Origin of the sequence: Streptomyces sp. NPDC127108, assembly GCF_042677545.1 — a bacterium.
Lineage (GTDB): Bacteria > Actinomycetota > Actinomycetes > Streptomycetales > Streptomycetaceae > Streptomyces.
The window spans coordinates 1-114,470 of the sequence record NZ_JBHXTE010000003.1 but is presented as its reverse complement, the minus strand read 5'-3'; the positions used below and the strand labels follow the sequence as shown (position 1 = coordinate 114,470).

Annotated in this window: 105 protein-coding genes and 3 tRNA genes (1 of these 108 running past the window's edge); 45 read left to right on the top strand and 63 right to left on the bottom strand. The window is 71.5% G+C overall.

All coding sequences use genetic code 11. From position 1 onward, the window contains the following. The 7 genes from ACFVHO_RS03605 to pdhA all read right to left on the bottom strand — a co-directional run. Positions 1-874, bottom strand: the 5' portion of a protein-coding gene (locus ACFVHO_RS03605; protein ID WP_385709608.1) for an NAD(P)H-quinone oxidoreductase. It extends 122 nt beyond the left edge of the window; 874 of the gene's 996 nt are visible here — the first part of the coding sequence; it begins with the start codon at positions 872-874; the stop codon falls past the left edge of the window. Positions 875-939: 65 nt separating this feature from the next. Continuing rightward, complete coding sequence (locus ACFVHO_RS03600; RefSeq protein ID WP_385709607.1) at positions 940-2,055, bottom strand: potassium channel family protein; 1,116 nt, start codon at positions 2,053-2,055, stop codon at positions 940-942. Next, entirely contained in the window at positions 2,052-3,524 is a 1,473-nt protein-coding gene (locus tag ACFVHO_RS03595) for a molybdopterin molybdotransferase MoeA (protein WP_385710079.1), read from the bottom strand. The genes ACFVHO_RS03600 and ACFVHO_RS03595 overlap by 4 nt, the downstream gene beginning before the upstream one ends. A gap of 647 nt (positions 3,525-4,171) precedes the next feature. Then, the gene (locus tag ACFVHO_RS03590; protein WP_385709605.1) at positions 4,172-5,548 is read right to left on the bottom strand and encodes an NTP transferase domain-containing protein; all 1,377 of its coding nucleotides are present in this window, start codon (positions 5,546-5,548) and stop codon (positions 4,172-4,174) included. A 174-nt stretch (positions 5,549-5,722) separates the two neighbouring features. Further along, the gene (locus ACFVHO_RS03585) at positions 5,723-7,303 is read right to left on the bottom strand and encodes a dihydrolipoamide acetyltransferase family protein (RefSeq protein WP_385709603.1); all 1,581 of its coding nucleotides are present in this window, start codon (positions 7,301-7,303) and stop codon (positions 5,723-5,725) included. After that, positions 7,303-8,307, bottom strand: a complete 1,005-nt coding sequence (locus tag ACFVHO_RS03580) for an alpha-ketoacid dehydrogenase subunit beta (protein WP_385709600.1) — start codon at positions 8,305-8,307, stop codon at positions 7,303-7,305. The genes ACFVHO_RS03585 and ACFVHO_RS03580 overlap by 1 nt, the downstream gene beginning before the upstream one ends. Next, positions 8,304-9,446, bottom strand: coding sequence for a pyruvate dehydrogenase (acetyl-transferring) E1 component subunit alpha (gene pdhA / locus ACFVHO_RS03575; protein ID WP_385709597.1), 1,143 nt, complete (start codon positions 9,444-9,446; stop codon positions 8,304-8,306). The genes ACFVHO_RS03580 and pdhA overlap by 4 nt, the downstream gene beginning before the upstream one ends. Positions 9,447-9,637: 191 nt before the next feature. On the opposite strand from pdhA, the gene ACFVHO_RS03570 reads away from it, so the two are divergent. After that, entirely contained in the window at positions 9,638-10,138 is a 501-nt protein-coding gene (locus ACFVHO_RS03570) for an Lrp/AsnC family transcriptional regulator (protein ID WP_380842935.1), read from the top strand. Positions 10,139-10,201: 63 nt separating this feature from the next. Here ACFVHO_RS03570 and ACFVHO_RS03565 read toward each other — a convergent pair whose 3' ends face one another. Both ACFVHO_RS03565 and ACFVHO_RS03560 read right to left on the bottom strand, forming a co-directional pair. Then, entirely contained in the window at positions 10,202-10,795 is a 594-nt protein-coding gene (locus ACFVHO_RS03565) for a TetR/AcrR family transcriptional regulator (protein WP_385709593.1), read from the bottom strand. Further along, positions 10,792-12,306 (bottom strand): 3-hydroxyacyl-CoA dehydrogenase, encoded by a 1,515-nt coding sequence (locus tag ACFVHO_RS03560; RefSeq protein ID WP_385709591.1) that lies wholly within the window; start codon positions 12,304-12,306, stop codon positions 10,792-10,794. The genes ACFVHO_RS03565 and ACFVHO_RS03560 overlap by 4 nt, the downstream gene beginning before the upstream one ends. A gap of 216 nt (positions 12,307-12,522) precedes the next feature. Between ACFVHO_RS03560 and paaN the strand changes: the two genes are divergently transcribed. Continuing rightward, on the top strand, positions 12,523-14,253 hold the full coding sequence (paaN, locus tag ACFVHO_RS03555; RefSeq protein ID WP_385709588.1) for a phenylacetic acid degradation protein PaaN: 1,731 nt from the start codon (positions 12,523-12,525) through the stop codon (positions 14,251-14,253). Positions 14,254-14,293: 40 nt separating this feature from the next. Here the strand turns inward: paaN and ACFVHO_RS03550 are convergent, their stop codons facing one another. The 3 genes from ACFVHO_RS03550 to ACFVHO_RS03540 all read right to left on the bottom strand — a co-directional run bounded on the left by ACFVHO_RS03550 (position 14,294) and on the right by ACFVHO_RS03540 (position 17,317). Continuing rightward, positions 14,294-15,103 (bottom strand): TrmH family RNA methyltransferase, encoded by an 810-nt coding sequence (locus ACFVHO_RS03550; protein ID WP_385709586.1) that lies wholly within the window; start codon positions 15,101-15,103, stop codon positions 14,294-14,296. A 100-nt stretch (positions 15,104-15,203) separates the two neighbouring features. Next, entirely contained in the window at positions 15,204-16,496 is a 1,293-nt protein-coding gene (locus ACFVHO_RS03545; RefSeq protein WP_385710076.1) for an HTTM domain-containing protein, read from the bottom strand. Beyond that, complete coding sequence (locus tag ACFVHO_RS03540; protein ID WP_385709583.1) at positions 16,496-17,317, bottom strand: DUF5819 family protein; 822 nt, start codon at positions 17,315-17,317, stop codon at positions 16,496-16,498. Before ACFVHO_RS03540 ends, ACFVHO_RS03545 begins: the two co-directional genes overlap by 1 nt. Positions 17,318-17,584: 267 nt before the next feature. Between ACFVHO_RS03540 and paaA the strand changes: the two genes are divergently transcribed. The 6 genes from paaA (at position 17,585) to ACFVHO_RS03510 (ending at position 22,624) form a co-directional block, all read left to right on the top strand. After that, a complete protein-coding gene (gene paaA, locus ACFVHO_RS03535; RefSeq protein WP_385709580.1) occupies positions 17,585-18,610 on the top strand; it encodes a 1,2-phenylacetyl-CoA epoxidase subunit PaaA in 1,026 nt (341 codons plus the stop codon). After that, positions 18,607-18,897, top strand: a complete 291-nt coding sequence (paaB, locus tag ACFVHO_RS03530; protein ID WP_030360620.1) for a 1,2-phenylacetyl-CoA epoxidase subunit PaaB — start codon at positions 18,607-18,609, stop codon at positions 18,895-18,897. The genes paaA and paaB overlap by 4 nt, the downstream gene beginning before the upstream one ends. 11 nt (positions 18,898-18,908) lie before the next feature. Continuing rightward, a complete protein-coding gene (gene paaC, locus ACFVHO_RS03525) occupies positions 18,909-19,688 on the top strand; it encodes a 1,2-phenylacetyl-CoA epoxidase subunit PaaC (RefSeq protein ID WP_385710073.1) in 780 nt (259 codons plus the stop codon). After that, entirely contained in the window at positions 19,682-20,191 is a 510-nt protein-coding gene (gene paaD, locus ACFVHO_RS03520; protein ID WP_385709577.1) for a 1,2-phenylacetyl-CoA epoxidase subunit PaaD, read from the top strand. The genes paaC and paaD overlap by 7 nt, the downstream gene beginning before the upstream one ends. After that, a complete protein-coding gene (paaE, locus tag ACFVHO_RS03515; protein ID WP_385709574.1) occupies positions 20,191-21,258 on the top strand; it encodes a 1,2-phenylacetyl-CoA epoxidase subunit PaaE in 1,068 nt (355 codons plus the stop codon). The genes paaD and paaE overlap by 1 nt, the downstream gene beginning before the upstream one ends. A gap of 214 nt (positions 21,259-21,472) precedes the next feature. Further along, entirely contained in the window at positions 21,473-22,624 is a 1,152-nt protein-coding gene (locus ACFVHO_RS03510; RefSeq protein ID WP_385709571.1) for an acyl-CoA dehydrogenase family protein, read from the top strand. A gap of 112 nt (positions 22,625-22,736) precedes the next feature. On the opposite strand, the gene ACFVHO_RS03505 is transcribed toward ACFVHO_RS03510, so the two are convergent. From ACFVHO_RS03505 to ACFVHO_RS03485, 5 genes are all read right to left on the bottom strand, one after another. After that, positions 22,737-23,066: a rhodanese-like domain-containing protein gene (locus ACFVHO_RS03505; RefSeq protein ID WP_385710070.1), complete on the bottom strand. Its 330-nt coding sequence runs from the start codon at positions 23,064-23,066 to the stop codon at positions 22,737-22,739. Between the two features lie 143 nt (positions 23,067-23,209). Continuing rightward, positions 23,210-24,124, bottom strand: a complete 915-nt coding sequence (locus ACFVHO_RS03500) for a J domain-containing protein (RefSeq protein WP_385709568.1) — start codon at positions 24,122-24,124, stop codon at positions 23,210-23,212. A 9-nt stretch (positions 24,125-24,133) separates the two neighbouring features. Then, entirely contained in the window at positions 24,134-25,678 is a 1,545-nt protein-coding gene (locus ACFVHO_RS03495; RefSeq protein WP_385709565.1) for a DUF2252 domain-containing protein, read from the bottom strand. Positions 25,679-25,896: 218 nt separating this feature from the next. After that, positions 25,897-26,247 (bottom strand): DoxX family protein, encoded by a 351-nt coding sequence (locus tag ACFVHO_RS03490; protein WP_385709562.1) that lies wholly within the window; start codon positions 26,245-26,247, stop codon positions 25,897-25,899. Positions 26,248-26,592: 345 nt separating this feature from the next. Beyond that, positions 26,593-26,676: transfer RNA gene (locus ACFVHO_RS03485), tRNA-Leu, on the bottom strand. A 735-nt stretch (positions 26,677-27,411) separates the two neighbouring features. Between ACFVHO_RS03485 and ACFVHO_RS03480 the strand changes: the two genes are divergently transcribed. The 6 genes from ACFVHO_RS03480 to pknB all read left to right on the top strand — a co-directional run bounded on the left by ACFVHO_RS03480 (position 27,412) and on the right by pknB (position 35,648). Next, a complete protein-coding gene (locus ACFVHO_RS03480; protein ID WP_385709560.1) occupies positions 27,412-28,314 on the top strand; it encodes an FhaA domain-containing protein in 903 nt (300 codons plus the stop codon). 10 nt (positions 28,315-28,324) lie between these two features. Further along, positions 28,325-28,831 carry an FHA domain-containing protein gene (locus ACFVHO_RS03475; RefSeq protein WP_030360578.1) on the top strand — a complete coding sequence of 169 codons (507 nt, stop codon included), beginning with the start codon at positions 28,325-28,327 and terminating at the stop codon, positions 28,829-28,831. 120 nt (positions 28,832-28,951) lie between these two features. Further along, positions 28,952-30,538, top strand: a complete 1,587-nt coding sequence (locus tag ACFVHO_RS03470) for a Stp1/IreP family PP2C-type Ser/Thr phosphatase (protein ID WP_385709556.1) — start codon at positions 28,952-28,954, stop codon at positions 30,536-30,538. A 26-nt stretch (positions 30,539-30,564) separates the two neighbouring features. Further along, positions 30,565-31,992 carry an FtsW/RodA/SpoVE family cell cycle protein gene (locus ACFVHO_RS03465; RefSeq protein ID WP_030360576.1) on the top strand — a complete coding sequence of 476 codons (1,428 nt, stop codon included), beginning with the start codon at positions 30,565-30,567 and terminating at the stop codon, positions 31,990-31,992. After that, the gene (locus ACFVHO_RS03460) at positions 31,989-33,452 is read left to right on the top strand and encodes a peptidoglycan D,D-transpeptidase FtsI family protein (RefSeq protein WP_380842993.1); all 1,464 of its coding nucleotides are present in this window, start codon (positions 31,989-31,991) and stop codon (positions 33,450-33,452) included. Before ACFVHO_RS03465 ends, ACFVHO_RS03460 begins: the two co-directional genes overlap by 4 nt. 171 nt (positions 33,453-33,623) lie before the next feature. Then, complete coding sequence (pknB, locus tag ACFVHO_RS03455) at positions 33,624-35,648, top strand: Stk1 family PASTA domain-containing Ser/Thr kinase (protein WP_385709553.1); 2,025 nt, start codon at positions 33,624-33,626, stop codon at positions 35,646-35,648. 136 nt (positions 35,649-35,784) lie between these two features. Here pknB and ACFVHO_RS03450 read toward each other — a convergent pair whose 3' ends face one another. From ACFVHO_RS03450 to ACFVHO_RS03425, 6 genes are read right to left on the bottom strand one after another with little or no spacing between them, the layout of a single operon-like run. Beyond that, positions 35,785-36,537, bottom strand: a complete 753-nt coding sequence (locus ACFVHO_RS03450; protein ID WP_385709551.1) for a class E sortase — start codon at positions 36,535-36,537, stop codon at positions 35,785-35,787. 26 nt (positions 36,538-36,563) lie between these two features. Next, entirely contained in the window at positions 36,564-37,697 is a 1,134-nt protein-coding gene (locus ACFVHO_RS03445; RefSeq protein WP_385709548.1) for a class E sortase, read from the bottom strand. Beyond that, positions 37,694-38,344: an aminodeoxychorismate/anthranilate synthase component II gene (locus tag ACFVHO_RS03440; protein WP_385709545.1), complete on the bottom strand. Its 651-nt coding sequence runs from the start codon at positions 38,342-38,344 to the stop codon at positions 37,694-37,696. Before ACFVHO_RS03440 ends, ACFVHO_RS03445 begins: the two co-directional genes overlap by 4 nt. Continuing rightward, on the bottom strand, positions 38,341-38,502 hold the full coding sequence (locus tag ACFVHO_RS03435) for a hypothetical protein (protein ID WP_030360570.1): 162 nt from the start codon (positions 38,500-38,502) through the stop codon (positions 38,341-38,343). Before ACFVHO_RS03435 ends, ACFVHO_RS03440 begins: the two co-directional genes overlap by 4 nt. A gap of 51 nt (positions 38,503-38,553) precedes the next feature. Continuing rightward, positions 38,554-39,249 carry a class E sortase gene (locus tag ACFVHO_RS03430; protein WP_385709542.1) on the bottom strand — a complete coding sequence of 232 codons (696 nt, stop codon included), beginning with the start codon at positions 39,247-39,249 and terminating at the stop codon, positions 38,554-38,556. Between the two features lie 15 nt (positions 39,250-39,264). After that, positions 39,265-40,038: a DUF881 domain-containing protein gene (locus tag ACFVHO_RS03425; protein ID WP_385709539.1), complete on the bottom strand. Its 774-nt coding sequence runs from the start codon at positions 40,036-40,038 to the stop codon at positions 39,265-39,267. Positions 40,039-40,186: 148 nt separating this feature from the next. Here ACFVHO_RS03425 and crgA point away from each other — a divergent pair, with 148 nt between their 5' ends. Then, a complete protein-coding gene (gene crgA, locus ACFVHO_RS03420) occupies positions 40,187-40,444 on the top strand; it encodes a cell division protein CrgA (protein WP_385709536.1) in 258 nt (85 codons plus the stop codon). Between the two features lie 407 nt (positions 40,445-40,851). Here crgA and ACFVHO_RS03415 read toward each other — a convergent pair whose 3' ends face one another. Together ACFVHO_RS03415 and ACFVHO_RS03410 are read right to left on the bottom strand one after the other, a co-directional pair. After that, on the bottom strand, positions 40,852-41,748 hold the full coding sequence (locus ACFVHO_RS03415; RefSeq protein ID WP_385709534.1) for a rhomboid family intramembrane serine protease: 897 nt from the start codon (positions 41,746-41,748) through the stop codon (positions 40,852-40,854). A gap of 133 nt (positions 41,749-41,881) precedes the next feature. Continuing rightward, entirely contained in the window at positions 41,882-42,415 is a 534-nt protein-coding gene (locus ACFVHO_RS03410) for a peptidylprolyl isomerase (protein WP_385709531.1), read from the bottom strand. Positions 42,416-42,703: 288 nt separating this feature from the next. Between ACFVHO_RS03410 and ACFVHO_RS03405 the strand changes: the two genes are divergently transcribed. Continuing rightward, positions 42,704-43,432 (top strand): DUF5324 family protein, encoded by a 729-nt coding sequence (locus ACFVHO_RS03405; RefSeq protein WP_385709529.1) that lies wholly within the window; start codon positions 42,704-42,706, stop codon positions 43,430-43,432. Between the two features lie 141 nt (positions 43,433-43,573). Here ACFVHO_RS03405 and ACFVHO_RS03400 read toward each other — a convergent pair whose 3' ends face one another. The 4 genes from ACFVHO_RS03400 to ACFVHO_RS03385 form a co-directional block, all read right to left on the bottom strand. Next, positions 43,574-44,290, bottom strand: a complete 717-nt coding sequence (locus ACFVHO_RS03400; RefSeq protein ID WP_385709526.1) for an ANTAR domain-containing protein — start codon at positions 44,288-44,290, stop codon at positions 43,574-43,576. Next, positions 44,287-45,150, bottom strand: coding sequence for a GAF and ANTAR domain-containing protein (locus tag ACFVHO_RS03395; protein WP_385709524.1), 864 nt, complete (start codon positions 45,148-45,150; stop codon positions 44,287-44,289). Before ACFVHO_RS03395 ends, ACFVHO_RS03400 begins: the two co-directional genes overlap by 4 nt. Before the next feature lie 157 nt (positions 45,151-45,307). After that, positions 45,308-47,173 (bottom strand): CheR family methyltransferase, encoded by a 1,866-nt coding sequence (locus ACFVHO_RS03390; RefSeq protein ID WP_385709521.1) that lies wholly within the window; start codon positions 47,171-47,173, stop codon positions 45,308-45,310. Further along, on the bottom strand, positions 47,173-47,805 hold the full coding sequence (locus tag ACFVHO_RS03385) for a chemotaxis protein CheB (RefSeq protein WP_385709519.1): 633 nt from the start codon (positions 47,803-47,805) through the stop codon (positions 47,173-47,175). The genes ACFVHO_RS03390 and ACFVHO_RS03385 overlap by 1 nt, the downstream gene beginning before the upstream one ends. A gap of 292 nt (positions 47,806-48,097) precedes the next feature. Between ACFVHO_RS03385 and ACFVHO_RS03380 the strand changes: the two genes are divergently transcribed. Next, complete coding sequence (locus ACFVHO_RS03380; RefSeq protein WP_385709517.1) at positions 48,098-48,793, top strand: M23 family metallopeptidase; 696 nt, start codon at positions 48,098-48,100, stop codon at positions 48,791-48,793. A 29-nt stretch (positions 48,794-48,822) separates the two neighbouring features. On the opposite strand, the gene ACFVHO_RS03375 is transcribed toward ACFVHO_RS03380, so the two are convergent. Further along, positions 48,823-49,104: a hypothetical protein gene (locus tag ACFVHO_RS03375; protein WP_385709514.1), complete on the bottom strand. Its 282-nt coding sequence runs from the start codon at positions 49,102-49,104 to the stop codon at positions 48,823-48,825. A 221-nt stretch (positions 49,105-49,325) separates the two neighbouring features. Between ACFVHO_RS03375 and ACFVHO_RS03370 the strand changes: the two genes are divergently transcribed. Further along, a complete protein-coding gene (locus tag ACFVHO_RS03370; RefSeq protein WP_380843025.1) occupies positions 49,326-49,592 on the top strand; it encodes a chaplin in 267 nt (88 codons plus the stop codon). 82 nt (positions 49,593-49,674) lie between these two features. On the opposite strand, the gene ACFVHO_RS03365 is transcribed toward ACFVHO_RS03370, so the two are convergent. The 8 genes from ACFVHO_RS03365 to ACFVHO_RS03330 form a co-directional block, all read right to left on the bottom strand. Next, on the bottom strand, positions 49,675-50,544 hold the full coding sequence (locus tag ACFVHO_RS03365) for a tyrosinase family protein (RefSeq protein WP_385709511.1): 870 nt from the start codon (positions 50,542-50,544) through the stop codon (positions 49,675-49,677). A 45-nt stretch (positions 50,545-50,589) separates the two neighbouring features. Beyond that, on the bottom strand, positions 50,590-50,976 hold the full coding sequence (locus tag ACFVHO_RS03360; protein WP_385709508.1) for a tyrosinase family oxidase copper chaperone: 387 nt from the start codon (positions 50,974-50,976) through the stop codon (positions 50,590-50,592). A gap of 45 nt (positions 50,977-51,021) precedes the next feature. Beyond that, positions 51,022-51,684: a vitamin K epoxide reductase family protein gene (locus ACFVHO_RS03355; protein WP_385709505.1), complete on the bottom strand. Its 663-nt coding sequence runs from the start codon at positions 51,682-51,684 to the stop codon at positions 51,022-51,024. Beyond that, positions 51,684-52,187 (bottom strand): DUF5949 family protein, encoded by a 504-nt coding sequence (locus ACFVHO_RS03350; protein WP_385709502.1) that lies wholly within the window; start codon positions 52,185-52,187, stop codon positions 51,684-51,686. The genes ACFVHO_RS03355 and ACFVHO_RS03350 overlap by 1 nt, the downstream gene beginning before the upstream one ends. A gap of 205 nt (positions 52,188-52,392) precedes the next feature. Continuing rightward, a complete protein-coding gene (locus tag ACFVHO_RS03345; RefSeq protein ID WP_385709499.1) occupies positions 52,393-52,641 on the bottom strand; it encodes a chaplin in 249 nt (82 codons plus the stop codon). A 114-nt stretch (positions 52,642-52,755) separates the two neighbouring features. Next, the gene (locus ACFVHO_RS03340; RefSeq protein WP_385709496.1) at positions 52,756-53,034 is read right to left on the bottom strand and encodes a hypothetical protein; all 279 of its coding nucleotides are present in this window, start codon (positions 53,032-53,034) and stop codon (positions 52,756-52,758) included. 283 nt (positions 53,035-53,317) lie between these two features. Then, positions 53,318-54,007, bottom strand: a complete 690-nt coding sequence (locus ACFVHO_RS03335; protein ID WP_385709493.1) for a hypothetical protein — start codon at positions 54,005-54,007, stop codon at positions 53,318-53,320. A 297-nt stretch (positions 54,008-54,304) separates the two neighbouring features. Then, on the bottom strand, positions 54,305-54,544 hold the full coding sequence (locus ACFVHO_RS03330) for a chaplin (protein WP_385709490.1): 240 nt from the start codon (positions 54,542-54,544) through the stop codon (positions 54,305-54,307). 285 nt (positions 54,545-54,829) lie between these two features. Between ACFVHO_RS03330 and ACFVHO_RS03325 the strand changes: the two genes are divergently transcribed. From ACFVHO_RS03325 to ACFVHO_RS03285, 9 genes are all read left to right on the top strand, one after another. After that, positions 54,830-55,945: a DUF3344 domain-containing protein gene (locus ACFVHO_RS03325; RefSeq protein WP_385709487.1), complete on the top strand. Its 1,116-nt coding sequence runs from the start codon at positions 54,830-54,832 to the stop codon at positions 55,943-55,945. Between the two features lie 44 nt (positions 55,946-55,989). Further along, positions 55,990-57,345 carry a glycosyltransferase gene (locus tag ACFVHO_RS03320; protein ID WP_385709484.1) on the top strand — a complete coding sequence of 452 codons (1,356 nt, stop codon included), beginning with the start codon at positions 55,990-55,992 and terminating at the stop codon, positions 57,343-57,345. Then, positions 57,342-58,928: a sugar transferase gene (locus ACFVHO_RS03315; protein WP_385709481.1), complete on the top strand. Its 1,587-nt coding sequence runs from the start codon at positions 57,342-57,344 to the stop codon at positions 58,926-58,928. The genes ACFVHO_RS03320 and ACFVHO_RS03315 overlap by 4 nt, the downstream gene beginning before the upstream one ends. 4 nt (positions 58,929-58,932) lie before the next feature. Continuing rightward, positions 58,933-60,438: an O-antigen ligase family protein gene (locus ACFVHO_RS03310; RefSeq protein ID WP_385709478.1), complete on the top strand. Its 1,506-nt coding sequence runs from the start codon at positions 58,933-58,935 to the stop codon at positions 60,436-60,438. After that, positions 60,435-62,246, top strand: coding sequence for a murein biosynthesis integral membrane protein MurJ (murJ, locus tag ACFVHO_RS03305; RefSeq protein ID WP_385709476.1), 1,812 nt, complete (start codon positions 60,435-60,437; stop codon positions 62,244-62,246). The genes ACFVHO_RS03310 and murJ (ACFVHO_RS03305) overlap by 4 nt, the downstream gene beginning before the upstream one ends. 412 nt (positions 62,247-62,658) lie before the next feature. Then, a complete protein-coding gene (locus tag ACFVHO_RS03300; protein ID WP_385710067.1) occupies positions 62,659-63,378 on the top strand; it encodes a polysaccharide deacetylase family protein in 720 nt (239 codons plus the stop codon). Then, positions 63,375-64,532, top strand: a complete 1,158-nt coding sequence (locus tag ACFVHO_RS03295; protein WP_385709473.1) for a glycosyltransferase — start codon at positions 63,375-63,377, stop codon at positions 64,530-64,532. The genes ACFVHO_RS03300 and ACFVHO_RS03295 overlap by 4 nt, the downstream gene beginning before the upstream one ends. Continuing rightward, positions 64,529-65,344, top strand: coding sequence for a lipopolysaccharide biosynthesis protein (locus ACFVHO_RS03290; RefSeq protein WP_385709470.1), 816 nt, complete (start codon positions 64,529-64,531; stop codon positions 65,342-65,344). Before ACFVHO_RS03295 ends, ACFVHO_RS03290 begins: the two co-directional genes overlap by 4 nt. Beyond that, the gene (locus ACFVHO_RS03285) at positions 65,341-66,558 is read left to right on the top strand and encodes a GNAT family N-acetyltransferase (RefSeq protein WP_385709467.1); all 1,218 of its coding nucleotides are present in this window, start codon (positions 65,341-65,343) and stop codon (positions 66,556-66,558) included. Before ACFVHO_RS03290 ends, ACFVHO_RS03285 begins: the two co-directional genes overlap by 4 nt. Before the next feature lie 51 nt (positions 66,559-66,609). Here ACFVHO_RS03285 and ACFVHO_RS03280 read toward each other — a convergent pair whose 3' ends face one another. Continuing rightward, complete coding sequence (locus tag ACFVHO_RS03280; RefSeq protein WP_385709465.1) at positions 66,610-67,875, bottom strand: glycoside hydrolase family 26 protein; 1,266 nt, start codon at positions 67,873-67,875, stop codon at positions 66,610-66,612. Between the two features lie 169 nt (positions 67,876-68,044). Here ACFVHO_RS03280 and ACFVHO_RS03275 point away from each other — a divergent pair, with 169 nt between their 5' ends. Then, positions 68,045-69,400, top strand: a complete 1,356-nt coding sequence (locus ACFVHO_RS03275) for an ATP-grasp domain-containing protein (protein WP_385709463.1) — start codon at positions 68,045-68,047, stop codon at positions 69,398-69,400. Beyond that, on the top strand, positions 69,393-70,706 hold the full coding sequence (locus ACFVHO_RS03270) for an NAD(P)-binding domain-containing protein (protein WP_385709460.1): 1,314 nt from the start codon (positions 69,393-69,395) through the stop codon (positions 70,704-70,706). Before ACFVHO_RS03275 ends, ACFVHO_RS03270 begins: the two co-directional genes overlap by 8 nt. Before the next feature lie 161 nt (positions 70,707-70,867). Here ACFVHO_RS03270 and ACFVHO_RS03265 read toward each other — a convergent pair whose 3' ends face one another. The 3 genes from ACFVHO_RS03265 to ACFVHO_RS03255 form a co-directional block, all read right to left on the bottom strand. Continuing rightward, on the bottom strand, positions 70,868-71,800 hold the full coding sequence (locus ACFVHO_RS03265) for a chaplin (RefSeq protein ID WP_385709457.1): 933 nt from the start codon (positions 71,798-71,800) through the stop codon (positions 70,868-70,870). Between the two features lie 106 nt (positions 71,801-71,906). After that, positions 71,907-72,140, bottom strand: a complete 234-nt coding sequence (locus ACFVHO_RS03260) for a chaplin (protein WP_380833679.1) — start codon at positions 72,138-72,140, stop codon at positions 71,907-71,909. Between the two features lie 334 nt (positions 72,141-72,474). Next, a complete protein-coding gene (locus ACFVHO_RS03255) occupies positions 72,475-72,885 on the bottom strand; it encodes a rodlin (protein WP_385709455.1) in 411 nt (136 codons plus the stop codon). Positions 72,886-73,208: 323 nt separating this feature from the next. On the opposite strand from ACFVHO_RS03255, the gene ACFVHO_RS03250 reads away from it, so the two are divergent. Both ACFVHO_RS03250 and ACFVHO_RS03245 read left to right on the top strand, forming a co-directional pair. Next, positions 73,209-73,619, top strand: coding sequence for a rodlin (locus ACFVHO_RS03250; protein ID WP_087884964.1), 411 nt, complete (start codon positions 73,209-73,211; stop codon positions 73,617-73,619). A 215-nt stretch (positions 73,620-73,834) separates the two neighbouring features. Then, positions 73,835-74,242 carry a rodlin gene (locus ACFVHO_RS03245; RefSeq protein ID WP_385709451.1) on the top strand — a complete coding sequence of 136 codons (408 nt, stop codon included), beginning with the start codon at positions 73,835-73,837 and terminating at the stop codon, positions 74,240-74,242. Between the two features lie 165 nt (positions 74,243-74,407). Here ACFVHO_RS03245 and ACFVHO_RS03240 read toward each other — a convergent pair whose 3' ends face one another. Continuing rightward, entirely contained in the window at positions 74,408-75,115 is a 708-nt protein-coding gene (locus tag ACFVHO_RS03240; protein WP_385709448.1) for an NAD(P)-dependent oxidoreductase, read from the bottom strand. Between the two features lie 134 nt (positions 75,116-75,249). On the opposite strand from ACFVHO_RS03240, the gene ACFVHO_RS03235 reads away from it, so the two are divergent. Beyond that, positions 75,250-76,074, top strand: coding sequence for a TetR/AcrR family transcriptional regulator (locus tag ACFVHO_RS03235; protein ID WP_385709445.1), 825 nt, complete (start codon positions 75,250-75,252; stop codon positions 76,072-76,074). Between the two features lie 50 nt (positions 76,075-76,124). Here ACFVHO_RS03235 and ACFVHO_RS03230 read toward each other — a convergent pair. Next, positions 76,125-76,197, bottom strand: a tRNA-Ala gene (locus ACFVHO_RS03230). Positions 76,198-76,381: 184 nt separating this feature from the next. Between ACFVHO_RS03230 and ACFVHO_RS03225 the strand changes: the two genes are divergently transcribed. Both ACFVHO_RS03225 and ACFVHO_RS03220 read left to right on the top strand, forming a co-directional pair. Then, a complete protein-coding gene (locus tag ACFVHO_RS03225) occupies positions 76,382-76,930 on the top strand; it encodes a DNA-binding protein (RefSeq protein WP_030357748.1) in 549 nt (182 codons plus the stop codon). Positions 76,931-76,981: 51 nt separating this feature from the next. Further along, positions 76,982-78,673: a protein kinase gene (locus ACFVHO_RS03220; protein WP_385709442.1), complete on the top strand. Its 1,692-nt coding sequence runs from the start codon at positions 76,982-76,984 to the stop codon at positions 78,671-78,673. Between the two features lie 152 nt (positions 78,674-78,825). Here the strand turns inward: ACFVHO_RS03220 and ACFVHO_RS03215 are convergent, their stop codons facing one another. Together ACFVHO_RS03215 and ACFVHO_RS03210 are read right to left on the bottom strand one after the other, a co-directional pair. Continuing rightward, the gene (locus ACFVHO_RS03215; RefSeq protein WP_385710064.1) at positions 78,826-80,247 is read right to left on the bottom strand and encodes a hypothetical protein; all 1,422 of its coding nucleotides are present in this window, start codon (positions 80,245-80,247) and stop codon (positions 78,826-78,828) included. 303 nt (positions 80,248-80,550) lie between these two features. Further along, entirely contained in the window at positions 80,551-80,679 is a 129-nt protein-coding gene (locus ACFVHO_RS03210; RefSeq protein WP_003999697.1) for a DLW-39 family protein, read from the bottom strand. Positions 80,680-81,015: 336 nt separating this feature from the next. Between ACFVHO_RS03210 and ACFVHO_RS03205 the strand changes: the two genes are divergently transcribed. After that, complete coding sequence (locus ACFVHO_RS03205; protein ID WP_385709439.1) at positions 81,016-81,348, top strand: DUF6344 domain-containing protein; 333 nt, start codon at positions 81,016-81,018, stop codon at positions 81,346-81,348. An 80-nt stretch (positions 81,349-81,428) separates the two neighbouring features. Here the strand turns inward: ACFVHO_RS03205 and ACFVHO_RS03200 are convergent, their stop codons facing one another. From ACFVHO_RS03200 to dnaA, 10 genes are all read right to left on the bottom strand, one after another. Further along, the gene (locus ACFVHO_RS03200; RefSeq protein ID WP_385709437.1) at positions 81,429-81,842 is read right to left on the bottom strand and encodes a hypothetical protein; all 414 of its coding nucleotides are present in this window, start codon (positions 81,840-81,842) and stop codon (positions 81,429-81,431) included. Between the two features lie 82 nt (positions 81,843-81,924). After that, positions 81,925-81,998 (bottom strand) — tRNA-Ile (locus tag ACFVHO_RS03195). Between the two features lie 144 nt (positions 81,999-82,142). Then, positions 82,143-82,898, bottom strand: coding sequence for a DUF3566 domain-containing protein (locus ACFVHO_RS03190; RefSeq protein WP_385709435.1), 756 nt, complete (start codon positions 82,896-82,898; stop codon positions 82,143-82,145). Between the two features lie 19 nt (positions 82,899-82,917). After that, on the bottom strand, positions 82,918-85,506 hold the full coding sequence (gene gyrA, locus ACFVHO_RS03185) for a DNA gyrase subunit A (protein WP_385709432.1): 2,589 nt from the start codon (positions 85,504-85,506) through the stop codon (positions 82,918-82,920). A gap of 73 nt (positions 85,507-85,579) precedes the next feature. Further along, positions 85,580-87,691: a DNA topoisomerase (ATP-hydrolyzing) subunit B gene (gene gyrB, locus ACFVHO_RS03180; protein WP_385709429.1), complete on the bottom strand. Its 2,112-nt coding sequence runs from the start codon at positions 87,689-87,691 to the stop codon at positions 85,580-85,582. Positions 87,692-87,976: 285 nt separating this feature from the next. After that, on the bottom strand, positions 87,977-88,567 hold the full coding sequence (locus tag ACFVHO_RS03175; RefSeq protein WP_385709427.1) for a DUF721 domain-containing protein: 591 nt from the start codon (positions 88,565-88,567) through the stop codon (positions 87,977-87,979). Then, positions 88,564-89,688 (bottom strand): DNA replication/repair protein RecF, encoded by a 1,125-nt coding sequence (gene recF / locus ACFVHO_RS03170; RefSeq protein WP_385709424.1) that lies wholly within the window; start codon positions 89,686-89,688, stop codon positions 88,564-88,566. Before recF ends, ACFVHO_RS03175 begins: the two co-directional genes overlap by 4 nt. 91 nt (positions 89,689-89,779) lie before the next feature. Continuing rightward, positions 89,780-90,664, bottom strand: coding sequence for a phosphogluconate dehydrogenase (NAD(+)-dependent, decarboxylating) (gnd, locus tag ACFVHO_RS03165; RefSeq protein ID WP_385709421.1), 885 nt, complete (start codon positions 90,662-90,664; stop codon positions 89,780-89,782). 132 nt (positions 90,665-90,796) lie between these two features. After that, positions 90,797-91,927, bottom strand: coding sequence for a DNA polymerase III subunit beta (gene dnaN, locus ACFVHO_RS03160; protein WP_030357760.1), 1,131 nt, complete (start codon positions 91,925-91,927; stop codon positions 90,797-90,799). 849 nt (positions 91,928-92,776) lie between these two features. Continuing rightward, positions 92,777-94,732 carry a chromosomal replication initiator protein DnaA gene (gene dnaA / locus ACFVHO_RS03155; RefSeq protein WP_385709418.1) on the bottom strand — a complete coding sequence of 652 codons (1,956 nt, stop codon included), beginning with the start codon at positions 94,730-94,732 and terminating at the stop codon, positions 92,777-92,779. Between the two features lie 375 nt (positions 94,733-95,107). On the opposite strand from dnaA, the gene rpmH reads away from it, so the two are divergent. The 9 genes from rpmH (at position 95,108) to ACFVHO_RS03110 (ending at position 102,147) form a co-directional block, all read left to right on the top strand. Further along, complete coding sequence (gene rpmH, locus ACFVHO_RS03150; protein ID WP_016644655.1) at positions 95,108-95,245, top strand: 50S ribosomal protein L34; 138 nt, start codon at positions 95,108-95,110, stop codon at positions 95,243-95,245. Between the two features lie 20 nt (positions 95,246-95,265). After that, complete coding sequence (gene rnpA / locus ACFVHO_RS03145) at positions 95,266-95,637, top strand: ribonuclease P protein component (protein WP_385709415.1); 372 nt, start codon at positions 95,266-95,268, stop codon at positions 95,635-95,637. Further along, positions 95,634-95,993: a membrane protein insertion efficiency factor YidD gene (gene yidD / locus ACFVHO_RS03140; protein ID WP_030357762.1), complete on the top strand. Its 360-nt coding sequence runs from the start codon at positions 95,634-95,636 to the stop codon at positions 95,991-95,993. Before rnpA ends, yidD begins: the two co-directional genes overlap by 4 nt. Positions 95,994-95,996: 3 nt before the next feature. Beyond that, on the top strand, positions 95,997-97,331 hold the full coding sequence (gene yidC, locus ACFVHO_RS03135; RefSeq protein ID WP_385709411.1) for a membrane protein insertase YidC: 1,335 nt from the start codon (positions 95,997-95,999) through the stop codon (positions 97,329-97,331). 14 nt (positions 97,332-97,345) lie between these two features. Then, positions 97,346-97,861: a R3H domain-containing nucleic acid-binding protein gene (locus ACFVHO_RS03130; protein WP_030357764.1), complete on the top strand. Its 516-nt coding sequence runs from the start codon at positions 97,346-97,348 to the stop codon at positions 97,859-97,861. 99 nt (positions 97,862-97,960) lie between these two features. Further along, complete coding sequence (rsmG, locus tag ACFVHO_RS03125; RefSeq protein ID WP_289948484.1) at positions 97,961-98,677, top strand: 16S rRNA (guanine(527)-N(7))-methyltransferase RsmG; 717 nt, start codon at positions 97,961-97,963, stop codon at positions 98,675-98,677. Between the two features lie 316 nt (positions 98,678-98,993). Next, positions 98,994-100,070: a ParA family protein gene (locus tag ACFVHO_RS03120; protein WP_289955842.1), complete on the top strand. Its 1,077-nt coding sequence runs from the start codon at positions 98,994-98,996 to the stop codon at positions 100,068-100,070. Next, the gene (locus ACFVHO_RS03115) at positions 100,067-101,191 is read left to right on the top strand and encodes a ParB/RepB/Spo0J family partition protein (protein WP_385709404.1); all 1,125 of its coding nucleotides are present in this window, start codon (positions 100,067-100,069) and stop codon (positions 101,189-101,191) included. The genes ACFVHO_RS03120 and ACFVHO_RS03115 overlap by 4 nt, the downstream gene beginning before the upstream one ends. A 338-nt stretch (positions 101,192-101,529) precedes the next feature. Continuing rightward, entirely contained in the window at positions 101,530-102,147 is a 618-nt protein-coding gene (locus ACFVHO_RS03110; protein WP_385709401.1) for a GNAT family N-acetyltransferase, read from the top strand. Between the two features lie 123 nt (positions 102,148-102,270). Here the strand turns inward: ACFVHO_RS03110 and trxA are convergent, their stop codons facing one another. The 7 genes from trxA to ACFVHO_RS03075 form a co-directional block, all read right to left on the bottom strand. Beyond that, the gene (gene trxA / locus ACFVHO_RS03105; RefSeq protein WP_030357769.1) at positions 102,271-102,603 is read right to left on the bottom strand and encodes a thioredoxin; all 333 of its coding nucleotides are present in this window, start codon (positions 102,601-102,603) and stop codon (positions 102,271-102,273) included. Between the two features lie 49 nt (positions 102,604-102,652). Further along, positions 102,653-103,615: a thioredoxin-disulfide reductase gene (gene trxB, locus ACFVHO_RS03100; RefSeq protein ID WP_385709397.1), complete on the bottom strand. Its 963-nt coding sequence runs from the start codon at positions 103,613-103,615 to the stop codon at positions 102,653-102,655. 194 nt (positions 103,616-103,809) lie between these two features. Further along, positions 103,810-104,844 carry an anti-sigma factor family protein gene (locus ACFVHO_RS03095; protein ID WP_385709394.1) on the bottom strand — a complete coding sequence of 345 codons (1,035 nt, stop codon included), beginning with the start codon at positions 104,842-104,844 and terminating at the stop codon, positions 103,810-103,812. After that, positions 104,841-105,602 (bottom strand): RNA polymerase sigma factor SigM, encoded by a 762-nt coding sequence (gene sigM, locus ACFVHO_RS03090; RefSeq protein WP_385709391.1) that lies wholly within the window; start codon positions 105,600-105,602, stop codon positions 104,841-104,843. Before sigM ends, ACFVHO_RS03095 begins: the two co-directional genes overlap by 4 nt. A 42-nt stretch (positions 105,603-105,644) precedes the next feature. Next, positions 105,645-107,357, bottom strand: a complete 1,713-nt coding sequence (locus ACFVHO_RS03085) for a serine/threonine protein kinase (protein WP_385709389.1) — start codon at positions 107,355-107,357, stop codon at positions 105,645-105,647. Positions 107,358-107,475: 118 nt separating this feature from the next. Beyond that, the gene (gene murJ, locus ACFVHO_RS03080; RefSeq protein WP_385709386.1) at positions 107,476-110,196 is read right to left on the bottom strand and encodes a murein biosynthesis integral membrane protein MurJ; all 2,721 of its coding nucleotides are present in this window, start codon (positions 110,194-110,196) and stop codon (positions 107,476-107,478) included. A 47-nt stretch (positions 110,197-110,243) separates the two neighbouring features. After that, positions 110,244-112,712, bottom strand: coding sequence for a DUF6049 family protein (locus tag ACFVHO_RS03075; RefSeq protein ID WP_385709383.1), 2,469 nt, complete (start codon positions 112,710-112,712; stop codon positions 110,244-110,246). Positions 112,713-112,939: 227 nt separating this feature from the next. Here ACFVHO_RS03075 and ACFVHO_RS03070 point away from each other — a divergent pair, with 227 nt between their 5' ends. Next, a complete protein-coding gene (locus tag ACFVHO_RS03070) occupies positions 112,940-114,409 on the top strand; it encodes a CCA tRNA nucleotidyltransferase (protein ID WP_385709380.1) in 1,470 nt (489 codons plus the stop codon). The last annotated feature ends 61 nt before the right edge of the window (positions 114,410-114,470 follow it).

The following is a 114,470-nucleotide window of genomic DNA, read 5'->3' as shown; positions in this document are numbered from 1 at the left end:
CCTGGCCCGCGCCGATGAGGGGCCAGACGTGCTCACGTACGGCTGCGACGATCGCCGTCTTCTCGGCGACGGGGCGGCCGCGCAGCGAGGTCGCGGTGATGGCGCCGCGCTTGCCGAGCAGTGCGGCGATGTTCAGCTCGGCCTTCACGCCGCCCTGCATGCCGATGATGGCGAGGCGGCCGTTGACGGCGAGGGCGCGCACGTTCCGGTCCAGGTACTTGGCGCCCATGATGTCCAGGATCACGTCCGCCCCGGCACCGTCCGTGGCGGCCCGGACCTCCTCGACGAAGTCCTGCTCGCGGTAGTCGATGAGCACGTCGGCGCCCAGCTCACCGCAGTACGCCAGCTTCTCCTTGCCGCCCGCCGTCACCGCCACCTTGGCGCCGACGGCCTTCGCGAGCTGGATCGCCATGGTGCCGATGCCGCTCGCGCCGCCGTGCGCGAGGAGCGTCTCGCCGGGGCGCAGGTGGGCCACCATGAAGACGTTCGACCAGACCGTCGAGGTGACCTCCGGCAGCGCGGCCGCCGTGACGAGGTCGACGCCGTCCGGCACGGGCAGGACCTGCCCGGCGGGCACGGCGACCCGCTCCGCGTACCCGCCGCCCGCGAGCAGCGCGCACACCTCGTCGCCGACCGACCAGCCCGCGACGCCGGGCCCGAGCGCGGCGATCCGGCCCGAGCACTCAAGGCCGGGGTACGGGGACGAGCCGGGCGGCGGATCGTAGAACCCCTGCCGTTGCAGCAGGTCGGCGCGGTTCACGGCACTGGCGGCCACCTCGATGAGGACTTCGCCCTCGCCGGGTACGGGATCGGGGACCTCGGCCCACTGAAGCGCCTCGGGTCCGCCGGGTTCGGGGATCGTGATCGCATACATGCGGGCGAGGCTACTCCGGGGCGGGCCGACGCTCAGCCCGTGCTCAGCCCGTGCTCAGCCCGTGCTCAGGCCTGCCGGGGCGAGCGCCATGCCTCCGTCGCGGCCGCGGGCGGCGTGGCCGTCGCGCTGGGCGACGCCCGCACGATGGTGATCAGACGGTCCGTCAACTGCAGCTCGCCGATCGCCGGATCGTCGTAACCAAGGACACGATGACCGCGTACGACACTCACGACCAGGTCGTCCGTCTCCCGCACGCCCCGCCCCACCTCGGCCTTTATCACCGGCCGTTCGACGAGGTCGAGCCCGCTGCCCTGCTGGATCAGGTCCTCCATGACAAGCCCCGCGCTGGGGCTGAGCACCGAGAGGCCGAGCAGTCGGCCCGCCGCGCTGGCGCTGGTGATGACGGCGTCGGCGCCGGACTGGCGCAGCAGCGGCGCGTTCTCCTCCTCCCGCACCGCCGTCACGATCTTCGCCCCGCGGTTGAGCTGCCGCGCGGTGAGCGTGACGAGGACCGCCGTGTCGTCGCGCTGGGTGGCGATGATGACCTGCCGGGCCCGTTGCAGTTCGGCGCGGAGCAGGACGTCGCTGCGGGTCGCGTCGCCGACGACCCCGGCGAATCCCTCCGCCGTGGCCGCGTCGACGACCTTCGAGCTCGGGTCGACGATCACGATCTGTTCGGGCTTCAGCCCGGTCGCCTGCAGCGTCTGCACCGCCGACCGGCCTTTGGTGCCGAAACCGACGACGACGGTGTGGTCACGCAAGTTGGACCTCCAGCGGGACAGCCGCCATTCCTCGCGGGTGCGTTCGGTGAGGACTTCCAGGGTCGTGCCGACCAGGATGATCAGGAAGAGCACGCGCAGCGGCGTGATCAGCACGATATTGGTGAGCCGCGCGCTGTCGCTGTGCGGCACGATGTCGCCGTATCCGGTGGTGGAGAGCGTCACGGTGGCGTAGTACGAGGCATCGAGCAGGTCGACCTCGTTGTTCGCGTTGTCGTGGTAGCCCTCACGATCGATCCACACGATCAGAATCGTCAGCGCCAGCACGCACAGCGCCATCAGCAGCCGCTTGCCGACCTGGACCAGCGGACGCTCGACCACACGCTTGGGCAGTTTGACCCGATGCGTCACCAGATGTTCGTCGGCTTGGCGCGCGATGGCGTCATGGCCGGGAAGTTTCACGTGAAACACACCTCGTCGTCGGGGCCACCAGTGCCCAACTCGCCGGGCAGGCAGCCCGGTTCGGTCCAGGGCAGATCAAGGATCTCCAACTCCTGTCCCCGGCGCGCGCCGCCCGGCGGAACCACCGCGAGCCCGTCGGCGACGGCGATGCCCCGCAGCATCGCGGGGCCGTTGTAGCGCAGCGGCACCGCGTACTCCCCGCGCAGCGTGACCGGGACGAGCCGGGTGTCGTGCGGATGACCGTGCACGTCCTCCCGCAGGGGCGCGGCGTACGGCTCCGGGGCGGGACGGCTCGCGAGCCCGCGCAGCAGGGGTTCGGCCAGGGTGAGGAGGCCGGAGACGGCGGCGAGGGGGTTGCCGGGGAGTCCCACGAGGTGGCGTACGCCCGCTCCGTGAGCTCGGCCCGCGCCATCGGCTCCCCGCGCCCCGTCCGCTCCGGGGAGGCGGGCGAGCAGCATGGGGTGCCCGGGGCGGACGGCGACCCCGTCGACGAGCAGTTCGGCGCCGAGGCGGCGCAGCGTGGGGTGGACGTGGTCGACGGGCCCGGACGCGGTGCCTCCGGTCGTCACGAGGACATCGGCCGTGGAGGTGGCGAGGGCTTCGTACAGCGCCTCCGCGTCGTCCCCGAGCCGCCGCACCGCGGTCACCTCCGCACCGAGCGAGCGCAGCCACGGCGGCAGCATCGGCCCGAGCGCGTCCCGGATGAGGCCGTCCTGGGGAAGCCCCTTGGTCAGCAACTCGTCCCCCAGGACGAGGACTTCGGCCCGGGGACGGGCGGCGACGTACAGCGCGTCGTATCCGGCGGCGGCGGCGAGGCCGAGCACGGCCGGCGTCACCAGCGTGCCGGACGGCAGCAGCCGCTCACCCGCACGGCACTCCTGGCCGCGCGGCCGGATGTCCTGCCCCGGTACGACCTCCCGCTGCGCGTGCAGCCGTCCCTTGCCGTCGACGTACCCGTGCTCGCTGCGGATCACGGCGGTCGTGTCACGCGGGATCCGGGCCCCGGTCGCGATCCGCACGGCCTCGCCGTCCCCCAACGGCTCCGGACTGCCCTGCCCCGCGAGGATCCCCTCGGCCAGCACTCCCCAGGGCCCCGGCCCCGCCACGGCCCACCCGTCCATCGCGGAGGTGTCGAAGGAGGGGAGGTCGGTGAGGGCGGTGAGGGGGGTGGAGAGGGTGCGGCCGAGGGTCAGGGGGAGGGGGAGGGGCGCGGGGAGCGGGGTTGCGGCAGGGCTGGTGAGGGGGGTGGCGCCTGGTGGGGTACCTGCGGGAGTGGTGGTCGGGGTGGGGTCGGCCGACGGGCCGGTGGGTGGGGGTGCCGGGGTGGCCGAGCTGGCCGAGCTGGCCGAGCTGGCCGAGCTGGCCGAGCTGGCCGAGCTGGCCGAGCTGGCCGAGCTGGCCGCCGAGGTTCCGGCGCGGCGTGCGGTGGCACGGGCTTCCGGCCAGGAGGTGGCGCGGGTGCGGGGCACGGGGGCGGCGGAGGCTTGCTGGGAAGGGGTGTTGGCGGAGGTGAATGCCTGCGTGGTGGGGGTGGTGGGGCGGGGCTCGGGCGTGGGGGCCTGGTTGCCCGGGGTGGGCTGGGCGCCCGGGGCTGCGGGTCGGTCGCCGGGGGCTGTGGGTTGGTCTCCCGAGCCGGTGCGGCGGTCGCCGGGGGCGCTGGCGCGGGCGCGGGGAGTGTTGGCGCGGGCTCCGGGCTGATGGGGAGGAGGGCCGGAGACGTCGGGCCAAGCCCCGGTGGTGGTGGGTCGGCCGGCGGGGGCGGGGGGCCAGCCGCCGGGCGGGGTGAGCGGGTCGGCGGGGGTGAGCGGGTCGGCCGGGGTGACCGAGTCGGCCGGGGTGTCGGACCTGTCGTCGGGCGGGTCGGCTTGTGCGCCGGGGCCGCTGCGCCGGGTTCCCGGTGTACGGGAGTCGGGGGCGGGTACGTCGGCGGGTTCGGTGCCGTCCGGGGCATCCGGGTGGGCCGCATGGCCTTGGTGGCCCGCGTGGCCCGCGTGATCCTGGTGTCCCACGTGATCCTGGTGGGTCGGCCTCGCGGCGCCCGCCCCGGTCCTGGCCCGGTCCTCATTCACCAGGGCGAGGGCCTCGTCGAACTCGGCGTCGGCCGCGTGCTGCCCGCTCATCGGGGGTCCGGCTCCGTGCCGGAGGGCGCGCCCGGAACCGCGGGGGGCGGCTGTGCGCCGGAAGGGTCCTGCTCACCGGAGGGGGCCTGCTTGCCACCGGAGGGGCCCTGCTTGCCGGAGGACGTCGGCGCCCCGGAAGCGGGCTGTGTGCCGGAGGCCGTCGACGCACCCGCGCCGCCCGCGCCATCCGCCCCGGACGCCGTCGTGCCGCCGGGCTCGTCCGGCTGGTCCTCGTCCGCCCACCGGACGGCGAGCGCGGCCGCCTTGCGCGCGGCCTCCGCCACGGCCTCCGGGCCGCCCCCGCCCGCTGTGGCCAGCGCGGCCGCGTAACCGACGAGGAACGTGGTCAGGGGCGCCGCGGGCCGCGCCACGCCGTGCGCCGCGTCGCGGGCGAGGTCGAGCAGGATGCCGGTGTCGACGTCGAGTTCGATGCCCAGTTCGTCCTTGACTGCGGAAATCCATTCATCCAACACGTGCCCATGCTCCCTGATCCGCGCGCGGGCGGTGGCGATGTCGTCCCAGGTGTCGCAGTCGAACGCGGCGAGCGGGTCGGTGATCCGGACCAGAGTGAGGCCCGCGGTGAGCCGCCGCAGGGGCAGCCCGGTGAGCCCGCCCCGGTTCGCGGCCCCGCCCGGCGAGGGCGCGCCACGGCTCACCTGGGGGGCCGTGGCCTCCATGACCGCTGAAGCGTCCGTGGCCTCCGTGGCCTCCGTGGCCTCCGTGGCCTCCGTGGCCTCCGTGGCCTCCGTGGCCTCCGTGGCCTCCGTGGCCTCCGTGGCCTCCGTGGCGCCAACAACGTTGGTGGGCCCTACGGCACGGGTGGTCTCCGTCGCCCCAGCAGCACCTGCCACACCAGCCACACCAGCAAGTCCCGCAGAACCAGCGGGCTCCCTCGACCCCCTCAGCCCCGCCAGCCCCGCCAGCCCCCTCCGCAACGCCCCACTCCGGTAGGCCGCGACGAGTGGCTGGTCCCGGCCCTCGGGGTCGGTGAGCAGCACGCCGTCCGCGCCGTCGGCCGCGGCGAGGGCGGCGACGAGTCGGCGTACCGTCTCCTGCCGCAGGAACGGCAGGTCGGCGGAGAGCACCACGACCAGCTCGGCGCTCGTGCGGCGCAGCCCCGCGTCCAGGGCGGCGAGCGGACCGCCGCCCTCGGGCTCCTCGCGGGTCCACACCACGGGCCGTCCGGTGGGCCGCGGCGCCGCGACGACGACGGTGGTCCCGGCCCCGGCGCAGGCCGCGAGCACCCGGTCGAGCAGCGCCCTGCCGCCGACCCGGACGCCGGGCTTGTCCGCGCCGCCGAGCCGCGCGGCCCGCCCACCGGCGAGCACGACGGCGTCGAACGCGGCGGTGTCCGGAGCTGTGCGCGAGGTCATCCCCCGAGTATGGGCGCACCCCCGGTCAATGCCACCCCCGCGGCCGCGCCCCGGCCCTCACCGCACTTCCGGTGTGCTCCGGCCCTCACCGCACTCCCGATGCGCGCCGAACCGCACCGCACTCCCGATGCGCGTCGGCCCTCACGGCACTCCCGATGCACGCCGGAGCGTGCGTCACACCGACCGCAGCAGCACCGCGGGCTGCTCCACGCAGTCCGCGACGAACCGCAGGAATCCGCCCGCCGTGCCGCCGTCGCACACCCGGTGGTCGAAGGTGAGCGAGAGCTGGACGACCTGACGGACCGCCAGCTCGCCCTGGTGCACCCACGGCTTGGGCACGATCCGGCCGACGCCGAGCATCGCCGCCTCGGGGTGGTTGATGATCGGCGTGGATCCGTCGACCCCGAACACCCCGTAGTTGTTCAACGTGAACGTGGACCCCGTGAGTTCCCCCGGCGTCAGCGTCCCGGTCCGGGCCGCGTCCGAGAGGCGGGCCAATTCCGCGCTCAGGGACTCCGTGTCGCGTGCGTGCGCGCCCTTCACCACGGGCACGACGAGCCCGCGGTCGGTCTGCGCGGCGAAGCCGAGGTGCACCTCGTCGAGCCGCACGATCTCACGGGCTTCCATGTCGACCGTGGAGTTGAGCTCCGGGTGGCGGGCGAGGGCGGCGGTGCAGACGCGGGCGAGGAGCGCGAGCAGGGAGACCTTCGGGCCGCCCGCCGCGTTCATCGCCCGGCGCGCGGCCATCAGTTCCGTCGCGTCGGCGTCGACCCAGCACGTGGCGTCGGGTATCTCACGACGGCTGCGCGCCAGCTTGTCGGCGACGGCGCCGCGAACGCCACGCAGGGGAATCCGCGTACCGCCCCCGGAGGCCGCGGCCGGCCGCGTGCCGCCGACCGCCCCGCGCTCACCGACCGCCGTGCGCGCACCCGCGCCTTCGACGACACCCGTGCCGGGGCTCCCGAAGGTGGCGCCGATGCCCGACACCGTGGCCCGTGCCGCCGCGGACGCCGACGCCGGGCCCGCGACCGGCGCGACCGCCGCCGCCGATGCCCGCATGGCGTACTCCACGTCGGCCCGCAGGATCAGCCCGTCCGGCCCGGATCCCACCAGCTCCCGCAGGTCCACGCCGTTCTCCCGGGCGAGCTTGCGGACGAGCGGGGAGATCACGGGGACCGGGCCGTCCTCGCGCGCGGCCACCGCTCCCGCCGTGACGGCCGCTGGTGGGCCCTCCGCGCGGGAGGCGGCACCGACGCCCGAGCGCCCGGAGCCCGCGCCGGACGCCGTGTCCGCGCCGCTCGCCCCGGACGGCCCGCCGGCCGTCGGCACACCCCCGGGCGCGGGCCGCACCCGGCGCCGTCGCGCGGGCGCCGCCGCCGTGCCGTACCCGACGAGGACGTTCCCCGACGCCTCGTCCCCGCCCGCACCGCCCGACTCGGGAGTGCCGGCGGCGGACGAACCCGCTCGCGTACCGGAGTCGGCCGCGCCGCTGTCCAGGTCCGCGACCGACGCCCCCACGGCGACCGTCAACAGGGGTGCGCCCACGGGCAGTTCCGTGCCCTCCTCGCCGAAGCGGGCCGTCACCACGCCGCCGTACGGACAGGGGACCTCGACCATCGCCTTGGCGGTCTCCACCTCCACGACCGGCTGGTCCACCTCGACGACGTCGCCGACCCGCACCAGCCAGCGGGTGATCTCCGCCTCCGTGAGGCCCTCGCCGAGGTCGGGCAGCTTGAATTCGAGGACCTGCGCCATCAGCTCTCCGCCTCCCACTGCAGCCGTGCCACCGCGTCCAGGATCCGGTCGACACCCGGCAGATGATGCCGCTCCAGCATCGGCGGCGGATAGGGGATGTCGAAACCGGCGACCCGCAGCACCGGCGCCTCCAGGTGGTGGAAGCACCGCTCCATGACGCGCGCGGCGATCTCCCCGCCGGGGCCGCCGAAGCCGCCCGACTCGTGCACGACGACGGCACGCCCGGTGCGCCGCACGGACGCCGTCACCGTCTCGTCGTCGAACGGCACCAGCGAGCGCAGGTCGACGACTTCGAGGTCCCAGCCCTCGGCCAGCGCCGCCTCGGCGGCCTCCAGGCAGACGGGCACGGACGGGCCGTACGTGATCAGCGTGGCGCTGCGGCCCGCGCGCCGCACCGCGGCCTTCCCGATGGGTTCAACGCTCGCGGGCGCGTCCGGGTTCCAGTCCGCCTTGGACCAGTAGAGCCGCTTCGGCTCCAGGAAGACGACCGGGTCGTCGGAGGCGATGGACGCGCGCAGGAGGCCGTAGGCGTCGGCGACGGTGGCGGGCGTGACGACGTGCAGGCCGGGCGTCGCCATGTAGTACGCCTCGGAGGAGTCGCTGTGGTGCTCGACGCCGCCGATCCCGCCGCCGTAGGGCACCCGGATGGTGATCGGGAGCGGCATGCCGCCCCGGGTGCGGTTGCGCATCCGCGCCACATGCGAGATCAACTGCTCGAAGGCGGGGTACGCGAACGCGTCGAACTGCATCTCGACGACGGGCCGCAGCCCGTACATCGCCATGCCGACCGCCGTCCCGAGGATGCCCGCCTCCGCGAGCGGGGTGTCCGTGCAGCGGTCGTCGCCGAACTCCTTCGCGAGCCCGTCGGTGACCCGGAAGACCCCACCGAGCGTGCCGACGTCCTCGCCGAGGACGTGCACGGAAGGGTCGTCGGCCATCGCGTCGCGCAGCGCGCGCCCGAGGGCCTGCCCCATGGTGGCCGGTTTCACGGCGACAGTGGTCATCGTCCCGCTCCGTCCGCCTCGTTCTCGGCCTCCAGCTCGGCCCGCAACAGGGCCGCCTGCTCCCGCAGTTGGCTGGTCTGCTCGGCGTACACGTGCGTGAACAGGTCCATGGGGTCGAGCGCCGGGTCCTGGTTCATCCGGGCCCTGAGGTCCGCCGCCATCGCTTCGGCGTCCTCGCGGACCGCGCGCCTGCGGTCCTCGTCGAGCAGTCCGCGCTCGGTGAGTTCGCGCTCCAGGAGGAGGATCGGGTCGTGGTCCTGCCAGGCCTCGACGTCCGCGTCCTGGCGGTAGCGGGTGGCGTCGTCGGCGTTGGTGTGCGCTTCCATCCGGTACGTGACCGCCTCGATGAGCGTGGGGCCGCCGCCCTCGCGGGCGTGGCGCACCGCTTCGGAGAGGACCTCGTGCACCGCGAGCGCGTCGTTGCCGTCGACCAGGCGGCCCGGCATGCCGTACCCGACGGCCTTGTGTGCCAGCGACGGCGCGGCCGTCTGCTTGGCGAGCGGCACGGAGATCGCGAAGCCGTTGTTCTGGACGAGGAAGACCACGGGCGCCTGCCAGACCGCGGCGAAGTTGAGCGCCTCGTGGAAGTCGCCCTCGCTGGTGCCGCCGTCGCCGACCATGGCGAGCGCGACCACGTCGTCGCCCTTCAGGCGCGCGGCGTGGGCGAGGCCGACGGCGTGCGGGAGCTGGGTGGCCAGGGGGGTGCACAGGGGCGCTATGCGGTGCTCCCGCGGGTCGTAGCCGGTGTGCCAGTCGCCGCGCAGCAGCGTGAGGGCCGCCACGGGGTCGAGGCCACGGGCGACCGCCGCGAGGGTGTCGCGATAGCTGGGAAACAGCCAATCCTGCTCGCGCAGGGCGAGCGCGGCGGCGATCTCGCACGCCTCCTGGCCGGTGCTCGACGGATAGACGGCGAGCCTGCCCTGCTTGGTCAGGGCTGTCGCCTGCGTGTTGTACCTCCGGCCGCGCACGAGCTCGTCATGGAGACGGAGAAGCAGCTCCCGGTCCGCCTTGCGCGCGGCGTCGGTCCCGAGCACGCGATACGGCTCCGCGTCCGGCAGCAGCGGCGCGGGGTCGGTCCTGAGCTGCCATGCGGGGGGCGGGGCGGGCCGGTAGGCGCCCCGCTGCTCCATGACCGTCATGACGGCACCTCCTGGTGGGAAGCGATCTCCTCGTGGGAGCGGCAACAGAGGCGCGACGATGTGATGCGCCTCACCTACCGATTGTTCGGTCGTCGGCACATTTTGGCTACAGGCACCTCCAGGCTGTGGACAAACGGTTCTCCACAGCCTGAGATGAACGCAGTACGTCCATGGTAGGGAGGCGGGGGGACATGGCACCTGAACGAATGGCCGACGGGAACGCGGCGGGGCGTCCAGAACCCCAGCCCCGCCCCCTGGACGCCATCGACCGAGACATCCTGCAGATCCTGCACACGGACGGTCGCGCCTCGATACGCTCCGTGGCCGAGCGGGTGCACGTCTCGCGGGCGAACGCCTACGCGCGCATCAACCGCCTCATCGAGGACGGCGTCATCCGCGGCTTCGGCGCCCGCATCAACCACGAGCGGGCCGGCCAGGGCGCCTCCGCCTACATCACCCTGAAGATCGTCCAGAACACCTGGCGCACGGTGCGCGAGCAGCTGCGCACCCTGCCGGGCGCGTCACACATCGCACTGGTCAGCGGGGACTTCGACGTACTGCTCCTGGTGCACACGCCGGACAACCGGGCGCTGCGCGAACTGGTCCTCACCCGCCTGCAGGCCATGCCGGAGGTCCTCAGCACGCGCACGCTGCTGGTCTTCGAAGAGGACGACCTGGAGGCGGAGGGCTGACGCCGGGCGCCCGCGCGGCCGCGGCTCCCGGGCACCCTCGACGCCCTGTCCGTCGTCGGCCGGTCAGCCGTCGGTGCGCAGCCCCGCGAAGGCCATCTGCACGACGGCGTCGGCGACTTCCTGGCCGCTCGCGGCGTTGTGGGCGTCCGGCCGGTACCACTCCACGATCGAGTTGATCATTCCGAAGAGCAGCCGGGTGGCGAGTCGCAGCTCGACGTCCGAGCGCAGGTCGCCGTCCGCGACGGCCTCCTTGAGCAACCCGGCGACCTCGTGGTCGAACTCCCTGCGCCGCTCCAGGGCCCATCGCTCGGTGTCCGTGTTGCCGCGCACGCGCAGCAGCAGCGTCACATAGGGCAGCTCGGCGACCAGCACCTCGACAGTGCGGCGCGTGACGTGCTCCAGGCGTCGCACCGCGCTGCCCTCGCGCGCGTGCTCCTCGGCGAGGATCCCGAAGAGCCCGTCGAGTGCCCGGCTCACCGCGCGGCGCAGCAGCTCCTCCTTGCCCGCCACGTGGTGGTAGATCGACGACTTGGAGATGCCGGCCGCCTTGGAGAGGTGCTCCATGGACGTGCCGTCGTAGCCGCGCTCGTTGAAGACCCGCACGGCCACCTCGAGGAGGGTCTCCGGGGTATACGTGTCGCGCCGGGCCGCGGTCATGAGTGCTCCTCCCGCGCGGCCGCCTGGCGCAACGCCTGTGAGGGGGCGTAGCGCCCCGTGGGGTACTCGCCGTGCATGCTGTCGAGGAAGTCCGCCACCCAGTACGTGCCGAGTGCGGCTCCCCAGGAGAGCGGTCCGCGCGGGTAGTTCACGCCGAGGCGCATGGCGGTGTCGATGTCGTCGGCGTCAGCCACCCCGCGCGCCACGGCGTCGTGCGCGAAGTCCACGAGCAGGGCGACCGTACGGGCCACGATCAGCCCCGGGGCCGCGCCCACGACGCTGACCTCCTTGCCGAGTGCCTGGAAGAGGCCCACGGCCTCGCCGAGGGCCTGTTCGCTCACACGGGCCGCCGGGGCGAGGGCGATCCTGGTGGCCGAGGCGTAGTCGAGCGCCAGGTCGAACTGGATGGTGGGCTCCGCGGCGGCGTCGGGGGACGAGCCGTCGGCAAGGAGGAGGCGGGCGCCGCCGGGCAGTTCGATCCAGCCGGGGAAGTCCGGGTACATGGCGTCCCCGGCCTCGACACGGACCCCCGCGGCCTCGATGAGCGGGACGAGCGCGGCGGCCTGGAACAGCTCGCCGTGCAGGGCGACGGACTCCGGCGCGGGCGCGGGCGCCGCGGTGTGCGGCTCGGACCGCTCGGCGCCGTCCCCGTACGCGTACCAGCCCTGGCCCGACTTGCGTCCCAGACGCCGTGACTCGACGAGGCGGCGCTGGGCGAGGGACGGGGTGAATTTGGGGTCCTGGAAGAACGACTCCCAGACCGAGCGGGTGACGGCTTCGTTGACGTCCTGGCCAATGAGGTCGGTGAGTTCGAAGGGGCCCATCTTGAAGCCGCCGCACTCGCGAAGGACCGCGTCGATCGTCGCCGGGTCGGCGGCCCGCTCCTCGTGGAGGCGCAGCGCCTCGGCGTAGAAGGGCCTGGCGATGCGGTTGACGATGAATCCGGGGGTGTCGGCGCAGCGCACCGGTGTCTTGCCCCAGGCCTTCGCGGTGTCGTACGCGCGCGTGGCCGCCGCTTCGTCCGTGGCGTGGCCGCTGACGACCTCGACCAGGGGCAGCAGCGGCGCGGGGTTGAAGAAGTGCAGTCCGACGAAGCGGCCGGGGTGCTTCAGTGCGCCCGCGACGGCGGTCACGGACAGGGACGAGGTGTTCGTCGCGAGGAGACAGCTCTCGGCGACGACCTCCTCCAGGTCCTGGAACAGCCGCTGCTTGACGTCCAGTTGCTCCAGGACGGCCTCGACGACGAGCTCGCACCCGGCGAGTTGGGCGAGGTCCTCGACGGCGCTCAGGCGCCCGGTGGCGGCGTCGCGGGCGGCGGCGTCGATGCGGCCCTTCTCCACGAGGCGGTCGAGGCGGGCGGTGATCGCTGCGGCCGCCGTCTTCGCGAAGCCGGGCGCGACGTCGTACAGCCGCACGGGGTGGCCCGCCACCAGCGCGACCTGGGCGATGCCCTGGCCCATGGTGCCGGTGCCGACCACGGCGACGGGGCCGCTGAGATCGAGTGCTGTCATGCTCGCGATCCTCCCGCACGGGGGTGTTGGCCGGGAAACAGGGGTCTTGGCCAGGGCTTCGGGGCGGCCGAGGGGAGGTTTTCCACAGGTTCGGCAGACCCCCTTGTACCGACCGATCGTTCGGTTACTCTAGCCCTGTCCAGCTGTTCCTGCCCACTGCCCCTGCCCAGCTCGCCAGCTCGAAGGAGAGCTGACTCGACGAGGAGTTGGTCCCTCATGGCCGCCGAACTCACCGCGCACCAGCTGATCGCCAAGCACCGGCCCACCCTCGACCAGGCGCTGGAGACGATCCGCACACGCGCGTACTGGTCGCCGCACCCCGAACACCCCAAGGCCTACGGGGAGAACGGAAGCCTGAGCCTGCCCGAGGGCAAGGCGGCCTTCGAGGCTCTCCTGAACAGCCGCTTCGACCTCGACCAGCCGGGCACCGACGACTGGACGGGCGCGGAGACCTCGCCGTTCGGCCCCGAGTTGGGCATCACGTATCCGCATCCGGACGTGGACTCCCTGCTGCCCGCCATGCGGGCCGGGATGCGCGCCTGGCGCGACGCGGGCGCGGAGACCCGCGCGATGGTCTGTCTGGAGATCCTGTCGCGCATCAGCGCCCGTACGCACGAGTTCGCGCACGCGGTCATGCACACCAGCGGCCAGGCCTTCATGATGGCGTTCCAGGCCGGCGGCCCGCACGCCCAGGACCGCGGCCTGGAGGCCGTGGCGTACGCGTTCGCGGAGCAGTCCCGCACCCCGGACTCCGCGGACTGGACCAAGCCCCAGGGCAAGCGCGACCCGCTCGCGCTGACCAAGCGCTTCACTCCGGTCGGGCGCGGCATCGCCCTCCTGATCGGCTGCAACACCTTCCCGACGTGGAACGGCTACCCCGGCCTGTTCGCCTCCCTGGCCACCGGCAACCCCGTCCTGGTCAAGCCGCACCCCCGCGCGGTGCTGCCGCTCGCCCTGACGGTGCGCGTCGCCCGGGAGGTCCTGACCGAGGCGGCCTTCGACCCGAACCTGGTGGCGCTGGCCGCCGAGCGTCCCCAAGCTCTCGGCTCCGCTCGAGCAGGGGAGACCCCAATCGGCGAGGGCATCGCCAAGACCCTCGCGACCCGCCCCGAGATCAAGATCATCGACTACACGGGGTCGACGTCCTTCGGCGACTGGCTGGAGGCCAACGCCCGCCAGGCGCAGGTCTACACGGAGAAGGCGGGCGTCAACACGGTCGTCGTCGAGTCGACCGACAACTACAAGGGCATGCTGTCGAACCTGGCCTTCTCCCTGTCGCTGTACAGCGGCCAGATGTGCACGACCCCGCAGAACCTCCTGATCCCCCGCGAGGGCATCGCGACGGACGCGGGCGCGAAGTCGTACGACGAGGTGGTCTCGGACCTCGCGGGCGCGGTGGACGGCCTCCTCGGCGACGAGGCCCGGGCCAACGGCATCCTCGGCGCCCTGGTCAACCCGGACGTGAAGGCCCGCCTGGACGCGGCCCCCGGAATCGGTGAAGTCGCCCTCGCCTCACGCCAGGTCAGCAACCCGGAGTTCCCCGACGCCGTGGTGCGCACCCCGGTGATCGTCAAGCTCGACGGCGCCAAGCCGGACGCCGAGGCGGCGTATCTCAGCGAGTGCTTCGGCCCGGTCTCCTTCGCCGTCGCGGTCGACTCGGCGGCCGACGCGGTGGAGCTGCTGCGGCGCACGGTGCGCGAGAAGGGCGCGATGACGGTCGGGGCGTACACCACGTCCGCGGAGGTGTCCTCGGCCGTCGAGGAGACCTGCCTGGAGGAGAGCGCCCAACTGTCGCTGAACCTCACGGGCGGGGTCTATGTGAACCAGACGGCGGCGTTCTCGGACTTCCACGGCTCCGGCGGCAACCCGGCGGCGAACGCCGCGCTGTGCGACAGCGCGTTCGTGGCCAACCGCTTCCGCGTGGTGGAGATCCGCAAGGAGGCGTGAGCCGGGCGGCGCCACGGCCACGGCCCCCGGGGGAGCAGGCTCAGGCCTGGGCCTTCGGGGGCCTGCCCGACGACCAGTGGAAGAGCGCCATCGCGACGCTCGTGGCGAGGTTGTAGCTCGACACCTGCGGCCGCATCGGCAGCGACACCAAGTGGTCGGTCCGGGCGCGCAGTTCGGCCGAGAGGCCGCTGCGCTCGGACCCGAAGGCCAGCACGGCGTCATCGGGGACCTCGACGCCCCGGATGTCCTCGCCCTCCGCGTCGAGGGCGAACACGGGCCCCTTGGGCAGCTCCCCGACGTCCACGCGCTCCACGGCCGTCGCGAAGTGCAGGCCCGCACCGCCACGCACGACTGTGGGGTGCCAGGGGTCGAGCGTGCCGGTCGTCACGACTCCCGTCGCGCCGAAGCCCGCCGCGAGCCGGATCACCGCCCCGGCGTTGCCGAGGTTGCGCGGGTCGTCCAGGACGACGACCGGCGCGGCCCTGGGGGTGTGCTCCAGCGCCCGCAGGTTGGCGGCACGCGACGGACGTACCGCCAAGGCGGCCACGGCCGTGGGGTGCAGCCGGGGCACGAGGGCGCGCAGCGTCGCGTCGTCGGTCTCGGCGAGCAGCGCGTCGAGCGCGTCCGACACATCCGGCGCCAAGTCCTGCACGAGGGCGAGGACGGCGGCTTTGTCGCTGGTCAGGGCGACAGGGATGCGGGCGCCGAAGCGAAGCGCGTGCTTCAGGGCGTGGAAGCCGTCGAGGAGTACGGAGGTGTCGGCGAGGCCGTGCCAGACACGGACCGGGTCGGTCGGCTCCCCGCGCTGCGGACCGCGGTCGCCCGCGCCGTCCGTACGACTACCGCTCATCGCCACTGCCGCCCACTGCCACCACTGTTGTTCGGCCCCGCACCGCCACTGCTGCGACCCGTACCACCGCTGTCGCTTCGCCCCTTACCGCCACTACCGCTCACGCACCGAAGCCTACGCGCGCGTGCTCGGCGGCATCCCGGGTGTGTTCCTCCCCGGGCGGCCCCGGCGACGCCTCCGTGCGGGAGAGCCGCGGCAGCCGCGAGAGCAGCCTCTCTCGCGTGCGGGTCACCCAGCCGCCGAGGCGCCGCAGGAACGACGTGGGCAGGAAGACCGCGTCGGCCGCGATCATCGCGAGCGAGAAGAACGGCAGCCCCAGGACGACGGCGATGACGGCGTGCTCGAAGATCATCACCGCCAGCAGCACGTTCTTCACGCGCCGGTTGAACAGCGTGAACGGGAAGGCGACCTGCACGGCGACCGTCCCGTACGTCACCAGCATCACCAGGACGCCGTGCGAGGTCAGCAGGTCGGCAAGCGCGGGCCAGGGGGAGAAGTAGTCGAGCTGGAGCGGGTAGTAGACGGCCGTCCCGTCCTGCCAGCGGCTGCCCTGGATCTTGTACCAGCCGGCCGTGGCGTAGATCAGACACGCCTCGACCATGATCACCAACAGGGCGGCGTTGTGGGCGAGGTTGGCGACGACGTCGAGCAGGACGCGCGCCTCGCCGTCCGGCGCGCGCCGTCCGGCGACCCACCACAGCCCGTGCGCGACCCACAGCCCCCAGAACAGCAGCAGCCAGAACCAGCCGAGCTCCCCCATGAACGTCACGACGGACAGGGCGAGGCCGAGCACCCACCACAGGACGGGACCGACCCGGTCGCCCCCGCCCAGGCGGTCGCCCCCGCCCACCAGGTTTCCGCCGTCCTCACGGCTGTCGTCCCCACCAGGGCCGCCGCCCCCGTGGTCGAGCCGTGCGCCACGCGCGCGTGTCGCGCGGCGCGCGTCCAGGGACCAGACCTGGCCGCACCGCGTGAACACCAGGTAGATCGCCATGAGATGGATGACGTTGTCGCCGCCGTCCCCCATGAAGATGCTGCGGTTCTGCAGCGAGAGCACGCCGATCATGAACAGCACGGACATGGCGCGGGTGCGCCAGCCGACGACCAGCAGGGCGCTGGAGACGATCGCCAGGAAGTAGACGATCTCGAACCACACCCGGCCGTCCGACCACATCAGCGCCGTGAAGGCGTCGTTGGCGGAGATGAGCTGCTGGGCCATGTCCCAGCTCCAGGGGCCGTCGGGCCCGTACAGCTCACGCCGGTGCGGCAGCTCACGCAGCAGGAACAGCAGCCAGGTGGCGGCGAAGCCGATACGGACCACCGCGGTCTGGTACGGGCCGAGGGCCTGGGCCGTGACACGCTGCACGCCCCGAGCGAGCGGGTCGAGACGGATCACCGGACGCTCCCCTTCTGTTCCACGGCCACGTCCCTGGCCCGTTCCACGGCCACGTCTCTGCGCGCGCGGTCCTCGCCCGTCAGCGGCAGGTCGCCCGGCGTGACCGCCCACCACGGAAGCACGCGCAGCACGGGCTTCGTGTTGATCTTCTCGTCACTCCACTCCGGCGGCTGTACGGCCGTGGTCCGGGACCGCACCTGTACCTGGTCGAACGCCTCCCCGCGGGCGAGCGGCTCGTTCCGGTGGAGGCGCAGCAGCACGATGCGGCGGATGTAGCGCTCCGACAGCTCGCCGCGCAGACCGGTGGGACGATTCTGCGCGTCGTGCGTGGAGACGAAGAAGTCCCAGCCGCGGCGCAGCTCGTTCTGCTGCGTGTGGCTCGGCAGGAGGTTGTGGTCGATGGCGGCGCCGTCCTGCGCGGACAGGTCGTACCAGCGTGTGGTCCGCCCGGCCCCGTCCGCGGTCCGGATCTGCGCGCGGACCTGCACCGAGACGTTCTGCTGCAGCGGGTTCGGCGCGAACAGCTTCCAGTTCTGCTCGAACTCCGGATAGATCCAGTCGTCGACGGTCCGGCCGTGCTCCTTGGTGACCGTGTTCGACGGCGCCACGTGCAGGAACACCATGCCGACGTGGACGCAGACGGTGGCGACGACCGCGGCGAGGACGAGGCCGGCGACGACCTGCGAGCGGCGGGAGAGGGCGGCGATGCCGGTACGGGCGGGCGGGGCGTCGGAGCCCGTGGGCAGGCCGTGGGAGCCCGTGGGCGGGGCGTCGGGCTCGGCGGATTCGCCGCCCACGTCCTTGTCGTACCCGTCCATAACGCCCCGTTCCTCGACCCCACGACCGAACCCTGCCGCCGGAACGGTACTCAGGCCCGCCCGCCAGGCCCAGCGTCCCGGAGGTTATCCACAGGGTTGACACCTTATGGCGAGGCGCCGCACCATTGAATTCCAACGAACCGAACGATCGGTCGGTCGGCGGGTTCGAAGAAATGCCGAAATGCCCGGTGTGAGGCGCGCCGGGCGCGACGAGAGTCGGCATGACGAGAGTTGCCGAGACACTGCCCGAGGTCGAGGGGGACCGAGATGGCGACAGCGCACCAGCCGCTCACCACGGCACCGCACAAGCCCGCGGCCGCCGCCGCGGACAGCACCGTGGACAGCGCCGTGGACACCGCGGTGCTCGAGTCGGCCTTCGACGCGGCCGTCGCGGCCGACGAGCGCATCGAGCCGCGTGACTGGATGCCGGACGCCTATCGCGCCACGCTCGTGCGCCAGATAGCGCAGCACGCCCACTCCGAGATCATCGGCATGCAGCCCGAGGCCAACTGGATCACGCGCGCGCCGTCCCTGCGCCGCAAGGCGATCCTGATGGCCAAGGTCCAGGACGAGGCGGGCCACGGCCTGTATCTGTACAGCGCCGCGGAAACGCTCGGCGCGAGCCGCGACGACCTGCTCGACAAGCTCCACTCGGGCCGCCAGAAGTACTCCTCGATCTTCAACTACCCGACCCTGACCTGGGCGGACGTAGGAGCCATCGGCTGGCTCGTGGACGGCGCCGCGATCACCAACCAGGTCCCGCTGTGCCGGTGTTCGTACGGCCCCTATGCCCGCGCGATGGTCCGCGTCTGCAAGGAGGAGTCGTTCCACCAGCGCCAGGGGTACGAACTGCTGCTCGCCCTCAGCCGCGGCACCGAGGCGCAGCACGCGATGGCCCAGGACGCCGTGGACCGCTGGTGGTGGCCGTCGCTGATGATGTTCGGCCCGCCGGACGCGGAGTCGTCGCACTCCGAGCAGTCGATGATCTGGAAGATCAAGCGCCACTCGAACGACGAGCTGCGCCAGCGCTTCGTGGACATCTGCGTCCCCCAGGCCGAGTCGCTCGGCCTGACGCTCCCCGACCCGGACCTGAAGTGGAACGAGGAGCGGGGGCAGCATGACTTCGGCCCCATCGACTGGAGCGAGTTCTGGTCGGTCCTCAAGGGCAACGGCCCGTGCAACGACCAGCGCATCACGCAGCGCAGACGAGCCCACGAAGAGGGCGCCTGGGTGCGTGAGGCGGCGGCCGCGTACGCCGCCAAGCAGAGCGAGCGCAAGGAGGCGACCGCATGACCGGCTCGACCGAATGGCCGCTGTGGGAAGTGTTCGTGCGCTCGCGCCGCGGACTCTCCCACACGCACGCGGGCAGCCTGCACGCCCCGGACGCCGAGATGGCCCTGCGCAACGCCAGGGATCTGTACACCCGCAGGAACGAAGGCGTCTCCATCTGGGTCGTGCCGTCCGCGGAGATCACCGCCTCCTCGCCGGACGAGAAGGACTCCTTCTTCGAGCCCTCCGCCGACAAGCCCTACCGCCACCCGACGTTCTACGACATCCCGGAAGGAGTGAAGCACCTGTGAGCCCCACGCCCATGACCCCCGCGCCGTCGGCCGCCGCGGCCCCGTCCCCGGCGCCCCCGGCCACCGCCGCCCCCGCCGGCCCCACCGTCCACACCGCGGCCCTCGCCCTGGGCGACGACGCGCTGGTGCTCTCGCACCGCCTGGGTGAGTGGGCGGGCCACGCCCCCGTCCTCGAAGAAGAGGTGGCCCTGGCGAACATCGCCCTGGACCTGCTCGGCCAGGCCCGTGTGCTGCTCTCCCTGGCGGGCGACGAGGACGAGCTGGCGTATCTGCGCGAGGAGCGCTCCTTCCGGAACCTCCAGCTGGTCGAGCAGCCGAACGGCGACTTCGCCCACACGATCGCCCGCCAGCTGTACTTCTCCGTGTACCAGAACCTCATGTACGGCCAACTGGCGGCGACCGAAAGCCCGTTGGCGCCACTCGCCGCGAAGGCCGTCAAGGAGGTCGCCTACCACCAGGACCACGCCGAGCAGTGGACGCTCCGGCTCGGCGACGGCACGGCCGAGAGCCATGAGCGCATGCAGCGCGGCGTGGACGCGCTCTGGCGCTTCACCGGCGAGATGTTCGCGCCCGTGGCCGGTCTCGAACTCGACCGGGAGGCGCTGCGGGAGCAGTGGACGGCCAGGGTCACCGAAGTGATCGAGAAGGCGACGCTCACCGTGCCCGAGGGGCCGCAGAGCGGGGCGTGGACGGCCGGCGCCGGGCGCGAGGGCCTGCACACCGAGTCGTTCGGCCGGATGCTCGCCGAGATGCAGCACCTGCACCGCAGCCACCCGGGGGCGTCATGGTGACCAGGACCCCCACAGCGCCCACGGCACTCGAGGCCCGGCTCCACGCCCTCGCGGGCTCCGTGCCCGACCCCGAGCTGCCCGTCCTCACCCTGGCCGAGCTGGGCGTGCTCCGCTCCGTCCGGGTCAGCGGCACCGGCCATGTGGACGTCGAGCTGACCCCGACGTACACGGGCTGCCCCGCCATCGAGGCCATGAGCGCGGACATAGAGCAGGTGCTGCGCGAGGACGGCCGGGACGACGTCACGGTGCGCACGGTGCTCTCCCCCGCCTGGTCGACGGACGACATCAGCGCCGAAGGCCGCCGCAAGCTCGCGGAGTTCGGCATCGCGCCGCCGCGCCCGCACGCCACCGAAGGCCCGGTCCCGCTCTCCCTCACGGTCCGCTGCCCGCACTGCGGCTCGACGGACACCGAACTGCTCAGCCGCTTCTCCTCCACCGCCTGCAAGGCGCTGCGTCGCTGCGTCACCTGCCGGGAGCCCTTCGACCACTTCAAGGAGCTGTGATGGCGCGCTTCCACCCGCTCCGCGTCGCGGCCGTCGAGGAGCTCACCGACGACTCCGTGACGCTGACGTTCGAGGTGCCCCCGCACCTCCGGGAGGAGTACCGGTACGCCCCCGGCCAGCACCTCGCCCTGCGCCGCGTGGTCGACGGCACGGAGATCCGGCGTACGTACTCGATCTGCTCCCCGGCCCCGCCCCCCCAAGCTCCCGGTGAGCCGAGGCAGTTGCGGGTGGGGGTGCGCGTGGTGGAGGGCGGCGCCTTCTCGACGTACGCGCGCAAGGAGGTCGCCGTCGGGGACGAGCTGGAGGTGATGACCCCGGCGGGCCGCTTCACCCTGGACCCGGCTCCGGGGCGGTATGCCGCGGTGGTCGGCGGGAGTGGGATCACTCCGGTGCTCTCCATCGTCACGACGCTCCTGGAGCGCGAGCCGGGCGCCGAGTTCTGTCTGATACGCAGCGACCGTACGGCCGCGTCCACGATGTTCCTCGACGAGGTCGCCGACCTGAAGGACCGATGGCCGGACCGGTTCCAGCTGGTGACGGTGCTCTCCCGCGAGGAGCAGCAGGCGGGGCTCAACTCGGGCCGCCTGGACGAGGAACGGCTTGCGCGGCTGCTGCCCGCGCTGCTGCCGGTCGATGAGGTCGACGGCTGGTTCCTGTGCGGTCCGTACGGCCTGGTGCAGGGCGCGGAGCGGACGCTGCGGGCGCTGGGAGTGGCGCGGCGGCGCATCCACGAGGAGATATTCCACGTGGACGACGGCCTCACGACGGCTCCGGCGGTGCCCGCCCCGGCGGACAGCACGGTCACGGTCACCCTCGACGGCCGCTCCGGCACCTGGCCGGTACAGGCGGGGGAGTCCCTGCTCGACACGGTGCTGCGCAACCGCGCGGACGCGCCGTTCGCCTGCAAGGGCGGCGTGTGCGGCACGTGCCGGGCGTTCAAGGTGTCCGGCGAGGTCCGCATGGACCGGAACTTCGCGCTGGAGCCGGAGGAGACCGAGGCCGGCTATGTGCTGGCGTGCCAGTCGCATCCGACCACGGACAAGGTGGAGTTGGACTTCGACCGCTGAGTGACCCACGGCTGAGCGACCCACTGGTGAGCACCCCCCGGGTGAGGACCGCACGGCTGAGCGCCCCACCGCGCGGGGCCGACGCCGGGCCACCACTCACCGGACCACTCGCCACGGCTGTTCCCTTCCCATAGAACGTGTTCTATCTTGACGACCCGTCAGAAACAGTGGCGGAGCCGACGAGACCGAACCGGCCGGTGCGGAGGGACAAGCAGTGGACTTCACCTTCACCGAGGAGCAGCAGGCGGCGCTCGAAGCGGCCAAGGCGGTCTTCGCCGGGGTCGCCCCGGACGGCGTGCCCAGCCCCGCCCGGACCCCCGGGGCCGTCGCCGAGGACTTCGACCGCGCGCTGTGGGCCAAGCTCGCCGACGCCGACCTGCTGAGCCTGCTGATGGCCCCCGAGTACGGCGGGTCGGGTCTGGGCCCCGTCGCGCTCTGCCTGGTGCTGCGCGAGTCGGCGAAGGTGCTCGCACGTGTGCCGCTGCTCGAGAGCTGCGCGGCCGCGTACGCCGTCCAGACCTACGGCGGCGACGAGTTGAAGCGGGCGGTCCTGGAGTCGGCCGCGCGCGGCGGCACCGTTCTGACCGTCGCCGCGAACGGCCGCACGGGGCACGACGGCGCCGAACTCGCCGTCAGCGCACGCCCCGACGGCGACGACTGGATCCTGGACGGCCTCCAGACCGCCGTCCCCTGGGCCTACGACGCCGACATCACCGTCGTGCCCGCCACCGCCCCCGACGGCCGTGCCGTCCTCGCCCTCGTCCCGCGCGGGCATTCCGGGCTCGCCCTCGCCGAGCAGTTCTCCACCAGCGGGGAGCGGCTCGGCGAACTGCGCCTGGACGCGGTTCGGGTCGGCGCCCGGGACGTGATCACCGCGGACGGGGCCTGGGACTTCCTCCGGAACCTGCTCGCGACCGGCACTTGCGCGCTCGCGCTCGGACTCGGTACGCGCGTGCTCGGCATGACGAGTGAATACACCGGCAAGCGCGAGCAGTTCGGGTTCCCTGTCGCCACCTTCCAGGCGGTCGCCATGCAGGCCGCCGACCGTTACATCGACCTGCGCGCGATGGAGGTCACCCTCTGGCAGGCCGCCTGGCGCCTCAGCTCACCGGCCCGCATGGGTGCGGGCAACGGCGGGCCGCTCCCGGCCTCCGGGGATGTGGCGGTGGCCAAGATCTGGGCGTCGGACGGCGTCCGCCGGGTGGTGCAGACCGCACAGCACCTGCACGGCGGCTTCGGCGCCGACACCGACTACCCCCTGCACCGCTACCACGCCTGGGCCAAGCACCTGGAGCTCGCGCTCGGCCCGGCCGCGGCGCACGAGGACGCCCTGGGCGACCTCCTTGCGGCGCACTCCCTCAGCTGAGGAGACGGGCCCTCGACCGGGCGTCGGTCACCCCACGCCCAAGTCGGACCGGATCGCCGTCACCCCACGCCCAAGTCGGACCGGATCGCCGTCACCCCACGCCCAAGCCGGGCTAGATCACCGTGCCGGGCTGGCCCTTGCCGTCGACGACGGTCTTGCCCGAGGCCTCCCAGACCTGCATGCCGCCGTCGACGTTCACCGCGTCGATGCCCTGCTGCGCGAGGTACATGGTCACCTGGGCGGAACGGCCGCCGGACCGGCAGATGACGTTCACCTGGCCGTCCTGCGGCGCCGCCTCCGTCAACTCTCCGAAGCGGGCCACGAAGTCACTCATCGGAATGTGCAGCGCGTCCGGCGCGTGACCCGCCTGCCATTCGTCGTCCTCACGGACGTCAAGGAGGAAGTCTCCGTCCGAGAGATCACCGACCGTGACCGTGGGCACACCAGATCCGAATTCCATACGTCCGACGCTACCCGACCGCCACCGCCCCGATGCCGCCCACCCATGGGGCACTGCCCACCGAACCGGCACCACCCACAGAGCACGGCACACCGCACCGGATGGCGCCGCACCGCTCAGGGCGGTCAGGCGGCGGTCAGCCGCTCCAGCTCCGCCTCGCGCTCCGCGACCTGAGCGAGCAGTTGCTCGGCGATCTCCTCCAGGAGCCGGTCCGGATCGTCGGGCGCCAGCTTGAGCATCGACCCGATCGCGCTCTCCTCCAGCTCCCGGGCCACGACCGAGAGCAGTTCCTTGCGCCGGGCGAGCCATTCGAGCCGGGCGTACAGCTCCTCGCTCGGCGTGGGCCGCAGCTCCTCGGGCACCGGCCCCGCGGCCCACTCGGTGAGCAGCTCCCGCAGCAGCGCCTCGTCACCACGGCCATACGCGGCGTTCACTCGGGTGATGAACTCGTCACGGCGTCCGCGCTCCTTCTCGTCCTGCGCGAGGTCGGGGTGGGCCTTGCGGACCAGCTCCCGGTAGAGCTTGCGGACCTCGTCGCTCGGCCGCACCCGCTGCGGCGGCCGCACGGACTGCTCGGTGAGCATCGCGGCGGCCTCGGGGAACAGCCCGTCGCCGTCCATCCAGCCGTGGAACAGCTCCTCGACCGCCGGCATCGGCAGCACCCGCGCCCGCGCCTCGTCCGCCTTGCGCAGGTCCTCCGGGTCACCGGACCGCGCCGCCACGGCCTCCGCGATCAGGGCGTCCAGCTCGTCCAGGCGCGAGTACATCGGGCCGAGCTTCTGGTGATGCAGCCGGGAGAAGTTCTCCACCTCGACCCGGAACGTCTCCACGGCGATCTCGTACTCGATCAGCGCCTGCTCGGCGGCGCGCACGGCCTTCTCAAGCCGCTCCTCGGGCCGCGCACCGGCACCATCACCGGCATCAGCACCAGTACCGGCACCGGCCTGACCGTCCGCCGCCGTCCCGTGCGGCTGCTCCGCCGCCTCATACGGCTGCTCGGGCGTCTCGGGGCTCGTCGGCTCGGCTTCCGGGGTCGTCACCTGTCCAGCCTAGGCCACAGCTCCCGGGGTCGTGGCTCCCTGGTCCGCTGCTCGCAGCCGCCCCTCCCGCACCGCGGCGACCAGTTGGGCGTGGTCGGCCTCCGTGCGGTCCGCGTACGCCACCGCGAAGGCGGCCACGGCCTCGTCCAGCTCGTCGTTCTTGCCGCAGTAACCGGATATGAGCCGGGGGTCGGCGCTGTGGGCGTGGGCGCGGGCGAGCAGGGCGCCGGTCATGCGGCCGTAGTCGTCGAGCTGGTCGGCGGCGAGGGCGGCCGGGTCCACGCTGCCCTTGCGGTTCCTGAACTGCCGTACCTGGAAAGGCCGTCCGGAGATCGTCGTCCAGCCGAGCAGGAAGTCGCTGACGACCTGCATGCGCTTCTGGCCGAACACCACCCGTCGGCCCTCGTGCTCGCTCTCCTGCTCCTTGAAGCCCGCCACCGGCAGGTGCGGCAGCAGCGCGGAGGGCCCGGCCTCCTTGACCTGGAGGACCAGCGGCTCCCCCCGGTGGTCGAGGAGCAGCACCACATAGGAGCGCAGGCCGACGCTGCCGGTGCCCACGACGCGGAAGGCGACGTCCTGGATGGAGTACCTCGCGAGGAGGGGCAGGCGGTCCTCCGGCAGGGTGGTGCGGTACTCCCCGAGGGCCGCGGCGACGGCGGCCGCCTCCGCGTCCGGTATCCGGCGCAGCACCGGGGGCGCGTCGACGAAGCGCCGGGGCGCGGCGTGGCCCGCCGGGATCCCGGCGTCCGGGACCGGCTCGGTGGACTTGGCGGCGAAGCGGGCGCTCGTGTTCTGCCGGGCCTTCTCGGAGACGCGGTCGAGGGTGCCGAGCAGGTCGCGGGCGTCGGTGTGGGAGACCAGTTCCTCGTCGGCGATCGCGTTCCAGGCGTCGAGGACGGGGAGCTTGGCGAGGAGGCGCATCGTGCGGCGGTAGGCACCCACGGCGTCGTAGGCCGCCTCGGCGCACGTGTCCTCCTTGGCGCCCGCCTCCCGTCCCGCCAGGACGAGGGAGGCGGCGAGGCGCTTGACGTCCCACTCCCACGGTCCGTGCACCGTCTCGTCGAAGTCGTTCAGGTCGATGATGAGGCCGCCGCGCGCGTCCCCGTAGAGACCGAAGTTGGCCGCGTGGGCGTCGCCGCAGATCTGGGCGCCGATGCCGGTAAGGGGGGTGCGGGCGAGGTCGTACGCCATGAGTCCGGCGGAGCCGCGCAGGAAGGCGAAGGGGGACGCGGCCATCCTGGCCACCCGCAGCGGCGTCAGCTCCTCGAGCCGTCCCCTGTTGGTCTCCTCGATCGCGGAGACGGGGTCGGGGCGGTGGTCGTCCGCCACGAACTCCGCGTGCGCGGAGCGCGGGGTGCGCCCGCGCAGCACCTTGCCCTCCTGCTTGGGCTGCACCGGCACGGAGGCGCCGGAAGCGCCGGAAGTCCCGCCCGCGCCGCCCGCGGGCCAGTGCGCGAACCCCTCCACACGCGGCAGCCGCCGACCGCCCGGCCGCGCGTCGACTCCTGAGTCGTCGCCCTCCGAGAACGCCACTCCGTCGCCGCCCACACCCATCGCCCCCCTGTTGCTGACACACGACCGTCGCCGGCCCCGCGACCTCGATGACCTCGATGACCTCGATGACCTCGATGCTCTTGTCGCTGGACCTCGCGAACTCGACTGACACCGACGGTACCGCCGCGGACGAATCCCCGTCACAGCCTGTGGATAACTCTCCCCACGCCTCGCCCCCACCTCGCCCACCCCTCGCACCGAGCCCGGGAAGGACCAGCTCAGGCGGCGGCGAGCCCCAGCGCCAGCGCGCCCACGACCGGAGCCGCGTACACCAGCGGGAAGGGAATGTGGGCGTACCAGCGTGCCCGGACCACGGCGACGACGGCCCCGGCGAAGTAGAGGACCAGGCCGACCCCCGCCGCGGTCCCGACCACCGGCAGGAACAACCCGGCCACGAGCCCGAGCGCGCCCGCCGCCTTGGCCGCACCCAGCCACGGCAGCCACGCCATCGGAATGCCGTAGTCGGCCATGGGCTCGACGACCCACTTGGCGCGCAGGAAGACGGAGACAGCGGAGAAGCCGGTCATGGCGGCGGCGACGAGGGTGACGGCGACGTGGGCGGTGGACATCAGAGGGGCTCCTCATCAAGCGGATGCGCCGGCGCGGTTCCGCCCCGGCCGGGCCCGTGCGGCCCGTCACCGCCATGACGCGCCGTGCCGCGGGAATGTGACCGGTGGAGGCCAGGAAATACGCCCGGGAGCCCCACCGTGAGATAGCTCACCGTGGAGGCGCATGTCACCCGGAGCAGTCAGAAAACACGGCGCATCCAAGACCTCAGGACACACAGAACACACAGAACACACAGGACGCCCAGAACGCTCGGGACACCCGGGCCACCGACCGACCAACACGAGAAACGGGCCTCCACCAGGACTCTCGTCCTTGGTGAAGACCCGTTCATCGGTTCTTCTCTGTGCGCGAGGGGGGAGTTGAACCCCCACGCCCTTTCGGGCACTGGAACCTGAATCCAGCGCGTCTGCCTATTCCGCCACCCGCGCATGGGTGTTGTCTTTGGGTCTCTCACTGTGTGGTGCGAGCGCCTGCCGACATCCAGAAGATTAGCACGCTGGAGAGGGTGGATTCACATCCGTATTCGGGGGCACCCGCGCGGCACCCGTGGACGTACCGACAGCCTGCGCAGACGTGTCGTACCCCGTCCTCACCAGCCGCCCCGCCCCGATCGCGGTCCGTCCTCGCCCCGCCCCAGCGGGGTGCTCCGCTCGAACAGAACAGGCCGAACCACCCGCCCGACGCAACCACGGCGGACGTCAAGTCCTCCTCCTAGGTCCACAGCCGCGTGCGGGACACTGTCTTGGGACCCCCTCTACGATCCCTGGTAAGAGGAAGCAGGAGGAGGCCCGAGCCAGGCCCGGCCCGGGACCCCGGAAGGAGCCCACAAGAGCCCAGGAGAAGCGCGGAATCAGCCCCGAGCGGAGCACGGCACCAGGCGCGGAGCGAGCCCGGACCGAGCCGTCGGCCAAGCCTCCGACGCGGGACTCAGGACGGTTCCCGCGGGATGCCCTGACCGATCCCCGAGGATCGGCGGAGCGAACCCGGGCGGAGCCCCGGGACACCCCTGAGGGAACCCTGAGGATCGTGGAAGACCAGTGCGGGCATGCCTTGTGAGGGGCGACACTCGTGGTCCGGGCGGACAGGGGGAACCACCTGATTTCCCGGCGCGTGGATACGATCAGTAAGCAGTACGAGGATGACAACGACGGAGGAGGTGCCCCATGGGAGTCCTGAAGAAGTTCGAGCAGCGACTCGAAGGTCTGGTCAACGGCACCTTCGCCAAGGTGTTCAAGTCCGAGGTCCAGCCCGTCGAAATCGCTGGCGCCCTGCAGCGCGAGTGCGACAACAACGCGACGATCTGGAACCGCGAGCGGACCGTCGTTCCGAACGATTTCATCGTGGAGCTCAGCGCGCCCGACTTCGAGCGCCTGAGCCCGTACTCCGGACAGCTCGGCGACGAGCTCTCCGGCATGGTGCGTGAGTACGCGAAGCAGCAGCGGTACAGCTTCATGGGCCCCATCAAGGTCCACCTGGAGAAGGCGGAGGACCTGGACACGGGCCTCTACCGGGTCCGCAGCCGCACGCTCGCGTCCAGCACCTCCCAGACTCCCGACCCCGCTCCCGGTGGCCCCACGGGCCCCGGCGGGCCCGGCGCCCCCGGCGGCGGTCCCACGAGCGCGGGCCAGGGCCCCCGCGGCGGCTACGGCTACCCACAGGGCCCCTCGGGCGCCCCTCCCATGCCCGCCGCGCCGCCTCCCGGCGCGGGCGGCGCGGGTGCGGGCCGCGGCGCAGCTCCGGCGGCGGCGCGGCCGCAGGGGCCGGGCTCCGGCTCCCCGGGCGCGCAAGTACGGCGCTGGATTGAGATCAACGGCAACCGCCATCAGATCTCCCGCCCGACGCTGGTGCTGGGTCGCAGCACCGACGCCGATGTGCGGATCGACGACCCCGGCGTCTCGCGCCGGCACTGTGAGATCCGGACCGGAACGCCCTCGACGATCCAGGATCTCGGGTCTACCAACGGCATCGTGGTAGACGGGCAGCACACCACCCGCGCTACGCTCCGCGACGGCTCGCGGATCGTCGTGGGCAGCACCACCATCATTTACCGGCAAGCCGAAGGGTGAAGCGGGGGCAATGTCAGAGCTGACCCTGACGGTCATGCGGCTGGGTTTCCTGGCCGTTCTGTGGCTGTTCGTGATCGTGGCCGTCCAGGTCATTCGCAGCGACCTGTTCGGTACGCGCGTCACTCAGCGCGGTTCGCGCCGTGAGGGCGGCCGCCAGGCGGCCCGCCAGCAGGCCGCGCCGCCGCCACAGCGCCAGCAGAGCGGCGGCCGCCAGCGTCGTGGCGCCCCCACCAAGCTGGTCGTCTCGGAGGGCACCCTGACGGGCACCACCGTCGCGCTCCAGGGGCAGACGATCTCGCTGGGCCGGGCACACGATTCGACCATCGTGCTGGACGACGACTACGCCTCCAGCAGGCATGCCAGGATCTACCCGGACCGTGACGGCCAGTGGATCGTCGAGGATCTCGGGTCCACGAACGGCACGTATCTCGACCGGACCCGCCTGACCACCCCGACGCCCGTTCCGCTGGGCGCGCCGATCCGCATCGGCAAGACCGTCATCGAGCTGCGGAAGTAGTACGACAATGAGCGAGCGGAGCGAGCGAGCCGACGCGGTCCAGGACTTGGACGCCAGCGCGCTCCCGACCGGAGGGTGGGCACCGTGCGGATGTACCCGGAGCCGACGGGCGAGGTGCGCATGAGTCTGTCACTGCGCTTCGCCGCCGGATCGCACAAAGGCATGATCCGGGAGGGGAACGAGGACTCCGGCTACGCGGGTCCGCGTCTCCTCGCCATCGCCGACGGCATGGGGGGCCAGGCCGCGGGCGAGGTCGCCAGCTCCGAGGTGATCTCGACACTCGTCACGCTCGACGACGACGTCCCCGGCTCGGACATCCTCACGTCGCTCGGCACGGCCGTGCAGCGGGCCAACGACCAGCTGCGCCTCATGGTCGAGGAGGACCCGCAGCTCGAGGGCATGGGCACCACCCTGACCGCCCTGCTGTGGACCGGCCAGCGGCTCGGCCTCGTGCACGTCGGCGACTCGCGCGCGTACCTGCTGCGCGACGGCGTGCTCACGCAGATCACGCAGGACCACACCTGGGTGCAGCGGCTCGTCGACGAGGGCCGCATCACCGAGGAGGAGGCGACGACGCATCCGCAGCGCTCGCTCCTGATGCGCGCGCTCGGCAGCGGCGACCACGTGGAGCCGGATCTGTCGATCCGTGAAGTCCGCGCGGGCGACCGGTACTTGATCTGCTCCGACGGGCTGTCCGGCGTCGTGTCCCACCAGACGATGGAGGACACCCTCGCCAGCTACCAGGGCCCCCAGGAGACCGTGCAGGAGCTGATCCAGCTCGCGCTGCGCGGCGGCGGCCCCGACAACATCACGGTGATCGTCGCCGACGTCCTGGACATCGACACCGGCGACACCCTCGCGGGCCAGCTGTCCGACACCCCCGTGGTGGTCGGCGCGGTCGCCGAGAACCAGCTCCAGGCCAACGACGACGGCGCCATGCAGACGCCCGCGGGCCGCGCGTCGGGCCTCGGCCGCCAGACGCCGCCCCCCTCCGGAGGCGGCTTCGGCCCGCCCGGAAGCGGCGACGGCACTCCGGGGTACGCCCCCGAGGGCGGCTCCTTCGGGGCGTACGGCGACGAGGACCTGGTGAAGCCCGGCGGCGGCCGCAAGTGGCTGAAGAGATCCCTTTACATCGCGCTGGCCCTCGCCGTGGTCGGCGGCGGCCTGTACGGCGGCTATCGCTGGACCCAGACGCAGTACTACGTCGGCACCAAGGACGAGCACGTCGCGCTCTACCGCGGCATCGACCAGGACCTCGCCTGGGTGAGCCTGTCGAAGGTCGAGAAGGACCACCCCGAGATCGAACTCAAGTACCTGCCGCCCTACCAGCGCAAGCAGGTCGAGTCGACGATCCAGGAGGGCAACCTCGACGACGCCGAGAAGAAGATCGGCGAGCTGGGCCTGCAGGCGTCGGCGTGCAAGAAGGACGCCGAGCGGCGCGCGATCGAGCGGGAGAACCGCGAGAAGGAAGAGCGCGAGAAGAACGACAACACCAAGCCCGGTGAGGGCGAGGCGGGCGGCCAGGACGGCTCGCCCGACCCCGCCGACACCTCCAAGCCGGACTTCCGCAACGCGAGTTTCCGCGCGGCGGACGACCCGGGCACCAAGGACGACAAGTCCAAGTCCACCACCGCACCGACTCCCACACCCGGCCCCAGCCTCTCCCAGCAGGAGAAGGATCTGGTCCCGCAGTGCGGTAAGCAGTAAGCAGCCGTTGGGGGCCCTTGCACGCCATGAGCAGTAGCACTACACAAACGTCGACGATCGGCGCCATCGGTGCGCCGAGCCGACGCAACACCGAGCTCGCGCTCCTGGTGTTCGCCGTCGTCATCCCGCTGTTCGCCTACATGAACGTGGGCCTCGCCATCTCCGGCGAGCTGCCGCCCGGCATGCTCGGCTACGGCCTGGGCCTCGGCCTGCTCGCGGGCGTCGCGCACCTCGTCGTGCGCAAGTTCGCGCCGTACGCGGACCCACTGCTGCTGCCCCTCGCCACGCTGCTCAACGGCCTCGGCCTGGTGGTCATCTGGCGGCTCGACCAGTCGGAGCGGCTGCAGCAGCTGGGCAAGGCCTCCTTCGGGGCGTTCAGCGCGGCGGCCCCCAAGCAGCTGCTGTACTCGGCGATCGGCATCGCCCTGTTCGTCGCGGTGATGCTGCTGCTCAAGGACCACCGCGTCCTCCAGCGGTACACATACATCTCGATGATCGGCGCGATGGGCCTGCTGCTCCTTCCGCTCGTGCCGGGCCTCGGCAAGAACATCTACGGCGCCAAGATCTGGATCCAGGTCGGCGGGTTCTCCATCCAGCCCGCGGAGTTCGCCAAGATCGTCATCGCGGTGTTCTTCGCCGGATACCTGATGGTGAAGCGAGACGCACTCGCCCTCGCCAGCCGCCGCTTCATGGGCCTTTACCTGCCGCGCGGGCGTGACCTCGGTCCGATCCTGGCCGTGTGGGCGATGTCGATCCTGATCCTGGTCTTCGAGACCGACCTCGGCACGTCGCTGCTGTTCTTCGGCATGTTCATCGTGATGCTGTACGTGGCCACGGAGCGCACCAGCTGGATCGTGTTCGGTCTGCTGATGTCGGCCATCGGCGCCGTCACCGTGGCCTCCTTCGAGCCGCACGTCAAGGTGCGTGTGGACGCCTGGCTCGACCCGTTCAACAAGGAAGTCATCGCGTCGACCGGGACGGACCAGATCGCCCAGTCGATGATGGCGTTCGGCTCCGGCGGCACGCTCGGCACCGGCCTCGGCCAGGGCCACTCCGACCTCATCGGCTTCGCCGCCAACTCCGACTTCATCCTCGCCACGTACGGCGAGGAGCTGGGCCTCGCCGGGATCATGGCCGTCCTGCTGATCTACGGCCTGATCGTGGAGCGCGGCGTGCGCACGGCGCTCGCGGCCCGTGACCCGTTCGGCAAGCTGCTCGCGGTCGGCCTGTCCGGCGCCTTCGCCATCCAGGTCTTCGTCGTCGCGGGCGGCGTCATGGGCCTGATCCCGCTGACGGGTATGACGATGCCGTTCATCGCGTACGGCGGTTCCTCGGTGATCGCGAACTGGGCGCTCGTGGGCATCCTGCTGCGCATCAGCGACACCGCGCGCCGCCCGGCCCCGTCGCCCGCCCCGAACCCCGACGCCGAGATGACCCAGGTGGTACGGCCGTGAACAAGCCTCTGCGCCGCATCGCGATCTTCTGCGGCCTGCTCGTCCTCGCGCTGCTCGTCCGCGACAACTGGCTTCAGTACGTCAAGGCCGACCACCTCGCCGAGCACGACATGAACCGCCGCGTGCCCATCGAGCGGTACGCCCAGCCGCGCGGCGACATCATCGTCGACGGCAAGGCCATCACCGGCTCGCAGAAGGTCGACGGCGACGACTTCAAGTACAAGCGGACCTACAAGAACGGGCCCATGTGGTCGCCCGTGACCGGCTTCGCCTCGCAGCGCATCGGCGCCACCCAGATCGAGTCCATCGAGGACCGCATCCTCACCGGCAACGACGACCGGCTCTTCTTCCGCCGCAGCCTCGACATGCTGACCGGCAAGAAGAAGGAGGGCGGCAACGTCGTCACGACGCTGAACCGGGACGCGCAGAAGGCCGCGTACGACGGTCTGAAGAACAAGGGCAAGGGCGCCGTAGCCGCGATAGACCCGTCCACTGGCGCGATCCTCGCGCTGGCCTCGACGCCCTCGTACGACCCCTCGAAGTTCGCCGGCAACACCAACGCCGAGGCCGAGACCTTCGGGAAGCTCGACAAGGACTCCGACAAGCCGATGCTGAACCGCGCGCTGCGCGAGACCTACCCGCCCGGTTCCACCTTCAAGGTGGTCACGGCCGCGGCGGCGATGGAGCACGGCCTGTACACGGAGATAGACGAGAAGACGAAGTCCCCGCTGCCCTGGACGATGCCGAACACCACGACCGAGCTGAAGAACGAGGGCAACATCCCCTGCAAGAACGCCACGCTGCGCGAGGCGCTGCGGGTGTCCTGCAACACGGTCTTCGGCAAGATCGGCTCGGACCTCGGCAAGGACAAGATGCTGGAGACGGCCGAGAAGTTCGGCTTCAACGAGGAGCAGTTCGTCCCGGTCCGCTCCAATGCCTCCGTCTTCCCCGAGGAGATGGACAAGCCGCAGACCGCGCTCTCCTCCATCGGCCAGTTCGAGACCGCGGCGACGCCGCTGCAGATGGCGATGGTCACCTCCGCGATCGCCAATGACGGCACCCTGATGGAGCCGTACATGGTCAAGGAGCTCCAGGCGCCGAACCTCGACGTGATCGAGAAGCACTCGCCCAAGGAGATGAGCGAGCCGCTGTCCAAGGAGAACGCGCAGAAGCTCCAGGACATGATGCAGACCGTCGTGAACGAGGGCACGGGAACCAACGCCAAGATCCCGGGCGTCACAGTGGGCGGCAAGACCGGTACCGCGCAGCACGGCCTCAACAACAGCAAGAACCCGTACGCCTGGTTCATCAGCTACGCCAAGACCGACTCGGGCTCCCCGGTCGCCGTGGCCGTGGTCGTGGAGGACAGTGACGCCTCCCGTGGCGACATCTCCGGCGGTGGGCTCGCGGCGCCGATCGCGAGGGACGTGATGAAGGCGGTCATCGACAGCAAGAAGTGACCCCTGTCACGACCCCTCCACATCGGTGCACGTTGCGATACCGGTCCTGTATCGGGTGACGGTTGCGGCCGGGTCACGTCAGGCGAGCCGGGTACGGTATGCCCGGACAGCACACCGCCGGACCGCGCAACACGGTGCGGTCGGGACCGACGGAGAGGGCTGGGAATAGCTATGGAAGAGCCGCGTCGCCTCGGCGGCCGGTATGAGCTGGGCCAGGTGCTCGGCCGCGGCGGGATGGCGGAGGTCTACCTCGCGCACGACACCCGCCTCGGCCGCACCGTGGCGGTGAAGACGCTGCGAGTCGACCTCGCCCGCGACCCGTCGTTCCAGGCCCGGTTCCGCCGTGAGGCCCAGTCGGCCGCCTCGCTCAACCATCCGGCGATCGTCGCGGTCTACGACACCGGCGAGGACTACGTCGACGGGGTCTCCATCCCGTACATCGTGATGGAGTACGTCGACGGCTCCACGCTGCGCGAGCTGCTGCACTCCGGGCGCAAGCTGCTGCCCGAGCGCGCCATGGAAATGACCATCGGCATCCTCCAGGCCCTGGAGTACTCGCACCGCAACCAGATCGTCCACCGCGACATCAAGCCCGCGAACGTCATGCTGACGCGCAACGGCCAGGTCAAGGTCATGGACTTCGGCATCGCCCGTGCGATGGGCGAGTCCGGCATGACGATGACGCAGACGGCCGCCGTCATCGGCACCGCGCAGTACCTCTCCCCCGAGCAGGCCAAGGGCGAGCAGGTCGACGCGCGCTCGGACCTCTACTCCACGGGCTGCCTCCTCTACGAGCTGCTGACCGTCCGGCCGCCCTTCGTGGGCGACTCCCCGGTCGCGGTCGCGTACCAGCACGTCCGCGAGGAGCCGCAGGCGCCCAGCGTCTTCGACAACGAGATCACGCCCGAGATGGACGCGATCGTCCTCAAGGCGCTCACCAAGGACCCGGACTACCGCTACCAGTCGGCCGACGAGATGCGCGCCGACATCGAGGCCTGCCTCGACGGCCAGCCCGTCGCCGCCACGGCCGCCATGGGCGCCGTCGGCTACGGCGGTCACCCCGACGACCAGGCCACGGCGATGCTCCGCCCGCAGCACGGCGGCCCCGCCCACGGCCAGACCTCGATGATGCCGCCGGTCAACCCGGACGACGGCTACGACGAGGGGGGACGGCGCGGCCGCGGCCAGAAGAAGAGCAACACCTCGACGATCCTCCTGATCGCCGCGGGCGTGCTCGTCCTGGTGGGGGCGATCCTCATCGGGAAGTGGGCGTTCAGCGGGGGCAGCGGGACCAGCGACGACAAGACGGCGCCGAACTTCGTGGGCGAGACCCTGAAGGAGGCCCGCGAGTCGGCGAAGAACGTCGACCTGGAGATCGCGGTGTCCGAGCGCAAGACCTGCGAGAAGTACCCCAAGGGGGAGATCTGCTCGCAGGACCCCGGCGCGGACGCCAAGGTCGAGAAGGGCGACACGATCAATGTGGTCGTGTCGACCGGTGCGCCGAAGATCACCGTTCCGGACGTCGAGGGTCTCACCTACGAGAAGGCCGAGAGCCGACTCAGGGACAAGGGCTTCGAGGTCACGAAGAAGACCCAGGAGTCCGAGCAGAACCCAGGCGTCGTGATCAGTCAGAACCCACCTGGCGACACGGAGGCCCAGAAGGGCACCAGCATCACCCTGACGGTCGCCAAGAAGCAGCAGAAGCCCGTCGTCCCTGACGTCTCCGGTCAGACCTGGGAAGCCGCGAAGAAGCAGATCGAGGCCAACGGTCTCGTCGCGAGCCGCACGGACGTCGAGAGCGACAGCGTCGAGGAGGGCAAGGTCATCCAGACATCGCCCTCGGCCAACACCGAGGTCGACCCCGGCTCCACGGTGACCGTCCAGGTGGCCAAGAAGAAGGCCGAGGAGGAGCCGGAGGAGGCCACCGTCCCGACCCTCGGCGGCCAGACCCTCGCGGACGCCCGTGACGCCATCGAGGACGCCGACCTCACCGTGGGCAGCATCACGGGCCCGCAGGACGACGACGCCCGTGTGGTCCTCTCCACGCCGAGCGGCGGCCAGAAGGTCCCGTCCGGCACGGCGATCAACCTGGTGACCACCGGCGGCTCCGGTGACGACCAGGGCGGTGACAACCAGGGCAACGGCGGCGGCTTCATCGAGGGCGCCACCGGCTTCGGCCGACACAGCCGGGACTGACGCCTCCGGCAGAACTGACAGTTCCGGCGGTACAGCGGACAAGGACGAGGGCCCCGGCACCAGAAAGGTGCCGGGGCCCTCGTCCGCGCTCCGGGCTCTGCACACCGGCCCCGCGTCCCTGAAGCAAGCGCAGCGGCTAGCTCAGCTCCCGCGGCGGCGTCCGCCTGTTGTCCACCTTCTCGACCCGCTCCAGCTTCCCCCACACCACATAGCGATAGTTCGACGTGAAGACCGGGGTGCACGTGGTGAGCGTGATGTAGCGGTCCGCGCGCTTCGCGCCCGACTCCTTGGGGATGGGGTCGAGGACGCGGACGTTGTACTTCGAGGTCTCGGGGAGGGTCTTGTAGACCTTGTAGACGTACCACTTGTCGCGGGACTCGAAGACGATCGGGTCGCCCTCGTCGATCTTGTCGATCTTGTGGAACTTCGCGCCGTGGCCGTCGCGGTGGGCGGCCAGGGTGAAGTTGCCCTTGTCGTCCTGCGGCAGGGCGGACTTGATGGGGTCCGTGTAGTAGCCGGCGACGCCGTGGTTGAGGGTCTTGGGGTTGGTGCCCTTGGTGACGAGGATTTCGCCGCCGCTCATGGAGGGCACGTGCAGGAAGCCGATGCCGTCCTTGGTGTCGATGGGGCCGGGACCCTTGGCCTCCCAGTGGTCGCGGACGCGGTTCCCCTGCTTCTTGGCCTCGCGGTCCGCTATGACGTTGGTCCACCACAGCGAGTAGGCGACGAACAGGCCGAGGATCACGCCCGCGGTGATGAGGAGTTCGCCGAAGACGCTGACCGCCGTCGCGATCCGGCCACGGCCGCGCTGCCGCGGCGCGGGCTTCGGCGCGGACTCCCCGGTCCGCTCGGCCCGCTCCTGCTCGTCCTCTTCGGTGGTGGCTGCCACTGCGTCTGCCCCGTCCGTCTCAGCTTCTAGTCGACCAACGCGGGTGGCTTTCCCTTGTCGCGTGGCCGGTCTTCGACCATCTTGCCCCACACGATCATTCGGTACTTACTCGTGAACTCGGGGGTACAGGTGGTCAGTGTGATGTAGCGGCCGGGTTTCGTGAAGCCGGAGCCCGGCGGCACCGGATCGAGGACCGCCGTGTTGCCGGGGCTGGTCTGCGGCAGGATGCTCGCCATCTTGTAGACGTAGTACTTGTCCTGCGTCTCGACGACGATCGGATCACCCGGTTTGAGCCGGTTGATGTACCGGAACGGCTCGCCGTGCGTATTGCGGTGACCGGCGAGCGCGAAGTTGCCGGGGTTCGCGTCCGGCATCGGGGTCTTGGTGCCGCCCTTGTTGTAGTGGCCGACCATGCCCCGGTCGAGGACCTTGTGCTTGTCGATGCCCTCTGCGACCGGCGTGACGACGTCCAGCTTCGGGATATGCAGGAGCGCGAAGCCCTGGCCGGGTTCGAAGGCCCCCGGCTTGCCCTTGCCCTTCGCCCAGTCCTCCTGGAGCTTGCGGGCGGCCGCGTCGGCCTGCTGTTGGGCTCTTATGTTCGTCCACCACAGCTGGTACGTGACGAAGAGGAGCATCAGAACGCCGATGGTGATGAAGAGTTCGCCGATGGCGCGGCTGGCCACGGTGGCCGGTCCCGGCTTCGCGGCACGGGCGGCGCGGCGGGCCTCGACCCGGGTGAGGGGGCGCTCCGCTTCGGCGGAGGACGTGGCTGCGGCCGACCCGGACGCGGTGGCCGGGGGCTTCGCGCCCCGGCGGCCCTTGTGCTTGGCGGCCTTGCGGCGAGCAGCGCGGCCGCCTGTGGGCGGGGCGGTACCCGGGGGTGGGGCGGCACCCGGCTCACCGACTATTCGGCGAGTGTCCGCCGTCCGCAGCCCGATGGTCTCGTCATCGACCGGCGCGGGCCCTTGCGCGTAGGTCGTCTCGTACGTCCCCGAGGTGCTCTCCTGGGCGGAGGCGTCCCCTTGGGCGTACGGCTCCTCGGACACCGCCTCCCCGGCCTGCGGAACAGCCCCCGCCTCCCCCGGCAGCGACGCGACGCGGAACCACGGTGACGGATGCTCCCCCGCCCCCTCGGCGCCCCCGTGCGCCCCCGTGGTCACGCCGTAGCCCTGCCCACCACCGGCGCAAGCCCGCTCGACCGCCCCACCGCCCCCGCGTCGCCGCACTCCACCAGCCAGTTGGCGAGCATGAGGTGGCCGTGTTCGGTGAGGACCGACTCGGGGTGGAACTGGACGCCCTCGACGGGCAGTTCGCGGTGGCGCAGGCCCATGATGATGCCGTCGGCCGTGCGCGCGGTCACTTCCAGCTCGGCCGGGACGGTGGCGGGCTCGGCGGCGAGGGAGTGGTAGCGGGTGGCGATGAAGGGGGACGGCAGGCCCGCGAAGACGCCCTTGCCCTCGTGCGTGACCGGCGAGGTCTTGCCGTGAAGCAGCTCCGGCGCCCGGTCCACCACGCCCCCGTACGCCACCGCCATGGACTGCATGCCGAGGCAGACGCCGAAGACGGGCACACCGGTCGCGGCGCAGTGGCGCACCATGTCGACGCAGACGCCCGCCTGCTCGGGGGTGCCGGGTCCCGGCGAGAGCAGCACGCCGTCGAAGCCGTCCTGGGCGTGCCGCAGCTCGACCTCGTCGTTGCGCAGGACCTCGCACTCGGCGCCGAGCTGGTACAGGTACTGCACGAGGTTGAAGACGAAGCTGTCGTAGTTGTCGACGACGAGAATGCGGGCGTTCTTGCTGGAGCTCACTGGCCGTCCACCGTCACATCGTTGAAGGGCAGCAGCGGCTCCGCCCAGGGGAAGACGTACTGGAACAGCACATAGACGACCGCCAGGACGAGCAGCAGCGAGAGCAGCGCCTTCACCCAAGCGTTCCCGGGCAGATGCCGCCAGATCCAGCCGTACATGCCGTCCCTTCCGTCGTCCGGCGCCACAAGCCGTCGCCGTTCGGCACCAGACTAACGGCGCAGTGCCTCGGGTTTCCCGGCCTCCACGGGCTGGGTGGCGTCGAGGTGGGCCCAGGCGATCAGGCGGTGGCTGTGGCCCCACTCCGGTTCACAGGTGGTGAGGGTGAGATAGCGGCCGGGCTCGCGGTAGCCGGATTTGCGCGGGACGGGGTCGATGACACCGATGTCGGCGGGCAGGGTGCGGTACGGCTTCCTGTCGATGCGGTACGTGAACCAGGTCGTCCCGTCGGTCAGGACGACGGCGTCGCCGGGGCGCAGCTCGGGGAAGTCCTTGAAGGGGTCGCCGTAGGTGCGGCGGTGTCCGGCGACGGCGAAGTTGCCCTTCTGGCCGAGCTGGGCCGTGCGCGCGTAGTGGCCGAGGCCCTTCTTGAGGGTGCCGGTGGCGGTGCCCTGGAGCACGGGCTTGTTCCACGTGAAACCGAAGCGGGGGATGTACATCACGGCGAAGGGCTTGCCGTCCCGGTACGCGGCGGGCTCCGGCGGCGCGGCGTCCGCGTCCCGGCCCGAGCCCTGGGCGGCCACCGGCTGCCGCGCCCACTGGTCCTGCAACTGGTCGATCTGGCTGTCCATCGCGCGGTCGGCCTTCACCCCGGTCCAGAACAGGACGTACACGACGAACAGTACGATCACGGTCCCGACGGTGACGCACAGTTCGCTGAGCGTCCTGACGATCACTCGCACCGGCACGGGGTCCCCCAGGGGCTACTGCTCCACAGGCTTCGCGTAGTGGAGATCCACTGTGCCCGAGTAGCCGGGAAGAGTCACCGCCCCGTCGTCGTCGACTTTCCAGCCGAGGCCGTAGGCGTTGACGTACAGCATGTAGTTCTGGATCTCCGGGGAGGCCGCGAGGGACTTCCTGAGCTTGTCCGGGTCGCCGACGGCCGTGACCTTGTACGGCGGTGAGTAGACGCGGCCCTGGAGGATCAGGGTGTTGCCGACGCAGCGCACGGCGCTGGTGGAGATCAGACGCTGGTCCATGACCTTGATGCCCTCGGCGCCGCCCTGCCAGAGGGCGTTCACCACGGCCTGCAGGTCCTGCTGGTGGATGACCAGGTCGTTGGGCTGCGGCTCGGGGTAGCCGGGGAGCTTGGCGGTGGCGTCCGGCGGGGCGTCGGTGAGGGTGACCGTGACGGCGTCGCCGTTGAGCTTGCGGGTGCCCGCGTTCTTCTCCAGGGCCTTGAGGCGGGCGTCGTCGGCCTTGCTGCCGGGGCTGTCGCGCTGGGCCAGGGAGTCGACGTCGCCGCGCAGGGAGCCGTTGGACTCCTCCAGGTCCTTGTTCTCTCGGCTGCGTTCCTGGATGAGGTCGGAGAGCTTCAACAGGGAGGCGTCGGTACGGATGTTGGTGCCCTTGGCCGTGTTGAAGCTGGTGACGAAGATCAGGCCGGCGAGGGCGAAGACGGCGATCGTGAGGAGCTGCACCGGGCGCCAGCGGCGGCGTCGACCGGTGCCTCCCGGGAAGTCGGCAGAATTGCTCAACGTACCCTTATCTCCTTCACCGCCGCGGAAGCACTACGCTAACGGACGCCCGGGGGAGGACTTCGCGCACCGTAGCGCCGAAGAACCCGCCCCGCGTCACACCCCGTTCCCTGCGCGGCCACGCAGCGCATCGACAGGAGAGACCCTCGTGCCGAAGTCACGTATCCGCAAGAAGGCAGACGACTACACGCCGCCGTCGTCGAAGAAGGCGACGAACATCAAGCTGACCAGCCGCAGCTGGGTGGCTCCGGTGATGCTGGCCATGTTCCTGATCGGCCTGGCCTGGATCGTCGTCTTCTACGTCACGGACGGAAAGCTGCCCATCGACCCGCTGGGCAACTGGAACATCGTCGTCGGCTTCGGCTTCATCGCGGCTGGGTTCGGCGTCTCCACGCAGTGGAAGTAACGGTTCCACGCGGCTGAGGGCACGGCGGGCGGGCACACGTGTGCCGCGAGAGCGGAAAATGGCCCCGCCCGCAAGCCCTGGCCTGAGTTATCCACAGCGCGAGCACCGCCATCCACAGACCTGGGGAAAGGTCTGAAGATCTGTGGATAACTCTCAGAAGGTTGACGCCGGTGTGACTGGCCCACCGCCGCGCACCGGCCCGCACATCCCTTGTCCCGCCTGGGAAAACCCGGACCGGCGACGCGCGGAACACGCGTTCCCCACTTCGTGCACAAGATCGGGCACAGACTGTGGACAACACGGGAGCGTGCGCCGGTCCGCGCACGTCAGGCGGGGACCGGCCGTCGCACCTCAGGTGACCTGGGCCACTCGCCGCACCTCAGGCCAGCCGAGCCACCCGCCGCACCTCAGGTCAGCTGGGCCGTCCGCAGCACCACGGTCACCACGATCACCGCGAACACCACCGCGCACGTCCCCCACTGCACCAGGGCGCGCCGCTCGCGCGGGGCGTGCACCATGCCGTACGCGATGGCCACGCCCGCGATCAGACCGCCGACGTGGGCCTGCCAGGCGATGCCGCTCCAGGTGAAGGTGAAGAGCAGGTTCAGCGCGAGGAGCGCGATGACCGGGCGCATGTCGTAGTTCAGGCGCCGCATCAGGACCGCCGTCGCGCCGAGCAGGCCGAAGATCGCGCCGGAGGCGCCGAGGGAGGCCTTGCTCGCGTCCTCCAGGAGATAGGTGAGGGCGCTGCCGCCGAGGCCGGACAGCAGGTAGAGCGTCAGATAGCGGGCCCGGCCGAGCGCCGCCTCCAGGGGGCCGCCGAGCCACCACAGGCCCAGCATGTTGAACGCGATGTGCCAGATCTCCTGGTGCGTGAACATCGACGTGACCAGGCGATACGCCTGGCCGTCCGCGACGCCCTCCGTCGGCACGAACGGGTGCGGCGGCCACTGGCCGATCAGCACCAGATCGCTGAGCAGGCTGTCCCCGCGCACCCGGACCGCGACGAACACCAGCAGGTTGATCGCCAGGATGATCTTCGTGAGCAGCCGGGGGTCCTGGGCGATGGTGCCCCCCGCGAGCGTGCGCGGCTGACTGGCCGCGGGCGAGTGCCCGGTGCCCGAGCCGCCCCGGACGCACTCCGGGCACTGGAAGCCGACCGAGGCGCTGATCATGCACTCCGGGCAGATCGGCCGCTCGCAGCGCGTGCAGGTGATGCCGGTCTCCCGGTCCGGATGCCGGTAGCACGTCGGCGGGCCCTGCGCGTCCCGCGGCTCCTGCGGGCTGCCTGGCGCCTGGTCCATTGCGGTCCCCTCATTCTCCGTACGAAGGCGGCGTGGCGAACGCGCCGCCCCGCCCTTCCTCTACGGATGGGCGGGGCGGTTTGGTTCCCTCACGGGTGCGCCGCGCGGGCGCGCCCGGAGCTCGCGGCGGCGCTCAGCCCTCGCGCGTCTCGATCACGACGGACTCGATGACGACGTCGTTGACCGGACGGTCGGTGCGCGGGTTGGTCTGGGTGCCCGCGATGGCGTCCACGACCTTCTTGCCGGCGTCGTTGCTGACCTCGCCGAAGATGGTGTGCTTGCGCGTCAGCCACGCGGTCGGCGACACCGTGACGAAGAACTGCGAGCCGTTGGTGCCCGGGCCGGCGTTGGCCATCGCGAGCAGGTACGGCTTGTCGAAGGCCAGGTCCGGGTGGAACTCGTCCTCGAACTCGTAGCCCGGGCCGCCGGTGCCGTTGCCCAGCGGGTCGCCGCCCTGGATCATGAAGCCACTGATCACCCGGTGGAAGACGGTGCCGTCGTACAGGCGGTCCGACGACTTCTTGCCGGTCGCGGGGTGCACCCACTCGCGCTCGCCCTGGGCGAGCTCAACAAAGTTCTTGACCGTCTTGGGCGCGTGATTCGGCAGGAGCCGGATCTCGATGTCGCCCTGGTTGGTCTTCAGGGTGGCGTAAAGCTGCTCGGCCACGATCTGCCTTCCGTTGTCCTCTGTGACCCTCCGATCCTCGCACGGACCGGATTGGGACGAGTAGCCACCGACTGGGCGCGCGCCGGGAGGATCCGTGGCATTGTCGTCGACAAGCTCCGCTCGTACCGAATTGGTCGAGTTCACGTCGTACCGAACGGGTCGAGTTCACGGGGGAGCAGTCGATGACCCGGATGCCCGCCCTCGCATGCCCCGGATCCGTCCGGCAGGCATGATCCCGGTAAGGGTGGAAAGGTGACATACCTATACGCCACCAAGGAGGAGGATCCCGTGACCCGCAAAGACAGCGTGCGCGCCGCGGCCGACTCGGCGAAGGACAGCGTGCGGCACGCCGCGGACGCGGTGGCCCCGTACGCGGACAAGGCGGCCGAGGCCAAGGACAAGGCCGCGCACCTGGCGCTCGAGGCCCGGGCACGCCTGGCGCCGAAGGTGTCGCAGGCCGCCCACACGGCCGCCGACCAGGCCCGCGTCCAGTTCGACGCGCATGTGGCGCCGCGCGTGGAGCAGGCCCGCAGCCATGTGCCGCCGAAGGTCGACCACGCGGCGCACGAGGCCGCGGCCCGCACCCGCAGGGCCGCCCGCCAGGCCGCCGACTTCTCGAAGCCGCGCGTCGAGCACGCCGTGGCCGTGGCCGGGCCGGTCCGCGAGGAGGCCGCCGCCCGCGGCGTCGCGGCGCTCGCCGCGCTGCGCGGTCAGGTCTCGCCCGAGCAGATCGCGCAACTGGCCCGCCGGAGCGAACGCCGCGCCCGCACCGGACGCCTCGCCAAGCGGCTCGCCGTCCTCGGCGCGCTCGTGATCGGCGCCGTCGCCGTGTGGAAGTGGTGGGACAAGCAGGCCAACCCGGACTGGCTGGTCGAGCCCCCCGCGGCCACGGAGGTCCCCGACCGGGCACCGCTCACATCGGTCGACGGCAGCGCCCAGACGTCCCTCGACCCGGAGGTCCAGGCCAAGCAGGCCGAGGCCGAGGCCGAGGCGGAGGGACGCGAGGAGCGGGGCTGAGCCCGGAAGCCCGCGACGACCGGGCCCGAACCACCGGGGCCCCGATGAGCCGGGCTGAACCCGGTGGACCAGCCGGGTGCCCGACGGCACCCCACGGCCCACCGAGCCCATGAACAGCGACAGTGGTGGTGGAGGGGCGACTCACAGGACGAGTCGCCCCTCCACCACCTCCCGCGCCACCTCCGTCAGCTTCCGCTGCCGCGCCCGCGCGTGCCCGCGAAGGATCGCGAAGGACTCGTCCATGGCGAGCGACTGCTGGGCCGCGAGCACGCCTTTGGCCTGTTCGATGATGAGACGGCTGGTCAGGGCGTGCTCCAACTGATCGGCCAGGGTGCGGCTGCGGCTCAGTTCGAGCTCCCGCAGCAGCGCGATGGCCACGATGTCCGCGAGGGACTGGCCGAACACCAGCGCCTCGTCGGTGAGCGGCGCCTCCTCGCTGCCGAAGAGGACCAGCGCGCCGATGGCCTGCTCGCGCCCGCGCAGGGGCCGCGCCGCGACCTCCGTGTAGCCGAGGGCGAGGGCGCGCGGCACATAGTGCGGCCAGCGGTGGCGGGCGATCGGGCTCCTCAGATCGGTCCTGGGCACCGGCTTCCCGGTCTCCCGGCAGTGGGGGCCCGGGCCCTGGCCCCGCTTGTGCGCGTCGAGGAGCAGCTCCTTGGCCCCGGCCTCGGACGCGTACACCTCGCCGGACTCGGCGCCCGGCAGGTCGCACAGGACCCCGCAGGCGCGGGCTCCGACGAGTTCGCTGCTGTGGGCCGCGAGCGCGGCGAGCAGGACGGCGGGGTCGAGCGGCATGTCAGGGGTGCCTCCGGCCAGTTCCACGAAGATGTCGGCCAGGTGTTGCCGTGGCGTCGTCATGACGGACCTTCCGGGGTGAGCTTGAGATCACCGGCCACGATCCCCCGCGCGAACGTCTCCAACGGCACTCCGAGAGTGAAGGCGCGGGCCTTGATGAGGGCCAGCGCGTCGTCGACGCGCCGGCCGATGTGCACGGACACCACGCCCGCCGCCTGCTGCACGACGTCCCGGTGTTCGGTACCGCCGTACAACTCGGGGTCGGCGTCCGGGTCGAGGAGCACCGTGCGGGTCAGCGCCCCGACGATGTCCGTGAACGCCTGGGTGCCGACGAGCCCGGGACGCGGGTCGAACACCGCGAGCGCGCCGAAGCAGCGGCCCGTGGTGTCCAGAGGAACGGCTGCCACCTCGTGGATGCCGAGCGCGGTCAGGGCGGGCCCGTAGCAGGGCCAGCGCTGCTCGATCGCCTCGTGCGAGGCGCGGACGAGTCGGCAGCCGGACGTGGCGTCCCTGGTGGGGCCCTCGCCGAGCATGAACTCCAAGTCCTGCGCGGCGCGGGCCGGTTCGTTGGACGCGGCGACGGCGAGCTGGCTGTGGTCGGCGTCGACGAGCGTGAGCGCCGCGCTGCTCGTACCGCACGCCTCTGCGACCCCGGTCATGAACCGCGGCCTGGTGCCGTGGCCCCGCTGCCAGCCCGTGAGGTTGTGCGCGAAGGCTTCCTGAAGCCGTGCCGACGAGCGGTGGCAGCCCGCAGTGGTGTGCAGCAGTGCGGCGATCTGCAGGTACACGTCGTTGCCCGTGTCCGCCGCCTTCTGTTCGTACCGCTTGGCGGCTTCCTCGGCGCCCCGCGCACGCTCCCGCGCCGACGCCGCCCGGCGCCATGCTGCCACCGCTTGCTCGGCGGAGCCATCGCCCGTGGTCATGACTCGCAGCGTACGCCCGCAAGTTGCCCTGGAGGAGCCTGTTTTGGGCATCTCCCCCTGACGGGCGCGCGTACGCCATCGCGCCGCTCGAAGTCTCCGCACACGATGCGTGCGGAGACGGACGCGCGCCTGCCGACCGCGTACGAAAACGCCCACGTCAAGCGGTGGAGGCGCCCCGAGCCTCCTCCATGAGGAGCACCACGCCTCCGTGATGGCCGTCGAACGGCGAGCACACGACATTGCACACGATCTGTCGGCCGATGCGGTTCACGGCGGAGACCGCGGCCGTGTCGGTGCGCTCGCCGGTGTCGATGCACGCCTGGATGACCGGCCGCAGCTCCTCGGTCGGCAGCCCGAAGTCGAGCTTGAAGAACACCTTGTCGGCGACCTCGTCGGCGCGCAGGCCCCACAGCTCGGCGGCGCCCCGGTTCCAGCTCTTGACCCGCTTCTCCCCGTCGAGGACGACCACACCCGCGGCGACGCTGCTCATCACGCCTTCCAGAAAGGCGCGGGCCTCGTCCAGCTCCTCACTGCGGATGCGCATCTCCTCGTTCATCGTCTCCAGTTCCTCGTTGCCGGACTGAAGCTCTTCGTTGGTGGTCTCCAGCTCCTCGTTGGTCGACTGGAGCTCCTCGTTCGTCGTCTCCAGCTCCTCGATGCTCGACTGGAGCTCCTCGTTCGTCGTCTCCAGCTCCTCGTTCGTCGACTGGAGCTCCTCGTACGCCGTCTCCAGCTCTTCGCGTACGCGCTTTATCTCCGACTTGAGCTGAGTGGTGACCGTGACGTCGGTGAACGTGATGATGGTGGCCGCGGCCAGGCCGGTGGGGCCGGTGAGGGGCTGGATGAGGATGTCGAAGAACTGGACGTCCTCGCCCACGCGCCGCTCGACGCGGTTGACCCGCAGCGTTCTGCGCTCGTGGGTCGCCTGCTCGATCAGGGAGCGCAGTTCGACGGGGCGGTAGGAGATCTCCAGGTCCTGGAAGGGGCGGCCGAGGTCGTTCGTGGTCAGGGCGAACTGCACCCGGGCGCTGCTGTTGATCAGTGCGACGGTGCCGTCGGCGTCGACCGCGACGGACGGGAGCGGGATGGCGTCGAGGATGAGGTCGCGCGTCTGCCGGTTGCGCGCCACCGTGCGCTGTTCCGAGCCGGCGATGGCCCTGATCTTCAGCGGCGCGGGCTGGTACGGCGGTCCGGCGTCGCCGGGCCGCCGTCGGAAGACGCGCTGACGCATGCTGACCACCTCGAACCGGTCCGCGTCATTGAGCAGCATCTCCGCCTTGCCGAGGAAGAGATAGCCGCTTTCGCGCAGCGCGAAGTGGAAGCGGTCGATGATCTGGGTCTGCGCCTCGACGTTGAAGTACATCAGCGTGTTGCGGCACACCAGCAGGTCGAGGCGGGAGATGGGGGCGTCGCGGGTCACGTCGTGCCGCCCGAAGATGACCCGGCGCCGCAGGTCGGGCCGGAAGCTGTACTGCGCGCCGTTCTGCTCGAAGTACTTGTCGCGCAGCTCCGCGGGCAGCGCTTCCAGCGCCTTGGCGCTGTAGAGGGCGGAGCGGGCGTCCCGCAGCGCCTCCTCGTCGACGTCCGTGCCGTAGATCTTGACGCGGTTGATGGCCTCATCGACACCCAGCGCCTCGGCGAACATGATCGCCAGGGAGTACGCCTCCTCGCCGCTGGAGCAGCCCGCGCTCCACACCCGGACCTCCTCCTGGGGCTCCTTGTCGGCGAGCAGCTCGGGGACGACCTCGCGCTGCAGGAACGTCCAGGCGTCCGGATCGCGGAAGAGGGACGTGACGTTGATCAGGATGGTGTTGAACAGCGCGCTGAACTCCTCCGCGCTGGTCTCGAGGCGGTCGCGGTAGTCCGCGTACGACGCCACACCGACATCGGACATCCGTTTGCGGATCCGGCGCCCGAGGGAGGAGCGCTTGTATCCGGTGAAGTCGAAACCGCGGGCGTCCCGCAGAAAGCCGAGGAGTTCCTCCAGTTCCTCGTCCGTCTCAGCATCCTGCACGTCAGCCATCACTGCCTCTTGTCCTCGACGAGCCCGCGAATGACCGCGGCGATCTCCTCCAGGGGTAGCACGAAGTCCACTGCGCCCGTACCCACGGCAGCCTCGGGCATGCCTCTGAACTCGGCCGATCTTGGGTCCTGCGCGATGACGGTGCCCCCGCGCGACTTCACCGCGTCCACTCCCATGGCGCCGTCCCGGCCCGTCCCCGTCAGGACGCAGGCGATCGCCCGGTGCCCGTACGCGCCCGCCACCGACTCGAACAGAAGGTCGGCGGAGGGCCGCACGAAGTGCACGAGCGCGCTGCTGGACAGCGTGAGCATGCCCTTCGCGTCCACGAGGAGGTGCCGGTCGGGCGGGGCGATGTACACGGTGCCGGGCAGCGCCGGCTCGTCCTGCTCCGCGAGCTTCACGGTCAGACCGGTGCGCCGGCCGAGCACCTCGGCGATGACCGTGCGGTGGCGGGGGTCCAGGTGCTGTACGAGCAGGACGGGAACCGGGAGCTCGGGGCCGAGGGCCTCGAGCAGCACGGCCACTCCGTGGACGCCACCCGCCGACGCGGCAATGGCCACGACCGCGAAGGAAGCCTCCGGGCCGTGTGCGTACGCGTCTTCCGGCTGATCCGCCGACTGATGAGCCGTCACGCGGTGAGCCTAGCGCGGCAGAGTGCCTGGAAGGCGGGCACGACAGAGACCCAGGGGACAGTGGCGCGAATACGTTCGGGACACATGCACGCGGCCAAGTTCGTGGCACGTGCACACGGCTCCGTGAGCCCGCGGTCGTTCACTCTCCCGAGGACACCTCCGCGCCCCGCACCCGAGCGCGCGCCCCCGGGGCACCGCCCGCGCACCACCCCGCGGCCCTCGCGCACCGCCCTTACGCCATGCGGCCCAACCGGTCGTGCGCACCCGGGCCGCCCCGCGTGTCCTTGCAGGTATGGGCTACGGCATAGACAGCCCGCGCGAAGCGGGCACCACACGACGGGACGCGCTCGGTCTGGCCGCGGGACTGCTGGCCGGTGGCGCGCTGACAGTGACGACGGCGGCCCCCGCGGCGGCGGACGACGACGAATGGTTCGCGCCGGAGGAGGCATGGGCCCCCGAGGCCGAGGACTGGTGCGTCGCGGACTTCGACGAACAGTTCGAGGCCGACCTCGCCGCCGCCGAGGCCGCCCTCCCCGTGGAGGACAGCCGGGGCCTCGGCGCCCTGGAGCGGCCCACCGGCAGGTACACCCGGCCGCTGCGCCGCCGCTACCGCGTCACCTCGCGCTACGGCGTGCGCGGCAACTGGGCCGCCGGGCACCACACCGGCATCGACCTGGGGGTGCCGCGCGGGACCCCCGTGTACGCGGTCACCAGCGGGGTCGTGGTGCTCGCCCGCTGGTCGGGGGCGTACGGCAAGGCGGTGACGGTACGGATGCCGGACAAGCGCTATGTGCTGTTCGCGCATCTCTCCCGGATCTCGGTGCGCCAGGGCCAGCGCATCCGCACCGGCGCCCGCATCGGCTACAGCGGCGCCACCGGACGTGCCACGGGCCCGCACCTCCACTTGGAGATACGGGCCCGGCGCGGCTACGGCTCGGACATCAACCCCGTCTCCTACCTGGCCAGGCGAGGGGTGCGGCTGCTGTAGGCGGCTTGCCCGGAGCGCTCGGCCGCGGGCTACTGGACGGCGGGCACCGCGTTGGTCACGGGCGCCACCAGGTCGGTGAGCTGGTGCAGCTGGTTCAGCTGGTGCAGACCGCCGAGCTGGCTCGCGACCGTGGGCACCTCGGCCCGGCGCTCGGCGGGGATGCCCGAGGTCTGAAGGTCGTCGATCGTGTCCAGGACGGAGATCTTGGACGCGGTCGACGCGTCGGGGGACGCGTGCGCTGCGGGCGCGGCAAGCGCCGCGGCACCGGCGGCGAGGGAGACGGCGGCCATGAGTCGGCGTGCTGATGTCATGCCCTCACAAACGTCCGGGCGCGGTGAAGGATACGGCTCGCGGACCGCTGTCACTCAGGAAGCGCACCCCGTTCCGGGGTGTTTTCCGGCATTCCTCGACCCCCCGTACGACACGAATACGCAAAGCCTCACCCGGCGTGACTTCGCGTCAACAACCTGCGTTAGAGGAACTGCGGTCGTCCCTATGCGGCCGTATTTTCCCTTAGTCAAAGGAGAACGTGATGTCTCGCATCGCGAAGGCAGCCGCCGTCACGCTCGGCGCGGGTGCCGTCGTACTCAGCGGTGCCGCGCTTGCCTCGGCGGACGCGGGCGCGCAGGGCAAGGCCGTCGGCTCCCCCGGTGTGCTCTCGGGCAACCTGATCCAGGTCCCCGTCAACGTTCCGGTGAACGTCTGCGGCAACACCGTCGACGTCGTCGGCCTGCTGAACCCCGCGTTCGGCAACCAGTGCGCCAACAAGGGCGAAATGCACGGCGGCTACGGCAAGTGACGCCGAGGCGAAGCCCCCGGCCGCGGCCGGGGGCTTCGCTGTGTGCGCGGGCCGCCCGCGCGGGCGGTGCCAACGCGTCCGGTTACTCGGCGTACCGGTAGATCGCCTTGTGGCTGAGCATGTCCTGCGGCGTCGTCCGCCACGGCGGCATCGCCTCGCGGCGGGCGACGATGCGCTGGTACTGCGCGTCGCCGAGGGTGGGCGGCTTCGCCGGGAGGTAGGGGGCGGAGTCGGGGCGCAGCCGCTGCCACCGGCTCCACAGCAGGTCCACGAAGGCGTGGTTCAGCCAGAAGACGGGGTCGTTGACGGAGGCGCCGCCGAGCATGTGCCCGCCGACCCAGCGGTGCACCCGGTTGTGGTTGCGCCAGCGCCCGCTGCCGCTCTCCTCCGTCCAGCCCTCCAGGCGGTTGCGGAAGCCCCGCCGTGAGGTGGAGTCCCAGGGCTCGACGTCGTACACCGTCTCCGCCATCGCCCACGCCACGTCCTGGCGGGTCGGCAGTTCCAGCGGGTCGGCGCGGCGCCCGAGGTCACGGGTGAGGAAGTCCCCGTCGGTCACGGCCTCCTTGACGACCCAGCCGTTGCGGCGGGCGAAGGGGCCGGTCATGACCCGCCGGTCGCTCTTCCGCCCGTTGCCGCCCATCAGGTCCTCGCCCCACAGGGACGCGGCCGGGCTGCGGTCCCTCGTCCAGTCCCAGTACGGCACGGTGACGCCGTCGTCGACGCGGCGCAGGGCCCGCTCGAAGTCGAGCAGGAAGCGGCGGTGCCAGGGCAGGAAGCTGGGCGTCATATGGGCGACGCGCAGCCGGTCGTCGCCGTCGGAGATGTAGAAGTCGATGTGCCTGCGGACGAACTCGTCGTATTCGCCCCGGCGTTTGACGCGCAGCACGGCGTCGACGAACCGGCGTCGCTCGGACCGGCTGAGGGCGTTCTGGTTCTTGCGCGTGTAGACCATGGCCGTCGGTGTCCGTCCGTTCTCCGGTCCCGGTGCGGGCGGGGCTCAGTGGAGTCGGCCGCTCAGGGCCTGGTGCGCGCCGAGTTCGTCGACCGCGCCGCGGGCGGCCGCCAGCGGGGTCTCGTACGACTGGTAGTGGTCCAGCATGCTCAGATAGCCGCCGTCGGCGCGGCGCATGAGGCCGAGCGGCTGCCCGTCGACGGTGACCCGCCAGCCGCCGGGCCCGTGCTCGCCCGTCGTGGGCTCGCCCTGGATGCGCCGACCGCGGTACGTCTCGTCGAACCCGGGCCCGCCCGGTGCCCCCGGCAGCCCCTCCTGCTCGTCCTTCGCGCGCAGCCCGCGGAAGGCGCCGACGGCTCCGAGGGCCGCCGCGGCCGCGACGGCGATCAGATGACGGCGGGCCAGCCGGTGGGCTCTGCTTTCGGACGACACCGCGGCATTCTCCTCCCGCGCGGGGACGGATTCGACGAAACGCGGTCAGCTCATCCAGAAATCCCACCAACGGGTGAGGATCAGCATGCCGATGACGCCCGCGTGCAGTGCCGGGAAAACCCATGTGAAGTCATTCATGAACGTACGCAGCCACGCGGGCGCGGGCAGAAATCCATGGCGCACGTTGTGCGAGGTCACGTACCAGAACATGAGGATCGTGGCGGCCCACGCCAGACAGCACCACAGGCACAGCGCGTGGATCCGGTAGAGCGACTGGAATTGCAGCCAGGTGCAGAATGCGACGCCGAAGAGCGTGCCCGCGTTGAGCGTCAGCCAGTACCAGCGGGGAAAGCGGGCCCCGGCGAGGAGGCTCGCGCCGACGCAGAGGACGACGGCGTACGCGGCGAGGCCGAGCAGCGGGTTGGGGAACCCGAACGCGGCGGCCTGCTCGCTCTTCATGATGCTGCCGCAGGACACCACCGGGTTCATGCTGCACCCGGGGACGTAGTCCGGGTCCTTCAGGAGCTTGAGCTTGTCGAGAGTGATGACCCAGGAGGCGAGCAGCCCCGCCGCCGCCGTGAGCACGAGCAGCAGGGCGAGGCCGCGCCCGCCCCCGGCCGTCCGGGAGTTCTCCGGCCGGGGGGCGGTGGCGGGCCGGGCCGCGGCGGCCTGCGCCGGTACCCGCCCCGTGGTCGCGACGGCGCGCATCAGCCGCGCAGCCTGCGCACGGGCAGCAGGCAGTGGGCCGCGTTCAGCATGGTGTCCTCGGACCCGGCGAAGTCGCGCAGCGCCTCCTCGGAGACGGGGCTGCCGGGCTTGCCCTCGGGCCAGGCCACCGTGGTGATCATGAAGTAGGCGTGGCCGCGCTGTTCGACGGCGGCGAGCCACTCGGGCGGGACGACGCACTGGGCCTTGACGTGGGGCATGTTCACGACGGCCTGCTCGGCCTCGACGAGGAGGCTGACCGGCAGGGAGGGGGTGCGGGCGCCGTCCAGGACGGGGCCGCCGAGGGGCAGTTGCTCGTTGCGCAGGAGGGTGCGCATGGCCTCGGCCGTGGCTTCGGGGCCGCCTTCGGCGTCGCCCAGGGAGTAGGCGAGGAGGAAGGCCATGTCCTGCTCGTCCTCCGGGTGTTCGCCGCTCCAGGCGAGGACGGCGAGGGTGCCGAGGTCGGTCACCCGGAAGGTGCGCTGTTCGTTGGAGGTTGAGGTCATGGGCTGCACGCTATAGACGCGTGGGGGCCGCCCGAATCCCTTTGTCACCTGTCTGGCGGAGCGCGGAATCGGCATCACACGATGGGGTCAGCGGGCCCTCGGGATTGACGTGGCCCGGCCCGACGACGCCGAAGGGCCGGTCCCGGCGGTGTGTCGCCGGACCGGCCCTTTCGCCTCCGGGTGCGGAGGCGTCCCCGAGGGGCTTTCAGTCGTTGGTGCCCGAGTTGCCGAACGCCGGGTTGAGGGCGCCGATCAGGTTGGCGGTGTTGCCGACCACGTTGACCGGGACGTGCACGGGGACCTGGCCGAGGTTGCCGGAGCCGACACCCGGGGAGCCGACCGCCGCACCCTCGGCGCTGGCGCCGTCGTCGCTGGCGAAGGCGGAGCCGGACGCGGCGCCCGCGGCGAGTCCCGCGGCGGCGATGACGAGGGCGGCCTTCTTGACATTCTTCATGATCAAAACCTTTCCTTGGGTTTACTGCAGCCTATGGACATGAATGCGGAAAGCTTCGCAATAACACGCCCACGCGTTCCCGCCCCTTATTACCGCATTCCCCCCGTTGCTCGATTACTTGGCGAGCGGAAGGCCACCCAGCAGCTTCGCGGGACCGCCGCCCGAGTTCACGCCCTCCGCGGCGTCCGTGACGGTGTTGACGACGGAGTCCTTGTTCTCGGTGTCCAGCATGTTCGTGCTGACCGGCTTGGTGTCCAGCATCGACTGGCCGAGAACGGTCTCCAGGCCGCCGTTCAGGCTGGTGGGCGTCAGGTCGCTGGCCATCGCGGGCGCGGCGACACCGGCGACGGCCATCGACCCGGCCAGGACAGCGGCAGCCTTGAGGGACTTCATCGTGTTCCTTTCTTCGGCGACTCCGGTCGCCTGTGGGGCACCGTTCAGGCGGCGATTGCCTGCCTCTTGAGTTCACTACGCCTAACGAGCGCAGGACGGTACGGAAACCCCTGAAAGGAAACTTCCCCCGGCCCGCACGGATGAAATCGGGGCCGGAATTCTCATATCAACTGGCGTATTTTCCGGCCGGGTTGACGACGCCACCCGCCGTCCCGGGTACGGGAGCGGCGGGTGGCGGGGTGCGGGGTGCGGGGTGCGGCCGCGGGCCGACCTCGGGCCGACCTCAGACCGGCAACGGCACCGGCAGCTTGGGCAGCGGCAGCGCGTCGGTCGGCAGCTTCGGCAGCGCCGGCAGACCCGGCAGGTTCGGGACCGGCAGGCCGCCGCCGAGGACGGTGGCGACGACGACGTTGACCAGGCCGGTGACGACCGCCGTCACCGCCGGGACGACGGCTGCCGGGTCACCCGCGGTGACGGCCTTGAGGAGGGAGTCGACCGCCTTCTGGAGCGCGGCCAGGGCGTCGCCCTTGAGGTCCATCGGCGCCTTGGCCGCCGGCGCGCCGCCCAGGGGCAGCTGGGGGGTCGCCGGGAGCTGCGGGGTCGTCGGGACCTGCGGGAGCCCGGCGGCGGGTACGGGCACGGGCACCGGGGCCGCAGCCGTGACCTTGGCGATCGCGGCCTTGACGGCGTCGCCGAGCTTCGCGGCGTCCGCCGCCGGAAGCTGGCCGTTGTCCGCCTTCAGGACGGCGTTGAGCAGGTCGGTGACCGGCGTGAGCACGCCGCCGATGTCGCCGAGCGCCTTCACCTGCCCGAGGAGCGCGTCGGCGCCGGGAAGGGGCACCTGCGGCGCGGCCGCCGCCGCCTCGCGCGCCGTGTCGTCGTGGGTGGCGGCGTAGACGGGGCCCGCGGTGCCGAGCAGCAGCGCGGTGCACAGGAAGGTGGTCGCGATGCGCCGTACAGGCAGAGCTCGCATAGGTCATTTCCCTTTCAGTGGTGCGTCGGATCCTGTGATCACCGTCTAAACGGCAACCACGGTCCGCAACCGAGCGACCACGCACTCCGGCGTGTCGGCTCCGGCGGAAACGACATCGGCGCAGGTGAGAAGGGAGAACGGCGGGCGTCCGGCGACCCGGTGGGCGACGTCCATCCGGGGTACCGGAGTACTCCGCCCGGAAGCGCGCGCACACGAAGCGGCGGCCGCCCCCGGAACCGGGGACGACCGCCGCTGTGCCGACTCTGCGTCAGGCGCTGTACGCCGAACGGCCGTACGTCAGTCGTTGACGCAGGTGTTGCCGAACGCCGGGTTCAGCAGGCCGATGACGTTGATGCTGTTGCCGCACACGTTGACGGGAACGTGCACCGGCACCTGGATGGCGTTGCCCGAGACGACACCGGGGGAGTTGGTGGCCGCACCGTGCGCGCCACTGTCGGCGGCGGCGACACCCGCGCCACCGGCCACGGCGGCGGCGGCGACGGCGGACAGGGCAAGGGCCTTGCTGGTACGCGACATGGAGTACTGCTCCTTGTTCTGATGTGCTGCTGATGCGGAAGCCGTGCGTGATGCCCGGTGTGGGGATCAACTGGCTTCCCCGGCAGTCGGTTGTGCGCCCAGATGAGTGATGTCTTCCTCGCGGTTCGGCCACACGCTTCACCAATCCGACACACGCCGCCAAGTCATCAGAAACTCCCGCAATAAACGCTACTGTTGCGCTTCCTTCTGAGTCTATTTCCGTCATACGCGCTCAGATCCACACATTTAATACGATTAACCGCACCGTGGAAGGCCAGTGCCGTCATGCGTCATCTTCTGGGCCCGCGTCGTGTGCTCGCCGTCCTGCTCGCCCTCACCGGGTGCCTCGCGCTGACCGGCACCGGCACCGCCGCCCCGAGCACGGACGCCGCCGCCCCCACCGGTGAGAAGGCGCGCATCCCCTTCGCGCAGCGCTACCACGCGGTCCAGCACGGCGGGATCGTCCGGGCCGCCAACTCGGCGATCACCTGCCGCCGTCCGGTGTCCCGCGCGGCGGCCCCGTGCGCGGACGTGCGGCGCGGCGGGCCCGGCGCCAACCACGACTTCGAGATGTTCTACACGGACATCGACCGCGACCCGAACACATACAACTCCAGCGCGGGCGAGCTCCGGCTGCCCGCCGGGTCCCGGGTCTCGTACGCCCGGCTCTACTGGGGCGGCAACCTCCGCGTCGGGGAGCAGAAGCCGCCCAAGGACAACGGCCGGGTCCTGATCGCCGAGCCCGGCGGCAGCTACCGGGCCGTCCTCGCCGACACCCTGACCGGCCACCGGGTCGCGGGCGGCGCCGACGCGTTCCAGGCGTCGGCCGACGTCACCTCGCTGGTCCGCGGCTCCGGCTCGGGGCTCTACACGGTCGCTCAGGTCAACGTCGCCATGGGGCACTCCAAGACCGGGGCGTGGGGCGGCTGGACGCTGGTCGTGGCGTACGAGAACGCGGCGCTGCCGAAGCGGTCAATCGCGCTGTGGGACGGGTTTGACTCATTCGGAGTAACCGGGCGGCGGCACACGGTGCGGATGAAGGGCGTCCCCCTGGCTTCCGATGCGGCGCGCGGGGGCGGAGTCGTGGGGCTCGTCGCGTACGACGGCGACCGGGGCGTGCGCGGTGACGCGGTGCGCGTGTCCGCCGGGCGCGGCAGGTCCGTGCCACTCTCTGACCGCGCCAACCCCGCCGACGACGTACTGAACTCGACCGTCAGCGAGCCGGGCCGACCGGCCCGCAGGAACCCGGCGTACGCCAACACTCTGGGCTACGACTCCGACGTGCTGCGCCTGCCCGACCGGCTGCGCGGACAGCGCGGCGACCTGACGGTGCGGATGTCCGCGGGGCGCGACGCGGCCTGGACGGGTGTGCTCTTCGCCGCCGTCGACGTGAAGCGGTAGCGCGTATTCCGTCGTCCTGACCCTAGGAACCCAAGGAGTCGTGCATGCAACTGCCGTCGAACTCCTCTCCCGCGCCGCGCGTCCTGCACGTCAGCCAGCCCGTCGACGGCGGCGTCGCCCGCGTCGTCACCGACCTGGTCAGGGCGCAGCGCGCGGCGGGCCTGGACGTGCACCTGGCCTGCCCCGACGGCGGCACCCTCGCCCGGTCGGCGGGGCCCGTCCCCGTGCACCCGTGGGCGGCGGCCCGCTCCCCCGGCCCCGGCCTGCGCACCGAGGTGCGCGACCTCGCCCGGGTCGTGGACGCCGTCCGGCCCACCCTGGTGCACGCGCACAGCGCCAAGGCGGGGCTCGCCGCCCGGGTCGCCGTGCGCGGGCGCGTACCGACCGTCTTCCAGCCGCACGCCTGGTCGTTCGAGGCCGTCGACGGCAGCGTCGCGCTGCTCGCCCGCACCTGGGAGCGGCACGCGGCCCGCTGGACGGCCCGCACCCTGTGCGTCAGCGCGGCGGAACGCGACACCGGCCGCCGCGCGGGCATCACGGGACCCTGCTCCATCGTGCCGAACGGCATCGACCCGGAGCGGTTCGTCCCGGCCGACCGGAGCGCGGCACGCGCCGCGCTGCTCGCGGCGGACGCCGGTCCGTGGGGCCTGGACGCTCCCCGGACGGCGGACGCCCCCTGGGTGGTGTGCGTCGGACGGCTGTGCCGCCAGAAGGGGCAGGACGTGCTGCTGCGCGCCTGGCCGACGGTGGCGGCGCGGGTGCCGGGGGCCCGGCTGGTGCTGGTCGGCGACGGGCCCGACGCGGCGGGGCTGCGGGCGGGGGCGGCCGAGGCGGCGGGGCGTACCGGCGCGGGCGGTTCGTCCGTGGCGCTCGTGGGGGCGGGCAGCTCGTCCGTGAGCCACGGGGGCGCGGGCGGCTCGTCCGTGAGCCACGGGGGCGCGGACCCCGTGACGTACGTGGGCGCGGACCCCGTGACCTTCGTGGGCGCGGGCGGTTCGTCCGTGACGTTCGTGGGCGCCGCCGACGACACCGCGCCCTGGTACCGGGCGGCCGACGTGGTCGTCCAGCCGTCCCGCTGGGAAGGCATGGCGCTCGCGCCCCTGGAGGCCATGTCCTGCGCCCGGCCCGTCGTCCTCTCCGATGTGGACGGCGCCCGCGAGAGCCTGCCGCCCGCGCACCACGCCCACGCCCTGGTCCCGCCCGAGGACCCGGACGCGCTGGCCGACGCCCTGACGGCCCTGCTGCGCGACCCGGCCCTGCGGGAGTCCCTGGGCGCACAGGGGCGCGCGCACGTCCTCGGCCACCACGACGTGCGCCGTACGGCGGCCGCGGTCGAAGCGGTGTACCGCGAACTACTGGGCCCGGCGCCCATCGAGCACAGGGAGTGCAGCACCACGTGAGCGCGGAACGTACCGTCACCTCGTCGTCCGGACACCCGCGGCAGGACGAGCGGCACCGGACCGGGCCGCTCGTCGTCGCTCCCCGGGGAGCACCGGCCGGGCGCGCCGGACGCCGCGGCGGGCAGCCCGTCCACCGCGGCCACCGGGCCTTCGCCCTGCTCACCGCCGACGCGCTCGCCGCCGTGACCGCGACCCTGCTGCTCCCGGACCCGTACCGCTCCCCGGCCCTGCTCGCCCTGCTCCTCACCGGCGTCCTCGCCCTCAACGCCCAGGGCAGGCTGTACGAGGACACTCTCGCGCCGTCCCTCCTCGACGAACTGCCCGCGCTCGCCTGGCGGATCGCCCTCGCCTGGTGCGCCGCCGCGGCCCTCGCCCCCGCCCTGGCCCCGGCGCTCGACCCCCTCGTCCCCCCGTTCACCCCGCTGCCCCCGGCCACCCTCTTCACCGCCGCCGCGCTGCACGGCCTGCTCGGCGCGGGCGGCCGTGCCCTCGCCCACTGGCACCGCAGGTCGGCGGCCGCGCGCAGGCCCCGTCCGGTCCTGGTGCTCGGCCACGGCGGCCAGGCGCGGAGCGTGGCGGCGGCACTCCTTCGGCGGCCGCGGTGCGGGATGCGGCCGGTGGGGGTCGTGGGGGAGACGGGGGACGAGGAGTACGAGGACGCGTACGAGTACGAGTTCGAGCGGGGTGCGGGGCCTGGCGGCGGGCCGGGTGGTGGGCCTGGCGGCGGGCCCGAGCAGCGTGGGGGCGTCGCGCCCGAACTCCCCCTGCTGTCCTCCGAGGACGAACTGCACCGCGCCGTCATCCAGAACGACGTCCGCGCCGTCCTGGCCCTCTCCGGCCGCGCCCCCGCCGATGACGCCCGCGTCGCCGCCCTGCGCGGACTCGGCTGCGAGCTGTGGGAGGTCGACCCGCACGGCCCGGCCGCCCCCGCGCCCCGCGACCGCGCCCGCCCCCTGTTCGTGGCCGGATTCCACTGCCGCCCGCTGGTGGCCGCCGACCGGCCCCGGCCGAGCGCGGGCAAACGGGCGCTCGACATCGTCGTGTCCGGCACCCTGCTCCTGCTCACCGGGCCGCTGCTGCTCGCCTGCGCGCTGGTGCTCCGCGCCACCGAGGGCCCGGGCGTGGTGTTCCGTCAGGAGCGCGTCGGCAAGGACGGCCGGCTGTTCACGCTCCTGAAGTTCCGCACCCACCGCCCCGCCGACCCACAGGAGTCGGCCACCCGGTGGAGCGTCGCGGACGAGCACCGCATGAGCCCCTTCTGCCGGTTCCTGCGCGGCACCTCCCTGGACGAGCTGCCCCAGCTGTGGAACGTGCTGCGCGGTGACATGAGCCTGGTCGGCCCGCGCCCCGAACGGCCCTTCTTCGTCGACCGGTTCAGCCTGCGCCACCCGCAGTACGCGTACCGCCACCGGATGCAGACCGGCATCACCGGCCTCGCCCAGATCCACGGCCTCCGCGGGGACACCTCCATCGAGGACCGGTGCCGCTACGACAACGCGTACATCGACAGCTGGTCGCTCTGGCAGGACCTGTGCATCCTGCTGCGCACGATCGGGTGCCTGCTGCGGCGCACGGGGAGCTGAGCGCGTGGACCAGACCCTGCCGCACCCGGCCCCGCACGCGCACGCCACCCCCGCCCCGCGTCCGCACGCCCCGGACGCCAGCACACCGCACCCCCGCACCTCGCTGCCCCCCGCCCTCCGCCACACGGCCACCGTCCTGCCCGTCCTGCCCGTCGTCGCCCTCCTCGCCCTGCTCGCGCTGCCCGTCCCGGCGGGCGACGGCTCCGGCGGCACCCCCGCCGACGCGTTCTCCGCGCTGGTCGTCGGCTGCGCCCTCGTCCACGTCGTCCGCTCCGCGCGCCGCCCCCTGACCCGGAGCGCCGCCGTGGTCCTCGGCCTGCCCGTCGTCGGCATCGCCGCGGCCGCGTGCGCCTCCTCCTCGGCGGCGACCGGCATCACCGGGGCCGCGCGCTACCTCCAGGTCTTCGTCCTGGTCCCCGCGGCCGTCCTCGTCCTCATCCGGGACGCCCGCCAATTCCGGGTGCTCGCCTGGGCGTTCGTCGGGCTCGCGCTCTTCCAGGGCGCGCTCGGCGTGCACCAGAACCTCACCGGGACCGGGGCGTCGTACATGGGCGCGGACATCCGGGCGGTGGGCACGTTCGGGCCGACGGACGTCATGGGGATGGCGACGGTGGTGTCGTACGGGCTGATCGCCGCCCTCGCCCTCGCCTTCCGGCCGCGCGCGCCCCGGCAGCGGGCCGCCGCGCTGACCTGCGCGGGGCTGCTGACCGTGCCGCTCGCGCTGTCGTTCAGCCGTGGCGCCTGGATCGCGACGGTGGCGGCCTGCGGGGTGGTCCTGCTGCTCGCCGGGGCACGGCACGCGCTGCGGGCCGCGCTCGTGGCGGTCGCTGCGGGCGTCGTCCTGGTGGCCGGGCTCGGCCTCGGGTCGCAGCTGCTCCAGGACCGGCTGACCAGCATCACCGACGTCACGGACGCCCCCGACCAGTCGGTCACCGACCGGTACGCGATGTGGGCGGCGTCCGTCGACATGTGGCGGGACCACCCGGTGACCGGCGTCGGCCTCAAGGGCTTCCCCGAACACCGCGACAGCCACGCCTCCCTGGCCCTGTCCTCCGGCAGCGACACGGCGGGCGCGGGCAGCGAGTTCCGCCGCCAGCCGCTGCTCTCCCCGCACAACATGTACCTCCTCGTCCTCGGCGAACAGGGCCTCCTCGGCCTGCTCGCCCTGGCGGGCAGCTGGCTGGCGCTCCTGGTGTGCGCGGTGCGGGGATGGGCGCGGGTCCGGCCCCGGCACGGCCGGTCGGGGGCCGGGGGCGAGCGCCTCGACTGCGCCCTCGCGGCCTGCGGACTGCTCGTCTGGCAACTGGTCGACTTCATGTACGCCGACATCGGCGGCCCGTCCACGGTGCTGACGGCGGTGGCGCTCGGGGGGTGCGCGTGGTGGGCGCTGCGGGGGAGGGCGGACGACTCGGCGTACGGGAACGGGAGTTCGTACGGCCGTGGGCATTCGTACGGCAGTGGGAGTTCGTACGAGGCGGGCGCGCCGCAGGCCGTGGCGGGGGTGCGATGACGACGTTGCCCGGCACGGAGGCGGGGGCGGGGGCCGAGGCGGGGGCGGAAGCCGAGGCCGAGGTGGATCCCACCCCTCGTACGGACGCACCTTCCGACACCACCGCACCCCCCACCACCGCACCTCCCGACACCACCACCCCTCCTGACACCACCGCACCCCCCGCCTCCGCCCCGCCTCCCGGCACCGCCCCACCCCCCGGCACCGACCCCGCCACCGACCCCGGCAACGCCTTCCTCGCCAAGGCCGCCGTCGTCACCGCCGTCCTGACCGTCGCCGGGTCCCTCCTCGGGCTGGTGCGCGACCAGGTCCTCGCGCACTTCTTCGGGGCCGGGAGCGCGACCGACGCGTTCCTGGTGGCCTGGACCGTGCCCGAGATGGCGGCGACGCTGCTCATCGAGGACGGGCTCGCCTTCTTCCTGGTGCCCGCGTTCAGCCTGGCGCTCGCCCGGCGCGCGGCGGCCGAAGGGAGCGGGTCCGGGCCCGATCCGGTACGCGCCCTGGTCGCCGCCTCCCTGCCCCGGATGACCCTGTGGTTCGTGGGCGCCTGCCTCGCGCTCATCGCCGCGGCCCCGCTCCTGGTGGCCGCGCTCGCACCGGGCCTGCCGGACCCCGGGCTCGCCGTGGACTGCACCCGGCTGACCGCGACCTGCGCCCTGAGCTTCGGCCTCGCCGGTTACTGCAGCGCGGCCCTCCGCGCCCACCAGCGCTTCGCCGCGCCCGCCGCCGTGTACGTCGTCTACAACACCGTCATCATCGCCGCCCTGTTCCTGCTCGCCGCGCCGCTCGGCGTGCGCGCGGCCGCGGTGGGGGTGGCGCTCGGCGGCGTGCTGATGGTCGTCGTACAAGCGCCTTTCCTGTGGCGGGAGTTGCGGCTGCGGGGCGCGGCCGGGGCGGCCGGGCGGGCGGTGGCTCGCGGGGAGCAGGCCGTACGCCTGGAGACGGCCGTCATCTGGACGGTGCTGCTGTTCGCGCTGTGCCGCCAGTCGCAGGTGCTCATCGAGCGGTTCCTCGCGTCCTCGCTGCCCGCGGGGGCGATCTCGCATCTGAACTACGCGCAGAAGGTCGCGCAGATGCCGATGGTCCTGTCGCTGATGCTGTGCACGGTCACCTTCCCGGTGGTCGCGCGAGCCCTTGCCGCGGGCGAGACCGAGCGGGCGCGGGACCGGGTCGAGCGGGACCTGGTGCTCGCCGGGTGCGTGGTGCTCTACGGCGCCGCGGCGATCGTCGCCGTCGCGCCCGACCTGGTCCATCTCCTCTTCCAGCGCGGCGCGTTCACGGCGGCGGACACCTCGGCGACGGCCGCCGTCATGCGGGTGTACGCCATCGGGCTGCTCGGCCACACGCTGGTGGGCGCCCTCGCCCGCGCCCACTTCTCCGTCGGCCGGGCCACCTGGGAGCCGCTGGCCGCGATGGGCATCGGCATCCTCACGACGGCCGGGATCGGCTTCCTGACCGTGGGCACGTGGGGCGTGTACGGCATCGCGGGCGCCAACGCGGCCGGGATCTGCGTCACGGCGGTGCTCCTGCTGCACGCACTCGGGCCGCGCGCCATCCCCCTGCGCACCCGCGCCGTCGCCGGGCAGCTGGGCCGCCTCACCCTCGCCGCCGCGTGCTCGGCGGGCCTGGGCGCCTGGTGCGCCCACCACGTCGGCCCGCCGCCCGTCGCGGTGGTGACGGGCGGCCTGGTGGTGGGGGTGTCGTTCCTGGCGGCCGGGTGGGCGCTCCGCGTACCCGCCCTGCGCGCCGCCACCGCACGCCTCAGCGCCCCCAGCCCCGCCACACGAAAGCGACGCCATGACCGCTGACTTCACACAGTCCGGGAGACCCACGCACCCCACTGACCGGCTGTCGCCCGAGCACCGGACGCCGTCCGAGGACCGGCTGTCGCCCGAGCACCGGACGCCGTCCGAGGACCGGCTGTCGCCCGAGCACCGGGTGTCGCCCGAGCACCGGATGTCGCCCGAGGACCGCGCCCACCCACCCACCCCCCAGCCGCACCCGGGCAACCGCCCGAACCCCCACCCGGCCGCCCCCGACGCCCACCCCACGGACGAGAGCAACGGGTGGGCGGGTGGGAGAAACCGCCGCGCGCAGCGCGGCGCACCCCCCACGGCCCCGCACCCGGGCGCCCAACCCACCCCACCCCCGGGGCCCCCCGCACCCCGCCCACCGCGCCCCGCGAGCGAAAAGCGCCCTGCGAGCCAGTGCTGGATCGCCATGTACCACTCCGTCGCCGACCCCGCCGACGACCCGTACAACATCACCGTCTCCCCCGACCGCCTCGACGCGCAGTTGGCCTGGCTGGGCCGCCGCGGCCTGCGCGGGGTGTCGGTGGAGCGGCTCCTGGAGGCATGCCGCCGGGGGCGGGGGCACGGCCTCGTGGGGCTCACCTTCGACGACGGGTACGCCGACTTCCTCGACCACGCGCTGCCCCTGCTGCGCCGCCACGACTGCACCGCCACCGTCTTCGTACTGCCGGGCCGTCTCGGCGGCGACAACGCCTGGGACCCGCTTGGCCCGCGCAAGCCCCTCCTGGACGCCGACGGCATCCGGAGCGCCGCCGAGCAGGGCATGGAGGTCGCCTCGCACGGCCTGACGCACGTCGACCTCACCCGGGCCGACGACCACGCCCTACGCCGCGAGGTCGCGGACAGCCGGTCCGCCCTGGCCGACCTGACGGGACGTGACGTACGGGGATTCTGCTATCCGTACGGCCACGCGGACCCCCGCGTCCTGGCCGCCGTGCGCGCCGCCGGGTACGCGTACGGCTGCGCCATCGCCCCGGGCGACCTCACCGGCCCGCTCGCCCTGCCCCGCATCCACGTCGGGCAGAGCGACACGGCCCTGCGGCTGCGCCTGAAGCAGGCCACCGGCGGGCCGCGCGGCCGCACCCTGCGCCCGGACCACACCCCGCTCCCGGCGGCGGTGACCGCGTGAGGGTCCTGCACATCATCACCGGGCTCGGCATGGGCGGCGCCGAGCAGCAACTGCGCCTGCTGCTCCGCCACGTACCGGCCACCTGCGACGTCCTGACCCTCACCAACGCGGGCAGCGTCGCCCGTGGCATCACCGCCGACGGCACCCGCGTCACCGACCTCGGCATGGCGGGCAACCGTGACGTCACCGCCCTGCCCCGCCTGGTCCGGCTGATCCGCGCGGGCCGCTACGACGTCGTCCACACCCACCTCTACCGCGCCTGCCTGTACGGGCGGATCGCGGCCCGCGTCGCCGGGGTGCGGGCGGTCGTGGCCACCGAACACTCCCTGGGCGACTCGCAGATGGAGGGGCGCCCGCTGACGTCCGGCGTGCGCGCGCTGTACCTCGCGGGGGAGCGGCTCGGCCGGATGACCGTCGCCGTGTCCCCGGCCGTCGGCGCCCGCCTCAACCGGTGGGGCGTGCCCTGGCAGCGCATCCGCGTGGTGCCCAACGGCATCGACGCCGAACGCTTCCGCTTCGACCCGGCCGCCCGCGCGGCCGTGCGCGAGCGCCTCGACCTGCCCGCCGACGCGTTCGTCATCGGCGGCGTCGGCCGCCTCACCGAGGGCAAGCGCTTCGACGTCCTGCTGCGCGCCGCCGCCCAACTCCCGGCCGACGTACGGGTGCTGCTCGTGGGAGCGGGACCGCAGGAGCCGGAGCTGCGCCGTCTCGCCGGGCGGCTCGGCCTCGCCGACCGGGTGCGGTTCGCGGGCGAGACCGCACACGAAGACGGCGGCGACGGCGGCCCGGCGCACGCCGCCACGCATCTGCCCTCGCTGCTCTCGGCCATGGACACGCTGGCCTCCCCGTCCCCGGAGGAGGCGTTCGGCCTCGCCCTCGTGGAGGGCCTGGCCTGCGGCCTCCCCGTCCTGTACGCGTCCTGCCCCGCCGTCGAGGGGCTGCCCGCGCACGAGCGCACCAACTCCGCGTACTGCGCGAGCGACCCCGACTCCTTCGCACAGGTCCTGTACGGCCTGCGCAGATCAGGACCACCGCGGCAGCGCACGGCACCCGCCGCGGTGCGGCACTACGACATCACCCGCAGCGCCGGTCGGCTGATGGACGTCTACGCGTCCGTGCTCACCGGCCCGAACCAGGAGGTGAACTCTCCATGAGCGCCCCTTCGAGCGCCCCTTCGGACACGACCACCACGTCCGGCGACAAGTCGAGCGGTACGTCAGGTGCCACCGGCAGCACCGGCACCACCGGCAGTGCGACCGGCACGGGCGGCACCGACAGCACGCCGGGCACCCAGGCACCGTCCGCCCAGGCCGCCCAGGCCACCCCCCGCCCGGCCTCCCTCACCCCCCTCACACGACTCACCCGGCTCCCCCGGCTCCCCCGCTGGACCGTCCTGCCGGCCTGCGCGGCCCTCGGCGCCCTGGCGGGCGGCACGTACGGGCTGCTCCAGACCCCGGAGTACACCGCCACCAGCTATGTCGTCGCCGTGCCCGGAGCCAAGGCCGACCCGGCCACCGCCCTGGGCTTCGCGCAGGCCTACGGCAGGGTCGCCACCCAGCTCGCCGTCCTCGGGGACGCCCAGATCGCCGCGGGCATCTCGCCCACCGAGCTGCAGGACCGCGTCAAGGTGGCGACCTCGCCCGACGCCCCCATGATCTCGGTGTCCGCGTCGGCCGACCGGCCGGGCGACGCCGCCACCCTCGCGAACGCGGTGTCCCGCGCGCTCACGACGAGCGCCGGCCACACCAAGGACAGCACCCGGGTCAAGCTCCTGCCGTTCTCCCGCGCCGTCGCGCCCGCCGCGCCCTCCTCGCTCTCCGCCCCGGTGACCGCCCTGGTCGGCCTGTGCGCGGGCGGCCTGCTCGGCGGCCTCGGGCTCCTGGTGCGCCCCCGCGCCGCCGCCAGGACGCTGCCCGACGGCGCCGTGCCGGGGCCCGCGTCCGCCGAGGTCCGGGGCGGCGCGTGACGACGGCGACCCGGTCCGGGCTCACCACCGGACTCTGCGTGGACGAGGCCGAGTTCGCGTCCCTGGCAGGGCCCTGGCGGCGGCTGTACGAGCAGTGCGCGGAGGCGACCCCGTTCCAGAGCCACGCGTGGCTGACCTCGTGGTGGCACTCGTACGGCCGCCGCGGGCGGCTGCGGGTGCTCCTCGTCCGCGACGGCGGCGAACTCGTGGCGGCGGCGCCGCTGACGCGGGTGTACGGGCCCGTCCCCGCGCTGCGACCGCTCGGCGGCGCCATCTCGGACTTCGCGGACGTCCTGCTCGCCGCCGACGGCCGCGAGCGCGCGGCGGACGCCCTCACCGAAGGGTTGCGCGGGCTCGCCCGCGGCGCCCTGATCGACTTCCGCGAGGCGCGGCCCGGCGCCTGCGTCGAGAGCGTGTACGAGCGGTGGCGCGGCCCGCGCCGCGCGCTCACCGACTCGCCCTGCCTCGAACTGCCGCCGCTGCCCGTCGACGAGCTCCTGAAGCGGCTGCCCACGGCGACGGCCCAGCGCGCCCGCGCCAAACTGCGCAAGCTGACGGCGGTCGGCGTCCAGGCCCGGGTCGTACCCGCCGACGAGGTGGAGACGTCCCTCGCCACCCTCCTGCGGCTGCACCAACTCCAGTGGCAGGGGCGCAGGGTGACGACCGAACACCTCCGGCCGCGCTTCCGCGAGCATCTGCTGCGCTCCGTGCGCCCCATGGTGGCGGCGGGCGACGCGGTGGTCACGGAGTTCCATGTGGACGGGGAGGTCCTTGCCGCCGACGTCACCCTGCTGTCCGCGCGGCTCGCGGGCGCCTACCTCTACGGCGCCCATCCACGCCTGCGCGAACGCAAGGTCGACGTGGCCACGATGCTGCTCGACGCCTGCACCCGGCACACCACGGGCGCCCACCCGCGCACCCTGTCCCTGCTGCGCGGCGACGAACCGTACAAGCACCACTGGCGCCCCGACCCGGCCCCCAACCGCCGCTTCCTCCTCGCCCACGCCCGCACGGCCCCGCTGCTCGCGGCCGCGGTGGGCGAGGCCGCGGCGCGGGAGTGGGCGCGGGGAGTGCGCCGGGAACGGCAACTGCGGCAGCAGGGGCGCGAACGTGCGGGGCGTACGAGTGGGGGGAGTAGCGGTGGGGGGAGTGCGGGCCGTGGAGGTGAGGGTCCCGGAGGTGAGGGGCGGCCCGGTGGCGGAACTTCCCCGTGAAGGTTCCGCCACCGCGCCGGGCCAATCCGCCCCCGCGCCCCGCGCGCCCCCTCAGGCGCGCGGCCGCTCCTTGCGCTCCCACCAGTCGAACCGCAGGCACAGCTTCCCGCCCAGCCAGTACTCGACCCAGTCGCCCAGGTCCAGCGGCGAGCAGAGCGGCGGGCGAACCGGAGTGGTCGGTTCGGTCGGCTTCGGCGTCGGGTTCACCGGCAGGCCGGAGAGCGCCTCGCGGTACACCTTCGTGGACTTGGGGTTGTCCTTGCACTGCCACACGCCGTGCGGGCAGTAGTCCGTGACCGTGTTGTACAGCGGCTTGTGCTCGGCCATCCACTTCAGCATCCGGCGCATGTACTCGTCGTTGTCGCCGTTGCGGAAGAGCCCCCATTCCGGATACGAGATGGGCTTCTTGTGGGCCTTCGCGAAATCCACGTGGTGCTGGAGCCCGTACTCCTCCGTCACCTGCTGGTCGAACGTCACACCGCTGGGCTGGTCGTACGAATCGAGGCCGATGATGTCGACCAGGTCGTCACCGGGATAGCAATCGGTCCACGGAATGGCGTCCCGACCGCGATTCGGGGTGAAATCGAACTTGAATTTCTGCCCCGGCACCGAACGCATCGTGGTGACGATTCGTTTCCAGTACGTCTTCCAGGATTCCGGATCCGGACCGCAACGATGGGTGTACGTGGTGCCGTTCATCTCCCAGCCGAGCACGATCACCGTGTCCGGCACCCCGAGGTCGACGAGCCGCTTCGCGAGGACGCGGAAGTGCTCGTCGAAGAGCCCGGACGCGCCCTGCCGCAGCATCGCGCGCACCTGCCAGTCGCCGAGGCGGTCCTCGTTGCGCTCCAGCATCGGCACGTTCAGGACGAACATCCGGTCGTCCTTGGCCTTGCGCCAGTCCGCCCAGCTCTCCAGGAAGCGCGGCGCGCCCTCGATGTTGCTCCACCGGTCACCCGGGAGGTACGTGTGCCCGACCCGCAGCTCGGTCCCGTCCAGCCACTTGCTCAGCTCGGTCATGCGGTCGACGCCGAGGGGGCCGTAGTCGAGGTAGGCGCCGATGGCGGGGGGCTCGGGGTCGGCGGGGGCGGGGCTCCCGGTGGGCGCGGGGCTCCCGGCGGGGGCGGGGGTCTGTGCGGGGGCCGGGTCCGGGCTCTGCGCGGGCCCGGGCGTCGGCTCCGCCGCCGGCACCTTCCCCGCGGTGTGTCCGGGCACGGCGACCACAGCCGTCGACGCGATGATTCCGGCAGCGACGAAGGCCAGCCGTTTTCCGCGTCGGCCCGTTCTCTCGCTGCGTCGGCTACGCCGTGGGTTCATGACTGCTCCTCGTGGACCGGTCACACATATTTCTGACGCGATGGATCGCTGTCGCTGCTGACGTCCCGTACTGACGTTCCGTCATATGTATTTCTTTTGCGCCAATCGAGTCTTTAATCCTCCGTGACCGCACATCGCCCCATTGGGCGAGCGATCAGTAAGGCCGACCTTGCATTCTCTGGACACACGCGTTCCCGCGGTCCTGCTGCGGATCGACCGGAACCCCTTTCACCACGGCACGCTGGGCGCGGTGCGCTCCCTCGGCCGGGAGGGGGTGGAGGTGCACCTGGTGGCCGACGACGAGCACAGCCCGGTCGCCCGCTCCCGCCACCTCCACCGCATGCACCCGCCACCCCCGCCCACGGCCACACCGCAGGACGTCCGCGCGGTCCTGCTGCGGGTCTCCGCCCGCGTCGGCCGCCCCGCCGTCCTGATCCCCCTGGACGACGCGGGCGCCCTCGCCGTCGACGCCGTCCGCGAGGCCCTCGCCGACCGCTATCTGCTGCCCCGGCCCGCCCCCGGCCTGCCAGGACGCCTCGCCGACAAGGCAGCCCTGGCGGCCCTGTGCGCGCGCGTCGGCGTGGCGCACCCGCCGACGGTCGCGCCCACGACGCCCGCCGACGCGGCCGGGGCGGTGACGGCCCTGGGCGCCCCGGTGGTCGCGAAGTGGAGCCGCCCCTGGCTGCTGCCCCGCGGCAGCGGCCTGCGCAGCGCCGTCCTGGTCCGCTCCCCGCGCGAGGCGGCGGCGCTGCACGAGCGCACCGCGGCCGCGGGCAGCCGCCTGCTGCTCCAGGCGTACGTACCCGGCGGCCCCGAAGCCGACTGGTTCGTGCACGGGTACGTCGGCCGCGACGGCGAGGTGTTCGGCGGCGGGACGGGCCGCAAGCGCCGGGCCCGGCCCCGCGCGGCCGGGCTCACGGCGGTCGGCGAGTGGGCGGACGACGCGGGCCTGTGGGCGCTGGCCCGGCGGCTGCTCGCGGGCGTCGGCTACCGGGGCGTGTTCGACCTGGATTTCCGCAGGGACGCCCGCACCGGCACGTACCACCTGCTCGACTTCAACCCGCGCCCCGGCGCCCAGTTCCGCCTCTTCGCGGACGGCACCGGCACCGACGTGGTGCGCGCCGCCCACCTCGACCTGACGCACCGCCCGGTCCCGGCACCGGCCCCGCTGCCGGGCCGCGCCTTCGTCGTGGAGAACTACGCGCCGCTGACGGCACTGCGCACCCGGCTCACCCCGCGCCGCACCCGCAGAACCCCGGAACGACGGCCCCCGGCAGCGGAGTTCGCCTGGTCGGGCGCCGACGCCGCCGACGACCCCGCCCCGGCCGCCGACCTGTGGCGCCGCTGGCGCCGCCACGTCCTGCGCCACGCGTGCGCCCGGTTCGCGGGCGGCACCCAGAACATCCTGCTGACGCTGTCCACCAGGGCGCGGGAGACCTCCCCCGCCGTCCTGTCCGGCACGGCTCTGTCGGGCACGACCCTGTCCGGCACGACGAACAGAGAGCGAGCGGTCACCGATGCATGACCTGCTGATCGTGGGAGCGGGCCCCTACGGCCTGTCGATCGCCGCGCACGCCGCGGCGGCCGGCCTGGACGTACGCGTCTTCGGCCGGCCCATGGCCTCCTGGCGCGACCACATGCCCCGCGGCATGTTCCTGAAGTCGGAGCCCTGGGCCTCCGACCTCTCCGACCCCGGCGCCCGGTACGGCCTGGCCGCGTACTGCGCGGGCGAGGGCCTGCGCGCGGAGCACGGGGTACCGCTGCCGGTCGAGCACTTCGCCGCGTACGGCCTGTGGTTCGCCGAGCGGGCCGCGCCACCGGTCGACGAACGCCTGATCCGGTCGGTCCGCCCGCTCACGGACGGCTTCGCCGTCACGACCGCCGACGGCGAGACCTGCCACGGCCGCACGGTGGCACTCGCCGTCGGCGTCATGCCGTTCGTCGAAATCCCCTCCCTGGTACGGGACCTGGGCCCCGCCCGCGTCTCGCACAGCAGCCACCACGCGGACCTGCGCCCCCTGCGCGACAAGGACGTCACGGTCCTCGGCGCGGGCCAGGCCGCCCTGGAGACGGCCGCGCTCCTCGCCGAACAGGGCACCCGCGTACGCGTCCTGGCCCGCGCCCCCCAGGTGCGCTGGAACACCCTGCCGCCCGCCCTGCACCGTCCCTGGTGGCAGTCGGCACGCGCCCCGCACAGCGGCCTCGGCTGCGGCTGGCGCAACTGGTTCTACGCCGAACGCCCCGGCCTCTTCCGGCTGCTCCCGGAACCCACCCGCGCCCGCGTCTGCGCCACCGCCCTCGGCCCGGCGGGCGCCTGGTGGGTGCGGGACCGCGTCGAAGGACCGGCGGGCGGCACCCCGACGACGGCCGGGGCGACCCGCTCCGGCACCGCGATCGAGGTCGTCACCGGACACCGGCTCACCGGCGCCCGCCACCACGACGGGCAGGTGCTCCTGTCCACCCACGGCCCGGACGGCGCCGCGGACTTCGAGACCGACCACGTCCTCGCGGCCACCGGCTTCCGCGCCCTGACCCACCGCATCGACGTGCTCGACCTGGGCGTAAGGGACACCCTGCGCCAACTCCCCGACGGATCCCCGTACGTGGACACCGGGTTCGAGACCTCCCTGCCCGGCCTGTTCGTCGCCGGTCTGCCGACCGCGTCGAGCTTCGGCCCCGCGATGCGCTTCGTACAGGGCGCGGGCTTCACGGCGGCGCGCCTGGTGGCGGGGGTACGACGGCGGGTGCGGCGGCCGGGCGCCGTGCCGGTGGCCCGCGCCGCCGATGCCACCGGCAGGACGCCGTACGAGAGCGGGGCACCCGGGCGCTGACGGGCACCCACGCACGAAGCGGACGGGTCGCCCGTCGACCCGCCCGCTTCGGCGTTACCGCACTTCTTGCTGCTGCCTCTTACAACTGTTTCTTCTTCTTACTTCTTCTTACTGCCGTTCCCTCTTCGCTCCCGGCGTGGTTCAGGACGTGCCGCGTCCGCTCAGGACGTGCTGCGTCCCCGCCGGTAGAGCAGGGCCCCGCCGACCAGCAGTCCGGCGCTGGCCGCGGCGGCCGCGAGGGCGTTCTGGTCCATGCCGGTCGCGGCGAGCTGGCTGCCGTGCTCCGGCGCCTCGGCGCGCGGGGCGGGACGCTGCGGCCTGGCGGTCGCGGCGGCCTTCAGGAACTCCGGGGCCCTCGGCACCGTGCGCGGCGGCCGGTGCGGCTCGGGCGGCGTGACCCGCTCGGCGGGAGGCTCGGGCTTGACCGGCGGCACGTGCGGCTTCGGCTCCGGGGGCGTCTCCTCGGGGGCCTGGCCGCACTTGTTGCCGGTGGTCCCGGAGAGCGCCGCGACGACCTCGACGGCGTTGCCGCACGCGTTGATCGGCACGTCGAACGGGGCCTGGAGGAGGTTGCCCGCCAGCACACCGGGCGAGTGGGACGCCTCGCCGAGGGCACTGGCACCGCCGCCGTCGTCCGCGGGTTCCGGGGTCTCCGGCTCGGTCGCGGGCTTGGAGGCGGGAGCCTGGGCGGGCTCGGGGGCCGCGCGCTCCGGGGCGGGTGCGGGGGCCGCGCGCTCCGGGACGGGCGCGGGGTTCGGTGCGGGCCTCGGCACGGGCGCGGGCGCGGGCTTCGGCGCGGCCTCGCGCTGCGGTGGAGCCGCACGCTCCGGTGCCCGCTCGGCGGTCGGGGACGACGTGTGCGCGCACGAGTTGCCCATGGCCGGGTTTCCCGCGCCCACGCCGTTCACCGAGTTGCCGCAGACGTTCAGCGGCACCTCCAGCGGGGCTTGCACGTTGTTGCCCGACAAGAAGCCGGGCGAGCCCGTGGCCTGTCCGTGCGCATCGGCTGCGGCGAACGCGGACTGGCCGGGCAGGGACAGGATGCTCGTGGCGGCCGCCGCCGAGAGCACCCCTTTGGTGAGGGCCTGTCGCAATCTAGTGGTCTTCCTCTGAGCGAAGGGGAGCCGGCCTTGGGAGCCCTGAGGCCCGCCAAGGCCGGCGGTGACACGGCCTGGACGACCGGGTCGCTACGTCAGTACGTCAGTCGTTGACGCAGGTGTTGCCGAACGCCGGGTTCAGCAGCGCGAGGAGGTCGGCGCTGTTTCCGCACACGTTGACGGGAACGTGGACGGGAACCTGCACGAGGTTGCCGGAAAGGACACCCGGGGAGTGGGCAGCCACACCGTCGGCACCCGCGTCGGCGAATGCCGGGGCACCGAAGCTCAGTGCCAGGACAGCACCAGCGATGACGGTTGCGCTCTTCTTGAGCTTCACAGATCTTCCCTTCTGACCGGTCGCGCCTTAACGGCGGTGAGAGCCGGGCGGGCAGTATCTTCACCCGCACCGCGACCTGAGTCCTGACCAACGACCACCAAGAGCAGAAGAAACCAGCAGCACCCCGGAATTCCCAGATTCACTCGACTGCTGTCGGCAGCTATTGCATATCGGGATACCAAAAGCCGTACGCGAAGAAGTCAGGCGGCCGAATTCATGTCGGAGCCATCCGAATTAAAGGCCGAACCTGCCGGATCCAGGCGTGGAAAAGCCGCTCGGGCCGCCCCGCTCGAAGGAGTCGGGGCGGCCCGGGCGGTCGCTGCGGCGTGCTGGCTCAGCCGTTGTGCTCGCCGTTGCCGGAGAGAACCGGGATGTCGCTGAGGATGTGCGACAGCGGCTCGTCGCCCTTGGCCTGCGTGGAGTTCTCCGTGCACTGCTGGTTCTGCGGCGCCGACAGGATCGGGATGTCCTGGACCGCGACCGGCACGACACCGACGATGGAGCCGATGTTGCCCTTGACCGGCAGGCCGACACAGGGCTTGTTCAGAGACCCCTGGACGAGGGACAGCTGCGGGCTCATGTCGCCCTTGGTGACGGAGTTGCCGAACGCCTGCTTGGCGCCGTTGCCGCTCGCCGACTGGGTGCCGGCGTCGTCACCGATGGCCATCGCGGCAGGAGCTGCGGTGGCAGAGATTCCGACGACGGAGACGGCGACCGCAGCCGCTGCCATTGCCTTCTTGAGCATTTGCTGTTCCTTTTCTTGGCAGAAGCACAGGTTACTGCGGGCTGCTCAACTCACCGTCGGACGTTTGGTTCCGCTCATTCACTCCATCGGATCTTTTCCGCGGACCGGGTGCGCTCGGCGCATTCATATAAATGCGCACCACCATGAGCGGCGCCGTACCCAACGATCGGATTATCCGCACAACGCCACCATCGGACTGCCCGAAACGGACCCGAACCTGGGCCATTGGTGGGCCATAAGAGTGAACAGCAGCAACCCCGCACCGCTGCGGCAGTTGCTCAGGGTGCTCCACGGACGGGGTTCATATCCAGAAGGGAAATGCTGTGCTCAAGAAGGTTATGACTGCGGCCGCGGTCACGGCTTCCGTCGTCGGTGCGTCGGCTGCCACTGCTTCCACGGCGTCCGCCATCGGTGACGACAACGGCACCCAGACGATGAGCGGCAACCACGCCTCCCAGACGTTCGGCAACTCCGCCACGTACGGGAACATGAGCCCGCAGATGGCGCTCATTCAGGGCTCCCTGAACAAGCCCTGTATCGCGCTGCCCGCCAAGGCCAACATCGGCTCCATCGTCGGCCTGGTGCCGGTCGCGGTCCAGGACATCCCGATCCTGTCGGCGCCGCAGAACCAGCAGTGCACGGAGAACTCCACGCAGGCCAAGGGCGACGAGCCGCTGTCGCACCTGCTCAACGACATCCCGGTTCTCTCGGGCAACGGCGTCAACAACCACTGACACCGGCACCAAGTCCAGCGGGCCGCCACCTCTCCTCGGCGGCCCGCTGTTTTGGGCTTCCCGGACCGGTCGGCGGCTGTCGTCGCGCCCGCCCGTTTCTCCGCTCAGCACACTATTCGGCCGACCGGGCTAATCGCCGAAACCACGGTTCCGTCGGCCAGTTGACCACCATGCGGCTCCGCAACGGAGCCTGTCTCCGAAGGGAATTCCTCACCATGAAGAAGATCTTGGCAACCGCCGCGATCGCCGCATCCGCCGCCGGCATGACGGCCGTCACCGCCCCCTCCGCCATGGCCATCGGCAACGACACGGGCACCACGTCCGTCAGCGGCAACGGCGCCGAGCAGACGTTCGGCAACTCCGCCACGCACGGCAACATGAGCCCGCAGATGTCCCTGGTCCAGGGCTCCCTCAACAAGCCCTGCATCGGCCTGCCCGCCAAGGTCAACGCCGGTTCCATCGTCGGCCTCGTGCCGGTCGCGGTCCAGGACATCAACGTCCTCTCCGCCCCGCAGAACCAGCAGTGCACGGAGAACTCCACGCAGGCCAAGGGCGACGAGCCGCTGTCGCACATCCTCAGCGACATCCCGATCCTCTCGGGCAACGGCGCCGGCAACCACTGACGCACCGGGGCCGAGCACGGTCCCGACGTCCGCAGTGCCGCACCGGGTGGCCGCCACGATCTCCGTGGCGGCCATCGCGCGTTGTACGGCGGCTTCAGCGCTTCGGGCTCCGGTACTCCGGGGCTTCAGCTCTTCGAGGCTCCGGTGCTTCAGCTCTTCGGCTCTTCAGTAGCCGATGGTGAAGCGGCGCTGGACGAAGCGCGGCAGCTCCACCTCGTCGACCAGGGCGACTGCGGCGTCCTCGGCGGAGACGCGGCTGCGGCCCTCGGCGTCCAGGACGGGCTGGTCCCCGCCGACCCGGAAGCGGCCGGTGCGCTCGCCGGGGGCGATGTCCTCGGCCGGGCTGAAGTAGGTCCACAGGCGGTTCGAGAGCCGCAGGACGTTCAGGGCGTCCCGGTGGCCGCGCACCGCCGCCGCGTATTCGCGGGGCAGCCCGACCTCGTCGAGGGTGGCGTGCAGCAACTCGTCGGAGTCGGCCCGCACCACCCCCGGCGCGATCTCCAGGCTCCCCGCGCCGCCGATCACGATGAGCCGGGTGCGGGGGTGGCTCTCCAGGGCCTTCAGGAGGGCCCGCGCCACGGTGGCGTACACCGTGGGATCGGCGATCGAGCGGCGCAGCGTGTCCGCCATGTCCTTCGCGGCGTTGCCGGGCTGGAACGCGCTGATCAGGACGTCGAGGCCGGGCAGGACCGCCGCTATGGACGCCGGGTCCAGGGCGTCGACCGCGGCCCAGGTGACGTTCTCCCGCCGCTCCTCGCTCGCCGCCCGCGCCGGGTCCCGGCTGTACGCCTCGACGTGGTGCCCCCGGCCGAGGGCCTCGGTGACGACTCGGCTGCCGATGGTCCCCGAGGCTCCGATGACTCCGATGCGCATGGCTCTCCCCTGTTCGTGTGTTGCCGCTCCGCGCGTGGACATGGGACGCCACCTGGAAGGTGACGCCGCGCAGAAACTATACGCCGTGAAGTTACTGCACTCCGTCGACTAAACAAACACTGTAGAGTTGCCGCGTGACAGCGACAGGCGACGAGGGCGGCGGCCAGAAGCCGAAGGACGGCCGGGGACCGAAGGACAGCCGGGGACCGAAGGACGGCCGGGAAACCGGGAGCGGTCAAGGCCCCACGGGCGGCCAGGGCAGGCGCGCGCGACTGCGGGCCGAGACGACGGCCGAGATCAAGAGCGTGGCGCTGGCCCTGATGGCCTCGGGCGGACCGGACGCCATCACCCTGCGTGCCATCGCTCGCGAGATGGGCATGACCGCCAACGCCATCTACGGCTACTTCGCCACCCGCGACGACCTGGTCACCACGCTGATCAACGACGTGTACACGGCCCTGGCCGACGCCGTGGACACCGCCTGGGAAGCAGGCGCCCCCCTGGATCCGGCCGCCCGGATCCAGTCCTGGGCGACCGCCTTTCGCGACTGGTCCCTCGCCCACCCCGAGGGATTCCGCCTCATCTACGGCGACCCCGTCCCCGGCTACCGGGCCCCCGACGGCGGCGCCGCCCCCGACGCCGCGCGCCGCGTCTGCACCGGCCTCGCCGGACTCGCCGCGGCCGCCTGGCCGCACGCCCAACACCTCTACGCGACCAGCGAGTTCGAGTGGTCCGACTTCGACCCCGGGCTCCTCGACAAGGTCCGCCCGGCTTTCCCGGAACTGCCGCCCGCGGCCGTCGCGCTCGCCCTGCGCATCTGGGGACGGCTGCACGGCCTGGTGTCACTGGAGGTCTACGGCCACCTGCGCACCCAGACCGTCAGCCCGCGGAAACTCTTCCAGGAGGAGCTGACCCAGCTCGTCCACGCCCTGGACGTCCCGACCGCTTCCACGACATAGGAAAACCCCTCTGACCTGCGAAAACACAGACCAGAGGGGCTCTCGGGACGTGGAGCCTAGGGGAGTCGAACCCCTGACATCTGCCATGCAAAGACAGCGCTCTACCAACTGAGCTAAGGCCCCGCGTGCGCCGATGCCGTGGCGAAAAAATCGCGCCTCGGCGGGCGTCGCAGACCAGAGTACCGGGTCACCCCCCAGATCTCGCAAAAGGATTGGGGCTCCCCGTGCGCGACCACTCTCCGTAAGATGCTCGACGTGGTTCGCGGCAGCGAACCACGTCTTAGGGGAAGCGATGGGGAGACGCAAGATGGACGCTGCACAACAAGAATCAACCGCGAGAGCACGGGAGCTCCAGCGGAATTGGTACGGGGAGCCATTGGGGGCACTGTTCCGTCGCCTCATCGACGATCTGGGCCTGAACCAGGCACGGCTCGCCGGGGTGCTCGGCCTCTCCGCACCCATGCTGTCGCAGCTGATGAGTGGCCAGCGCGCCAAGATCGGCAATCCCGCCGTGGTCCAGCGGGTGCAGCTCCTCCAGGAGCTGTCGGGGCAGGTCGCGGACGGCAGTGTGAGTGCCGCCGAGGCGACGGACCGCATGGACGAGATCAAGAAGTCCCAGGGGGGTTCTGTACTGACCAACACCACCCAGTCGACCACGAGTTCAGGCGCACCCACGGTGAAGCGCGTGGTGCGTGAGATCCAGTCGCTGCTGCGCTCCGTCGCGGCGGCGGGCGACATCATCGATGCCGCGGACACGCTCGCCCCGACCCACCCGGAACTGGCAGAGTTCCTTCGGGTATACGGAGCGGGCCGCACCGCGGACGCTGTCGCCCACTACGAAGCGCACCAGAGCTGAGCCGCCGGCCGGGCCGCTGCCGGGCGGCCCGGAAGGGGAGCGGGCACGACCATGGGTGAGGTCTTCGCCGGGCGGTACGAACTCGTCGACCCGGTCGGACGCGGGGGAGTGGGCGCCGTATGGCGTGCCTGGGACCATCGCCGCCGCAGATATGTGGCGGCCAAGGTGCTTCAGCAGCGCAACGCTCACACTCTGTTGCGTTTCGTGCGGGAGCAGGCACTGCGGATCGACCATCCGCACGTGCTCGCTCCCGCCAGCTGGGCCGCCGACGACGACCAGGTCCTGTTCACCATGGAGCTGGTCACCGGCGGCTCGCTCGCCCACGTCATCGGTGACTACGGACCGCTGCCCGCCCACTTCACCTGCACCCTCCTCGACCAGCTCCTCTCCGGCCTCGCCGCCGTGCACGCGGAGGGCGTCGTCCACCGCGACATCAAGCCCGCCAACATCCTCCTGGAGGCCACCGGCACGCGGCGGCCCCACCTGCGCCTGTCGGACTTCGGCATCTCCATGCGCAAGGGCGAGCCACGCCTGACCGAGACGGACTACGTGGTGGGCACCCCCGGGTACTTCGCACCCGAGCAAATGCTGGGCGGCGAACCGGACTTCACCGCCGACCTCTTCGCCGTCGGCCTCGTCGCCCTCTACCTCCTGCAGGGCGCCAAGCCCGACGCCAAGGCGCTGATCGAGCACTTCGCGGCCCACGGCACTCCCGGGGCCCCACAGGGCGTTCCCGAACCGCTGTGGCAGGTCATCGCCACCCTCCTGCAACCCGACCCGCAGGCGCGGTTCCGCACCGCCACGGGTGCCCGCAAGGCGCTCACCTCCGCCACCGAGATGCTGCCCGAGCCCGGGCCCGACGACGAGCTGGTCGAGATCTTCGATCAACTCGCCCCGCTCCCCACAGGTTTCGGCCCCGACGGCCCCCTCACCCGCGCCCCACAACCACCCCCGTCCCAGCCACCACCCCCACCTCTGTCCCACCCGTCCACGGGCCAGCCGTCCATGGGGCACTCATCGCCGGGTCACCCCTCCACAGGCCACGCATCCACAGGCCTGCCCGCGACGCCGCTCCCGCCCACGACCCAGCCCTCCGTAGGTCAGCCCTCCGTAGGTCAGCCCTCCGTCGGCTACCCCTTCTCCACCCAGTCGTCCACCGGTCAGCCCTCCACCGACCGGCCCTCGGCACCGCACCACCCCGTACAACCGCCATCACCCCCCGCGCACCCCCCGATGTCGGAGACGGGCAGCTTCCACCTCCCCCCACCGATCCCGCCCCACCAGGCGCCACCCCCACAGCCCACGCAACCACCCACTCCCCCTACACCGACCCCGGCCCCGCTCCCGGCCGAGCTCCCGACAACACCTCCCACACCCACACCCACTCCGACGCCGACTCCCGCCCCACCCCCCATCCCGACCCCGCCCGAGACCCCGGCCCCGGCCCCCTTATCCGCAGCCGCCCCGGAGCCCGCTCACTCCTCGGCCGCCGCCCCCGCCGCGCAGCGCGCTTACGCTCCTACTTCTCCATACACCGCTCAGCCCCAACAGGTTCCATCTCTCAGCACCCCAATTCCGGCCCCGCTCCCGGAACTTCAGCCGAGGGGCCGTGCCCAGCGTCGGCACGCCGCGGTCGCCGCGCGCGCACCGCGCCCCGGGCCGCCCGTGAAGGTGGCTCTGCCGATGCTGCTTGCCGCGCTGGCGTGCTTCGCCGTGGGTTTCTGGGCCCTCACCCGCATCTGACGGACCGTACGAAGGCCACCGCGACCGAGCCGAACGAACGGACAGGCGGGGCGAGCGGACAGGACGGGCGAACCGAGGGGACCCGACGAGCCGGGCGAACCGAGGGATCCGACGAGCCGGACCCTACGAGTCCGATACGAGCCCGGTACGGCTCAAGCCGAGATCCGGCCGAGCCTCCGTCGGGCCACAGCCCGCCACACCCCCAGAACGGCGAGCAGCACCGTCCCCGTGCCGATCCCGGCCGCCGCGAGCACCTTCATGGCCATATCGCCCTCGGAGGCGGCCGCCGAGCCGCCTGAGCCGGGCTCACGCCGGGCGGAGCCGCCCCCTCCGGCACCGCCTCCAGGACCGCCTCCGGCGCCGTTCCGCGCCGCGTCCTCGTCGCGCTCCGTGACCCCGAAGCCGTCCGCGGGGCGCGGCGCCCCGGCGTACGCGGGCGCCGGCCGCCGCTCACCGGCGACGCCCACCCGCAGGGTCAGCCCCGTCTCGTCCGCGCCGAACCGCGTGCCGACGTCCGGGTCCAGGTGGACCACGAGGTAGTACCAGCCGGCGAACCGCATGCCGGAGGTCCGGTCGAAGGGTGCGTAGCGGTTCTCGTACGCGACCGGCGGCAGCGGGGACAGGGCCATCGACTTCTGCCGGCCGTCGTAGGGGACGTCGGAGTCCGCGACGGGCCCGCGCACCGGGTTGAACAGCTCCATGATCAGTGCGGACGTCACGAAGTCGCCGGTGCGGGTGCCGCTGCCGAGTTCCAGGGTGACCGAGAGCCGCTGTCCCCAGTCGACGGGCACCCGGTAGAACCGCGTCTGCCCGGCCCGGACACGGTCGCCCCACACGCCCTTGCCCAGCGCCCTGGCCGTACCGAAGCTGCTGCCGCCCGTGCGGGGCAGCGGTGCCCCGGCGGGAGGCTGCTGCTGCGGGGAGGAGCCCGTGTCCTCGGGCGGGGTGGTCGGCCCCGCCTTGGCCAGAGCTGGCTCGGAGGCGACGTACAGCTCCAGGTCCCAGTCCTTGGAAGAAGACGGCTTCTCCGGGGTGGACGACACCGGCGACCTGGAATCGGTGGTCCGCTCGACCACTACGTAGTACGTCCCCGCCGTCTGGCACTTCTTCTGGTCCGCCCCGAGCTGCCGCTTCGCCGAGGCGGTGAGCGGCCGCGGGCTCTCCGCGTTGCCGATGCGCGCGGAGCCCTGGTCGCAGGTGAAGCCGTCGGCGTCCTGCACGGACACCCTGATGCCGTCCGCGTACACGACACGGCCGCGCGGGCCCGGCAGCGCGGTCACGGAGACGTACGCGCTGTCCTTGGCGGTGAGTTCGAGCCGGTAGTAGAGCTCGTTGCCGGTGGAGCCGGAAGCGGAGGAGGACCCCGAGGACCCTGGAGGCCCGATGGCACTCCGGTAGGTCGCCCCCGGCACCAGCATCCGGCTCCCGGCCGTACTGGCCGCACCGTCGACGTCCTTCACGTCACTGTCGAAGGCGTACGGATCGGGGCTCTCCTCGACGGCCGCGTGCCCTGACCTGGCGACAGCCACGCCGCTCCCGGCCCCGCCGCCCGGCAGCGTCACCACACACAGCACAGCGCCCAAGACCGCACCGACCGCGGACCGACCGCCCCGGCCTCGCCTCATCACGCCGCTCTGCACCTCACCCTCCACCGATTTGCTCAAGCAAGGAATGAAATTGCGCAAGTGAACCAAAGGGGTGACGCCGTCGAGGTCACATCGGGGGCAACCGGTCCACCCGGGTCCCCAGGACCCCCGTACACGCGCGGGAGAACCCCCGCCACCCGGCAGAACAAGCGGGACAAAAGACCCCCGGGACAGCACAGGGCCCCGACCGCTCAAGCGACCGGGGCCCTGTGACGAGACTGCTGTCGATACTCACGAACCCGTGGGCACGGAGTCAGTCGCCTCCGTCCACAGATCCTGCTCGGCGCGATCCGCCTGGATCTGGCGGTACACGAGGAGCCCGCCGATGGCGGCCAGTGCGACCAGGAGAAGCTTCTTCACCGCGCGACCTCGTCTTTCCTTGACGTAGGGGACTTCTGGCGCCCGACTATACACACCGCCCGATACCGATCGGTGACCTGGATCCGCCCCGCTCGCGGCCCCAACTCCCGGCCCGATCACCGCAGTAGAAGCGGACCATCGCACTCCACCCGCGCCCCAGCCACTGTGATATTCGCCGCCCTTGCCCCATTTCCTGGCCTCCTAGGGCCGCTTGCGCCCATCCGGGTGGTGTTCATCAGAACATCGACGCGGCGCGGGCGTCGGTCCCGCACTTCCGGCCCGGCATACACATCATGAGGAAAGTACGCAAATCGCCCAACCTGAATGTGAGGGGCCATGACCGCCACCAAGGCCATGAAGCTGTGGACCGCACTCGTCACCGCGGTGCTCGCACTGTTCGCCACGCTGGGACTCGCCTCGACCGCCACGGCGGCCGCCCCGGCGCACCAGGCCACTACGACGTGCGAAAGCGCCGTGAGCCCGACGGCTCCCTTCGCGGCCCTCTGGCAGGCGGCATACGAACGCTCCTTGCCCCCCACGATGAAGCAACGCATCCGCGCCGAGGCCCACGGCTCCACACCGAGCTGCCGCCACCTGCCGACGACGGACGCGGAGGACCAGAACGACCCGCAGACCCCGCCGGCGGACCATCTCGCCGCTGAGCCGTAATCACGGCGGCACGGCGGCACGACGGCATAAAGAGAAGACCCCCGGCCCTCATCGGCCGGGGGTCTTCTCTTTGGCCGTGTTCAGCGCCTCCACCGCAGCACGAGGTAGGACAGCAGACCGGCGGTCGGCAGGGCCGCTGCCGCCAGAGCCGCGCCCAGCGGTGCCGGATCGCCCCAGAGGATCTTGGATCCCGGAGCGCCGAGCATCGTCGTGGCGAACACCATCGCCGCGTTCTCCACCTTCGTGTGGGGCCTGCGACGGTCGGCACCCAGGTGGAACCAGGACCAGCGGATCATCAGCACCAGTGCCGCCACCAGGACGAGGATCCCCACGACAACGGGGACGCCGGTCGCGCAGGTCTTGGCCAGTCCGGCGAGCAGCACCGCGGCGGAGACCACACCCAGTACCCGCTCGCGGACCGTCGCGGGCTCATTCGGCTCGGGGGCTCCGTCGAGGGTCCCCCGCCGCCCCGCCGCTTCAAGCTCTTGTTCCACTGATCGCACCCCCATGCGAAGAGGGCGCCTCCCACTCGGGGAGACGCCCTCTTCGTACTGCCTTCGTACTGCTACGAAACTGTGGGGCTAACAGGATTTGAACCTGTGGCCTCATCCTTATCAGGGATGCGCTCTAACCAACTGAGCTATAGCCCCGCCGCGCTCTTCGGGATCGCCCCGCGCGCTGACCACTGAAGATTAGCGCACGTCCGGGCCAGTCCCAAAATCGATAGATGCGGAGGGGCCGAGCGCACCCCCGGCGCCCCGCGCCGAGCCCTCCGAAGGCCTTGCGAAGCCCGCTTACTCGTCCTCGGCCAGCGTGAGCTCGATTCCGCCCACGAAGCCCGCCGACAGGTTGTAGATGAACGCGCCGAGGGTCGCGAGGGCCGTCGCGAGGACGACGTCGATGACCGCGATGATCGACGTGAAGATCAGCACGCGCGGGAGCGAGAGGAAGGCCTGCAGGTCGAAGCCGTTGGACTCGTTCGATCCTGTGGCCTCGGAGATCGTGCCGCCGACCGTGGAGAAGACGCCCATCGCGTCCATGACCATCCACAGCACGGCCGCCGCGACGATCGTGCAGATGCCGAGGGCGATGGAGAGCAGGAAGCTGACCTTCATCACCGACCACGGGTCGGCCTTGGCCACCCGCAGCCGCGCCTTGCGCGTGCGCGGGGTGGTGCGCGCCCCCGTGCGGGGACGCCGCACCGCGCCCGCGGGTGCGGCCTGGTAGGCCTGCGGCGGGTGGTACGGCTGGTTGTTCTGCTGTGGCTGCCGCTCTCCGGGCAGTGCCCCGGAGGCGCTGTCACCGGCGCGCTTGCCGGACGCCCCGCCCCCGGACGCCTCGTCCCCCGCGCGCCCCCCGGCAGCCCCGGGGCGCGTTCCGGCGCTCCCGCCGTCGGTGTCCGTGCCCGTCCGGCCTCGGGTGTCCGTCACAGTCCCCCCCTGGGATCCATGAGACTCATGCGAGTCGGGTGCGTCAGTGGCGGAGCCACGGGCACCTTCCGTGCCGGTTCCACTCGTCCCGGCGGATCCGGCGCCCGTGGCTCCACTCACGATGACTTCACTCCTCGCGCTACTCGGCCGGGGACTCGGTGCCCTCGTCCGTGCCGACGGCCGGTTCGCCGTCGGACGATTCGTCGACGTCACCGTCGACTTCCTCGGCCTCGCGCCCGGCCTCGGCATTACGTGCGATACCGACCACGGCATCGCGCTTGCCCAGGTTGATCAGTTGGACGCCCATGGTGTCACGGCCCGTCTCCCTGACCTCGTTGACTCGCGTACGAATCACACCGCCGGAGAGGGTGATGGCGAGGATCTCATCGGTCTCCTCCGTCACCAGCGCGCCGACCAGCTCACCGCGGTCCTCCACGATCTTGGCGGCCTTGATCCCGAGGCCGCCGCGGCCCTGGACGCGGTACTCGTCGACGGCGGTCCGCTTCGCGTACCCCCCATCAGTGGCGGTGAAGACGAACGTACCGGGCCTGACCACATTCATCGAGAGCAGTTGATCGCCGTCGCGGAAGCTCATGCCCTTGACGCCGGAGGTCGCGCGGCCCATCGGACGCAGGGCGTCGTCGGTCGCCGTGAAGCGGATCGACTGTGCCTTCTTGCTGATCAGAAGCAGATCGTCCTCGGCCGAAACCAGTTCGGCACCGATCAGTTCGTCGTCCGAACCGTCGTCCGTCTCGCGCAGATTGATGGCGATGACGCCGCCGGAACGGGGCGAATCGTAATCCTTCAGAGGCGTCTTCTTGACCAGACCGGCCTTCGTGGCGAGGACCAGGTAGGGCACCGCCTCGTAGTCGCGGATCGCGAGGATCTCGGCGATCTGCTCGTCCGGCTGGAAGGCGAGCAGGTTCGCCACGTGCTGGCCGCGGGCGTCGCGTCCGGCGTCGGGCAGCTCGTAGGCCTTCGCGCGGTAGACGCGGCCCTTGTTCGTGAAGAACAGCAGCCAGTGGTGCGTCGTCGACACGAAGAAGTGGTCGACGATGTCGTCTTCCTTGAGCTTCGTGCCGCGCACGCCCTTGCCGCCGCGCTTCTGCGAGCGGTAGTCGTGCGTCTTGGTGCGCTTGACGTAGCCGCCACGGGTGATCGTGACGACGATGTCCTCTTCGGCGATGAGGTCCTCGATGGACATGTCACCGTCGAACGGCACCAGCGCGGAGCGGCGGTCCTCGCCGAACTTGTCGACGATCGCCGCGAGTTCCTCGCTGACGATCGCCCGCTGCTTCTCGGGCGAGGCCAGGATCGCGTTGTACTCGTTGATCTTGAGCTGAAGCTCGTCGTGCTCGGCGACGATCTTCTGGCGCTCCAGGGCGGCGAGCCGGCGCAGCTGCATCTCGAGGATGGCGTTCGCCTGGATCTCGTCGATCTGCAGCAGGCCCATCAGGCCCTCGCGCGCGACGTCGACGGTGTCGCTGCGCCGGATCAGCGCGATGACCTCGTCGATGGCGTCCAGGGCCTTCAGCAGACCGCGCAGGATGTGCGCGCGCTCCTCGGCCTTGCGCAGCCGGAACTTGGTGCGCCGGACGATGACTTCGATCTGGTGGGAGACCCAGTGGCGGATGAACGCGTCGAGCGAGAGCGTGCGCGGCACGCCGTCGACGAGCGCCAGCATGTTGGCGCCGAAGTTCGACTGCAGGTCCGTGTGCTTGTAGAGGTTGTTCAGCACGACCTTGGCGACCGCGTCGCGCTTCAGCACGATGACGAGTCGCTGGCCGGTACGGGACGACGTCTCGTCGCGGACGTCGGCGATGCCGCCGACCTTGCCGTCCTTGACCAGGTCGGCGATCTTCTGCGCGAGGTTGTCCGGGTTGGTCTGGTACGGGAGTTCGGTGACCACCAGGCACTGGCGGTTCTGGATCTCCTCGACCTCGACGACCGCGCGCATCGTGATGGAGCCGCGTCCCGTGCGGTACGCCTCCTCGATGCCCTTGCGGCCGACGACGAGGGCGCCGGTCGGGAAGTCCGGGCCCTTGATGCGCTCGATGAGGGCGTCGAGCAGCTCCTCGTGGCTGGCCTCGGGGTGCTCAAGGGCCCACTGGGCGCCCGCGGCGACCTCGCGCAGGTTGTGCGGCGGGATGTTGGTCGCCATGCCGACCGCGATGCCCGCCGAGCCGTTGATCAGCAGGTTCGGGAAGCGGGACGGCAGGACGGTGGGCTCCTGGGAGCGGCCGTCGTAGTTGTCCGTGAAGTCGACGGTCTCCTCGTCGATGTCGCGGACCATCTCCATGGACAGCGGCGCCATCTTGCACTCGGTGTAGCGCATGGCGGCGGCGGGGTCGTTGCCCGGGGAGCCGAAGTTGCCGTTGGAGTCCACCAGCGGCATGCGCATCGACCACGGCTGCGCGAGGCGGACCAGCGCGTCGTAGATCGAGGAGTCGCCGTGCGGGTGGTAGTTGCCCATGACGTCGCCGACGACGCGGGCGCACTTGTAGAAGCCCTTCTCGGGCCGGTAGCCGCCGTCGTACATCGCGTACAGGACGCGGCGGTGGACGGGCTTGAGGCCGTCGCGGACGTCGGGCAGCGCGCGGGACACGATGACGGACATCGCGTAGTCCAGGTACGAGCGCTGCATCTCGGTCTCGAGCCCGACGGGCTCGATCCGCAGCGTCTGGCCCTCGTCGTCCTCGGGCGTGGTGGGGTTGTTCTCGTCGGCCATGGCCGGTCAAGATCCTTTCGGTGCGGTCAGCAGTCAGTAGTCGGCAGTCGGCGACTTCGAGTGCCTGACCGGCTCAGATGTCGAGGAAGCGGACGTCCTTGGCGTTGCGCTGGATGAACGAGCGGCGCGCCTCGACGTCCTCGCCCATGAGGACGGAGAACAGGTCGTCGGCCTGGGCGGCGTCGTCGAGCGTGACCAGGCCGAGCACGCGGTGCTCCTGGTCCATGGTCGTGATGCGCAGCTCCTCGGCGTTCATCTCGCCGAGACCCTTGAAGCGCTGGACCGAGTCCTCGCGGATGCGCTTGCCGTTCTGGCGGCCGAGCTCGATGAGCGCGTCGCGCTCGCGGTCCGAGTACGCGTACTGGAAGTCGTCCCGGGACCACTTGATCTTGTAAAGGGGCGGGCGGGACAGGTAGACGTGCCCGGCCTCGACGAGCGGCCGCATGAAGCGGAACAGGAACGTCAGGAGCAGGGTGTTGATGTGCTGGCCGTCGACGTCGGCGTCCGCCATCAGGATGATCTTGTGATAGCGGAGCTTCTCGATGTCGAAGTCCTCGTGGACTCCGGTGCCGAAGGCCGAGATCAGCGCCTGGATCTCCTGGTTCTGGAGGATCTTGTCGACGCGGGCCTTCTCGACGTTCAGGATCTTGCCGCGGATGGGCAGGATGGCCTGGTACTGCGGGTTCCGGCCGGACTTGGCGGAGCCGCCGGCGGAGTCACCCTCGACGATGAAGATCTCGCACTTCGTCGGGTCGTTCGACTGGCAGTCGGAGAGCTTGCCCGGCAGGGACGCGGTCTCCAGGAGGCCCTTGCGGCGCGTGAGGTCGCGCGCCTTGCGGGCGGCCACGCGCGCGGTGGCGGCCTGGATGCCCTTGCGGATGATGTCCGCGGCCTCGTTCGGATTGCGGTCGAACCAGTCCGTCAGGTGCTCGTGCACGACCTTCTGGACGAAGGTCTTCGCCTCGGTGTTGCCGAGCTTCGTCTTGGTCTGGCCCTCGAACTGCGGCTCGCCGAGCTTCACCGAGATGATCGCGGTCAGACCCTCGCGGATGTCCTCACCCGTGAGGTTGTCGTCCTTCTCGCGGAGCAGCTTCTTGTCGCGGGCGTACCGGTTGACGAGGCCGGTCAGCGCGGCGCGGAAGCCCTCTTCGTGGGTGCCGCCCTCGTGCGTGTGGATGGTGTTGGCGAAGGAGTAAACGCCTTCGCTGTACTGAGAGTTCCACTGCATCGCGATCTCGACCGAGAGCATCCGCTCCTTGTCCTCGGCCTCGACGTCGATGACGGTCGGGTGGACGACCTCGCCCTTGCGGGAGTTGAGGTACGTCACGAAGTCGACGATGCCGCCCTCGTAGTGGTACGTGACCGTGCGGACCTCTTCGACGGTGTCGTCGCTGGCCTCGGCGGAGTCGGCGCCCGCCGTGGCCTTCGCCGACTCACGCTCGTCGGTCAGCTTGATCGTCAGGCCCTTGTTGAGGAAGGCCATCTCCTGGAAGCGCCGCGCGAGCGTCTCGAAGGAGTACTCGGTGGTCTCGAAGATGTCGCCGTCGGCCCAGAAGGTGACGGTCGTGCCCGTCTCCTCGGTGGCCTCGTGCCGCTCGAGCGGTGCCGTGGGGGCACCCCCCTTGTAGTCCTGCGTCCAGCGGTACCCGTCGGTCTTGATCTCGACGGAGAGCTTGGTGGAGAGCGCGTTCACCACGGACACACCCACACCGTGCAGACCGCCGGAGACGGCGTACCCGCCGCCGCCGAACTTGCCGCCCGCGTGCAGCACGGTCAGGACGACCTCGACGGCGGGCTTCTTCTCCACGGGGTGGATGCCCACCGGGATGCCACGGCCGTTGTCGATCACGCGCACGCCGCCGTCGGCGAGGATCGTGACGTCGATGGTGTCGGCGTGACCGGCCAGGGCCTCGTCGACGGAGTTGTCGACGACTTCCTGGACCAGGTGATGCAGACCACGCTCACCGGTCGAGCCGATGTACATGCCGGGCCGCTTGCGGACCGCGTCCAGACCCTCGAGGACGGTGATGGCGCTGGCGTCGTACGACGAGGCACCCTCTCCGGAGGCCGCGGCGGCTGCCTGCGTCTCCGGGGGGACCTCGCCGGCGGCGCCGGCGGCAGTGGACGGGATGTTCTCGTTGGGGTTGCCGGAATCGGCCACGAAGCGCCCTTTCTGGCACAGCACAAGCCAAGCTCCCGGCGCTCGCCGGAGCGGCTGCGGCGTGTTGCGTTGGTAAGCCTGGTTCAGCTCTTGCTCAGCTTCTCCCGTCGCTCCCCACGCTTGGGGCGGGATTAGCTTCCAGTCTACCGGTAGCGCCGACAGTGATGGGGGTTTGCCGGTACCTGAGTCCGCATGTGCCGCCCTGAACCGGCATCAGCCGACTCCCCATATGCGGCCCCGGGGTCCCAGAGGCTCACAGCGGCACTCAGCGCTTCGGGAGGTCAACCACCAGCTACGGTCCGGATCACGTCATCCGTAGGTGTCGCCGGGACCCGTGCTGCCGGGGGCGCGCAGGGGTCCGAAGCGGTGCGCGGGGCCCCCGGGACCGAGCACCTTGATGATGCGCACGGTGCCGTGTCCCAGGTCCTCGTTGAGGCGCGCGACCAGCTGCGGAGCCAGCAGGCGCAGGTTCGTCGCCCAGGCCGTGGAGTCGCACTGCACGGTCAGGACGCGCTCGTTCTCGTCGTACCGCTGCGGTACGCAGTGCTTGGCCAGGTCGTCGCCGACGATCTGCGGCCAGCGGCCCATCACACCGCCCACGGCGGCCGGGGTCTCCCAGCCGCGCTCGGTGATCAGCCGGTTGATGGCGGAGCCGAGGGGCAGCGGGTCGCGCCCGTCCGCCCGCGCGCCGGAGCGCAGTCCGCCGCGGCGGGCCTGCTTCTTCTGCTGCGTCGCGTCCCCCCGCGCGCGTGCCTGCTCCTTGGCGGCACGAAGGGCGACGCGGGCGAGGTCCACGCCGGAGGGCTCGGGGGTCTTGGGGGTGTCCGGGGCGCCGGGCGCGTTCGCGGTCTCACCCGTCTTCGGAGCCTCGCGGTCCGGCTGCGGCTCCTGGCCGGTCATACGCGCTCCACCGCGCCCTCGGCCACGGAGTACCGCACGCCCGTGAGCACACCCGGCACGTCGTCGTCCACAGCCGCCGTCACGAGGACCTGCTCGCCGGGCGCCACCAGCTCCGCGAGCCGTTCCCTGCGGCGCGCGTCCAGCTCGGCGAAGACGTCGTCGAGGACGAGCACCGGTTCGTTGCCCTCGGCCCGGAGCAGGTCGTACGAGGCGAGGCGCAGCGCGAGGGCGTACGACCAGGACTCGCCGTGGCTCGCGTAACCCTTCGCGGGAAGCTGGCCAAGTTTGAGCAGTAGTTCGTCACGGTGCGGTCCGACCAGCGTCACGCCCCGCTCGATCTCCTGCTTGCGGGCCTCCACGAGGGCAGCGATCAGCTGCTCGTACAGCTCCTCGCGCGCGTGGCCGACGATTTCCGGCGAGGAGGGTTTGTAGTCGAGCGTGACGGGGCCGCCGCCGGGTGCCAGCTGTTCGTACGCCTTGTCGGCCAGCGGCTGGAGCGCGGAGATCAGGTCGAGTCGCTGGGCGAGCAGCTCGGCGCCCGCGCGGGCGAGGTGCTGGTCCCACACGTCGAGCGTGGACAGGTCCATGGAGCGGCCGCCGTGACGGCGTGCGAGGGCGGCCGACTTCAGGAGGGTGTTGCGCTGCTTGAGGACGCGGTCGTAGTCGGAGCGGACGCCCGCCATGCGCGGGGAGCGCGCGGTGATCAGCTCGTCGAGGAACCGCCGCCGCTCCCCGGGGTCGCCCTTGACCAGCGCCAGGTCCTCGGGCGCGAACAGGACGGTGCGCACGATGCCCAGGACGTCACGGGGCCTGACCTGCGAGGACCGGTTGATGCGGGCGCGGTTGGCCTTGCCTGGGTTCAGCTCCAGCTCGATGAGCTGCTGACGCTCGCCCTGCCGGACGGCGGCCCGGATGACGGCGCGGTCGGCGCCCATGCGGACCAGCGGGGCGTCCGATGAGACCCGGTGGCTGCCGAGGGTGGCGAGGTAGCCGACGGCCTCGACGAGGTTGGTCTTGCCCTGGCCGTTCGGGCCCACGAACGCGGTGACGCCCGGGTCGAGCGGAACCTCGACCCGGGCGTACGAGCGGAAGTCGGCCAGCGACAGATGCGTGACGTGCATGGTGTGCGCCGACCTCCCCCGGCCTACTTCATGCTGTCGGTCCCTCGCCGCTCCACACAGGCTGTGGACGAGGAACCGTACGGGCTGTGGATCAGTGCTCGCTCTTGGACTCGACCGCGTGGCCGCCGAACTGATTGCGCAGCGCGGCGATCATCTTCATCTGCGGGGAGTCCTCCTGGCGCGAGGCGAACCGGGCGAACAGGGACGCGGTGATCGCGGGCAGCGGCACGGCGTTGTCGATGGCCGCCTCCACCGTCCAGCGGCCCTCTCCGGAGTCCTGTGCGAAGCCGCGCAGCTTGTCCAGGTGCTCGTCGTCGTCGAGGGCGTTGACCGCGAGGTCGAGCAGCCAGGAACGGATGACCGTGCCCTCCTGCCAGGAGCGGAAGACCTCACGGACGTCGGTGACCGAGTCCACGGCCTCCAGGAGCTCCCAGCCCTCGGCGTAGGCCTGCATCATCGCGTACTCGATGCCGTTGTGGACCATCTTCGCGAAGTGGCCCGCGCCGACCTTGCCCGCGTGCACCGAGCCGAAGTCGCCCTCCGGCTTGAGCGCGTCGAAGACCGGCTGCACCTTGGCGACGTTCTCCTTGTCGCCGCCGTACATCAGCGCGTAACCGTTCTGCAGGCCCCAGACGCCGCCGGAGACGCCGCAGTCGACGAAGCCGATGCCCTTGGCGGCCAGCTCCTCGGCGTGCTTCTCGTCGTCCGTCCAGCGCGAGTTGCCGCCGTCCACGACGACGTCGCCGGGCTGCAGGAGCTCGCCGAGCTCGTCGATGGTGGACTGCGTCGCGGCTCCGGCCGGCACCATCACCCACACGACGCGCGGGCCCTCGAGCCTGCCCACAAGCTCCTCGAGGCTGTGGACATCCGCGAGGTCCGGGTTGCGGTCGAATCCGATGACGGTGTGGCCTGCGCGGCGAATGCGCTCGCGCATGTTGCCGCCCATCTTGCCGAGACCGACGAGACCGAGCTCCATCAGTGCGTTCCTAACTAGCGATGTGGCGTGAAGGCACGTCGCCGCCGCTCGTCGTCGAGCGGCATACGTACCCGCGGCACTTTCGTACCCGCGCCCGAGCCTACGCCCGGACGCGGCCACACACCTGTGGGCTCAGCCGCTCAGACGTACGGGCATGATCAGGTACTTGTACGCGTCGTCGGCCTCGGCGTCGAGCGCGGGCTTGCCGCTCAGGAGCGCGGGCTTCGTGGACGTCGTGAACGACAGCTGGGCGACCGGGGAGTCGATCGCGCTCAGGCCGTCGAGCAGGAACGTCGGGTTGAAGGCGATCGAGATGTCGTCGCCGTCGAGCTGGGCGTCGACCCTTTCCACAGCCTGTGCGTCGTCGCTGGAGCCGGCCTCCAGGATGAGCACGCCCTGCTCGAAGCTGAGGCGCACCGGGGTGTTGCGCTCGGCGACGAGGGCCACACGCTTGACGGCCTCCACGAAGGGCGGCGTCTCGATGACGGCGACCGAGTTGAACTCCGTCGGGAACAGCGTGCGGTACTTCGGCAGGTCGCCCTCGAGCAGACGCGTGGTCGTGCGGCGGCCCGCGCCCTCGAAGCCGATCAGGCCCTCGCCCGCGCCGGAGCCGGAGAGCGCCAGGGTGACCGTGTCGCCGCTCGTGAGGGCCTTGGCGGTGTCCTGGAGCGTCTTGGCGGGCACCAGGGCGACCGCGGAGGCCTCCGGGTCCTCCGGCTTCCACAGGAACTCACGGACCGCGAAGCGGTAGCGGTCGGTGGACGCCAGGGTGACCTTGTCGCCCTCGATCTCGATGCGCACACCCGTGAGCACCGGGAGGGTGTCGTCGCGGCCCGCTGCGATCGCCACCTGGTTCGCGGCGGCGGCGAAGACCTCACCGGGGACCGTGCCGGTCGCCGTGGGCATCTGCGGCAGCGCCGGGTACTCCTCCACAGGGAGGGTGTGGAGTGTGAATCGCGAGGAGCCACAGACCACCGTCGCCCGTACACCGTCTGTGGAGATCTCCACCGGGCGGTTGGGGAGGGCGCGGCAGATGTCGGCGAGCAGGCGGCCGGATACGAGGACCGTGCCCTCCTCGTCGACCTCGGCGTCCACGGAGACTCGGGCCGAGACCTCGTAGTCGAAGCTGGACAGGGAGAGGGCGCCCTCCTCGGCCTTCAGCAGCAGGCCCGCGAGGACGGGCGCTGGCGGCCGAGCCGGGAGGCTGCGTGCCGCCCACGCCACCGCCTCCGCGAGTACGTCGCGTTCCACCCGGATCTTCACTTAGCCGCCCTCCTGCTGTTGCTGGCACTGGGGACCAGTCTGACGCACCGCACTGACAGCTGGTGCCCGTCGGGGTCAAGTCGTGCCGAGAGGTGTCGGAGGGCCGAGCCGAGAGTTGTGCACAGCCCCAACTTCGAAACGGATTCCCAGGTGACTCTAGGGGGCAGTAGTAGTAGGGCCTGTGGAAACCGTGGATAACCGTGAATGCGCAGGTCAGAGCCCGTTTTTTGTCCACGGGCCCTGTGGGCGGCAGCGGTGGACAACCGGGTGGATCTGTGGACGGGCGAAAGTTCTGCACACCCGATGCACAGGAGGCGGGTACTTCTCCCCAGCCCTGTCCCCAGCTTTACCCAGCTTCCCCACAGGCCAACCCGGCACCTTTGTGTGACGCCTTTCACTCGTCCCGGTGAGAGGGCGCGTCGCATTGCCGAACAGTGGACAGCCCTGTGGGGAAGCCGGGGAAAGCTGGGGACAACCGGGCCGCTCCTGTGGGCCGTCGGTGGACAACTCCGGACCGGCCCTGTGGACACGATCTTCATCCACAGTCTGTGGAGAGTCTTCGTCCACGAATCCACAACCGTCTGACCTGGCCTGATGATCAATCAGCAGGGTCCCCTGTGGACACGATCTGGACAACTCTCCAGTCCCCAGGGTGTGGAAGGAGCAAAGGCCACAGATCTGTGGAGAACGTTCTCGATGCGAGCGGTATTCGAACGGCAGGTGTCGGGGAGGTCGCGGCCGGGCTGCGCGTTCCGTTGTGCACAGCTGTGGGTACGCGCGCGTGGGCAACGAAAAGGGCGCTCCGGCATGTGCTCCGGAGCGCCCTGAGGCCGCGTAAGGCCTTGGCTGTCAGCCGTTCTTGATGCGGTTGGTCAGCTCGGTGACCTGGTTGTAGATGGAGCGGCGCTCGGCCATCAGCGCGCGGATCTTGCGGTCGGCGTGCATCACGGTCGTGTGGTCGCGGCCGCCGAACTGCGCGCCGATCTTGGGCAGCGACAGATCGGTCAGCTCCCGGCAGAGGTACATGGCGATCTGGCGTGCCGTCACCAGGACCCGGCTGCGCGAGGATCCGCACAGGTCGTCCACCGTGAGGCCGAAGTAGTCCGCGGTCGCCGCCATGATGGCCGTCGCCGTGATCTCCGGGGCCGCGTCCTCGCCCCCTGGGATCAGGTCCTTGAGGACGATCTCCGTGAGGCCGAGGTCCACCGGCTGCCGGTTGAGCGACGCGAACGCCGTGACCCGGATCAGCGCACCCTCCAGCTCACGGATGTTCCGCGAGATGCGGGACGCGATGAACTCCAGGACCTCCGGCGGGGCGTTGAGCTGCTCCTGTACCGCCTTCTTACGAAGGATGGCGATACGCGTCTCCAGCTCCGGCGGCTGGACGTCGGTGATCAGACCCCACTCGAAGCGGTTGCGCAGCCGGTCTTCCAGAGTCACCAACTGTTTGGGCGGCCGGTCGCTGGACAGCACGATCTGCTTGTTCGCGTTATGGAGCGTGTTGAAGGTGTGGAAGAACTCCTCCTGCGTCGACTCCTTGTCCGCGAGGAACTGGATGTCGTCGACCAGCAGGATGTCCATCTCGCGGTACCGCTTGCGGAAGCTGTCGCCCTTGCCGTCGCGGATGGAGTTGATGAACTCGTTGGTGAACTCCTCGGAGCTCACGTAGCGCACGCGCGTGCCGGGGTACAGGCTGCGGGCGTAGTGCCCGATGGCGTGCAGCAGATGCGTTTTGCCGAGTCCGGACTCCCCGTAGATGAACAGCGGGTTGTACGCCTTGGCGGGCGCCTCGGCCACCGCGACCGCGGCCGCGTGCGCGAACCGGTTCGAGGCGCCGATGACGAAGGTGTCGAAGAGGTACTTCGGGTTCAGGCGCGCCGTGGGCTCACCGGGGCCCGTCGCCGGCGCGGGCTGCGCGGCCAGCGGCCCCGGGGCGCCGCTCGACGCGGGCAGCGGGGTGCCACCGCGGCCCACGGGACCGCCGTGCCCCGCCTGTCCCCCGTGCCGCCCGGTGCCGCCGTGCTCGCCCGCACCCGCGCCGCCGGACGGCTCGGGCATCCCGTGCCGCTCCCGGCGGTCGTGCTGGTCGTGCCGGTCCTGCTGCTGGCGCTCCGGGAGCTGCTGGTCGTAGGGCCCGCGGTCCTGCGGCTGCGGGCGGTAGTCGTGCTGGGGCTGCTGGGGCGGGCTCGCGTACGGGTCGCGCTCGGGGTAGCCGAGGCGGGGCTGCTGCCAGCCGTAGTCGTCCTGGGGCTGCTGCGGCCAGGCGCCGGGGCGCTGGTAGTCCGGGTAGGCGGGGCGGGCCGTCGGCAGCTGGTCGGGGCGGCCGCCGTGCTCGTCGGCGGGGCGGCGGCCGTAGCCGTCGTAGGTGTCATGCCCCTGACCGGAGGGGGTCGGCTCCTGGTCCTCGTACCGCGGCGGGCGCTCCTCGTACCGGGAGGGCTGGTCCTCGTACCGGGGCGGCTGCTCCTCGTAGCGGGGCTGCTGCCGGGGCTGCTGCTGGACCGGGGGCGCCGGCGGGGTCGGCTCGCCCACGGAGTCGTCGACCGTGATGGCGATGCGGATCGGGCGGCCGCACTCGCGGCTCAGCGTCTCGCTGACGACGGGGGCGAGACGGCCCTCGAGGACGCCCTTGGCGAACTCGTTCGGCACCGCGAGGAGGGCGGTGTCGGCGACGAGGGCCAGCGGCTGGCACCGTTTGATCCAGTGCTCGTCCTTCGCCTCGACCCCTTGCCCCCGTCCCTCTCCGAGAAGTTGTTCCAGAACCCGTGGCCACACTGCGGCAAGATCGGCAGGTACGTCAGCCACAGGGCACGCTCTCTCACAGGTCCCACGAAGGTGTGGTTCTTGGGACGGGTAGGGACGGAAGTCGACGGGGGCAGGGGGAAGGGAACGAAACGGAGTTCAGCCACGGTAGTCAGGGCGACGGGTGCGGTTCAAGTTGTTGTCCACAGGCTGTGCACAGTGTCTCTCCATGACGGCTGGTTTGACCGGATGGCGTAGCCCCGCGTACCGTAACCAGGTCGAGTTGTCGATGGCTGCTGCCGCCTGCCTCCGATGGGCAAAGATCACGATCTGTGATTGTGAAGCGGTGCACTCGGTGCGTATGCGAGCTTCTCGTGGGCGCACGGTGACAGCCAGGCGATGCCCCGCCACCACACACATCATTTCTGGAGCCCCCGAGTGAGCAAGCGCACCTTCCAGCCGAACAACCGTCGTCGCGCGAAGACCCACGGCTTCCGGCTGCGGATGCGCACCCGTGCCGGCCGCGCCGTCCTGGCGTCCCGCCGTAGCAAGGGTCGCGCCCGCCTGTCCGCCTAAGCGCATTAGGTCATGACGTCGTGCTGCCTACCGAGCATCGGCTGAGGCGGCGCGAAGACTTCGCGACCGCGGTACGACGGGGTCGTCGGGCCGGACGCCCGCTTCTCGTCGTCCATCTACGTAGCGGTGCAACGGACCCGCACGTGTCGGGGGAGAACCTTCCCCCGACACGTGCGGGTTTCGTCGTGAGCAAGGCCGTGGGTGGAGCCGTGGTCCGCACCGCGGTCAAGCGCAGACTCCGCCACCTCATGCGCGACCGACTGGCCTCGTTGCCCCCCGGTAGCCTGGTAGTCGTACGAGCGTTGCCCGGTGCGGGTGATGCCGACCATGCACAGCTGGCCCGAGACCTGGATGCCGCCCTTGAGCGGCTGCTGGGAGGGGGCGCGCGATGAAGTACCCGCTGCTGGCGCTGATCAAGCTGTACCAGTGGACGATCAGTCCACTCCTCGGCCCAGTCTGCAAGTACTACCCGTCGTGCTCCCACTACGGCTATCTGTCCATCGATCGGCACGGCGCGATCAAGGGCACAGCGCTCACTGCCTGGCGCATCCTGCGGTGCAATCCGTGGTCGCTCGGCGGTGTCGATCATGTACCGCCGCGCAAGCGCCCGCGGTGGCACGAGATGCTGCGCGCCGCCTGGCGCGAACGCAAGGGCGGGCCCTCCGCCGCTGGCGTGCCGTCCGGAGACCTTCCCCCGGCTCCCACGAGCCCGGCCGCCGAGACCCCGTCCCATGCTCAAGGAGCTTGATTAGTGGACACGATTGCCGGTTTCTTCAGCTTCATCACGACACCCGTCTCCTGGGTCATCGTGCAGTTCCACAAGCTGTACGGTGCGATCTTCGGCCCTGATACGGGCTGGGCCTGGGGCCTGTCGATCGTGTCTCTGGTGATCCTGATCCGCATCTGCTTGATCCCGCTCTTCGTGAAGCAGATCAAGGCGACCCGGGCCATGCAGACGCTGCAGCCCGAGATGAAGAAGATCCAGGAACGCTACAAGAGCGACAAGCAGCGTCAGTCCGAAGAGATGATGAAGCTGTACAAGGAGTCGGGTACCAACCCGCTCTCCTCGTGCCTTCCCATCCTGGCGCAGTCGCCGTTCTTCTTCGCGCTGTACCACGTGCTCAACGGCATCGCGTCGAACAAGAAGGTCGGCGTCATCGACCAGCAGCTGCTGGACAGCGCCCGTGACGCCCACATCTTCGGTGCCCCGCTCGCGGTGAAGTTCACGGACAGCGCCGACAAGGTCGCCTCCCTCGGCGCCTCGCTGACCGACGTGCGCGTCGTGACCGCGCTCATGATCATCCTGATGTCGGCGTCCCAGTTCTTCACCCAGCGCCAGCTGATGACGAAGAACGTCGACACCACGGTGAAGACGCCGTTCATGCAGCAGCAGAAGATGCTGATGTACGTCTTCCCCATCATGTTCGCCGTCTTCGGCATCAACTTCCCCGTCGGTGTCCTCGTCTACTGGCTGACCACCAACGTGTGGACCATGGGCCAGCAGATGTACGTGATCCGCCAGAACCCGACCCCGGGCTCCAAGGCCCAGGCGGCCTACCTGGAGCGCCTGCAGAAGCACGTCACCGAGGCCAAGAAGACCCGCAGCCGTGGCCAGTCCCGCGCCATCAAGGCCATCGTCGCCAAGGGCCGCGACCGCAACGAGTACGAGCGCAAGTTCATCAACGGCCTGAACAAGGCCGGACTCGCGGCCCAGGCCGACGGCACGGTCGTGGTCAGCGACACCGTGACCACCACCACCGAGGACGGCACTCCGGCCGCCGGTGGCGCGCCCAAGCGGCAGCAGCCCAAGCGCCAGAGCAAGGCCAAGCGCCAGGCCGGTCCGACCGCCGGAGCCGCGAAGACGGACGCGGAGCCCGGCGCCAAGCCCTCGCTGACCAAGTCCGAGGACGGTTCCGCCGACCAGGCCGCCAAGGACGCGAACAAGTCCGGTGAACCCAAGGACGCGGGCACCAAGGGCAAGCCCGGCACCTCCGGTGGTCAGCAGCCCGGCCAGGGCACCCGCAGCAAAGCCAAGTCCGGGCAGCGCAAGGGCCAGCAGCGGCCCAAGCACCCGTCCAAGAAGTAGAAGGAGTCCATCCCGTGACGGAAGGCACCACCACCTCCGCCGCTGCTGAGGCAGGCGACACCATGACCCGCCTTGAGCAGGAGGGGGAGATCGCGGCGGACTACCTCGAGGGTCTGCTGGACATCGCCGACCTCGACGGCGACATCGACATGGACGTCGAGGCCGACCGCGCCGCCGTGTCGATCATCAGCGACGCCGGCAGCCGTGATCTGCAGAAGCTGGTCGGCCGCGACGGCGAGGTCCTGGAGGCGCTCCAGGAGCTCACCCGGCTCGCGGTGCACCGCGAGACCGGCGACCGCAGCCGCCTCATGCTGGACATCGCGGGCTACCGCGCGAAGAAGCGTGAGGAGCTGTCCGAGCTCGGCGCCAACGCCGCGGCCGACGCGAAGAGCTCCGGCGAGCCGGTGAAGCTCAAGCCGATGACGCCCTTCGAGCGCAAGGTCGTGCATGATGCGGTCAAGGCCGCCGGCCTGCGCAGCGAGTCCGAGGGCGAGGAGCCCCAGCGCTTCGTCGTGGTCCTCCCCGCCTGATCACACGCGTTTTCCCCGGCCCCGTCTGTCCGCAGGCGGGGCCGGTCTTTGTCAGCCTGATAGTCAGCGAACCCAGTGCGGTACGGAAGGACGGTCCCCGTGACGGAGGCAGCGGAGCTCCCCCCGGCGCCGGAGCAGGCGCGGACAGTTTTCGGTGAGCGGTTCCCGGACGCGGTTCGTTATGCGGAGCTGCTGGCCGAGACGGGCGTGCAGCGCGGCCTGATCGGCCCCCGTGAGGTTCCCCGCCTGTGGGAGCGGCACCTGCTGAACTGCGCGGTGCTGTCCGAGGTGGTGCCCGAGGGCGTGACCGTGTGCGACGTGGGCTCCGGCGCGGGCCTGCCCGGCATCCCGCTCGCCCTGGTCCGGGAGGACCTGAAGATCACGCTGCTCGAGCCGCTGCTGCGACGCACGAACTTCCTGACCGAGGTCGTCGAGCTGCTCGGGCTCGACCATGTGACGGTCGTCCGGGGCCGCGCCGAGGAAGTCCTCGGCAAGCTGCCGCCCGTCCATGTGGTGACCGCCCGCGCCGTGGCCCCGCTGGACCGGCTGGCGGGCTGGGGTGTGCCGCTGCTGCGGCCGTACGGCGAGATGCTGGCCCTCAAGGGCGACACCGCCGAGGAAGAGGTCAAGGCAGCGGGCGCTGCCCTGAGCAAGCTCGGCGCGGAGTCCGTCTCCGTCGTGCAGGTGGGCGAGGGCGTGGTGGATCCGCTGTCCACCGTGGTGCGGGTCGAGGTCGGGGAGAGCCCGGGTGGCGTGCGCTTCGCGGCCAAGCGGGCCAAGGCCGCACGGGTGGGGCGGACGCGGCGCCGTCGCTGAGAGGCGATGAGATCGGCGGGTCCGTCGCTGGTCCGCCGCTGGTCCGGTCGCTGATCCGTCCTGACGACGAGCCGTACTCCACAAAAGCTGTCAAACGTACGCATACCGGGGTGTCGCACCAGCGGCACCCCGGTCGCCGTGCATCGTGTTTCACGTGAAACGTCGCTCACTGCTGCATGGCATCATCAGCCGCGGCCGCGCTGCGGAACCCCGCGAACGTCGGCCGCTTGGTTCCCTCGACAAGGGCACGGAGTTGTCCACAGAGGGGGATTCGTCCACAGAAGACCGGGCCTCGCTGGTTCACGACCCCGAAAGCATGGGAGGCTCTGTTCATTGCGAGCCTGAAGTCGAGGAGAGTGAATCCTTGCGGTCCGACGCCAACATCGCGGGACCGATGACCGATCCGGTCCCCGGTCCCCGTACCGAGTCGGCGGGGGAGGATGTTTCACGTGAAACACCGAGCCCGATGGACGACACCCCCATTGGTCGTGCCGCCCAGCTGGCGGTGGAAGCCCTGGGCCGTGCAGGCGAGGGCCTGCCGCGACCGGATCAGACCCGAGTCATGGTGGTCGCCAACCAGAAGGGCGGAGTGGGCAAGACGACGACAACCGTCAACCTTGCCGCTTCGCTCGCTCTGCACGGCGCGCGCGTTCTGGTGATCGACCTCGATCCGCAGGGCAACGCGTCCACGGCTCTCGGTGTCGACCACCACGCCGAAGTCCCCTCCATCTACGACGTGTTGGTCGAGAGCAAGCCTCTCTCCGAAATCGTCCAGCCCGTTCCCGACGTCGAGGGCCTCTTCTGCGCGCCGGCGACCATCGATCTCGCGGGTGCGGAGATCGAGCTGGTGTCCCTGGTGGCACGGGAGAGCCGGTTGCAGCGGGCGATCCAGGCCTACGAGCAGCCGTTGGACTACATCCTCATCGACTGCCCGCCGTCGCTGGGGCTGTTGACGGTCAACGCTCTGGTGGCCGGTGCGGAGGTACTGATCCCGATCCAGTGCGAGTACTACGCACTGGAGGGCCTGGGGCAGCTCCTGCGCAACGTCGACCTGGTGCGCGGGCACCTCAACCCGCTCCTTCATGTGTCGACCATCCTGCTCACCATGTACGACGGCCGGACCCGGCTGGCGTCGCAGGTGGCGGACGAGGTGCGCAACCACTTCGGCGACGAGGTGCTGCGCACGAGCATCCCGCGCTCCGTGCGCATCTCCGAGGCACCCAGCTACGGCCAGACCGTGCTGACCTATGATCCGGGCTCCAGCGGTGCCCTGTCGTACTTCGAGGCGGCACGCGAGATCGCCCTGCGCGGAGTCGGCGTGCGCTACGACGTGCAGCACGCCCACGTGGGCAACCAGAACGAACAGCAGAACATGACGGAGGGGATGCAGTGAGCGAGCGACGGAGAGGGCTGGGCCGTGGTCTCGGCGCTCTGATCCCTGCGGCTCCTACGGAGAAGTCGGCGGCCCCGGCCGCGGGTGGAGGCTCCACCTCGCCCTCGGCCGTGCCGGTGCTCACCGCTGAGCGAGGTGTGGCGGCCGCGAAGGTGGCCTCGCTTCCCCAGCACCCCGTTTCCCAGGAGCCGGACGAGCCCACGAACGCCACCGTGGCCGAGGAGCCGATGCGCCCGGCCGGAGCGCACTTCGCGGAGCTTCCCCTCGACTCCATCAAGCCCAACCCGCGGCAGCCGCGTGAGGTGTTCGACGAGGACGCCCTCGCGGAGCTGGTGACCTCCATCAAGGAGGTCGGCCTCCTCCAGCCCGTCGTCGTACGGCAGTTGGGGCCCGCGCGCTACGAGCTCATCATGGGCGAGCGGCGCTGGCGGGCCTGCCGTGAGGCGGGTCTGGAGCGCATCCCGGCGATCGTCCGGGCGACGGAGGACGACAAGCTCCTCCTGGACGCGCTCCTGGAGAACCTGCACCGCGCCCAGCTGAACCCGCTGGAAGAGGCCGCGGCCTACGACCAGCTGCTCAAAGACTTCAACTGCACGCACGACCAGTTGGCCGACCGCATCGGGCGTTCGCGTCCGCAGGTCTCCAACACACTGCGGCTCCTCAAGCTCTCGGCGACGGTGCAGCGCCGGGTCGCCGCCGGTGTCCTCTCCGCGGGCCACGCCCGGGCGCTGCTGGCCGTGGAGGACCCGGAGGAGCAGGACCGGCTCGCGCACCGCATCGTGGCCGAGGGGCTCTCGGTGCGTGCCGTGGAGGAGATCGTGACCCTCATGGGGTCGCGGCCGCAGAGCAAGCCCAAGGCGAAGGGCCCCCGCGCCGGCACGATCGTCTCCCCTGCCCTGACCGGTCTGGCCACACGCCTCTCCGACCGGTTCGACACCCGGGTGCGCGTCGATCTGGGCCAGAAGAAGGGCAAGATCGTCGTCGACTTCGCCTCCCTGGAGGACCTGGAGCGCATCCTCGCCACGCTCGCCCCGGAAGAAGGCCCGGTGCTCAGGAACGGGCTCGCCGAGGCCGAGGCCGAAGCTGAGGCCGAGAACGCCTCGGAGGACGAGCGGGACTGAGGCCCATGAGGTCACGGGTGAGGCCCTAGGACGAAGTGTCCTGAACCTCCTGAGAGCAGGTCGTGTCCGGTGTGTGCCGGAACACGGCCTGCTCTTTCCTTTCTTACGGTTTCGGCGCAATCGCTTCGTGGATACGATGCGATCGGGTACGGCGCATCCACCTGACGGCACCTCTTAGGGGAGGCAGGGGCCATGCGATCGGTGAGCCGCACAGGACTGATGACCGCCGGGCTCGGGCTCGGGGCGGTCGGTGGTTTCGTCGGCAGCCTGCTCCGGGAACGGAGCGCACTGACAGCCGCTCGTGGCGCCGCGAGCGAAGGAAGTGAGGAACCGCCTTCATGGGGCGACGGCTCGTACCGCTCACGCTGGACAACCTTCCGGACCTTCCCAAGCGTTGCCGCACGTGTGTCTTCTGGGAGCTGGACCCGGTCAGCGGACAGGCCGCGGTAAAGGCCGGTACGCCGGAGCTGGAGAAGGAGGCGTGGATCTCCGCCGTCCTGCTGGAGTGGGGGTCCTGCGGCCGCGTGGTCTACGTCGACGACGTGCCCGTGGGCTTCGTGCTCTACGCACCGCCCGCGTATGTGCCGCGCTCGACCGCCTTCCCCACGAGCCCTGTCTCGCCCGACGCCGTGCAGCTGATGACCGCCTGGATCATGCCGGGCTATCAGGGGCAGGGGCTCGGCCGCGTCATCGTGCAGACCGTCGCGAAGGATCTTCTGCGCCGAGGGTTCAAGGCCATCGAGGCGTTCGGCGACGCGCGCTGGGAGAAGCCGGCCTGTGTACTGCCCGCGGAGCATCTGCTGGCCGTGGGCTTCAAGACGGTCCGCCCACACCCCTCCTACCCGCGACTGCGGTTGGAGCTGCGGACGACGCTGTCGTGGAAGGAAGATGTCGAGCTGGCCATCGACCGGCTCCTCGGGGCGGTCCAGAAGGAACCAGCGCTCCGACCGCTGTAGGCCGAGCACCCGCACTGCGCCGCCGTAGGCCGGGCGGCAAACGGCGAAGGGGCCAACCCGGTGAGGTTGGCCCCTTCGTGTTTCACGTGAAACATCGCCTGCCGCCATCGCGGCACACGTCGACTACTCGGCGATGAAGTCTTCCAGGTCGCGCACCAGGGCCGCCTTCGGCTTGGCACCGACGATGGTCTTGGCGACCTCGCCACCCTGGTAGACGTTCAGGGTCGGGATCGACATGACGCCGTACTTGGCGGCCGTCGCGGGGTTCTGGTCGATGTTGAGCTTGACGATCTCGATCTTGTCGCCGTGCTCGGCGGCGATGGCCTCGAGGGACGGCGCGATCTGGCGGCACGGGCCGCACCACTCGGCCCAGAAGTCGACCAGTACGGGCTTGCTGCTCTTGAGCACGTCCTCCTCGAAGGAGGCATCAGTCACGTGCTTCAGGGTTCCGGCCACGAGGGGCTCCTAACTTGGTGCTGCGGTGGGGCTGGCGGGGTCAGTCGGGTCAGACAGTCGCGGCGGCAGCGTTCTCGCTGTCCACGGCGGCGGCGAGGAAGCGCTCGGCGTCGAGAGCCGCGGAGCAGCCGGTGCCCGCAGCCGTGATCGCCTGGCGGTACGTGTGGTCGACGACGTCACCGGCACCGAAGACGCCGGAGAGGTTCGTCCGGGTCGACGGGGCGTCGACCTTCAGGTAGCCCTCGTCGTCCAGGTCCAGCTGGCCCTTGAAGAGCTCGGTGCGCGGGTCGTGGCCGATCGCGATGAACAGACCGGTCACCGGCAGCTCGGAGGTCTCGCCCGTCTTGAGGTTGCGCAGGGTGAGGCCGGAGAGCTTCTGCTCGCCGTGGATCTCGGCGACCTCGCTGTCCCAGATGAACTTGATCTTCGGGTCGGCGAAGGCGCGCTCCTGCATGGCCTTGGAGGCACGGAGGCTGTCGCGGCGGTGGACCACGGTCACGGACTTGGCGAACCGGGAGAGGAAGGTGGCCTCCTCCATCGCCGTGTCACCGCCACCGATCACCGCGATGTCCTGGTCCTTGAAGAAGAACCCGTCGCAGGTCGCGCACCAGGAGACGCCACGTCCGGAGAGGGCGTCCTCTCGCGGCAGGCCCAGCTTGCGGTGCTGCGAGCCCGTCGTGACGATGACGCTCTTCGCGCGGTGCACCGTGCCGGCCGTGTCCGTGACCGTCTTGATCTCACCCGACAGGTCGACGGCTACCACGTCGTCAGGGACGAGCTCGGCACCGAAGCGCTCGGCCTGGGCCCGCATGTTGTCCATGAGGTCGGGGCCCATGATGCCGTCCCGGAAGCCCGGGAAGTTCTCCACATCGGTGGTGTTCATCAGCGCACCGCCCGCGGTGACGGCACCTTCGAACACCAGGGGCTTCAGCGAGGCGCGCGCGGTGTAGAGCGCCGCCGTGTAGCCGGCGGGCCCGGAGCCGATGATGATCACGTTACGGACGTCGGTCACGGCTTGATTCCTCGTCTCTGGGGACTACTGCGTACTGCCGGGGGCCTGTCTCAGGACTCTCACCCCACCCAACGGATCCTACGGGGCGAGCATTCCCCACGTGTCCGAGCACACGGAAGGAGCGCGTGCCGGGGCACGGGAAGGGAGCCCGGCACCGAGGCCGGGAAACAGGTCAGGAGGGGGTCCTGAACGCCTCAGGGGCGGGCGTAGGACTCCGTGAGCAGGACCTTGCCCTTGGCGTCGGGCGACGCGGACGGGCTCACGCAGGCGGCATCCACGACGTACGCAGAGACCTTCGCGCCGTCGGTGTCGTGCGGCACCACGACGAGGTAGGCGTTCGTTCCCTCGTACGTGCCCTTGCTGGCGGCCAGGGGCGTACGACCGCCGAGGCCCTTCTCGATGCAGGCGGGCACCTCGACGTACTCCTCGCGCATCGTGGAGCCCTTCTGCGGGGTTCCCTCAGGGCTGGACCGAGTGTCGAAGGAGGGCTTCTTGCCCCCTGTGTCCGTGCCCGAGATCTTCTGCTCCTCCGAGAGGAGGTCGGAGACCTGCGCTTCGAGCTTGCTCTTCGAGAAGGTGTCCTTGCCCGTCGAGGAGGCGGTGGTGGAATCCGTCGAGTCATCGCTCCACGGCTGGATCAGCAGGGCACCCAGGCCGAGGGCAGCGGCGGTGAAGACGGCGCCGAGCATCGTCGTGCGGCGTCGGCGGCTCCGCAGACGTCCGCCGCGACCCGGGCCGGTGGCCGCCCGCGGGTGTCCGGCGGGGCCGTGCGCCGAAGGGCTGCTCGTGGTCGAGGTCGGCAGGGCGCCGGATCCGGCGGTCGGCTTGGGCGCGTCCGTGGGCGATGTTTCACGTGAAACATGCGCGACGGGCTCGACGGTGGTTTCACGGCCGGAGTCGGCGGCAGCGTCGCTTTCGCGGTCGGAGCCGTCGAGGCTCACCCCCTCGACTTCGGTGACGGTCGCCGTGGCCGTCGAGTCAAGGAGTGCTTCCGCCGCCAGGGCCGCGTCAATGCGCTCCGCGACGTCGGTGGGCATGCGGGTCGGCCCGGGCAGCGAACCGAGCATGCCGCGGATCTCTTCGAGGGACGCGTAGACATCGGCGCAGAGCGGGCAGTCGTCCAGGTGCTGCCGCACGTCCAAGGTGCGCGACGGGGAGAGCAGGCCTTCGGTGAGGTCGGAGATCTCGGCGACGTCCGGGTGCCCGGCTGAGTCTGTCGTCGTGGTCACGCTCGTCCACCTCCGCCCTTCACTGCCGCTGAGTCGCTGGGTCCCGCATCCGGAGGAGGCCCCGCGTCCTGAGGTTCCGCTGCCGGTGGGACGGTTGTCCCCTCGGTCCGGTTCCGTCCCGGGGCGTTCTTTCTGGGGGCGTCCTCGTCACCGCTGCCCGTGTCGTCCTCACGCTGGGACGGTGCTTCCGTCCGCAGGTGCGTGAGAAGCGGCAGGAGCCGGGCTCTGCCGCGCGCGCAGCGGCTCTTCACTGTGCCGGTCGGAACGTCGAGCACGCGGGCCGCCTCGGCCACGGGATAGCCCTGCATGTCCACCAGAACGAGGCAGGCGCGTTGATCGGGCGGCAGGGTGCCGAGCGCTTCCAGGAGCTCCCGGTGCAGATCACCGCGCTCGACGGGTGCCGCGGCCGACTCGTGGGGTTCGAGGAGCTGGTCCAGGCGCTCGGCGTCGTCGACGGGAGAGGTCTTCCGGGACGCCGCTTTGCGCGCCCGGTCGAGGCAGGCGTTCACGGTGATGCGGTGCAGCCAGGTCGTCACGGCGGACTGGCCGCGGAACGTGTGCGCGGCGCGGTAGGCGGAGACGAGGGCGTCCTGGACGGCGTCCGCGGCCTCCTCGCGGTCCCCCAGGGTGCGCAGGGCCACGGCCCACAGCCGGTCGCGATGGCGGCGGACGATCTCACCGAAGGCGTCCTTGTCGCCTTCGACATGGCGGGCAAGGAGCTCCTGGTCGCCCAGCTCACCGAGCTCGGTGCTGTCCAATGTGGAACCCCTCCCCTCGCCCCTCAGCGTCCGCCGGACCGGTCAGCCCTTGAACTTCACGTCCGTGATGCCCTGCTTGTAGCCCGCGCTGTAGTAGCCGTCCGTACCGGACTTCGGCACGTGCGTCATCCAGAGAAGCACGTACTGCGTCTTGACCGGCTTGTCGGCCTTGATCGTCAGGTTGATGCCCGTGGTCGTGCCGTCACCGATCTTCTTCATCGAGTCGACCGTCCCGGACGGTGACAACGAGTCGGCCGCGTACAGCGCCGCCGTCGTCTTGTGGCCCGGGTACTTGAGGCCGAGCGACGCAGCCGTGACGTTCTTCGCGGAGCCGAGGTCGTAGACGATGCCGACGCCCGTGCGGTACGGGGCGAGCCGAGGGCCGTCCACGTACGACTTGGTGCGCCAGAGCGTGGAGGTGTCGCCGTCGTACGTCTTCGAGACGTTCTCGGGGTCCTGCAGCTTGCCGCCGAGCGTGGACTCCTGCGCGTTCTGGATCGCGATCGGCTTCGGCGGCTTCGGCTGCTTCTTGTCGTCGCCGTCCGTCGTCTTCGTCGTGCCGGAGTCGCCGTTCTTGTTCTGGTCCATCAGCGCGTCCGCGAGCTGCCAACTGCCCAGGCCCAGCGCGGCGATGAGCAGCGCGGAGACGGCCCACTTGAGGGCCTTGCCGGTGCGGCTCTGCAGCGGGGGCGGCGGGGCGGGGACGGCCTGGGTGGTGCCGGGGGGCGGGGCGCCGCGGCCGTAGTTGCCCTGCTGGTACGTCGTGCGCTGGTACTCCGGAGGAGCCGTGAAGGCGGGCTCCGGGGGCCGGATGCGGGGCAGTTCCGCGATGGCCTTCACCAGGTCGTCCGGCGTGGGGCACGCGGGCTCCTGGCGGGACGCCGTCGCACCGTCGTTGGCGAGCGCACGCATGGCGAGCTCCGACAGGCCGCGGTGCACCCCCGCGCGGACCTGGTCCGGCGGGAGCAGGCCGACGCCCTTGGGCAGGCCGGACAGGCCGTAGGCGTCGCTGTCGTAGGGCCAGCGCTGGGTCAGCGCTGCGTACAGCAGGGCGCCGACGGCCTCGGTGTCCGCGCGCTGCGGGGTCTCGGAGCTGATGCCGCGCAGCGCGGCGTTCACGGCGAGGCCGCGGATGCGGTACTGGCCCGAGGAGGTACGCAGCACGGCGCTCGGGGTCAGCCGCAGATGCGCGAGGCCCTCGCGGTGGGCGGCGGCCATCGCCTGGGTGACCTGGCTGACGAGTTGGTAGGCGTCGTGGGCCTCTAGGGGTCCTGCCGCGAGCAGCGCGGTCAGTTCCGTGGCGTCGGGCAGCCACTCGTGCACGACGTAGACGAGGTCGTTCTCCTCGACCGCGTCCAAGACCTGCACGAAGCGGGGGTCACCGAGCAGCGCCGCGGAACGGGCCGCGGCGAGCACCGAGCGGGCCCGGGGATGGTCGGCGGGCAGCAGGTGCACACCCACGGCCCGGCGCAGTTTCTCGTCGACCGCACGCCAGCTGCTGAAACCGTCCAGACGGGTGACGCACTCTTCGAGGCGATAACGTCTGGCGAGTTTGTGACCGCTGTGCAGTTCCGGGGGAGTCGTCACCCCGGGCGGGCTGGTGGGCTCGTTCGTGTTGGCTGTTCCGTCGTCCGCCGTGTCCCGCTCCCGGGTCTGGGCCACCCCGTCGGCCGTGGACTGCTCCGCCTGCGCGGTCAGCGGCTCGTCGCCGCTGTTGTCTGCCACGTCGACGGCAGCCGTGCTCCGTTCCGCCACCGTCGTTCCTGCCTCCCCATCCGTTGCGCTTCGTCAGACGCCAAAGCCAATTGTGCCCACAGTCCGGCGCTATGCACGACACGCGGTGGCCGACGATGGTTGTGCGGACTCCTTCACATCAGCGCCCCAGTCGTCCGCGCACCATACCGACCAGCGAGTTCAGCTCCTGGATCCGCATGCGCCGCGCGGCCACGAAGAAGACCCCGAAGAGCACGGCCAGACCGACGATCAGCGCGGCCAGCGAGCCGATGACCCCCTGCCCGAGCGCCTTCGTGATCGCGTACCCGGCCCCGGCGCCGAGAATCGCCCCCGGCACGGAGGCCAGCGCGAGACGGGCGTACGTACGGATCACGTTCGCCCCGTCCAGGTCGCCGCCCAGGCGCTTGCGCAGCCGCTGCCAGGCCACGCCCACACCGATCGCGTACGCGGCGCCGTAGGAGAGAGCCATGCCCGCCACGGCCCAGCGGGCGGGCAGCACCAGGTAGCAGACCCCGGAGGCGGCGGCGTTGAAGGCGGCCACGATGACCGTGTTGTAGAAGGGGGTGCGGGTGTCCTCGTACGCGTAGAAGGCGCGCAGGACGACGTACTGCACGGAGTACGGGATCAGGCCGAGGCCGAAGGCCATCAGCATGTAGCCCATGCGAGTGGCGCCGTTGACGCCGGACGAGCCGAAGATGAGCGTGCACATCGGGATGCCGAGTGCGAGGAAGCTGAAGGCGATCGGCACGATCGCGACGGCCGAGGTGCGCAGGCCCTGCGAGATGTCGTCGCGCACGGCCCCGGTGTCGCCCTCGTGCGCCGAGCGCGACAGCCTCGGCAGCAGGGCGGCCATCAGGGAGACCGTGATGATGGCCTGCGGGAGTCCCCAGATGAGCTGGGCGTTGGCGTAGGCGGAGAAGCCGGTGCCGTCCATGCCGGAGTGCTTGACCGCCGCGGTGCCCAGCTGGGTCACGACGATCGCGCCCGCCTGGTTGGCGAGGACGAAGAGCATCGTCCACTTGGCCAGCATGGCGGCCTTGCCGAGCCCCTGGCCCTTCCAGTCGAAGCGCAGCCGCAGCTTGAAGCCGGTCTCGCGCAGGTAGGGGAACATCGCGAGCGACTGCACGACGAGCCCGAGCAGGACGCCGACACCGAGCAGCTTCACACCGTCGTCGGGGATCGACGTGACGCGCATGCCCGACTTCTCGGAAGTGCCGTACACCCAGAGGAACATGCCGAGCGTCGCGATGATGACGATGTTGTTGAGGACCGGGGTCCACATCATCGCGCCGAACTTCCCGCGGGCGTTGAGGATCTGCCCCATCACGACATGGATGCCCATGAAGAAGATCGACGGCAGGAAGTAGCGGACGAAGGTGATGGCGACCTCGTTGGCCGCCGGGTCGCTGGCGACCGGCGTGGAGAGCAGGTGGACCAGCAGCGGTGCGGCGATCCAGCCGAGCACCGTGAGCACACCGAGCGCCACCATGACGAGCGTCAGGAGCCGGTTGGCGTACGCCTGGCCGCCGTCCGCGTCGTTCTTCTGGGCGCGCACGAGCTGCGGCACGAAGACCGAGTTGAGGCCGCCGCCGACGGTGAGGATGTAGATCATCGTCGGCAGCTGGTAGGCGACCTGGAAGGTGTCGCCGAGCAGGCCGATGCCGAGCGCCGAGACGATCATCGCCGAGCGGACGAAGCCGGTGAGGCGGGACACCATCGTGCCCGCGGCCATCACGGCGCTGGACTTCAGCAGGCTGGACGCGCGGCCACCGGACTTCCCCGCGGGCGCCGCGGGGGCCGACGAGGGCGCCTTGGCGGGCGCCGGGACGGCCGGTGCCTCCTGTCCCGCGGGCGGGCGCGTGCCGCCCTGCTGCGGCTCCTGGTAGTAGCCGCCCTGGTTCGGGTCCGGGTACTGGCCGGGATCCGGGTACTGGTTCGGGTCCTGGTAGTAGCCACCGGCCTGCTGGTTCGCGTACGGGGCGCTCTGCTGCGCGTACTGGGCGCCCTGCTCGCCGTACGCGGGGTCGCTCTGCGGGTACGCGTACGGCGTGCCGTGCTGCTGGTCCGCGTAGGCGCCCTGCTGGTGGGCGTACCCGGCGCCGGGCTGCTGCTGGTCCGGGTAGGCGGCCTGGCCGGGCTGCTGCTGGTAGGGATAGGCGGCGCCCTGCTGGTCCTGGTAACCGGCGGGCTGCCCTTGGTACCCGGCGCCGGGCTGTCCCTGGTAACCGCCCGCCTGCGGGTCCTGGTAGCCGGGGTGCTGGCCCTGGTATCCCCCGCCCTGCTGTCCCTGGTACGGGGCGTTCTGCTGGCCCTCGTAGCCCTGCTGGGCGCGTGGGTCTGCGGCCTGGGGGTCGCCGTAGCCGCCGGCCCGCGGGTCGCGGTGTCCGCTGCCCTGCTGGTCCCGGAAGAGGTGAGCGAAGGCGTCCGGCTGGTGCCGCTCCTCGCCCGCCTGGGTGACGAGGTCGTCCACGCCCACGTACTGCGTGGTGCGCGGGTCGTCGCCGTAGGGGAGGTGACGGGTGGTGCCGTCCGGCTCCGGCGGCGGGGTCTGGGCCCAGACGCGGGGGTCCGGCTGGTACTGAGCCGACGGCGGCTGGGCGTAGAGCTGCTGCGGGTCGGGGTAGCTGCCGGGCGGCGGCGGGGGGTGGGCCGCGCGGTCGTAGAGCGCCTCGGCCACCGGGTCCTGGGCCGAGAGGTCCTGGGCCCGGTAGGGGTCCTGGGCGTACGCGTCCTGGAGGTAGGCGTCAGGCGCGTGCTGCGGCGGCACCTGACCGTCATCGTGAGGGCCGGGAGGCGGGTCCCCGGCCGCACCGGAGCTGCCCGCGCCCTGGCCGCGCTCACCGTCGTACGGCGCGTTCATGGTTTACCCCACCTCATGGTCCGCGGGCCCACCGGCCACGACATCGCTCAACGGTCCACTCTCTCACCCGTGTGCGAAGGCTCGGTGCTTTCCACAGCGGTGTCCGGTGTCGGGTCACTCGGCTGCTCGGGATCAGCCGAACCGGGGTCGGTGCCGGGAGAGGTGTCGGGGGTGGCGTCGGAATCACCGTCGGGGCCGCCGTCCGGGCCTGCCTCCGCCTGCCGCCGCGCCGCGCGCTTGCGCTGGGTGTACATGCGGAACCCGGCGAGGACGAGGAGCAGCACGCCGCCGCCGATGACCAGCATCACCGTCGCGGTGAACTCGGTGACGTTGACGTCGAAGCGGACCTCGTTGCCGTACGGCTCGCCGTCCTCGGTGTAGAGCTGGGCGTAGACCGTGACCGGGCCGTTGGCGTTGGCCGTGGTGGTGAACTTCACGGACTGGGTGTGGCCGCCGCCCGTGATCTTGACGGGCTGCTCCTCGTAGAGTCCGTCGCCGACCTTCAGGCGGGTGGGGTTGGTCGACGTCAGGCGCAGGACGAGGTGGTCGACGCCCTGGACCAGGTTGTTCTGCACCGTGACCGGGATGGTCGCGCTGCGGCCCGACAGCTTCACGTCGGACTTGTTGATCAGCTTCACCTGCTGGATGAGGCTCGTCAGATACCCCTGCACGCCCTTGCGGAAGTTCTGGGCGTCGGTCGGGCGGCCGCGCCACGACGTGGACATCTCGCGGTCCATGGCCCGCCCGAAGGGGGTGATGACGCGGTCCGGCTCGGAGAGGATCTGCTTGAAGCGGTCGAGCTTGCCCTGGGTGTTCTGGACCTCCTCGAACGCGGAGCGGGGCAGCTCCTGCTTGCGCAGCGACGAGGGGTAGGACCCGGCCGAGGGGACCTGGGTGGTGGCGTTCGGGTCCGGCTCGGCCTTCGCCGCCGCCGTCAGGGCCTGCGGCTGCGACCAGCGCTTGTCGTCGAGGGCGGCCAGCGCCCGCGCCATGGTCTGGGCCTGGCTGGCCGAGGGCATGCGCTGGGGGGCGACCACGATGCTGCGCTGCTTGTCCGGATCCTGCAGCGTGATCATGAGACTTTGGGCCAGGAACTCCTGGGTGGCGAGAGTGGAGTCCTCGGCCCCCGTCATGTCGCCGCGGAAGGCGGTCGAGAGGCGCGCGTCGGCGACCACGGCGGTCGTCCCGCCTCCGATGGGCCGCGCGGCGCTGGGCGTGTACAGCAGCCCGCCCGTCTCGCGCAGGCTGTCGCTGCGGGCGATCACCGAGTGGGCGCCCGCCGACGTGGCGACGTCCACGACCGACGGGTCGACCGCGCCCTCGGCGGGCCAGGCGAAGTCCGAGCTGGGCTTGACGTTGAGGATGTCCTCCACGGCCTGGGCGCCGACCTCGGTGGCTTCCTTGAGGTGGCCGAGCGAGCCCTTGACGGCCCTGCCGTTGTGGGCGAGCGAGGCGAGGTCGGGGTCGGCGAAGGGGAGCGCGACGACCTTCTTGCCCTTCACGGCCTTGTGGAGCTGGTTGAGCCACTGCTTCGCGACGGCCTGGTGCTTGCCCGCGACAGTCGTGCCGTCCGGCCCCTCGACGTCATAGCTCGTCGTCATCGCGTCGACGGAGACCAGCAGGTCCGGGTCGATGACCCAGGCGACGTCGAGCTGACTGCCGAGCGTCAGGAGCTGCTGCAGCCGCCCGCCCGTCTGGAGCTCCTTGGCCAGGCTCTCGTCCTTGAAGAGCGGCGTCTGCTCCTCGTCGGAGCGCGTCCTCGACGTGAGGTGCGTGGTGGAGATGAGCGGCCACAGGTACGTCGTCTTGGTCTTCGTGTCGGCCGCCCCGTCCTGCCACGGCAGGAAGGTCCGCTCGATGCCGAGCACCTGCGGGTAGGGCTGCGCGGCGGTCTGGCCGGTCAGCGTCACGCCGAGCTGGTACACGCCGTCCATGCTGAGGTGCAGGGCGCTCACGGGCACGGAGATGCTGAAGTCGTACGGGACTCCCGGGGCGAGCCGGGAGAACTTCTCCACGTACTTCCCGCCGACCTCGGAGCCGTCGAGCCCCGGCTGGTACGCGGTCCGCTTCGCGGCGCTGTCGATGTCCGTGCGGCCGCCCAGGGCGCTGCCCACGCGGAGGCCCACATGGGCGTCGGTGATCGCCTGGCGTCCCTCGTTGGTGATCTTGCCCGAGACGACGACGGTGTCGCCGTCGCGCGGCGCGCTGGGCGTGAGGGAGTCCAGGGACACGTCGACGGTGCGGGAGCCGGTGGGGGTGGCCTTCGTGCCCGTGGAGGCCTTGCGTGCGTTCGCGGCGCCAGTGTGCGCGCCCGCGGCGCTCGACGTGCCCACCGATCCGGTCGCGGTCGCCGTGCCCGTCGTCACCCCGCTGCCGGCGGCGTGCGCGGAAGAGCTCACGGGCACCTGGAGCAGCCCGGCCAGCAGTGGTGCCCCGGCCAGCAGTGTCGCTGTCCGCCGGAACCACCGGCGGGCAGGTGAGGGGCTGGTCCCCGGGAAATCTGCCGCCTCGGCCACGCGTTGCCCGTCCCTCGTCGTCGTCAGCTGTGTCGGTGGTAGTCGTTCGCTGCGTCCACGCATGGTAACGAGGTGCGCCGGGCCTAAGTGCCGCGGACTGGTCCACAAGATCGGAAGACCTGGCGGCGATGTCCACAAGGCCGGTGGTGAGCGCCGTGCGCGGCCCTGACGAGGCCCGTGGAAATCAAGGCGGCCCCGGGCGCCCGGGGCACGTACCCTTTTCTGTTGTGCCGAACGCCAACGAAGACAATCCCCGTGCCCTGAGCCAGGCGCAGGACCGCGCCGTGAGCGAGCTGCTGCGCGTCTCCCCCGTCGCGGACGACCTCGCCCGCCGTTTCCAGGAGGCGGGGTTCTCGCTCGCCCTGGTGGGCGGCTCGGTCCGGGACGCGCTCCTGGGCCGGCTCGGCAACGACCTGGACTTCACGACGGACGCCCGCCCCGAGGACGTACTGAAGATCGTCCGTCCGTGGGCCGACGCGGTCTGGGAGGTCGGGATCGCCTTCGGGACGGTGGGCTGCCAGAAGGACGCCCGGGTGGACGGCGCCGAGCAGCGCTTCCAGGTCGAAGTGACGACATATCGATCGGAGGCGTACGACCGGACCTCGCGCAAGCCCGAGGTGTCGTACGGCGACTCCATCGAGGAGGACCTCGTCCGCCGTGACTTCACGGTGAACGCGATGGCCGTGGCGCTCCCGGAGAAGACGTTCGTCGATCCGCACGGCGGCCTCGGCGACCTGGCCGAGCGCGTCCTGCGGACCCCCGGCACCCCCGAGGAGTCCTTCTCGGACGACCCGCTGCGGATGATGCGGGCCGCGCGCTTCGCCGCGCAGCTGGACTTCGAGGTGGCCCCTGAGGTCGTCGCCGCGATGAAGGCGATGGCCGGGCGCATCGAGATCGTCTCCGCCGAGCGGGTCCGGGACGAGCTGAACAAGCTCGTCCTGTCCGCCCACCCGGCCAAGGGCCTCGCGCTCCTCGTGGACACCGGCCTCGCCGACCACGTCCTGCCGGAGCTCCCCGCCCTGCGCCTCGAGCGCGACGAGCACCACCGGCACAAGGACGTCTACGACCACACGCTGATCGTCCTCGAGCAGGCGATGGCGCTGGAGACCGAAGGCCCGGACCTGACGCTGCGGCTCGCCGCGCTGCTCCACGACATCGGCAAGCCGAGGACGCGCCGCTTCGAGTCGGACGGGCGGGTCTCCTTCCACCACCATGAGGTGGTCGGGGCGAAGATGACCAAGAAGCGCATGACCGCCCTGAAGTACTCGAACGAGCTCATCAAGGACGTCTCGCGCCTCGTGGAGCTGCACCTGCGCTTCCACGGCTACGGCGAGGGCGAGTGGACGGACTCCGCGGTCCGGCGCTACGTCCGCGACGCGGGCCCGCTCCTCACCCGCCTGCACAAGCTGACCCGCTCCGACTGCACCACCCGCAACAAGCGCAAGGCCAACACTCTGTCGCGCGCGTACGACGGCCTGGAGGAGCGCATCGCCCGCCTCCAGGAGCAGGAGGAGCTGGACTCCATCCGCCCCGACCTCGACGGCAACGAGATCATGGAGATCCTGGCCGTCCGCCCCGGCCCCGCCGTCGGCCAGGCGTACAAGTTCCTGCTTGAGCTGCGCCTGGAGAACGGGCCGATGGAGCGGGACGCGGCGGTGGCGGCGCTCAAGGAGTGGTGGGCCGCGCAGGAGCAGTAGGGCCGGGCACGCGAGAGGGCGCTGTGTTTCACGTGAAACACAGCGCCCTCTCGATGTACGC

Coding starts and splice junctions, on each gene's coding strand:
- ACFVHO_RS03590 (WP_385709605.1), bottom strand. CDS start 5,548: ATGACCTCGCGCACAGCTCCGGACACCGCCGCGTTCGACGCCGTCGTG.
- ACFVHO_RS03585 (WP_385709603.1), bottom strand. CDS start 7,303: ATGGCGCAGGTCCTCGAATTCAAGCTGCCCGACCTCGGCGAGGGCCTC.
- ACFVHO_RS03580 (WP_385709600.1), bottom strand. CDS start 8,307: ATGACCACTGTCGCCGTGAAACCGGCCACCATGGGGCAGGCCCTCGGG.
- pdhA (WP_385709597.1), bottom strand. CDS start 9,446: ATGACGGTCATGGAGCAGCGGGGCGCCTACCGGCCCGCCCCGCCCCCC.
- ACFVHO_RS03570 (WP_380842935.1), top strand. CDS start 9,638: ATGGCACCTGAACGAATGGCCGACGGGAACGCGGCGGGGCGTCCAGAA.
- ACFVHO_RS03565 (WP_385709593.1), bottom strand. CDS start 10,795: ATGACCGCGGCCCGGCGCGACACGTATACCCCGGAGACCCTCCTCGAG.
- ACFVHO_RS03560 (WP_385709591.1), bottom strand. CDS start 12,306: ATGACAGCACTCGATCTCAGCGGCCCCGTCGCCGTGGTCGGCACCGGC.
- paaN (WP_385709588.1), top strand. CDS start 12,523: ATGGCCGCCGAACTCACCGCGCACCAGCTGATCGCCAAGCACCGGCCC.
- ACFVHO_RS03550 (WP_385709586.1), bottom strand. CDS start 15,103: ATGAGCGGTAGTCGTACGGACGGCGCGGGCGACCGCGGTCCGCAGCGC.
- ACFVHO_RS03540 (WP_385709583.1), bottom strand. CDS start 17,317: ATGGACGGGTACGACAAGGACGTGGGCGGCGAATCCGCCGAGCCCGAC.
- paaA (WP_385709580.1), top strand. CDS start 17,585: ATGGCGACAGCGCACCAGCCGCTCACCACGGCACCGCACAAGCCCGCG.
- paaB (WP_030360620.1), top strand. CDS start 18,607: ATGACCGGCTCGACCGAATGGCCGCTGTGGGAAGTGTTCGTGCGCTCG.
- paaC (WP_385710073.1), top strand. CDS start 18,909: ATGACCCCCGCGCCGTCGGCCGCCGCGGCCCCGTCCCCGGCGCCCCCG.
- paaD (WP_385709577.1), top strand. CDS start 19,682: ATGGTGACCAGGACCCCCACAGCGCCCACGGCACTCGAGGCCCGGCTC.
- paaE (WP_385709574.1), top strand. CDS start 20,191: ATGGCGCGCTTCCACCCGCTCCGCGTCGCGGCCGTCGAGGAGCTCACC.
- ACFVHO_RS03495 (WP_385709565.1), bottom strand. CDS start 25,678: ATGGGTGTGGGCGGCGACGGAGTGGCGTTCTCGGAGGGCGACGACTCA.
- ACFVHO_RS03490 (WP_385709562.1), bottom strand. CDS start 26,247: ATGTCCACCGCCCACGTCGCCGTCACCCTCGTCGCCGCCGCCATGACC.
- ACFVHO_RS03480 (WP_385709560.1), top strand. CDS start 27,412: ATGGGAGTCCTGAAGAAGTTCGAGCAGCGACTCGAAGGTCTGGTCAAC.
- ACFVHO_RS03475 (WP_030360578.1), top strand. CDS start 28,325: ATGTCAGAGCTGACCCTGACGGTCATGCGGCTGGGTTTCCTGGCCGTT.
- ACFVHO_RS03470 (WP_385709556.1), top strand. CDS start 28,952: ATGAGTCTGTCACTGCGCTTCGCCGCCGGATCGCACAAAGGCATGATC.
- ACFVHO_RS03465 (WP_030360576.1), top strand. CDS start 30,565: ATGAGCAGTAGCACTACACAAACGTCGACGATCGGCGCCATCGGTGCG.
- pknB (WP_385709553.1), top strand. CDS start 33,624: ATGGAAGAGCCGCGTCGCCTCGGCGGCCGGTATGAGCTGGGCCAGGTG.
- ACFVHO_RS03435 (WP_030360570.1), bottom strand. CDS start 38,502: ATGTACGGCTGGATCTGGCGGCATCTGCCCGGGAACGCTTGGGTGAAG.
- ACFVHO_RS03415 (WP_385709534.1), bottom strand. CDS start 41,748: ATGGACCAGGCGCCAGGCAGCCCGCAGGAGCCGCGGGACGCGCAGGGC.
- ACFVHO_RS03400 (WP_385709526.1), bottom strand. CDS start 44,290: ATGACGACGCCACGGCAACACCTGGCCGACATCTTCGTGGAACTGGCC.
- ACFVHO_RS03395 (WP_385709524.1), bottom strand. CDS start 45,150: ATGACCACGGGCGATGGCTCCGCCGAGCAAGCGGTGGCAGCATGGCGC.
- ACFVHO_RS03390 (WP_385709521.1), bottom strand. CDS start 47,173: ATGGCTGACGTGCAGGATGCTGAGACGGACGAGGAACTGGAGGAACTC.
- ACFVHO_RS03380 (WP_385709517.1), top strand. CDS start 48,098: ATGGGCTACGGCATAGACAGCCCGCGCGAAGCGGGCACCACACGACGG.
- ACFVHO_RS03375 (WP_385709514.1), bottom strand. CDS start 49,104: ATGACATCAGCACGCCGACTCATGGCCGCCGTCTCCCTCGCCGCCGGT.
- ACFVHO_RS03370 (WP_380843025.1), top strand. CDS start 49,326: ATGTCTCGCATCGCGAAGGCAGCCGCCGTCACGCTCGGCGCGGGTGCC.
- ACFVHO_RS03365 (WP_385709511.1), bottom strand. CDS start 50,544: ATGGTCTACACGCGCAAGAACCAGAACGCCCTCAGCCGGTCCGAGCGA.
- ACFVHO_RS03355 (WP_385709505.1), bottom strand. CDS start 51,684: ATGCGCGCCGTCGCGACCACGGGGCGGGTACCGGCGCAGGCCGCCGCG.
- ACFVHO_RS03350 (WP_385709502.1), bottom strand. CDS start 52,187: ATGACCTCAACCTCCAACGAACAGCGCACCTTCCGGGTGACCGACCTC.
- ACFVHO_RS03345 (WP_385709499.1), bottom strand. CDS start 52,641: ATGAAGAATGTCAAGAAGGCCGCCCTCGTCATCGCCGCCGCGGGACTC.
- ACFVHO_RS03340 (WP_385709496.1), bottom strand. CDS start 53,034: ATGAAGTCCCTCAAGGCTGCCGCTGTCCTGGCCGGGTCGATGGCCGTC.
- ACFVHO_RS03335 (WP_385709493.1), bottom strand. CDS start 54,007: ATGCGAGCTCTGCCTGTACGGCGCATCGCGACCACCTTCCTGTGCACC.
- ACFVHO_RS03330 (WP_385709490.1), bottom strand. CDS start 54,544: ATGTCGCGTACCAGCAAGGCCCTTGCCCTGTCCGCCGTCGCCGCCGCC.
- ACFVHO_RS03325 (WP_385709487.1), top strand. CDS start 54,830: ATGCGTCATCTTCTGGGCCCGCGTCGTGTGCTCGCCGTCCTGCTCGCC.
- ACFVHO_RS03320 (WP_385709484.1), top strand. CDS start 55,990: ATGCAACTGCCGTCGAACTCCTCTCCCGCGCCGCGCGTCCTGCACGTC.
- murJ (WP_385709476.1), top strand. CDS start 60,435: ATGACGACGTTGCCCGGCACGGAGGCGGGGGCGGGGGCCGAGGCGGGG.
- ACFVHO_RS03300 (WP_385710067.1), top strand. CDS start 62,659: ATGTACCACTCCGTCGCCGACCCCGCCGACGACCCGTACAACATCACC.
- ACFVHO_RS03290 (WP_385709470.1), top strand. CDS start 64,529: ATGAGCGCCCCTTCGAGCGCCCCTTCGGACACGACCACCACGTCCGGC.
- ACFVHO_RS03280 (WP_385709465.1), bottom strand. CDS start 67,875: ATGAACCCACGGCGTAGCCGACGCAGCGAGAGAACGGGCCGACGCGGA.
- ACFVHO_RS03270 (WP_385709460.1), top strand. CDS start 69,393: ATGCATGACCTGCTGATCGTGGGAGCGGGCCCCTACGGCCTGTCGATC.
- ACFVHO_RS03255 (WP_385709455.1), bottom strand. CDS start 72,885: ATGCTCAAGAAGGCAATGGCAGCGGCTGCGGTCGCCGTCTCCGTCGTC.
- ACFVHO_RS03245 (WP_385709451.1), top strand. CDS start 73,835: ATGAAGAAGATCTTGGCAACCGCCGCGATCGCCGCATCCGCCGCCGGC.
- ACFVHO_RS03240 (WP_385709448.1), bottom strand. CDS start 75,115: ATGCGCATCGGAGTCATCGGAGCCTCGGGGACCATCGGCAGCCGAGTC.
- ACFVHO_RS03225 (WP_030357748.1), top strand. CDS start 76,382: ATGGACGCTGCACAACAAGAATCAACCGCGAGAGCACGGGAGCTCCAG.
- ACFVHO_RS03220 (WP_385709442.1), top strand. CDS start 76,982: ATGGGTGAGGTCTTCGCCGGGCGGTACGAACTCGTCGACCCGGTCGGA.
- ACFVHO_RS03205 (WP_385709439.1), top strand. CDS start 81,016: ATGACCGCCACCAAGGCCATGAAGCTGTGGACCGCACTCGTCACCGCG.
- gyrA (WP_385709432.1), bottom strand. CDS start 85,506: ATGGCCGACGAGAACAACCCCACCACGCCCGAGGACGACGAGGGCCAG.
- ACFVHO_RS03175 (WP_385709427.1), bottom strand. CDS start 88,567: ATGACCGGCCAGGAGCCGCAGCCGGACCGCGAGGCTCCGAAGACGGGT.
- recF (WP_385709424.1), bottom strand. CDS start 89,688: ATGCACGTCACGCATCTGTCGCTGGCCGACTTCCGCTCGTACGCCCGG.
- gnd (WP_385709421.1), bottom strand. CDS start 90,664: ATGGAGCTCGGTCTCGTCGGTCTCGGCAAGATGGGCGGCAACATGCGC.
- yidD (WP_030357762.1), top strand. CDS start 95,634: ATGAAGTACCCGCTGCTGGCGCTGATCAAGCTGTACCAGTGGACGATC.
- ACFVHO_RS03120 (WP_289955842.1), top strand. CDS start 98,994: ATGGGAGGCTCTGTTCATTGCGAGCCTGAAGTCGAGGAGAGTGAATCC.
- ACFVHO_RS03110 (WP_385709401.1), top strand. CDS start 101,530: ATGGGGCGACGGCTCGTACCGCTCACGCTGGACAACCTTCCGGACCTT.
- murJ (WP_385709386.1), bottom strand. CDS start 110,196: ATGAACGCGCCGTACGACGGTGAGCGCGGCCAGGGCGCGGGCAGCTCC.